Annotated in this window: 94 protein-coding genes and 1 riboswitch (2 of these 95 running past the window's edge); of the genes, 50 read left to right on the top strand and 44 right to left on the bottom strand. The window is 72.3% G+C overall.

Features of this window, described 5'->3' with window-relative positions; all coding sequences use genetic code 11:
* Window positions 1-2,329 carry the 5' portion of an AAA family ATPase gene (locus ACIBMZ_RS05750; protein ID WP_396691430.1) on the bottom strand. The gene continues 149 nt to the left of window position 1, outside the view, so only the first 2,329 of its 2,478 coding nucleotides appear in the window; its start codon is at window positions 2,327-2,329; its stop codon lies beyond the left edge, outside the window.
* A gap of 297 nt (window positions 2,330-2,626) precedes the next feature.
* On the opposite strand from ACIBMZ_RS05750, the gene ACIBMZ_RS05745 reads away from it, so the two are divergent.
* Window positions 2,627-3,712, top strand: coding sequence for an endo alpha-1,4 polygalactosaminidase (locus ACIBMZ_RS05745; protein ID WP_396691429.1), 1,086 nt, complete (start codon window positions 2,627-2,629; stop codon window positions 3,710-3,712).
* Window positions 3,713-3,721: 9 nt separating this feature from the next.
* Here the strand turns inward: ACIBMZ_RS05745 and ACIBMZ_RS05740 are convergent, their stop codons facing one another.
* On the bottom strand, window positions 3,722-4,207 hold the full coding sequence (locus ACIBMZ_RS05740; RefSeq protein WP_396691428.1) for a hypothetical protein: 486 nt from the start codon (window positions 4,205-4,207) through the stop codon (window positions 3,722-3,724).
* A 147-nt stretch (window positions 4,208-4,354) separates the two neighbouring features.
* Window positions 4,355-5,581, bottom strand: a complete 1,227-nt coding sequence (locus ACIBMZ_RS05735) for a trypsin-like serine peptidase (RefSeq protein ID WP_396691427.1) — start codon at window positions 5,579-5,581, stop codon at window positions 4,355-4,357.
* Between the two features lie 137 nt (window positions 5,582-5,718).
* Between ACIBMZ_RS05735 and ACIBMZ_RS05730 the strand changes: the two genes are divergently transcribed.
* Window positions 5,719-6,231: a hypothetical protein gene (locus ACIBMZ_RS05730; protein ID WP_396691426.1), complete on the top strand. Its 513-nt coding sequence runs from the start codon at window positions 5,719-5,721 to the stop codon at window positions 6,229-6,231.
* A 56-nt stretch (window positions 6,232-6,287) separates the two neighbouring features.
* On the opposite strand, the gene ACIBMZ_RS05725 is transcribed toward ACIBMZ_RS05730, so the two are convergent.
* A complete protein-coding gene (locus tag ACIBMZ_RS05725; protein ID WP_396691425.1) occupies window positions 6,288-7,001 on the bottom strand; it encodes a DNA alkylation repair protein in 714 nt (237 codons plus the stop codon).
* A gap of 399 nt (window positions 7,002-7,400) precedes the next feature.
* Here ACIBMZ_RS05725 and ACIBMZ_RS05720 point away from each other — a divergent pair, with 399 nt between their 5' ends.
* Window positions 7,401-8,975, top strand: a complete 1,575-nt coding sequence (locus ACIBMZ_RS05720) for an alpha/beta hydrolase (protein WP_396691424.1) — start codon at window positions 7,401-7,403, stop codon at window positions 8,973-8,975.
* Window positions 8,976-9,041: 66 nt separating this feature from the next.
* On the opposite strand, the gene ACIBMZ_RS05715 is transcribed toward ACIBMZ_RS05720, so the two are convergent.
* A complete protein-coding gene (locus ACIBMZ_RS05715; RefSeq protein WP_396691423.1) occupies window positions 9,042-9,392 on the bottom strand; it encodes a UBP-type zinc finger domain-containing protein in 351 nt (116 codons plus the stop codon).
* A gap of 156 nt (window positions 9,393-9,548) precedes the next feature.
* A complete protein-coding gene (locus ACIBMZ_RS05710) occupies window positions 9,549-10,769 on the bottom strand; it encodes a cysteine desulfurase-like protein (protein WP_396691881.1) in 1,221 nt (406 codons plus the stop codon).
* 183 nt (window positions 10,770-10,952) lie between these two features.
* On the opposite strand from ACIBMZ_RS05710, the gene ACIBMZ_RS05705 reads away from it, so the two are divergent.
* From ACIBMZ_RS05705 to ACIBMZ_RS05685, 5 genes are all read left to right on the top strand, one after another.
* Window positions 10,953-11,768: an SAM-dependent methyltransferase gene (locus ACIBMZ_RS05705; protein WP_396691422.1), complete on the top strand. Its 816-nt coding sequence runs from the start codon at window positions 10,953-10,955 to the stop codon at window positions 11,766-11,768.
* A 69-nt stretch (window positions 11,769-11,837) separates the two neighbouring features.
* The gene (locus ACIBMZ_RS05700; protein WP_396691421.1) at window positions 11,838-13,214 is read left to right on the top strand and encodes a transaminase; all 1,377 of its coding nucleotides are present in this window, start codon (window positions 11,838-11,840) and stop codon (window positions 13,212-13,214) included.
* Between the two features lie 64 nt (window positions 13,215-13,278).
* Window positions 13,279-13,758 (top strand): DUF2975 domain-containing protein, encoded by a 480-nt coding sequence (locus ACIBMZ_RS05695; protein WP_396691420.1) that lies wholly within the window; start codon window positions 13,279-13,281, stop codon window positions 13,756-13,758.
* Window positions 13,758-13,964: a helix-turn-helix transcriptional regulator gene (locus ACIBMZ_RS05690; RefSeq protein WP_350695398.1), complete on the top strand. Its 207-nt coding sequence runs from the start codon at window positions 13,758-13,760 to the stop codon at window positions 13,962-13,964. The genes ACIBMZ_RS05695 and ACIBMZ_RS05690 overlap by 1 nt, the downstream gene beginning before the upstream one ends.
* Window positions 13,965-14,580: 616 nt before the next feature.
* Window positions 14,581-15,618 carry a LacI family DNA-binding transcriptional regulator gene (locus ACIBMZ_RS05685; protein ID WP_396691880.1) on the top strand — a complete coding sequence of 346 codons (1,038 nt, stop codon included), beginning with the start codon at window positions 14,581-14,583 and terminating at the stop codon, window positions 15,616-15,618.
* 64 nt (window positions 15,619-15,682) lie between these two features.
* Here the strand turns inward: ACIBMZ_RS05685 and ACIBMZ_RS05680 are convergent, their stop codons facing one another.
* Window positions 15,683-16,705 (bottom strand): LacI family DNA-binding transcriptional regulator, encoded by a 1,023-nt coding sequence (locus ACIBMZ_RS05680; protein ID WP_396691419.1) that lies wholly within the window; start codon window positions 16,703-16,705, stop codon window positions 15,683-15,685.
* 607 nt (window positions 16,706-17,312) lie between these two features.
* Between ACIBMZ_RS05680 and ACIBMZ_RS05675 the strand changes: the two genes are divergently transcribed.
* The 8 genes from ACIBMZ_RS05675 (at window position 17,313) to ACIBMZ_RS05640 (ending at window position 32,419) form a co-directional block, all read left to right on the top strand.
* Window positions 17,313-18,611: an ABC transporter substrate-binding protein gene (locus ACIBMZ_RS05675; protein ID WP_396691418.1), complete on the top strand. Its 1,299-nt coding sequence runs from the start codon at window positions 17,313-17,315 to the stop codon at window positions 18,609-18,611.
* A gap of 103 nt (window positions 18,612-18,714) precedes the next feature.
* Complete coding sequence (locus tag ACIBMZ_RS05670; protein WP_396691417.1) at window positions 18,715-19,632, top strand: carbohydrate ABC transporter permease; 918 nt, start codon at window positions 18,715-18,717, stop codon at window positions 19,630-19,632.
* Window positions 19,633-19,636: 4 nt separating this feature from the next.
* Complete coding sequence (locus ACIBMZ_RS05665) at window positions 19,637-20,551, top strand: carbohydrate ABC transporter permease (protein WP_396691415.1); 915 nt, start codon at window positions 19,637-19,639, stop codon at window positions 20,549-20,551.
* Between the two features lie 2 nt (window positions 20,552-20,553).
* The gene (locus ACIBMZ_RS05660; protein ID WP_396691413.1) at window positions 20,554-22,506 is read left to right on the top strand and encodes a glycoside hydrolase family 127 protein; all 1,953 of its coding nucleotides are present in this window, start codon (window positions 20,554-20,556) and stop codon (window positions 22,504-22,506) included.
* Window positions 22,507-22,636: 130 nt separating this feature from the next.
* Window positions 22,637-27,373: an Ig-like domain-containing protein gene (locus ACIBMZ_RS05655; protein ID WP_396691411.1), complete on the top strand. Its 4,737-nt coding sequence runs from the start codon at window positions 22,637-22,639 to the stop codon at window positions 27,371-27,373.
* 62 nt (window positions 27,374-27,435) lie between these two features.
* Window positions 27,436-30,636 carry an OmpL47-type beta-barrel domain-containing protein gene (locus tag ACIBMZ_RS05650; RefSeq protein ID WP_396691879.1) on the top strand — a complete coding sequence of 1,067 codons (3,201 nt, stop codon included), beginning with the start codon at window positions 27,436-27,438 and terminating at the stop codon, window positions 30,634-30,636.
* Between the two features lie 24 nt (window positions 30,637-30,660).
* Entirely contained in the window at window positions 30,661-31,293 is a 633-nt protein-coding gene (locus ACIBMZ_RS05645) for a hypothetical protein (protein ID WP_396691409.1), read from the top strand.
* A 70-nt stretch (window positions 31,294-31,363) separates the two neighbouring features.
* A complete protein-coding gene (locus ACIBMZ_RS05640; RefSeq protein WP_396691407.1) occupies window positions 31,364-32,419 on the top strand; it encodes a hypothetical protein in 1,056 nt (351 codons plus the stop codon).
* Between the two features lie 96 nt (window positions 32,420-32,515).
* On the opposite strand, the gene ACIBMZ_RS05635 is transcribed toward ACIBMZ_RS05640, so the two are convergent.
* A complete protein-coding gene (locus ACIBMZ_RS05635; RefSeq protein WP_396691406.1) occupies window positions 32,516-33,706 on the bottom strand; it encodes a cytochrome P450 in 1,191 nt (396 codons plus the stop codon).
* A gap of 331 nt (window positions 33,707-34,037) precedes the next feature.
* Between ACIBMZ_RS05635 and ACIBMZ_RS05630 the strand changes: the two genes are divergently transcribed.
* Entirely contained in the window at window positions 34,038-35,066 is a 1,029-nt protein-coding gene (locus ACIBMZ_RS05630; protein WP_396691404.1) for a LacI family DNA-binding transcriptional regulator, read from the top strand.
* Between the two features lie 89 nt (window positions 35,067-35,155).
* Here ACIBMZ_RS05630 and ACIBMZ_RS05625 read toward each other — a convergent pair whose 3' ends face one another.
* The gene (locus ACIBMZ_RS05625; RefSeq protein ID WP_396691403.1) at window positions 35,156-35,671 is read right to left on the bottom strand and encodes an SRPBCC family protein; all 516 of its coding nucleotides are present in this window, start codon (window positions 35,669-35,671) and stop codon (window positions 35,156-35,158) included.
* Between the two features lie 225 nt (window positions 35,672-35,896).
* Here ACIBMZ_RS05625 and ACIBMZ_RS05620 point away from each other — a divergent pair, with 225 nt between their 5' ends.
* From ACIBMZ_RS05620 to ACIBMZ_RS05590, 7 genes are all read left to right on the top strand, one after another.
* On the top strand, window positions 35,897-36,637 hold the full coding sequence (locus ACIBMZ_RS05620) for a cellulose binding domain-containing protein (protein ID WP_396691401.1): 741 nt from the start codon (window positions 35,897-35,899) through the stop codon (window positions 36,635-36,637).
* Between the two features lie 68 nt (window positions 36,638-36,705).
* Window positions 36,706-37,602 carry a bile acid:sodium symporter family protein gene (locus ACIBMZ_RS05615; RefSeq protein ID WP_396691399.1) on the top strand — a complete coding sequence of 299 codons (897 nt, stop codon included), beginning with the start codon at window positions 36,706-36,708 and terminating at the stop codon, window positions 37,600-37,602.
* Window positions 37,603-37,826: 224 nt separating this feature from the next.
* Window positions 37,827-39,203 carry an FAD-dependent oxidoreductase gene (locus ACIBMZ_RS05610; RefSeq protein WP_396691397.1) on the top strand — a complete coding sequence of 459 codons (1,377 nt, stop codon included), beginning with the start codon at window positions 37,827-37,829 and terminating at the stop codon, window positions 39,201-39,203.
* Between the two features lie 108 nt (window positions 39,204-39,311).
* Window positions 39,312-40,226, top strand: a complete 915-nt coding sequence (locus ACIBMZ_RS05605) for a cation diffusion facilitator family transporter (protein WP_396691395.1) — start codon at window positions 39,312-39,314, stop codon at window positions 40,224-40,226.
* Window positions 40,227-40,321: 95 nt separating this feature from the next.
* Window positions 40,322-42,322 (top strand): cytochrome c oxidase assembly protein, encoded by a 2,001-nt coding sequence (locus ACIBMZ_RS05600; protein WP_396691878.1) that lies wholly within the window; start codon window positions 40,322-40,324, stop codon window positions 42,320-42,322.
* Between the two features lie 82 nt (window positions 42,323-42,404).
* Entirely contained in the window at window positions 42,405-43,058 is a 654-nt protein-coding gene (locus ACIBMZ_RS05595) for a DsbA family protein (RefSeq protein ID WP_396691393.1), read from the top strand.
* Window positions 43,055-43,684: a vitamin K epoxide reductase family protein gene (locus ACIBMZ_RS05590; protein ID WP_396691390.1), complete on the top strand. Its 630-nt coding sequence runs from the start codon at window positions 43,055-43,057 to the stop codon at window positions 43,682-43,684. Before ACIBMZ_RS05595 ends, ACIBMZ_RS05590 begins: the two co-directional genes overlap by 4 nt.
* On the opposite strand, the gene ACIBMZ_RS05585 is transcribed toward ACIBMZ_RS05590, so the two are convergent.
* Genes ACIBMZ_RS05585 through ACIBMZ_RS05575 form a run of 3 tightly spaced genes read right to left on the bottom strand, consistent with a single transcriptional unit; the run spans window position 43,663 to window position 46,888 of the window.
* Window positions 43,663-44,286, bottom strand: a complete 624-nt coding sequence (locus tag ACIBMZ_RS05585; RefSeq protein ID WP_396691389.1) for a DedA family protein — start codon at window positions 44,284-44,286, stop codon at window positions 43,663-43,665. The two genes, ACIBMZ_RS05590 and ACIBMZ_RS05585, sit on opposite strands and share 22 nt — an antisense overlap.
* Before the next feature lie 44 nt (window positions 44,287-44,330).
* Window positions 44,331-44,711 (bottom strand): YccF domain-containing protein, encoded by a 381-nt coding sequence (locus tag ACIBMZ_RS05580; protein WP_396691387.1) that lies wholly within the window; start codon window positions 44,709-44,711, stop codon window positions 44,331-44,333.
* A gap of 59 nt (window positions 44,712-44,770) precedes the next feature.
* Window positions 44,771-46,888: a cellulase family glycosylhydrolase gene (locus ACIBMZ_RS05575; protein WP_396691386.1), complete on the bottom strand. Its 2,118-nt coding sequence runs from the start codon at window positions 46,886-46,888 to the stop codon at window positions 44,771-44,773.
* Window positions 46,889-47,139: 251 nt separating this feature from the next.
* On the opposite strand from ACIBMZ_RS05575, the gene ACIBMZ_RS05570 reads away from it, so the two are divergent.
* Complete coding sequence (locus ACIBMZ_RS05570; RefSeq protein WP_396691384.1) at window positions 47,140-48,354, top strand: aromatic acid exporter family protein; 1,215 nt, start codon at window positions 47,140-47,142, stop codon at window positions 48,352-48,354.
* A 16-nt stretch (window positions 48,355-48,370) separates the two neighbouring features.
* On the opposite strand, the gene ACIBMZ_RS05565 is transcribed toward ACIBMZ_RS05570, so the two are convergent.
* The 3 genes from ACIBMZ_RS05565 to ACIBMZ_RS05555 all read right to left on the bottom strand — a co-directional run bounded on the left by ACIBMZ_RS05565 (window position 48,371) and on the right by ACIBMZ_RS05555 (window position 52,304).
* Window positions 48,371-48,904: a DUF3558 family protein gene (locus tag ACIBMZ_RS05565; protein WP_396691382.1), complete on the bottom strand. Its 534-nt coding sequence runs from the start codon at window positions 48,902-48,904 to the stop codon at window positions 48,371-48,373.
* A 23-nt stretch (window positions 48,905-48,927) separates the two neighbouring features.
* Entirely contained in the window at window positions 48,928-49,449 is a 522-nt protein-coding gene (locus ACIBMZ_RS05560; protein WP_396691381.1) for a hypothetical protein, read from the bottom strand.
* 83 nt (window positions 49,450-49,532) lie between these two features.
* Complete coding sequence (locus ACIBMZ_RS05555) at window positions 49,533-52,304, bottom strand: ATP-binding protein (protein WP_396691379.1); 2,772 nt, start codon at window positions 52,302-52,304, stop codon at window positions 49,533-49,535.
* 331 nt (window positions 52,305-52,635) lie between these two features.
* Here ACIBMZ_RS05555 and ACIBMZ_RS05550 point away from each other — a divergent pair, with 331 nt between their 5' ends.
* Window positions 52,636-53,298: a hypothetical protein gene (locus ACIBMZ_RS05550; RefSeq protein WP_396691377.1), complete on the top strand. Its 663-nt coding sequence runs from the start codon at window positions 52,636-52,638 to the stop codon at window positions 53,296-53,298.
* Window positions 53,299-53,358: 60 nt separating this feature from the next.
* Here the strand turns inward: ACIBMZ_RS05550 and ACIBMZ_RS05545 are convergent, their stop codons facing one another.
* Window positions 53,359-55,206, bottom strand: a complete 1,848-nt coding sequence (locus ACIBMZ_RS05545; RefSeq protein ID WP_396691375.1) for a hypothetical protein — start codon at window positions 55,204-55,206, stop codon at window positions 53,359-53,361.
* A 289-nt stretch (window positions 55,207-55,495) separates the two neighbouring features.
* Between ACIBMZ_RS05545 and ACIBMZ_RS05540 the strand changes: the two genes are divergently transcribed.
* The 4 genes from ACIBMZ_RS05540 to ACIBMZ_RS05525 are packed head-to-tail and all read left to right on the top strand — an operon-like array spanning window position 55,496 to window position 60,436.
* Window positions 55,496-56,329, top strand: a complete 834-nt coding sequence (locus ACIBMZ_RS05540; RefSeq protein ID WP_396691374.1) for an ABC transporter ATP-binding protein — start codon at window positions 55,496-55,498, stop codon at window positions 56,327-56,329.
* Window positions 56,330-56,370: 41 nt separating this feature from the next.
* Complete coding sequence (locus ACIBMZ_RS05535; protein WP_396691373.1) at window positions 56,371-57,354, top strand: ABC transporter substrate-binding protein; 984 nt, start codon at window positions 56,371-56,373, stop codon at window positions 57,352-57,354.
* Window positions 57,351-59,459, top strand: a complete 2,109-nt coding sequence (locus ACIBMZ_RS05530) for an iron ABC transporter permease (RefSeq protein WP_396691371.1) — start codon at window positions 57,351-57,353, stop codon at window positions 59,457-59,459. The genes ACIBMZ_RS05535 and ACIBMZ_RS05530 overlap by 4 nt, the downstream gene beginning before the upstream one ends.
* A gap of 38 nt (window positions 59,460-59,497) precedes the next feature.
* Entirely contained in the window at window positions 59,498-60,436 is a 939-nt protein-coding gene (locus tag ACIBMZ_RS05525) for a siderophore-interacting protein (RefSeq protein ID WP_396691369.1), read from the top strand.
* A gap of 11 nt (window positions 60,437-60,447) precedes the next feature.
* On the opposite strand, the gene ACIBMZ_RS05520 is transcribed toward ACIBMZ_RS05525, so the two are convergent.
* Window positions 60,448-60,963, bottom strand: coding sequence for a 2'-5' RNA ligase family protein (locus ACIBMZ_RS05520; protein ID WP_396691367.1), 516 nt, complete (start codon window positions 60,961-60,963; stop codon window positions 60,448-60,450).
* 25 nt (window positions 60,964-60,988) lie between these two features.
* Window positions 60,989-62,035: an NAD(P)-dependent alcohol dehydrogenase gene (locus ACIBMZ_RS05515; RefSeq protein ID WP_396691365.1), complete on the bottom strand. Its 1,047-nt coding sequence runs from the start codon at window positions 62,033-62,035 to the stop codon at window positions 60,989-60,991.
* 125 nt (window positions 62,036-62,160) lie between these two features.
* Between ACIBMZ_RS05515 and ACIBMZ_RS05510 the strand changes: the two genes are divergently transcribed.
* On the top strand, window positions 62,161-62,382 hold the full coding sequence (locus tag ACIBMZ_RS05510; protein WP_396691363.1) for a hypothetical protein: 222 nt from the start codon (window positions 62,161-62,163) through the stop codon (window positions 62,380-62,382).
* A gap of 21 nt (window positions 62,383-62,403) precedes the next feature.
* Here the strand turns inward: ACIBMZ_RS05510 and ACIBMZ_RS05505 are convergent, their stop codons facing one another.
* The 3 genes from ACIBMZ_RS05505 to ACIBMZ_RS05495 form a co-directional block, all read right to left on the bottom strand.
* Window positions 62,404-62,778: a hypothetical protein gene (locus ACIBMZ_RS05505; protein ID WP_396691362.1), complete on the bottom strand. Its 375-nt coding sequence runs from the start codon at window positions 62,776-62,778 to the stop codon at window positions 62,404-62,406.
* Between the two features lie 63 nt (window positions 62,779-62,841).
* Window positions 62,842-63,483: a hypothetical protein gene (locus ACIBMZ_RS05500; RefSeq protein WP_396691360.1), complete on the bottom strand. Its 642-nt coding sequence runs from the start codon at window positions 63,481-63,483 to the stop codon at window positions 62,842-62,844.
* Between the two features lie 123 nt (window positions 63,484-63,606).
* Window positions 63,607-64,863, bottom strand: coding sequence for a hypothetical protein (locus tag ACIBMZ_RS05495; RefSeq protein WP_396691358.1), 1,257 nt, complete (start codon window positions 64,861-64,863; stop codon window positions 63,607-63,609).
* A 341-nt stretch (window positions 64,864-65,204) separates the two neighbouring features.
* Here ACIBMZ_RS05495 and ACIBMZ_RS05490 point away from each other — a divergent pair, with 341 nt between their 5' ends.
* Window positions 65,205-67,262 carry a type IIA DNA topoisomerase subunit B gene (locus ACIBMZ_RS05490; protein ID WP_396691877.1) on the top strand — a complete coding sequence of 686 codons (2,058 nt, stop codon included), beginning with the start codon at window positions 65,205-65,207 and terminating at the stop codon, window positions 67,260-67,262.
* Window positions 67,263-67,290: 28 nt separating this feature from the next.
* On the top strand, window positions 67,291-69,774 hold the full coding sequence (locus ACIBMZ_RS05485) for a DNA topoisomerase (ATP-hydrolyzing) subunit A (protein ID WP_396691357.1): 2,484 nt from the start codon (window positions 67,291-67,293) through the stop codon (window positions 69,772-69,774).
* A 54-nt stretch (window positions 69,775-69,828) separates the two neighbouring features.
* Here ACIBMZ_RS05485 and ACIBMZ_RS05480 read toward each other — a convergent pair whose 3' ends face one another.
* The 8 genes from ACIBMZ_RS05480 to ACIBMZ_RS05445 form a co-directional block, all read right to left on the bottom strand.
* Entirely contained in the window at window positions 69,829-70,464 is a 636-nt protein-coding gene (locus ACIBMZ_RS05480; RefSeq protein WP_396691356.1) for an alpha-ketoglutarate-dependent dioxygenase AlkB, read from the bottom strand.
* A gap of 20 nt (window positions 70,465-70,484) precedes the next feature.
* Window positions 70,485-71,537 carry a PseG/SpsG family protein gene (locus tag ACIBMZ_RS05475; RefSeq protein ID WP_396691876.1) on the bottom strand — a complete coding sequence of 351 codons (1,053 nt, stop codon included), beginning with the start codon at window positions 71,535-71,537 and terminating at the stop codon, window positions 70,485-70,487.
* Window positions 71,534-72,268: a cytidylyltransferase domain-containing protein gene (locus ACIBMZ_RS05470; protein ID WP_396691354.1), complete on the bottom strand. Its 735-nt coding sequence runs from the start codon at window positions 72,266-72,268 to the stop codon at window positions 71,534-71,536. Before ACIBMZ_RS05470 ends, ACIBMZ_RS05475 begins: the two co-directional genes overlap by 4 nt.
* Window positions 72,265-74,073 (bottom strand): class I SAM-dependent methyltransferase, encoded by a 1,809-nt coding sequence (locus tag ACIBMZ_RS05465; RefSeq protein WP_396691353.1) that lies wholly within the window; start codon window positions 74,071-74,073, stop codon window positions 72,265-72,267. The genes ACIBMZ_RS05470 and ACIBMZ_RS05465 overlap by 4 nt, the downstream gene beginning before the upstream one ends.
* Window positions 74,070-74,903, bottom strand: a complete 834-nt coding sequence (locus ACIBMZ_RS05460; RefSeq protein WP_396691351.1) for a hypothetical protein — start codon at window positions 74,901-74,903, stop codon at window positions 74,070-74,072. Before ACIBMZ_RS05460 ends, ACIBMZ_RS05465 begins: the two co-directional genes overlap by 4 nt.
* 9 nt (window positions 74,904-74,912) lie before the next feature.
* Window positions 74,913-76,061 (bottom strand): DegT/DnrJ/EryC1/StrS family aminotransferase, encoded by a 1,149-nt coding sequence (locus tag ACIBMZ_RS05455; RefSeq protein WP_396691875.1) that lies wholly within the window; start codon window positions 76,059-76,061, stop codon window positions 74,913-74,915.
* Between the two features lie 20 nt (window positions 76,062-76,081).
* On the bottom strand, window positions 76,082-77,074 hold the full coding sequence (pseB, locus tag ACIBMZ_RS05450; RefSeq protein ID WP_396691349.1) for a UDP-N-acetylglucosamine 4,6-dehydratase (inverting): 993 nt from the start codon (window positions 77,072-77,074) through the stop codon (window positions 76,082-76,084).
* Between the two features lie 206 nt (window positions 77,075-77,280).
* Window positions 77,281-77,826, bottom strand: a complete 546-nt coding sequence (locus tag ACIBMZ_RS05445) for a GNAT family N-acetyltransferase (RefSeq protein WP_396691347.1) — start codon at window positions 77,824-77,826, stop codon at window positions 77,281-77,283.
* A gap of 43 nt (window positions 77,827-77,869) precedes the next feature.
* Here ACIBMZ_RS05445 and ACIBMZ_RS05440 point away from each other — a divergent pair, with 43 nt between their 5' ends.
* The 4 genes from ACIBMZ_RS05440 to ACIBMZ_RS05425 are packed head-to-tail and all read left to right on the top strand — an operon-like array spanning window position 77,870 to window position 80,723.
* Entirely contained in the window at window positions 77,870-78,121 is a 252-nt protein-coding gene (locus tag ACIBMZ_RS05440) for an acyl carrier protein (RefSeq protein ID WP_396691345.1), read from the top strand.
* 41 nt (window positions 78,122-78,162) lie between these two features.
* A complete protein-coding gene (locus ACIBMZ_RS05435) occupies window positions 78,163-79,404 on the top strand; it encodes an AMP-binding protein (RefSeq protein WP_396691342.1) in 1,242 nt (413 codons plus the stop codon).
* Window positions 79,397-80,146 carry an SDR family NAD(P)-dependent oxidoreductase gene (locus ACIBMZ_RS05430; RefSeq protein ID WP_396691340.1) on the top strand — a complete coding sequence of 250 codons (750 nt, stop codon included), beginning with the start codon at window positions 79,397-79,399 and terminating at the stop codon, window positions 80,144-80,146. The genes ACIBMZ_RS05435 and ACIBMZ_RS05430 overlap by 8 nt, the downstream gene beginning before the upstream one ends.
* A 49-nt stretch (window positions 80,147-80,195) precedes the next feature.
* Window positions 80,196-80,723, top strand: coding sequence for a hypothetical protein (locus ACIBMZ_RS05425; protein WP_396691339.1), 528 nt, complete (start codon window positions 80,196-80,198; stop codon window positions 80,721-80,723).
* A 270-nt stretch (window positions 80,724-80,993) separates the two neighbouring features.
* Here the strand turns inward: ACIBMZ_RS05425 and pseI are convergent, their stop codons facing one another.
* The 3 genes from pseI to ACIBMZ_RS05410 all read right to left on the bottom strand — a co-directional run bounded on the left by pseI (window position 80,994) and on the right by ACIBMZ_RS05410 (window position 84,627).
* Entirely contained in the window at window positions 80,994-82,043 is a 1,050-nt protein-coding gene (pseI, locus tag ACIBMZ_RS05420; protein WP_396691338.1) for a pseudaminic acid synthase, read from the bottom strand.
* The gene (locus tag ACIBMZ_RS05415; protein WP_396691336.1) at window positions 82,040-83,206 is read right to left on the bottom strand and encodes a glycosyltransferase family 2 protein; all 1,167 of its coding nucleotides are present in this window, start codon (window positions 83,204-83,206) and stop codon (window positions 82,040-82,042) included. Before ACIBMZ_RS05415 ends, pseI begins: the two co-directional genes overlap by 4 nt.
* Window positions 83,207-83,295: 89 nt before the next feature.
* Entirely contained in the window at window positions 83,296-84,627 is a 1,332-nt protein-coding gene (locus ACIBMZ_RS05410) for a polysaccharide pyruvyl transferase family protein (RefSeq protein ID WP_396691334.1), read from the bottom strand.
* A 197-nt stretch (window positions 84,628-84,824) separates the two neighbouring features.
* Between ACIBMZ_RS05410 and ACIBMZ_RS05405 the strand changes: the two genes are divergently transcribed.
* From ACIBMZ_RS05405 to ACIBMZ_RS05385, 5 genes are all read left to right on the top strand, one after another.
* A complete protein-coding gene (locus ACIBMZ_RS05405; protein ID WP_396691333.1) occupies window positions 84,825-86,045 on the top strand; it encodes an acyltransferase family protein in 1,221 nt (406 codons plus the stop codon).
* Between the two features lie 124 nt (window positions 86,046-86,169).
* Entirely contained in the window at window positions 86,170-86,571 is a 402-nt protein-coding gene (locus ACIBMZ_RS05400; protein ID WP_396691331.1) for a hypothetical protein, read from the top strand.
* Window positions 86,572-86,746: 175 nt separating this feature from the next.
* Window positions 86,747-87,499, top strand: a complete 753-nt coding sequence (locus tag ACIBMZ_RS05395; RefSeq protein ID WP_396691330.1) for a hypothetical protein — start codon at window positions 86,747-86,749, stop codon at window positions 87,497-87,499.
* Between the two features lie 303 nt (window positions 87,500-87,802).
* Window positions 87,803-87,944, top strand: a riboswitch (cyclic di-AMP (ydaO/yuaA leader).
* Between the two features lie 219 nt (window positions 87,945-88,163).
* Window positions 88,164-89,027: a C39 family peptidase gene (locus tag ACIBMZ_RS05390; protein ID WP_396691328.1), complete on the top strand. Its 864-nt coding sequence runs from the start codon at window positions 88,164-88,166 to the stop codon at window positions 89,025-89,027.
* Between the two features lie 86 nt (window positions 89,028-89,113).
* Complete coding sequence (locus tag ACIBMZ_RS05385; protein ID WP_396691326.1) at window positions 89,114-89,848, top strand: alpha/beta fold hydrolase; 735 nt, start codon at window positions 89,114-89,116, stop codon at window positions 89,846-89,848.
* 7 nt (window positions 89,849-89,855) lie between these two features.
* On the opposite strand, the gene ACIBMZ_RS05380 is transcribed toward ACIBMZ_RS05385, so the two are convergent.
* The 4 genes from ACIBMZ_RS05380 to ACIBMZ_RS05365 form a co-directional block, all read right to left on the bottom strand.
* Window positions 89,856-91,553, bottom strand: a complete 1,698-nt coding sequence (locus tag ACIBMZ_RS05380; RefSeq protein WP_396691324.1) for a CDP-glycerol glycerophosphotransferase family protein — start codon at window positions 91,551-91,553, stop codon at window positions 89,856-89,858.
* A gap of 33 nt (window positions 91,554-91,586) precedes the next feature.
* Window positions 91,587-93,092 carry a D-ribitol-5-phosphate cytidylyltransferase gene (locus ACIBMZ_RS05375; RefSeq protein WP_396691322.1) on the bottom strand — a complete coding sequence of 502 codons (1,506 nt, stop codon included), beginning with the start codon at window positions 93,090-93,092 and terminating at the stop codon, window positions 91,587-91,589.
* A gap of 165 nt (window positions 93,093-93,257) precedes the next feature.
* Entirely contained in the window at window positions 93,258-94,058 is an 801-nt protein-coding gene (locus ACIBMZ_RS05370; protein WP_396691874.1) for an ABC transporter ATP-binding protein, read from the bottom strand.
* 10 nt (window positions 94,059-94,068) lie between these two features.
* The gene (locus ACIBMZ_RS05365; protein ID WP_396691321.1) at window positions 94,069-94,968 is read right to left on the bottom strand and encodes an ABC transporter permease; all 900 of its coding nucleotides are present in this window, start codon (window positions 94,966-94,968) and stop codon (window positions 94,069-94,071) included.
* Between the two features lie 167 nt (window positions 94,969-95,135).
* Between ACIBMZ_RS05365 and ACIBMZ_RS05360 the strand changes: the two genes are divergently transcribed.
* The 6 genes from ACIBMZ_RS05360 to ACIBMZ_RS05335 all read left to right on the top strand — a co-directional run bounded on the left by ACIBMZ_RS05360 (window position 95,136) and on the right by ACIBMZ_RS05335 (window position 103,057).
* Window positions 95,136-95,774, top strand: a complete 639-nt coding sequence (locus ACIBMZ_RS05360; RefSeq protein WP_396691319.1) for a TetR/AcrR family transcriptional regulator — start codon at window positions 95,136-95,138, stop codon at window positions 95,772-95,774.
* 178 nt (window positions 95,775-95,952) lie between these two features.
* Complete coding sequence (locus ACIBMZ_RS05355) at window positions 95,953-98,268, top strand: DUF6077 domain-containing protein (RefSeq protein ID WP_396691318.1); 2,316 nt, start codon at window positions 95,953-95,955, stop codon at window positions 98,266-98,268.
* Window positions 98,269-98,451: 183 nt separating this feature from the next.
* Window positions 98,452-100,209, top strand: coding sequence for a CDP-glycerol glycerophosphotransferase family protein (locus ACIBMZ_RS05350; protein WP_396691316.1), 1,758 nt, complete (start codon window positions 98,452-98,454; stop codon window positions 100,207-100,209).
* Window positions 100,210-100,466: 257 nt separating this feature from the next.
* On the top strand, window positions 100,467-100,778 hold the full coding sequence (locus ACIBMZ_RS05345; RefSeq protein ID WP_396691314.1) for a hypothetical protein: 312 nt from the start codon (window positions 100,467-100,469) through the stop codon (window positions 100,776-100,778).
* 146 nt (window positions 100,779-100,924) lie between these two features.
* A complete protein-coding gene (locus ACIBMZ_RS05340) occupies window positions 100,925-101,581 on the top strand; it encodes a response regulator transcription factor (protein WP_396691312.1) in 657 nt (218 codons plus the stop codon).
* A complete protein-coding gene (locus ACIBMZ_RS05335; protein WP_396691310.1) occupies window positions 101,582-103,057 on the top strand; it encodes a sensor histidine kinase in 1,476 nt (491 codons plus the stop codon). It begins immediately after the preceding gene.
* Here the strand turns inward: ACIBMZ_RS05335 and ACIBMZ_RS05330 are convergent.
* The 4 genes from ACIBMZ_RS05330 to ACIBMZ_RS05315 all read right to left on the bottom strand — a co-directional run bounded on the left by ACIBMZ_RS05330 (window position 103,036) and on the right by ACIBMZ_RS05315 (window position 107,357).
* Window positions 103,036-103,998 (bottom strand): TAXI family TRAP transporter solute-binding subunit, encoded by a 963-nt coding sequence (locus tag ACIBMZ_RS05330; RefSeq protein ID WP_396691308.1) that lies wholly within the window; start codon window positions 103,996-103,998, stop codon window positions 103,036-103,038. The genes ACIBMZ_RS05335 and ACIBMZ_RS05330 overlap by 22 nt on opposite strands.
* Window positions 103,999-104,148: 150 nt before the next feature.
* Entirely contained in the window at window positions 104,149-104,823 is a 675-nt protein-coding gene (locus tag ACIBMZ_RS05325; RefSeq protein WP_396691307.1) for a hypothetical protein, read from the bottom strand.
* Between the two features lie 99 nt (window positions 104,824-104,922).
* The gene (yaaA, locus tag ACIBMZ_RS05320; protein WP_396691305.1) at window positions 104,923-105,717 is read right to left on the bottom strand and encodes a peroxide stress protein YaaA; all 795 of its coding nucleotides are present in this window, start codon (window positions 105,715-105,717) and stop codon (window positions 104,923-104,925) included.
* 8 nt (window positions 105,718-105,725) lie between these two features.
* A complete protein-coding gene (locus tag ACIBMZ_RS05315; protein ID WP_396691304.1) occupies window positions 105,726-107,357 on the bottom strand; it encodes an ArnT family glycosyltransferase in 1,632 nt (543 codons plus the stop codon).
* A 213-nt stretch (window positions 107,358-107,570) separates the two neighbouring features.
* Between ACIBMZ_RS05315 and ACIBMZ_RS05310 the strand changes: the two genes are divergently transcribed.
* Complete coding sequence (locus tag ACIBMZ_RS05310; protein ID WP_396691302.1) at window positions 107,571-108,611, top strand: App1 family protein; 1,041 nt, start codon at window positions 107,571-107,573, stop codon at window positions 108,609-108,611.
* A gap of 34 nt (window positions 108,612-108,645) precedes the next feature.
* Here the strand turns inward: ACIBMZ_RS05310 and ACIBMZ_RS05305 are convergent, their stop codons facing one another.
* The 4 genes from ACIBMZ_RS05305 to ACIBMZ_RS05290 all read right to left on the bottom strand — a co-directional run bounded on the left by ACIBMZ_RS05305 (window position 108,646) and on the right by ACIBMZ_RS05290 (window position 114,199).
* A complete protein-coding gene (locus tag ACIBMZ_RS05305) occupies window positions 108,646-109,182 on the bottom strand; it encodes a hypothetical protein (protein WP_396691300.1) in 537 nt (178 codons plus the stop codon).
* A gap of 483 nt (window positions 109,183-109,665) precedes the next feature.
* Window positions 109,666-111,768 (bottom strand): 1,4-alpha-glucan branching protein GlgB, encoded by a 2,103-nt coding sequence (gene glgB, locus ACIBMZ_RS05300; RefSeq protein ID WP_396691298.1) that lies wholly within the window; start codon window positions 111,766-111,768, stop codon window positions 109,666-109,668.
* Window positions 111,756-113,831, bottom strand: a complete 2,076-nt coding sequence (locus tag ACIBMZ_RS05295) for a maltotransferase domain-containing protein (RefSeq protein WP_396691296.1) — start codon at window positions 113,829-113,831, stop codon at window positions 111,756-111,758. The genes glgB and ACIBMZ_RS05295 overlap by 13 nt, the downstream gene beginning before the upstream one ends.
* 140 nt (window positions 113,832-113,971) lie before the next feature.
* Window positions 113,972-114,199 (bottom strand): winged helix-turn-helix domain-containing protein, encoded by a 228-nt coding sequence (locus ACIBMZ_RS05290; protein ID WP_117227522.1) that lies wholly within the window; start codon window positions 114,197-114,199, stop codon window positions 113,972-113,974.
* A 381-nt stretch (window positions 114,200-114,580) separates the two neighbouring features.
* On the opposite strand from ACIBMZ_RS05290, the gene ACIBMZ_RS05285 reads away from it, so the two are divergent.
* Window positions 114,581-115,343 carry the 5' portion of a helix-turn-helix domain-containing protein gene (locus ACIBMZ_RS05285; protein ID WP_396691294.1) on the top strand. It continues 395 nt past the right edge of the window, so the window shows 763 of its 1,158 coding nt (coding positions 1-763); its start codon is at window positions 114,581-114,583; its stop codon lies beyond the right edge, outside the window.

Genomic DNA, 115,343 nt, shown 5'->3' with positions numbered 1-115,343 from the left:
ACACGGTGAGCTGCGCCGCGGCGAAGGCGTCCGCGACCGCCAGCAACCCGGCGCCGTCCTCGGCGGCGCACGCCCGCGCGTGCCGGGCCAACAGCGGCGACAGGGTTCCGTCGGTACGCTCGGCCAGCTCGGACAGGCGTTGGGCCACCGACCGCTGTGCACCGTCGGCGCAGGTCGGGCCGATCGGAGTGGCCGCCTGGCCCAGCCGGACCAGGTCGTGCAGGGCCAGCCCCTCGTACCCGGCGAGCCCGTCGCGGCGCAGCCGGTCGGTCAGCGCGACCAGGTGTCCGACGGCGGCGGACAGGTCACCGGTGGCGGCGATGGCCGCGCCACGGGCCAGTTCCAACCAGGGGTAGAACACCGCGAGGCACGGGGAGTACGACGCGTCTGCCGCCGCCATCGCCGCCAGGGCCGCGTCGGGGTCGCCGCGCCAGGCCGCCACCTGCGCGCGCTCGCCGTGGGCGAGACTGCCGTAGAGCCGGCTGGTGGCCAGTATCGCGCCGGCCGTGTCGCTGAACGTGATCGCCTGGTCGGTGCGCCCCCGCAGCCGCGCCGCATAGGACTGGAGGACGGTCAGGAAGCCGCTGCCGAGCCGTAGGCCACCCGAGCTGACCAGGTCGGCGAACTCGTCGGCCGCGATCGCGTCGATGCCGGCCAGGTCGCAGGTGAGCGCCAGCCGGGCGGCCCGGGCCGACTCCACCATCGCCTGGAGGTAGGGCACGTCCCCCCGCCAGCCGGCGACCTCCGCCTCCACCTGGGCGATCGTGTCGGCGTTGCGGCGGAACAGACCGCGTGTCGCGTCCACGTAGGCGACCACACACCGGGTCAGTCCTCGGGCACCCGGACCGGCTGCCGGCTGGGTCAGCACCGCCTGGCTCAACCGCAGCGCGGCGGCGATCTCCATCCGGTGCATCCGCATGAGCGCCTCGAAGGCCCAGACCCGCGCCTGGTGACCGGGGTCGGTCATCGGGACGGCAGCCTCGGCCAGGGTGTCGGCGGTGGACTCGTCGCCGAGGCTCCAGTACGTCACCATGCCCCGAACGGTGAGCCAGCGGCTCCGCCGCCGCTCGTCGGCGGGTTCGTCGCGGACCTGGTCGAGCACCTGGAGGGCCTCGTGCGGGCGTTCGCAGAGCATCAGGATGGTGGCCAGCAGTTCGGCGGCGTCGTGACCACCACCGGCGTCCAGCGCGGCCCGCGCGAGTTGCACCGTCAGCGGTACGTCGTAGCGGGCGAACGCCTGCATGGCTCCGGCGAGCAGCAGCCGGGGATCCTGCCCGGAGCCCGCGCCGAGCCGCCAGAGGGCGACCCGCAGCAGGTCACCCGGGCGGCGGGCGCCGGTGGCCTGCACCAGGTCGGCCAACTCGGTCTGCAACTGCCGGGTCCGGGCCGGCGGACAGCGGCGGCGCAGCAGCTCCCCGTACAGCGGGTGGGTCAACTGCACGTCGACCCGACGGTCATGCCGGACGACCGCGATCAGGCCGTTCTCCTCGGCCTGCCTGACGTCGGCCGTGTCCGTCGCGGTGGTGAGCAGACGCAGGCCCAGTTGCTCGCTCAGGGCGACCAGCTCCACCACCTTGCGTACGCCGGGAGTGAGGTGCTCGATCCGGGTGCCGATCACGTCCGTCACGTCGAGGGGCCGCGTCGAGTGGCCGTTCCACTGCCACCCGTCGTCGCAGCACGCCCACTCGCCACTGCCCATCGTGCCGTGGAGCAGCTCGTGCAGAAGCAGCGGATTGCCGGCCGAGAGGCGGAGCATCCGGTCGATCGACCGCGCCTCGACCGGCCCGCCGAGAACGGCCGTGAGCAACTCGGCGGTCTCGTCCCGGCCGAACGGAGTCAACTCGACGCGCTCGACCAACTCGTCGACGCACAGCGGTCGCAGCGGCAGCGGCATCTGCTCGCCGTCGTGCACCGTCCCGAGCAGGACCACGTCCTCCTGTCGGGCGAGCACCTGGACCAGCGCCGACGACGGCGGATCGAGCAGGTGGGCGTCGTCGACGGTGAGCACGATGGACCGACCCATGGCCTGCTCGTGCAACGAATCCACCACCCATCGCAGCACTCCGGCGGGGGTGAGACCTGCCGGCTGCGCGACGGGAAGCACCTGGGCCAGACCGCCGAAGGGCAGAGCCGTACTCGGATGAGCCGCGGTGATGGGCCAGACGACGTACCGGCTCGCGGGAAGCTGCGCCACGGCCTCGCGGACCAGCCGACTCTTACCGACGCCGGCCCCGCCGCTGAGGATGACGCCGCGTCCGCCGACGCCCGCCACCACCGATCGCAGGTGCTTCAGCTCACCGGTCCGGCCGACGAAACTACTCCGATGCACTGGATAAGCATATCGATATCGATTTCGCCTCGGTGGTTGCACATGCGGTGAAATGACATCGACCTCCGCCGAATTCGTCTCCGTCCCGGCCGGCGCCAGAGCCTTCACCGCGGCCGGTCGCTGAGGCGACCGAGTGGCGGGCGGGTGAGAGCGACCTGCCGCGGGCAGGTGCGGCGTCGTCGGCGGGGGACAACGGCCGTGCCGGAGGGGGTGTCCGCGCCCCTCGAAGCGGGGGGTGTCCCGGTCCCGGCCGGTTCTCGTAGGGTGCGCTCACACGTACCTGGAGGAGTTGGCTCGATGGGATCGAAGCGCAGGCGGGCCCGGGTGGGGCTGACGGCGGCGGCGGTCGCCGTCGTCGTGCTCGGTGTCGGCATCGGTGCTGCCGGTGCGAGTGGCCGGCAGCCCTGGTGGGGCCTCGGGCAGCAGCAGGTCTCGCCCACGCCGAGTGTGACTCCGAGCGCCGCGCCGACGCCCGACGCGCCGTCGGCGCTGGGCGCGGCGGTGAGCAGCGGGCCGACCACGGCGACGCCGTCGGCGAGTACGTCTCCGAGTGTGCCCGCGACCACGCCGCCGCCCTCGCGGACCCCGGCTGCCTCCGGTGGTCCGGCCGCGTCCACCCCGGCGACGACGCCGCCGGCCGGGAACCGCACGACCGCGCCGACGTGGGCGCCGCCGCCCGCCAACGCCGGGTTCGACTACCAGATCGGTGGGGTGTACGCGCCGCCGTCCGGCGTCACCGTGGTCAGCCGTGACCTGGAGGCGTCACCCGCCGCCGGGCTGTACAACATCTGTTACGTCAACGCCTTCCAGGCGCAGCCCGGTGCCGAGTCGTGGTGGAAGACGAACCACCCGGACCTGCTGCTGCGGGACGCGCAGGGCAACCTCGTGGTCGACGAGGACTGGAACGAGTTGATGCTGGACTACTCCACGGCGGCCAAGCGGACGGCGCTCACCACGATCGTGGGCGGGTGGATCGACCGGTGCGCCGGCAAGGGGTTCAAGGCGATCGAGCCGGACAACCTGGATTCGTTCACCCGGTCCAAGGGGCTGCTGACCGAGTCGCAGGCGGTCGCGTACGCGGCGTCGCTGAGCGCGTACGCGCACGGCAAGGGATTGGCCGTGGCGCAGAAGAACCTCGCGGAGCTGAGCACCGCCAACGCCCGCAAGGCCGGGTTCGACTTCGCCGTCGCCGAGGAGTGCGGCACGTGGAACGAGTGTGACGCGTACACCCGGACCTACGGCGCGAACGTGATCGTGATCGAGTACACCGAGAGCGGGTTCAGCAAGGCGTGCGGCTCGCACGGCAGCACCCTCTCGATCGTGCTGCGCGACCTCGCCGTCTCGGCACCGGGCTCCCGCACGTACGTCCGCAAGGCGTGCTGAGCGGGGACCTCAGCTTCCGGCCACCACCTGGATGACGCTCTCGCCACCGACCGCGTTCCCCTGGTCGGCCATGGAGCTGACCAGGTTGTAGTAGCCGGGACCGGCGTCCGGGGCGATGGCGATGGTGCTGACCGGGCGTCGGTCGGGTGCGTCGGCGGGGCGGACCGGCTCGGCCGGGTAGGTGACCAGCCCGGGGACGGTGAGCGTGCCCATGGCGTGTGCGGTGAGCTGCTCGACCGACTCGAACGGGCCGATCAGGTGGGCGGTCAGCTCGACGTCGGGCCCGGGAGTCGGCGTCACCGGTGGGTCGTCGGGCGACTCGACGATCCAGTTCAGGGTGAAGGTCTGCCCCGGCTGGTACACCTGCTCGACGTCGGCGCGCGCGCAGCAGGTGTAGGTGACCGTCGACGCCGCGACCTCCTCCACCGGGCTGACCACGCACGCGGCCAACAGGGGAAGCAGGGCGGCCAGCGGCCAGGCGCGGTGAGCCTTCATGCGCCGGATCGTATGCCCTGGTCGCAACCCCTCACCGCCGTCTCGTGACAGGTTCGGACCCACGTAGCGTCCCTGCGACGTGTGGCACGGCAGGCCACCGCCGGGGTCGGTGGGGGCCTGCCGTCGTCGCCTGCGGTGCTGCTCGGGTCAGCCGTTGTCGATCAGGCCGGCGATCTCGTTGTAGATCAGGTGCGCCTTCGCGCCCTGGTTGGACGGGCAGCCGCCGAGGTGGTGCAGGGCGATCACCCGGTGGCTGCTGTTGAGCACCGGCGAGCCCGAGTTGCCGCCGGAGGTGTCGCAGCTGTAGCTGATGTTCCAGGTGTTGTAGTTCGCGTTCCGGACGGTGCAGCGTGCGCCGTTCTGGGTGTCCTCGAAGATGGACAGCCGCTTCGGGCTGCCGTCGCCGTGGCCGGGGATGTACATCTGGGCGCCGGTGGTGGTGGCGGAAGTCGCCAGGTAGAGCGTGCCGTAGCCCTGGATGGCGGCGAAGTTGTTCACCGAGTAGAGGGCGTAGTCGAGTTGGTTGGAGCCGCCGCTGCTCACCTGGTAGAGCGTGGCGCCGCTGACCTTGGTGCCGGGGCCGGGGTTCGCCCCGCCGCAGGTGGCGCACTGGTAGTTGAACTGCATCTCGCTGCCGCTGACCGCCGACTGCGTCGAGAAGCAGTGCTTGTTGGTCAGCATCCGGTTGGTGTTGCCGACGCGCCAGGTGGTGCACGACCCGCCGCCGCTGATCAGCAGTCGCGCCACCGCGTTGCCCCGGGCGAACTCGGTCGGGTGGCTGCTCTGGTAGCAGACCACGTCGCGACGGGCGTCGGTGCTGCACACGGACTGGGTCGAGAAGTTGTGCGCGGCGATCTCGGTGCGGTCGTAGCCGCGCCAGAACCGGTCGATGGTGGCGGCGCTGCCCCGGCTGGCGCGGGTGCTGTGCAGCGTCACCACGGCGGTGTCGCCCTCGACGGACATGGCCCAGAAGCCCGGCCGCCCGTCGGTGGTGTAGTCCGAGCCGGTGGCCCGGTTCAGGTGGCGGTCGTACCGGTGGCTCTCCCGGCCGTCGGGGCTGGCCACGGTGACGTACTCGCCGGGGCCGAGTCGCAGCGAGGCGAAGTGCACCTTGACGTAGGTGGCGCCGGGGTGGTGGATGACCTGGGTCCGGCCGTCGCGGGCGTACGACAGCGCGCCGTCGAGCGTGCGCAACTCGCCGACGGTCGTCACGCCCTCGGCCACGAACTGGTCGGACTCGGGGGCGCGCTCGGACTGCGGCGCGAGAGGTGGCGCCGAGTACGCCTCGGCTGGTGCCGACAGCAGGCTCAGCCCGAGTGTGCAGGCGCTGAGCATGACCGCCAGCGTGCGCAGACGGCGCGGGGCGTGTGTCATCGTCGCTCCTCCCAGGAGACCGGAACCTTAACGATTGCTCAGTCTTCATACACGAGCCTCGTCAACATATGCAAGACTGTCGATGTATTGACGGGATGGGATCCGGCCCGACGGCACCGTCGCGTAGGGTCCTGCCCGTGTCCGACCAGCCGAGGCGCAGCCGCGCCTCCACGTACGCCCTCGTCCTGGCCGGGCTGAGCCTCGTGCTGTCGGTGATCTCCTGCGGCGTGGTGGCGGTGACGCAACTCGGCGACACCGACGCCGCGCTCCAGTCGCCGCCGCGACCGGCGACCGCGTCGGAGGTGGAGGCCGTCGCCCACGTCACGTTCCCGCCCGGCACGGTGTTCCTCTCGGCCGTCAGCAGCATCGGGCTGGAGAGCCACCTGTCGGCCAGGTTCCGGATTCCCCGCGACGCCCTCGACACCTTCGTCCGTGACGGGGACTTCGGCGCGGAACTGACCCCCGGGCTCCGCGCCGTCACGCGGGAGGACGACGTGGGCGGCGGGGACACCTGGCACCCCGAGCGCGCGGCCCGCGTCTCCGGGCTCGCCGAAGGGGCACCGGGGCCGAACGGTACGTACCGTCGCCTGCTCGTGGATCTCGACGCGACGGACGCCGTGACGATCTACCTGCGCGCGACCCGGCCCTGACCCGCGTCGGCCCCGCCGATCGTCGGTGGTCCGGCGCGGGCGGCTCCGCGACCGCCTCAGACCGTGCCGGACAGGTAGTCCTTGCGGCGCTGCGGCGGGAACTTCTCGATCGCGTACCGCAGCATGACCCTCGGCATCACCCGGTAGTGCCGGACCAGGAACTCCTCCTCCGCCGCCAGATTCCGGTTGCCCACCTCGCGCAGCATCCACCCGACCGCCTTGTGCACCAGGTCGTGCGGGTCGCGCAGGAGTCGCTCGGCGAGCCGGAACGTCCACGCGTAGTCGTCGGCCTTGATGAACGCGAGAGTGGCCATCACCGCGATCCGCCGGTCCCAGACCAGGTCCGAGCCGGCCAGCCGGTCCAGGACGTCACGGTCCCTGTCGAGCAGCCAGGGCCCGAGGACGTACGGCGCCCAGGAGTCCACCAGGTCCCAGTTGTTCAGGTGGGCACTGTGCGTCAGGACCAGCTCGACGATCCGGCCGCGTTCCCGCTCGTCGGCCCTGCCGAACTTGCGCACCAGGATGAAGACCGCGGTCAGCCGCTCCTCGTGCACCTCGCTGGTCAACAGCGTCCCCGTGTCGGCCAGGTCGAGGCCGCGCCAGTGCCGGCCGGCGACCCGGCGCTGCTGCGGCACGGTGACGCCGATGGCCCGGTCACCCTCGCCGTACCCGCCGGGAAACATCTTGAGGTACCGGCTCACCCCGGCCGCGCGGGTCGGATCGGCGAGCTGGGCGAGGTCGCGCCGGACGTCGGCGGCGGTGGTGGCCATGACTCGGCAACCTACCCCGAGCGGTGCGCCGCGCGGGGTCGTCCGTGCCGGGCGGCCGGGCTCGGCGACGTTTCGAATCCGTCACGCAGTTTCGACGGGCGTTGCGGGAAAGCGCCGGGTGGGTGAATTCGAAGAATTGGTCGCCCTGTGACGTCCACCATGTTGACAGTCCTCGGCGGTGCTTCGTTCACGCCACTTCCGTGACTTCCGCGACGGCGGTGACCTCACCATTCACGTCGGTGAGCCGAAATGGATCACAAGCGGCTGCGGATCATTGTCGGCCGGGGCTGTCCGAACGGTATTGCCGCTGACACTTTCCGGTAACCCCGAGCCTCGGCGGATTCGCTAACTTCAGCCTCGCCCGGCAGGGGGCCGGGAAAGTCGTGGGGGAGAGGGCACATGCGCAAGAAAATGATCCGGCAATTACTCGCCGGTATCGCGGTGGGGGCGGCGCTGGTGCCGGCCGTGGTGTCGCCGGCCTCGGCGGCACCCGTGTCACAGGTGCAGTGGGAGCCCTGTGAGCAGGATGACAGCGCGCTGTGCGGCACGCTCGAAGTGCCGGTCGACTGGGCCGATCCGAACGGTCCCACGATCGAGGTGGCGCTGGCCAAGCGGCCGGCGACCGATCCCGATGTACGGCGCGGATCGCTGCTGGTGAATCCGGGCGGCCCGGGTGGGTCGGGCGTGGACTCCGCATTGTGGGCCACGTACGGCGAAGAATTGCGTCGTCATTTCGACATCATCGGTTTCGACCCGCGTGGAGTGGCCCGCAGCGCACCTATCATGTGCGCCGTCGACAAGTTGTCGGCCCTGCCGGCCGACGCCATCAAGACGGCCGCCGACTTCACCCGAATGGTCACCGCGAGTCGGGCCCTGGCCGACGACTGCCGCTCCCGGAGCGGCCCGATATTCGACCACGTGAACACGCTCCAGGTGATCCGGGACATCGACGCGATCCGGGCCGCCGTCGGCGACCCGCAGTTGAATTTCCTCGGAATGTCGTACGGCACGCTGATGGCCCAGCAGTATGCGGAACTGTTCCCCACCCGGGTACGCGCCATCGTCGCCGACAGCACCATGGACCACAGCCTGGACGCCCAGGGCTTCGCCGTCACCCAGGCTGCCGCCGGGCAGGACTCGTTCAACGAGTTCGTGGCCGGCTGCGCCCGACTGCCCCAGTGCGCGCTGTACGGGCGGGACATCCGCAGGTTCTGGCAGCGGCTGCTCGACCGCGCCGCCCGGGGCGAGTTGCCGGACCCGGACAACCACAGCTACAAGATCACCAAGCGGGATCTGGTCAACTTCGTGCTGGGCAACGTGAACTACCAGCCGTACTGGCTCGACATCGCCGCCGAGTTGGAACGGGTCGACGCCGGCCGTCCGTGGGGCGTACCGGCGGCCCGCCGGTCGACCGAGGAACAGCCACCGACCGTGGTGCCCTTCGCGTACCAGGCGGTGCTCTGCGAGGACTGGAACCTCGGGGCGCAGAACATCGGGCAGTGGCGGACGATCGTGGACGCGGCCCAACTCGCCTCGCCGGACCTGCCGGACCTGCCCCGGGCGGCCATCGGTGCCATCTGCCTCGGCTGGCCCAGCACGGCGGACAACCCGCAGCGGCCGATCACCCCGACCAACCAGGCCGAGCTGCTGTTCGTCAACTCGTTGCACGACCCGGCGACCGGCTACAACTGGGCGCTCGGCGCCGCCGCACAGTTCGGCGACCACGCCGAACTGCTGACCTACGAGGGCTGGGGACACATCGTCTACGGCCGGGTGGCCTGCGCCGACGAGGCGATCGAGGCGTACCTGATCGACCTGGTGGTGCCGGCGGACGGTACGCGGTGTGCGGCAGCGCCGCCGCCGGGCACGGAGTCCGACGAGTCCCGGGGCCGCTCGGCCGGTCCGGCCGTCGACGAGGCGCCGCCGCTGGTGCCGCTGCGCAGCGACCCGAAGCTGCCGACCTGGCTGCTCTGATGTTGTGGTAAGGAAGGGTCCTCTGCTAGCGCCTCGTGCATAGCAGGGGACCCCTCCTCACAATCGTCAGCGGTTCAGGTGCCGCCGCCAGTCGCGGGGCACGCGGTCGGTGGGGCCGGGTACGCCCTGGTCGAGGGGGCGGTGGGCGGGGGCGGCGAGTTCCGGACCCTGTTCGTACATGGTCTGCTCGGTGTAGTCCCAGAACCATTCCTCGCCCGGCTCGTAGCTGCGGACGATGTTGTGGCCGGTCGCGGCGGCGTGCGCGCTCGCGTGCTGGCTGGGCGACGAGTCACAGCAGCCGACCTGCCCGCACCGGGCGCAGCGCCGCAGGTGGACCCACCAGCCCGGTGGGTCGGCGGCCTCGCAGTCGGCACATCCCGGACCGCTGGGTGGGACCGAGGGGTCGATGCCGTCCATGGGGTTTCCTCCGTGAGAGAAGTGTGCGGTCACCGTCGGGCGCGGCAGTTCAGGTCTCCGGCTCGTGGGCGGGACGTCGCGCGGGCTGGGCGGAGCGGGCGGGAATGTAAGGAAGGGTCCCCTACTATGCACGAGGCGTTAGCAGGGTGCCCTTCCTTACACCTGGGCCAGGAAGGCGGCCAGGCCGTCCAGGACGCGGGTGACGTCGCTGTCGTCGTTGTACGGGGCCAGGCCGAGCCGGAGCGCGTGCTCGTCGTCGAGATCGAGCCGACGGAACGGCTCGTACGCGTAGAAGGAGCCTGCCGGGGCCAGGACGTCGTGGTCGAGCAGGAACCGGTAGGCGTCGCGGGTCTTGCGGCCGGGCAGGGTGAGCAGCAGCGTCGGGGTACGGTCGGCGGCCCGGGAGTGGACCACCACGTCCGCGCCCAGGTCCGCCAGTCCCTCCTCGATCCGGTGCCGCAGCCGGGTCTCGTGCGCGTCGACGGCGTGCAGCGAGGCACGCAGCCGCTCTCGCCGGGAGGTGTTCGCCGGGTCGTCACCGGGTGCGATGTCGGCGAGGAAGTCGACGGCGGCGGTGGCGCCGTCCAGCATCTCGTACGGCAGGGTGCCGAGTTCGAATCGCTCGGGCACGACGTCGGTGGCCGGGATCAGCTTGTCCGGTCGCAGCGTCTCCAGCAGACCCGGGTCGGCGGCGAGTACCCCGCAGTGCGGTCCGAGGAACTTGTACGGGGAGCAGACGTAGAAGTCGGCACCGAGCTCGGGTACGTCGACGAACTGGTGTGCCGCGTGGTGCACACCGTCGACGAAGACCTGTGCGCCGACCGCGTGTGCGGCGTCGGCGATCGTCCGGACGTCGGGTCGGGTGCCGAGCAGGTTGGACGCGCCGGTGACGGCGACCAGCCGGGTCCGGTCGGTGACCGCGTCGGCCACCGAGGCGGGGTCGAACTCGGCGGTGGCCGGGTCGAGGTCGATCCAGCGCACCTCCGCGCCGGCCCGTTCGGCGGCCAGCACCCACGGCCGGACGTTGGCGTCGTGGTCGAGCCGGGTGACCACCACCTCGTCACCGGGACCCCAGTCCTGGGCGAGGATCCGGGAGAAGTCGAAGGTCAACTGGGTGGCGCTGCGGCCGTAGACGATCCCGGCGGCGGGTACGCCCAGCAGGTCGGCGTAGGCGAGCCGGAACGCGCCGACGGCGGCGTCCGCGTTGGTCTCCGAGAGCGCGCCGGTGCCCCGATTGGAGATCGGGGCGGTCATCGTGGCGGTGACCGCGTCGGCGACCGGGCGCGGCGTCTGCGTGCCACCCGGGCCGTCGAAGTGCGCGATGCCCGAGGCCAGCGAGGGGAAGTGGGCGCGGAGCGCGGCGACGTCGAACCCGATCGGTCCGGCGGGTGCGGTGGAGGTCATCATCGGTCTCCTGGCGGTCGGGCGGGTGGTCGGGCGGGCGAGGGCGCGGCGCCTGCAACATAGTGCAGACGGGCGGGGTTCGGCAGGATGGGCGCGGGGCTAGGCTGACGCCCGGTAGACGACAATGGTCCTAATGAGACTGAGGGTGCGAACGTGGTGGACGGCACGACCGTGACCGGCGGCGAACAGGACAGGCCAACTCTGGACACCGGAGTGCCGCAGACCGCGCGGATCTGGAACTACCTGCTCGGCGGCAAGGACAACTTCGCCGCCGATCGCGAGGTCGGCGACCAGATCATCGCCAACCTGCCGCAGCTCGCGCAGAACGCCCGGTTGTCCCGCGCGTACCTGGCCCGGGCGGTGCGCCACCTGGCCGGCACGGCGGGCGTCCGGCAGTTCCTGGACGTGGGCACCGGCCTGCCGACCGCCGACAACACCCACGAGGTGGCGCAGTCCGTCGCTCCGGACGCACGCATCGTGTACGTCGACAACGATCCGCTCGTGCTGGCACACGCCCGCGCCCTGCTGGTCGGTACGCCCGAGGGCGCCACCGACTACGTCGACGCCGACCTGCGCGACCCGGACCGGATCCTGCGCGAGGCGGCCCGGACGCTGGACCTGGACCAGCCGGTCGCCGTGATGCTGATGGGCATCCTCGGTCACGTCGAGTCCGACGACGAGGCGAAGGCGATCGTCGACGGACTCGTCGGCCGCCTGCCCTCCGGCAGCTACCTCGCGATGTACGACGGCAGCGACACCAGCGAGGCGGTCACCGAGGCGGTCCGGATCTGGAACGTCTCCGCCAACCCCCGCTACCACCTGCGCAGCCCGGAGCGGATCGCCGGCCTGTTCGCGGGCCTGGAACTCGTCGAGCCGGGCGTGGTCTCGGTGACCCGCTGGCGGCCCGACGGCGACCCGGCCGAACTGCCCGAGGAGATCGACCAGTACTGCGCGGTCGGACGGAAGCCCTGACGGCGGTAGCGTCAGTTATCAGTCGTACGGCATCTAGCTGGCAGTCCATCTCGTTGGTACTGTCGCCCGATGCCGACGGATTTCGAAGCTGAGGGCGTCGACCGCACCCGCTTGGGACGGCTGCTCGCGCGGGAGCGGTCCACGTTCGTGGACCGCCACCCCCGCTCGGCCGCCGCGTACGCCGACGCCGGGCACCTGTTCGGCAGGGTCCCGATGACCTGGATGAACAAGGTCGCGGCCGGCTTCCCGGTCTATCTGGACCGGGCGCGCGGGGCCCGGGTCACCGACGTCGACGGCCACGAGTACGTCGACTTCTGCCTCGGCGACACCGGGGCGATGGCGGGCCATTCCCCGGCACCGGTGGTCGAGGCGGTCACCCGACGCCTGGCCGAGCTCGGTGGGGCGGCCACCATGCTGCCCACCGAGGAGGCGGCGGCGGTCGGTGCCGAGCTGGCCCGGCGTTTCGGGCTGCCCGCCTGGAGCTTCACGCTGACCGCCACCGACGCGAACCGGTGGGCCGTCCGGCTGCTGCGCGCCGTCACCGGCCGTCCCCGCATCCTGGTCAACAGCTACTGCTACCACGGATCGGTGGACGAGTCGCTGATCGTGGTCGGGCCGGACGGGCGGCCCCGCAGTCGGGCGGGCAACGTCGGCGCTCCCGGCGACGTGACCGCCACCAGCCGGGTCGCCGAGTTCAACGACCTGGACGGGTTGGCCCGCGAACTCGCCCACGGCGACGTGGCCGCGGTGCTGATGGAACCGGCGCTGACCAACATCGGCATCGTGCTGCCCGAGCCCGGCTACCTCGACGGGGTACGCGCGCTCACCCGTCAGTACGGGACCTACCTGGTCAACGACGAGACGCACACGTTCTCCGCCGGGCCGGGCGGTGCGACCGCCGCCTGGGACCTGGCACCGGACGTGGTCACCATCGGCAAGGCCATCGGCGGCGGCATCCCGGTCGGCGCGTACGGCCTCTCCGCCGAACTGGCCGCCGCGCTGACCGACCGGACGGACCTCGACCTGGTCGACATGGGCGGGGTGGGTGGCACCCTGGCGGGCAACCCGGTGTCGATCGCAGCCACCCTGGCCACCCTGCGGGAGGTGCTCACCGACGAGGCGTTCACCGGCATGGCCGAGACGGCGACCCGCTTCGCCGAGGGGGTGGGCGCGCTGTTCACCGAGTACGCGTTGCCGTGGTCGGTGAGTCGGCTCGGCGCGCGGGTGGAGTACCGCTTCGTCGACCCGGCTCCGCGTACCGGCACGGAGTCGGCCCGGTGCGCCGACGGCGACCTGGAGGACTACCTGCACGTCTACCTGCTCAACCGGGGGATCCTGATGACCCCGTTCCACAACATGGCGTTGATGTGCCCGCAGACCACGGTCGAGGACGTCCGCCGGCACCACGAGGTGTTCGGCGACGCGCTCGGTGAGCTGGTGGGGTGACCGGTCGGGGTGGTAACGGTCGAAACCTATTGACTTTCGATAGGTAGCGAGTGATGGTCGATGCATGCTGGTGACACGTTGGGCGGTGGCCGCCCTCAGAGTCTTCCTCGTGGTGCTGTTCGGGATCCTGGTCGTGTTCCAGACCCTCTCGCTGCCGGGGCAGTTCGCCCACATGGCACAGGAGTCACCGGACCAGGCGTACCTGCGGTGGCCGTTGACCGCCGTCACGGTCTTCTGGGTGCTCTGCGTCCAGGTGGTGATCGTCTCCACCTGGAAGTTGCTCACCCTGGTCAAGAACGACCGCATCTTCAGCCCGGTCTCCCTGGTCTGGGTGGACGTCATCGTGTGGGCCGTCGCCGCCGCCTGGGTGGTGCTGGTGGCCGTGTTCCTCTACGTAGGATTCAGGGCCGACGACCCCGGAGTCCCGTTCCTGCTGCTCCTGCTCTCGACCGGCGTCGCCGTGCTGGGGCTGCTGATGGTGGTGCTGCGCGCGCTGCTGCGCCAGGCCACCACGCTGCGGACCGACATGGAAGCGGTGATCTGATGCCCATCGTGGTACGCATCGACGTCCAGCTCGCCAAGCGCAAGATGAGCGTCGGTGAGTTCGCCGATCGGGTCGGGCTCACACCGGCGAACGTGGCGGTGCTCAAGAACGGCCGGGCCAAGGCCGTCCGGTTCAGCACCCTGGAGGCCATGTGTCGGGTGCTCGAATGTCAGCCCGGTGACCTGCTGGAATGGGTCGAGGAGTGAGTCCTGCGGGGCCCGGCCGCCGGGCCGAGCCCCGCAGGGTGTGGCCTATCTCGTGCAGCAGGATGTGCATGTTCTCGGCGTCCAGGTTGGTCATGTAGTACTCGTGGCCCATGCGTTGACCCCGGTCGCCGCCGGCACCGCCGCCGAACCCGTCGGTCAACCGCAGCGACTGGTCGTCGTGGCGGGCCACCCCACCGGGGCGGTTCGGGTACTGCCCACCCTGGCTGAAGAAGCGACCGCACTCGGGCGCGCACTGCGGGGCGTTCGGCCACGGCTGGCCATGACCTGGTCCCAACCGTGGTTGCGGAACCCGTACAGGTTGCCGTTGTGGTGGGTCCGCGCCACGTGCTGCCACACCGAAATCCAATGATCTCCGAAGTGAGTTTCGCCGGAGATCTCCTGAGAGGGATTGCCGAAACGGTTTTCGAGGTTCATTGTCGGAGATCGGACCACCGAGGTCTTCGCGCGTGCGCTGACCATCGGTCCTGGCGGCACGGGCGACGCGTCGGGGACCTCTGGGCGAGGAGAGCAGACGATGACCGAGAAGAACGGCGGGTCACGGGGGCGGGCGGCGAACACCCGGGCCGCTGCCGGACGGTCCAGCGGTCGATCGATCATGCGTGACGTCGCCGCGCGGGCGGGGGTGTCCGCCCAGACGGTCTCCCGGGTCATCAACGGCCACCCGTACGTCGCCGACGACACCCGCCAACGGGTGCTGACCGCGATGCGGGAGCTGGACTACCAGCGCAACCCGGCGGCCCGTGCCCTGGTCACCCGGCGCTCCGGCACGCTCGGGATCATCGGGTACGAGAGCCCGCTCTACGGGCCGACGTCGATGCTCTACGCCATCGAGGGGGCGGCCCGCTCCGCCGGCTACTTCGTCAGCGTCGCCAGCGTGCGGCACCTGGACCGGCGGTCGGTGCTCGACGCGGCGGACTGGTTGCGCCGGCAGTCGGTCGAGGGGCTCATCGCCATCGCGCCCAAGCCCGCCATGGCCGGCGCGCTGGCCGAGGCGGCGGGCGGGCTCGCGGCGGTGACGGTCGGCGGTGGGTGTAGCGACGAGATCGCCAGCGCACAGATCGACAACGTGGCGGGGGCCCGACTCGCCACCCGACACCTGCTCGACCTCGGGCACGCCACCGTGCACCACGTGTCCGGCCCGGACGACTGGCCGGAGGCGGCGGAGCGGATCCGGGGATGGCGGGAGGCCCTGCGGTCCGCCGGTGCTCCGGTGCCCGCCGTCGTCCCCGGGGACTGGAACGCCAGCACCGGATACCAGCAGGGGGAGCGGCTGGCTGCCGACCCCGACGTCACCGCCGTCTTCTGCGCCAGCGACCAACTCGCTCTCGGCCTGTTGCGCGCGCTGCACGAGGCGGGTCGGCGGGTGCCGGAGGACGTCAGCGTGGTCGGCTTCGACGGCACGCCGGACGGCGCGCACTTCCTGCCCCCGCTGACGTCGGTCCGGCAGGACTTCGCCGAACTCGGCCGACGCAGCCTGGGACTGCTGCTGGCGCAGCTCGACCCGGCCGGGCAGACGCCGGTGCGACGACGCGACCTGCTGGTGCCGGAGTTGGTCAGCCGCCGCAGCGCCGCGACGCCGGGGAGCGTGGGTCGACCGCTGCGCGCGCTGCGACCGGCCAGCCTGATCGGTTAGCGCCCCCGGCCGAGAAGGATTCTCCCGGCCCGGTGGGTCGTCGGCTCCGGCGACGCCGCCCGGCTCAGCGGTGCACCGCCGGTCCGGTCGACTCGCGGACGACGAGGCGGCCGGGTTGCCGGATGACGCCGCTGCCGGGGTTGCCGTCGAGAGCGGCGTAGAGGTGCTCGACCGCGGTCGCACCGAGCCGCTCCAGGTTGAGGTCCACGGTGGTCAGCGGTGGACGGCAGTCGGCGGCGAAGAACTCCCAGTTGTCGTAGCCGACGATCGCCACGTCGTCCGGGATGCGTCGGCCGAGGTCACGCAGTGTGTCGGCCGCTCCGGCGGCCAACTGGTCGTTGCCGCAGAAGATCGCGTCCACGTCCGGGCGGGCGGCCAGCAGCAGGCGGGCGGCGTGCCGACCCCACCGCTGCGACCACTCGCCGAAGAGTGGGTCCCCGGCGGGATCGAGGCCCGCCTCGGTGAGCACCGCCCGCAGCCCCGCCGCCCGGTCCCGGGCGGAGCGGTAGCCGTCCGGACCGGTGATGTGCCCGATCCGCCGCCGTCCGTGCAGCACCAGGTGCTCCGCGGCGAGCCGGGCGCCGCCCTCGTCGTCGGCGATGACCGACAGGTCCCGGGGGTCGGTCGACTCGGCGTAGGCGTAGACCACCGGGACCGGGATGTCCTGCGTCAACGAGGGTCCGGCCTCGTTGCTGTCGCCGACCACGATGAACCCGTCGACCTGCCGTGCCAGCAGCGTCCGGATGTAGTGCTGACGCCGGATGGCGTCGCCCCGGGCGTCGCAGAGCAGCACCGACATCTGCTCGTTGCCGAGGGCGTTCTCGGCACCGAGCAGGATGGACATGGCGAACCGGCCGCCGAGTTCGTCGGTGAGCAGCCCGACGGTGCGGGTGCGTCCGTTGATCAGCCCGGAGGCCAGCGCGTTGGGCTGGAAGGAGAGTTCGCCGGCCGCGCGCAGGACGCGTTCCCGGGTGGCCTGGGCCACCTCGGCGCGTCCGTTGAGCGCCTTGGACGCGGTCGCGACCGAGACGCCGGCCCGGCTGGCCACGTCACTCAGCGTCACTGACTGTGATCGTCGTCGCCCCACCGAAAGCCTTTCGCAAAAGTTTCAGGACGGCCGGCAGGTGGTCGCCGCCCCCGTATTCGGGGCAAGCGTAGAGCGCAGAGTGCATGCAGGGGAAGGCGAAGACCGCACCGAAACAGGTTCAGGTTTTACCCGTCCGACATCTTGCCGAAACCGTTTTCGTGGGACACGCTAGCGGCGGAAAGTGATACCGACCACCTCGGCGGCGGTGCGGCTTGCCGTGCCGATCCCGTCGGAACCGGCGGGAGGCGACACCGATGAGGACGGACGAGGCATCGCCCACGAAGGCGGCGCGAACGTCCTCACCGGTGCATCGGTCCCGCGCGAGACAGCAGTACGACGGTGCCCCCGTCGGACCGTCCCCACGACACCTCGGCTCGGCGGAACACCGCCGACGACCCGATGTCCACACCCTGACCCTGCCCGGCCGGCCACTCGTCGGCCGTACCTGATCATCCGGCTTCGCCGATCACGTCCACGGGGGCGCCACGGTCGACGGCCGGGGCGGCGGCTCCCGTCCCACCCGATCGCGCGGAACCGTCCGCTACCCGGCTCACGGGAACCGCCTCGCGGCTCCCCGGCGAGCTTCGATGCGACTAGGAGAGGAATCATGAGGAAAACCCTGGGCAGGCGTACTGCCCTGCGTTCGCTGGCCGGAGCCATGGCGGCGACGATGGTCCTCGCCGTGGCGGCCTGCGGCAGCGACGAGCCGAGCGGCACCAGCGCGGCCGAGGCCGGGCCGACCGGCGTCGACGACGGCAGCGAGCTGACCCTGTGGACCCGCGCACCCCTGGAGAAACAGGCGAAGCTGCTGGTCGACGCGTACAACGCCAAGCACCAGAACCAGGTCAAGCTGACCGTCGTACCGAACGACGACTACGTCGCCAAGGTCGGCGCGGCGGCCGGTTCCGGCGGTCTGCCCGACCTCTTCGCCGCGGACATCGTCTACGTGCCGAACTGGGTGAACCAGGGCCTCTTCCAGGACATCAGCGCCAACATCGACGGCCTGGACTTCAAGGACCAGATCAACAAGGGACACCTCTCGGCGGGCACCGTCGACAACAAGGCCCACGTCCTGCCGTTCGTGCTGGACCTGTCCATGATGTTCTGGAACAAGCAGTTGTTCCGGGACGCCGGGCTGGACCCGGAGAAGGCGCCGGCGTCGCTCGCCGAGTACGCCGCCGCCGCCAAGGCGGTGCAGGCGTCGGGCAAGGAGGGCGTCTACGGTACGGCCGCCGGGCTGAACTGCGGCGGCTGCCTCGTCTTCACCTGGTTCCCGTCCGTCTGGGCCGGCGGCGGCCAGGTGCTCAGCGAGGACGGCACCGAGTCCAAGCTGGGCGACGAGACCGCGCAGAAGGTCTTCAACACCTGGCAGGACCTGTGGCGCTCGGGTGCCGTGCTGCCCGCCTCGGCGGGGGAGACCGGTCCGACCTGGACCGCCGCCTTCACCGAGGGCAAGGTCGGCCTGATGTTCTACCCGGCGACGCTGCTCTCCTCGACGCCGTTCGACGTCGGTGTCGCCGGCATCCCCGGTCCCGACGGCGGTGCCTCCACCTTCGTCGGTGGCGACGGCATCGGCATCTCGAAGGACTCCAAGAAGGCAGCCCAGGCGTGGAACTTCCTGAGCTGGATGATGTCCGAGGAGGCCCAGGTCGAGGTGCTGGCCAAGAACAAGGACGTGGTCTCCCGGGCCGACCTGGCGAACAACAAGTACGCCGCCGAGGACCCGCGCCTGGTGACCATCAACGAGGTGGCCGGTCAGGGTGACACCCCGGTCGCGCTCAACTTCCAGCAGGCGTTCAACGCACCGAACAGCCCGTGGCTGACCCTCGTCCGTAACCAGGTGCTCAACGGCAACGGCGACCTGCAGAAGGACAACGGCGAGATCAGCGCCGTCCTGAAGCAGTAGGTACCCGGCGTGGGCGTGTGCCGCCCGAGGAGTCCCTACCGGTCGGCACACGCCCGCGTCGCGCCCACGTTCGGTCCGCCAGCGAAGGAAACGAGAGGTTCCCATGAGCGTCACCGCACCGTCTCGCCCGCCCCGCGCGGCGACACGGCGCCGCGCCCGTCCCCGAGGTCGTCAGGCCCTGCTCGGCTGGCTCTACGCGACACCCACCGCGGTCTTCGTGGCGCTGCTGTTCGCCGTGCCGCTGGTGCTGGTCGTCAAGATGTCGCTGTCGCGGTGGCCGCTGCTCACCGGTGACCAGGGGTTCAACGCGCCCGACAACTTCGTGAAGGCGGTCGAGCACCGGTTCTTCACCGACTCGGTGGTGTTCACCCTCAAGTACACGGCGCTGGCGACCGCGCTGCTGCTGGCGCTCGGCCTGGGACTCGCCCTGCTGGTGCAGGAGTCCAGCCGGTGGAACAACCTGCTGCGGGCCTCATTCCTGATCCCCAGCGCGCTCGGTCTGGCCTCCGCGTCGCTGCTGTTCTACGTGATCTACTCGCCGTACGCGAGCCCGCTGGCCCCGCTGATGGACCGCCTGGGCATCACGTTCCTCGGCTCCCCGAACGCGGCGCTGTTCTCCACGACCTTCCTGATCGTGTGGCGGTACGCGGGCTTCTACATGGTGCTCATGCTGGTCGGCCTACAGGGAATCCCCGCCGACGTGTACGAGGCGGCGCGTACCGACGGTGCGAGCCGTTGGCAGACCTTCCGCAAGGTCACCCTGCCGCTGCTGCGCCCCACGCTGGCGCTGACGACCGTGCTCTGCGTGACCGGCTCCCTGCTCGCCTTCGAGCAGTTCTACATCCTGACCAAGGGCGGCCCGGACAACAGCACGATCACCGTCGTGCAGCTCATCTACATGGTGGCGTTCCAGGGCCAGAACGACCTGGGGGTGGCGGCGGCCATCTCCGTCATCGTGCTGGTCGCCCTGATCCTGATCAACGCGTTGCAGATGCGCGCCTTCCGGTCCGAGGAGAACTGATCCGATGGCCGTCGTTTCCCGCACCACACCGACCGTCGCCGACCGGACCCCGCCGTCCGGGTCGCAGCCGTCGAGGCCGAAGAAGCCGGCCGGCACCACCATCGCCGGGATCGCGCTGCGGACGCCGTACTGGGTGTTCACCGGTTCGGTCGCCCTGATCTTCCTGGCACCGCTGGTCTGGACCGCGATCGCCTCCGTCTCCCCGCAGCCGGGCACCAACCAGGTCGACGGTTGGGGCATCGGCAACTACCAGACGTTGGCCGCCTACCAGGCCGGCGTCTGGCGCTACCTCGGCAACTCGGCGTTCGTCTCGCTGCTCACGGTGGCGCTGACGCTGCTGATCTCGTTCCTCGGCGGGTACGCCTTCGCCCGGTTCCGCTTCCCGGGCAAGAACATCCTGTTCCTGCTCACCCTGGCCATCCTGATGGTCCCGTACGCGACGCTGCTGATCCCGCTCTATGTCCTGCTCAACCAGGTGGGGTTGCAGAACTCGCTGGTCGGCGTCGCGCTCGTGCTGACCATGTTCCAGTTGCCGTTCTCCACCTTCCTGATGCGCATCTCGTTCGAGGCGGTGCCCCGCGAACTCGACGAGGCCGCGATGGTCGACGGGTGCTCGTCGTTCAGCGCGCTGTGGCGGGTGCTGCTGCCGGCCGTGAAACCGGGCCTGATCACCGTCGGTCTCTTCGGTTTCCTCGCCGCGTGGAACGACTTCATGGCTCCGCTGATCCTGATCAACGACACCGAGAAGATGACGCTGCCGCTGGCCGTGTCCAACCTGCGCGGCCAGGTCCAGGGCGTCGTCGACTACGGGGCGACCGAAGCGGGCGTCGTCGTGCTCGCCCTGCCGTGCATCGTCTTGTTCCTCCTGCTGCAACGACACTACGTGCGCGGCTTCATGTCCGGCGCGCTGAAAGGATGACCATGAGCGGCAACGCACATCCGGCCGCACCCGTCCTGCCGGTCCGGGGTCGCCTGCGCCCCCTCGACCTGCGGGAAGTCCGGATCGCGGGCGGATTCTGGGCCGAGCGCCAGTCGGTCAACGGCGGCGTGACCCTCGACCACATCGCGCACTGGCTGGAACGGGAGGGCTGGGTCCGCAACTTCGACCTGGCGGTGGACGGCGACCTTTCCGGCGAGCGACGCGGACGCGAGTTCTCCGACTCGGAGATCTACAAGTTCCTGGAAGCGATGGCGTGGGAGATCGGCCGGACCGCCGACCCGGACCTCGAAGCGCGGTTCCGCGCCCTGGTGCGGCGGGTCGGCGCGGCGCAGGAGCCCGACGGTTACCTGAACACCAGGTTCGGCCGCCCCGGACAGCAACCGCGCTGGTCGGACCTGGAATGGGGGCACGAACTCTACTGCGTCGGCCACCTCGTCCAGGCCGCCGTGGCCCGGGCCCGGACCCGGCCGGACGCCGACGACGGCCTGCTCCAGATCGCCTGCCGGGCCGCCGACCACGTCTGCGAGGTGTTCGGCGTGGACGGCATCGACAGCGTCTGCGGCCATCCGGTGATCGAGACCGCCTTCGTGGAACTGGCCCGGACCACCGGCCAGGACCGCTACCTGACCCAGGCCGCGCTCTTCGTCGACCGGCGCGGTCACGGCCGGTTGGCCGACATCGAGTTCGGTCGGGAGTACTTCCAGGACGAGACCCCGGTCCGGCAGGCCACCGTGCTGCGCGGGCACGCGGTGCGGGCGAACTACCTGGCCGCCGGGGCCGTCGACGTGGCGGTCGAGCTGAAGGACGCCGGCCTGCTGGACGCGGTACGCGGCCAGTGGCAGCACACGGTCACCCGGCGTACCTACGTCACCGGTGGGCAGGGTTCCCGGCACCAGGACGAGGCGTTCGGCGAGGACTGGATGTTGCCGCCGGACCGGGCGTACTCGGAGACCTGCGCGGGCATCGGCTCGGTGATGCTGGCCTGGCGGCTGCTGCTCGCCGACGGTGAGTCCCGCTACGCCGACCTCATCGAGCGGACCCTGTTCAACGTGGTGTCGACCTCGCCGTCGACCGACGGGCGCAGCTTCTTCTACACCAACACGCTGCACCGGCGGGAACTCGGCACGGTGCCCGACGCGGACCGGCCCAGCCTGCGCGCGGCGGCCTCGCTGCGCGCGCCGTGGTTCGAGGTCTCCTGCTGCCCGACCAACGTGGCCCGCACCGTGGCCAGCCTCGGCGCGTACGCCGCCACCTGCGACGACGAGGGCCTGCAACTGCACCAGTACCTGCCCGGGACGGTGGCGCACCGCCTCCCCGACGGTCGGGAGCGCTGCCTGGTGATCAGCACCGACTACCCGCACGACGGCGAGATCCGGGTACGCGTCGACAGCGACGACGACCACCCGTGGTCGCTGTCGCTGCGGGTGCCGGACTGGGCCGTCGACGGGGCCACCGTCACCGTGGCCGGAGCCACCCGGCCGGTCGCCCCCGGCATGGTCACCGAGCAGCGCACCTGGCGACGCGGCGACGAGGTCGTCCTGGCCCTGCCGATGGCGCCCCGCTTCACCTATCCGGACAGTCGCATCGACGCGGTGCGGGGCTGTGTCGCGGTGGAGCGTGGCCCGCTGGTGTTCGCGTTGGAGTCGGTGGACGTGCCGGAGGTGGCGACCGTCGACGAGCTGCGCGTCGACACCAGCCGACCGCCCCGGCTGGTCGACGGCCGGGTCGTGGTGCGGTGCCGCCGGGTGCGCGCGGACGACCACGAATGGCCCTACCGGGCCGACGCCGCCGAGTCGTCGCCCGCGTCCGTCGAGGTGTTCGACGAGGTGACGCTGGTGCCGTACCACGCCTGGGCCAACCGTGGCCCCTCGACCATGCGGGTCTGGATCCCCGTCGACGGTGACCTGCCGGAGCAGGGCCGGGGGCGGAGCTGATGTTAGCGCTCACACCGAGCCTCCCGGCCCGCGCCGCCCGCACCACCACGAGCCGCTCGAATCACCACCTAGGTGCGACGTGGGGGACCGCCTCACCCGCCCACCCGCGCCGATATCAAGGAGGAAGAAGATGATCCGCAGACGCGTGCGGAGGGTGCCCCTCTGGGGTGCCCTTGCCGCGCTCGTGGTGTCGGGGACGGTCGCCGTATCGTCCCCGGCCCACGCGGCCGGCCCCGTCCTGCCCGGCAACGAGGGCGACGTCGGGGTCCACACCAACGGTCAGAACCACGTCATGGACATCGGCGACCCGGTCTACAGCAACGTCGGCAGCGTCGCCGACCAGCTTCGGCCGGGCGTACCGTTCACCGCCGGCAGCATGCACCAGTCGATCTTCGAGAAGGACCTCGCCGCCGGCGGTACGGACTACTACCTCGACCGCATCCTCGGAGTCAGCGGCACGCTCGGGTCAGCGGTGCTGATGACCCGAGGGCGCACCCTCTACATGCGCGGCGCGAGCAACAACAACTTCACCGTGATGGGCTTCGCCGGCAACACGTTCGTCGGCGGCCCCAACAACCTCGGCAACCTCTACACCGTCACGGTGCCCGGGCAGACCGTGTCCGAGGTCAACGCCAACCGGTTCAACGCACCGAGCCACGCCAGGAGCCGCTACACCATCGGCAGCACCGGCGTCACCGCCGACCTGACGAAGTTCATCACCTACGACAACGTGGCGGTCACCGCCATCCGGTTCACCAACCCCGGCGGCTCGGCGGCCAGCTTCACCGTGCGGGCCGCGTCCCCGCTGGCCACCCAGGCGGCGGGCGACGCCGCGCTCACCGGCACCCGCACCATCACCAGCGGCTCGAACAACGGGCTGGTCGACACCCCGTGGGACACCGTCCGGGTGGACCTGACCGGCTCCGGCTTCACCCGCAGCGGCAGCAACCTGGACCGGGTGATCACCGTCCCGGCCGGTGGCTCGCTGTCGCTCTCGGTGGTCGGCGCGGTCTCCTCGGCCACGCTGCCCGAGACGGTGGAGAGCTACCAGGAGTACGCCGACCTGTCGCCGACCACGGCCGTGCGGACCGGCATCACCGCCTTCCACCGCCGCTGGGCCCAGGACGTGCCGTACATCAACGTGCCGGACCCGGCGCTGGAGAAGGCCATCGTGTACCGCTGGTGGGGCGAGCGCTACAACTCGCTCGACGCCAACGCCTCCGGCCACGTCTACCAGTACCCCACCACGATCGAGGGGGTGAACCTCTATCAGAACTCGGTCGCGCTGACCCAGCCGATGCACCTGCAGGACACCAAGTGGCTGCGGACGCCCTATCTCGGCTACGGCCAGATCCTCAACATCGGTGAGCTGTCCGGCTCCTCGGCCTTCCTGGACAGCCCGGGACACACGAGCTGGAACAACCACTACTCGCAGTACCTCGGCACGGCCGGACTCGAGGCGTACAACGTGCACGGCGGCGGCAAGCAGGTCGCCCGCAAGTTCGCCCAGTACTTCGAGGGCGACGGCGTCGGCCAGTTGGAGCACTACGACGGCAACGACGACAAGCTGATCGCGTACGACACCAACTACATGCCGGGCAACGACGCCGACGCGATCACGTTCGGCTTCCCGAAGGTGAACGCCGGGGCACCGGGCGCGCGGACGATCGAGCGGCCGGAGTCGGCGTACGTGTGGGGCGCGTTCGACGCGGCCCGTCAGCTCTACCAGATCTCCGACGCCGACCAGGCCAAGATCGACGCGATGGGGACCAGCGCCGACGAGATCCGGGACGCGATCCTGACCCGGCTGTGGAGCCCGGACATGCGGATGTTCCTGGCCGGCACGTCGCACGGCGCGAGCAGCGCGGCGACCGCGAACGGGCGGGCCAACCCGCTGCCCGCCTCGGCCCGGAACCTGATCCCGGCCAAGGAGACGAACCTCTACGACATCTACGCCGAGAACCTGATCCCGACCGACCAGTGGGAGAAGTACGTCGACGGGTTCCGGTTCCTGACCTACGGCGACAACTTCCCGATCTTCCCGTTCTACACCGCCAACCAGTACGACCGGTCGGTGTACGGGATCGGTGGCTCGAACAACTTCTCGAACATCAACTTCACCGTGCAGTACCGCGGTGTCCGTTCGGCGCTGCGCCACTACGACCCGGAGCAGAAGTACATCACCCCGGAGTACGCCAAGCGGCTGCTGGACTGGATGGCGTGGAGCATCTACCCGAACGCCGACATGCGGGTCGCGAACCAGGCCGAGTACTACTCCAACTGGAACCCGACGACGCGCTCCTACAACCGCAACAACCAGAACCACATCATGCTCGGCAACATGAACTACATCTTCATCGAGGACATGGGCGGCATCCAGCCGCGTTCCGATGACAAGATCGAGTTGTGGCCGATCCAGTTCGGCTACGAGCACTTCATGGTCAACAACCTGCGGTACCACGGTCAGGACGTCACCATCGTCTGGGACCCGGACGGCAGCAAGTACGGCCTGGGCGCCGGCTACAGCCTGTTCCTCAACGGCGAGAAGAAGGTCACCACCGACAAGCTCGGCAAGGTCACCTACGACCCGAACACCAACCAGGTGCAGGCCGAGGACGGGGTGACCGTCACCTTCACCGCCACCACCGGCACCGACTTCCCGAGCGCGGTGGACACCCCGATCTCCGACGACCGGGTCGTCAGCTACCTCAAGACGGCCGGGATCGACCTCACCGAGGAGGCGCCGAACCTGGCGCAGGGCGCCCAGCTCAGCTCCTCGTACACCCAGCAGGGTGTGCGGCCCACGCCGTGGCGGCAGTTCCACACGCCCGGCTGGAGCACCACCTCGATGAACTACACGCCCGGCGCGATCTCCGAGACCGAGCGTCCGGTGTCGCTGGCGGCCGTCACCGACGGGATCACCGCCAACGAGCCGTACTGGGGCAACTACGGCACCACCGAGCGCAACGGCTACATCGAGCTGAACCTGGGCTCGGCCAAGAGCCTCGACAACGTCAAGGTCTACTTCGTCAGCGACCGGCAGGCCGGTGGCTACCGCGAGCCGGCGCGCTGGTGGGTGCAGGTGCCCGACGGCAACGGCGGCTGGAAGGAGGTGCCGGACCAGTTCAAGAATCCGGTCGTGCCGTCGGCCAAGTTCAACGAGGCGCTGTTCGACACCGTCACCACCGACAGGCTCCGGGTCACCTTCACCAACAACCCGACCCACTTCACCGCGATCAGCGAGATCCAGGTGTTCGAGTCCGGGCGGGACGTGCCGGACGTGACCAACCAGGCGCCACAGGTCACCGCCGACCGGGACGGCTCGGCGGACGGCAACCTGTCCACCCGGCTCGTCGCCACGGCCGCCGACGACGGCATCCCGTACGACAGCGAGCTGACCTTCGGCTGGGAGACCGTCTCCGCGCCGCAGGGCGCGGGCGTCATCTTCGCCGACGTGCGGGCGCTGAGCACCCGGGTCACCGGCACCGTCGCCGGTGACTACGTGTTCCGGTTCTGGGCCGACGACGGCGATAAGCGGTCGACGGCGAACGTGTCGGTCACGCTGACCGAGCGCGAGGTCACCGCGGAGTTCGGTGCCTCGGCCACGATCAGCACCAGCGGCACGGCGTCCTGGGAGAACCACTCGCGGGTCAACGAGCCCACCACGCCGAACAACTCCAACCCCGGTGCCGGCAACGGCTGGGGCAACTGGGGTCAGCCGCAGAACGGCACCAGCACCGCCCGGGAGGCGTGGATCCAGTACCGGTGGGCCGCACCGGTGCGACTCTCCTCGACCGACATCTACTGGTACGACGACAACGGCGGCACCCGCCGCCCCAACGCCGGCACGTACGCCATCGAGACCTCGGAGAACGGCACCACCTGGACGCCGGTGACGCTGGCCGAGGGCTCCACGTACGCCGGTGGACTGGCGACCAACCGGTTCAACAACTTCGAGTTCGAACCGGTCAGCACCAGCTACCTGCGGATCCGCATCTGGGGCGTGCAGGGCAGCGGCGCCGGCACCGGCGTGCTGCGCTGGCGGGCCAACGGCGAGACGGTCGACTCGGTGCGGTCCCCGGTGCTCATCCGCACCGGCGTCGGTGACGTGCCGACGCTGCCGAGCACGCTCGACGCCGTCTACGCCAGCGGCGAGCGCGGCCAGGTCGCGTTCAACTGGCAGGAGATCACCCCCGAGCAGGTCGCCGAGCCGAACGTCGACCCGTTCGTGGTCTACGGCACCAACGACGCGTACGGGCTGATCGCCGAGGCGCGGATCTACGTACGGCCGGAGATGTCCACCGGCGGTATCTCGATCCAGGGCGCCGAGAGCTTCGAACAGTCCGTCGAGGTGGGCGAACTGCCGTTCCTGCCGGACAAGGTGGAGGTCTCCTACAACGACGGATCGCGGGACAACCAGGCCATCGGTGTCGACTGGGACTTCGACGAGCGCATCGTCAACACCCCCGGCCGTTACACCATCATCGGTGACCTGATCCTGCCCCCGTACGTCAGCCAGGCCGGGGCCACCCGGACCACGCTGACCCTCACCGTGGGCGACCCGCCCCAGACCCCGGTCTGGGACGTCGAGGTGCAGGCCAGCACGCGCTGCACCGGCAGCAACGTCTACGTCTCCGTCAACGCCCGCAACGCCGGGGACGTGCCGCTGCGCATCGAGCTGGTCACGCCGTACGGCTCGCGGACGGTCGCCGACGTGGCCTCCGGGAAGTCCGCCTTCCAGGCGTTCAACACCCGCGCCAAGTCGGTGCAGGCCGGGACCGCGACGGTGAAGGCCACCGGGACCGTCGACGGCGAGCCGGTGACCGTGGAGTTCGAGGCGCCGTTCGGCGCGCTCACCTGCGGCTGACCCCCTCGTGGTGGCGGCGTCCGACCTGGGCGCCGCCACCACCCCCGCGCACGAGTGAGGAGATCGACACCGTGAACACCACCGTGGGGCGCGGCGCCGCCCCACCCTCCACCCGGCCGTCGCGCCGCTGGCGCAGGACGATCGCCGTGGCCGCGTCCGTCGGGCTCGTCGCCGGTGGCCTGGCCGGCGTCGCCGGTCCGGCACAGGCCGCCGAACCCCAGTCGTACACCTTCACCAACACGGTCAACCCGATCCTCGGCGACGGCAGCTACTACTCCGCCGACCCGGCCCCGATGGTCGTGCGGGCGGGTGCCCCCGGCAACGACACCGGCGCCGACCAGCTCTACGTCTACACCGGCCACGACCAGGCCGGACCGTCCACAAACGACTTCATCATGAACGAGTGGGGCGCCTTCCGGACCACCGACGTCGAGGCGGGGGAGTGGACCCACTACCCGTCGCTGATGCGCCCGGAGGCCGTCTTCGCCTGGGCCACCCCCGGCCGCGCGTACGCCGGCCAGGTGATCCAGGGCGTCGACGGACGCTACTACTGGTACGTCCCGATCCACGAACGCAACAGCACCGCCTCGGACCGGTTCGCGATCGGGGTGGCCGTGTCGGAGAGCCCGACCGGCCCCTGGACCGACCACGCGGGCGGCCCGATCATCTCCCAGCGGGTGCCCACGCCGAACACCATCCACAACATCGACCCGACGATCCTGGTCGACGGCGAGGCCCCGAACCAGCGGGTCTACATCTGGTGGGGCTCCTTCAGCCAACTGCGGATGCTCGAACTCCAGCAGGACATGAAGACCCCGATCGGCACCCCGCGCACCGTCACCGGCCTGACCGGCTTCTTCGAGGGCGCCTGGATCTTCAAGCGCAACGGCACCTACTACATGGCGTACGCCGGCAACAACGCCGGCCCAACCTCGCAGTGCACCCCGGCGAACTACCACGCCTGCCTCGCCTACGGCACCGCCGCGTCACCGGAGGGACCGTGGACCTACCGGGGGACCTTCCTGCGCCCGGTCTCCTCGACCACCAGCCATCCGGGCGTCCTGGAGTTCAACGGCACCTGGTATCTGGCGTACCACACCGCCGACGCCGTGGGCGGCGGTCATTTCCGGCGCTCGGTGGCGATCGACCCGGTCGAGTGGGACGACTCGCTGACCCCGCCCCGGATGAAGCTCGTCACGCCCACCCCGGCCAAGGGACGTGACCTCACCCCCCGGCCGAACATCGCCCAGGAGGCCCGGGTCACCGTCTCCAACGAGCCGGTCCCCGTGCAGTACTGGGTCAAGGCGCTCAACGACGAGATCGTCCGGTCGAACCCGCTGCCGCCGGACATGTGGGGCACCTGGACCGGCAACAACCCGCCGCAGCAGTGGGTGCAGTACACCTGGGACCAGCCGATGCGGATCTCCGGTTCGCAGATCGACTTCTGGAACGACCAGCCGCAGGGCACCGGCGTCGGTGTCGCCGCGCCCGCCCGCTGGCGCATGCAGTACTGGAACCTGGACACCGGGCAGTGGGCCGACGTGCCGAACCCGAGCGGATTCCCGACCGCGACGCAGGGCTTCCAGAACACCACCTTCGACCCGGTGACCACCACGCAGGTGCGCGCGCTGTTCGACGCGTCGACCAACGGCAGCACGTACTCCGGGGTGGCGGTCGAGGAGTGGAAGGTCCTCGCCGCGCAGCCGGAGTCGGTCACCGCCCCGGCGATGACCGTGGAGGTCGGCGAGACCGACCTGCCGGACACGCTGCCGGTGTCGTTCGGCGCGCAGACGCTGCGGGTGCCGGTCTACTGGGACGAGGTACGGCCCGCAGACGTCGCCGCGCCCCGGACGTTCACCATCGACGGGACCGTGCTCGGGTACGCCGCCGAGCGGGTCTCCGCGCAGGTCACCGTCATCTCGCCGGACGACACCGAGGGTGACGTGACGCCGCCGACGGTGACGCTCACGCCCAGCGGCAGCGCCGGCAGTGACGGCTGGTTCCGGTCCACGGTGCGGGTGCGGGCCGCCGGTGTCGACGACCGGGGCGGCCGGATGACCATCTCCGCGCGGGTCGGATCGGGCACGCCGGTCGAGGCCACCGACGTACGGTCGCTCGACGTCACCGTCACCGGGGACGGCCGACACACCGTCACCGCGACCGCCACCGACCGGGCCGGCAACGTCTCCGACCCGGCCACCCTGGAGGTACGCGTCGACGCTACCGCCCCGGTCAGCACCGCCACGGTGCACAGCACCACCCGGGCGGTCACGCTCGCCGCGACCGACGCGACCTCCGGCGTCGCCCGCATCGAGTACGCCATCGGCACGGGCGACTGGACCACGTACGACGGCGCGATCCCGGCCCCGGACGCGAACCGGCACACGCTGTCGTACCGGGCGGTCGACGTGGCCGGGAACCTGGAGACCGCCAAGACGGTCGCCATCCCGGCCGACCTGTCGGGGCCGCTCACCGGCAACATCGGGCCGATCGGCACCCCGACCGCCTCGTTCACGGCGGGCTGGAACAGCCTCACCGCGCTCAACGACGGTGCCGACCCGACCAACCCGGGCCAGGCGCAGATCTGGGGGACCTGGTCGGGCAGCCGCCCGGCCACCCAGTGGATCCAGTACGACTGGAGCCGCCCGGTGCGGATCACCGGCACCGAGCTGAAGTTCTGGCGGGACTCCAACCAGGGCACCGGGGACGGCGTCGCCCAGCCCGACGGGTGGGTGCTGCAGTACTGGGACGCCCCGACCTCGGCCTGGCGTGACGTGACCGGCGCCTCGCCGTACGGCACCAGCACCACCACGTTCAACACCGTCTCCTTCGACCCGGTGACCACGTCGAGGGTGCGCGCCACCATCCGGGCCAACGGCAACGGCACCACCTACTCGGCGGTCGCCGTCACCGAGTGGCGGGTGTTCGCCGACGATCCGGGTGTCCGGCCCGAGGTGCCGGTGACGGTCACCGTGCAGGCGCGGTGCGTCGGCGGCAAGGCGTACGTGGCGGTGCAGGCGCGTAACGACCATGACGGTCCGGTGGACGTGGTGTTGGAGAGCGCGTACGGGCAGCGGTCGGTGTCGGCCGTGGCTCCGGGCGCGAGCGCGTTCCAGCAGTTCACCACCCGTGCCGCGTCGGTCCCGTCCGGCACCGCCACGGTGCGGGTCACCGGCTCGGTCGACGGCACGGACGTGACGACCGTCGTCACCCGGGACCATCCCGGCGCTGATTGTGCCGCCGACCCTCGTCAAGCCCAGTAACCACGAGAGACAACGGAGAATCGCATGAACACATGGAATCGGAAGCGGTTGCTGGCGGCGGGTGCTGCCGGGGCCTTGTTGGTCGGGTCGGTGGTGGCGGCTGCGCCGGTGTCGGCCGATCCGGGTGACAGTGGTGACGTGAGGGTCACCGTGGAGATCGAGGAGTTGGTGGAGCCGGGTGTGCTGGCTTTGTCGATCGCGGGTGACTCGGTGGCGTTGACCGAGGACGGGTCGACGTTGTTGGTGCGGCAGTTCGTCGGTGGTCTGCCGACGGTGACGGTGACGGATACGCGTACCGCTGACGAGGTGCCGTCGGGTGCGGCGTGGGCGGTGTTGGGTAGTGCCAGCGACTTCACGGGTGCGGCGGGTCAGGAGCCGATCGGTGCCGGGCACCTGGGGTGGAGGCCGCGTCTGGTCGACGGTGGTGACACCGGTCTGGTCAGCGAGGGTGAGGAGGTGGTGACGGTGTTGGACGAGCCGACGCAGCCGGGTAACAACGTGGGTCTGGTCGACCAGGAGTTGCTGGTCTCGACGTTCGACTCGGGTGCGGTCGCGGGTGGGGCGTACTCGGTCGACGCGGACCTGTTCCTGCGGACCCCGGCGGACGTGGCCGCGGGTGAGTACACCTCGACGTTGACCCTGTCCCTGTTCGAGTGATCCACGCGGGTGGGGGCCGCCAGAGTTCGGCGGCCCCCACCCGTATCCCCTGCGGTGTGAAGGGCTGGTCATGAGCGTGCCGAGTGTCCCGTGGCGACCGCGTACGGCGGCACGGCTGTCCGCCGTACTGGCCGTGCTGGTCCTGCTGGTGGCGACCGGCCCGGCCGGGGCGGTCCCCGCGCGGGCGGAGCCGACCGCACCCACCGTCACCTGGGCGGTCCAACCGGCGAACCCGCTCGGCCCCGACGGCCGCCGCTGGGTGGAGCGCACGCTCGACCCCGGCGAGGTGGTCACCGAGCACCTGGCGGTCCGCAACTTCAGCGACGCCCCGGTGGTGTTCTCGCTCCAGGCCGCCGACGGCTACCTCACCGACAAGGGGCGGTTCAACATGCTCCCGTCGCACCAGTCCTCGGTGGACGGCGGCACCTGGATCACGGTGCGCGACACGGTGAGCGTCGGGGCGAAGTCGACGCGGGTGGTGCCGTTCACCATCGAGGCACCCGCCGACGCCAGCCCCGGCGACCACCCGGCCGGCATCGCGGCGACCGTCACCAGCACCGGCGGAACGGTGGCGGTGGAGAGCCGGGTCGGGTTCCGGGTGATGCTGCGGGCCAGTGGCACCGCCGTCGCCGCCATCCGCATCGACGACCTCACCGCCACGCACCACCGGTCGTGGAACCCCTTCGCTCCGGGCGACCTGCGGATCCGGTACACGGCCGGCAACGACGGCAACGTGGCCGTCACCGGTGCCGGTCGGGCCACCGTCCGCGACCTGTTCGGGCTGCTCGACACCGAGGGGCCAGCCGAGGTGGAGGAACTGCTGCCCGGCGGCGACCGCCCGGCCGAGGCGCACGTGGACGGGGTGTGGGGCTGGGGTCGGCTGACCGCCACCGTCACGCTCACCCCGGACATCCTGGTCGGCGACCCGACCGACGCCGAGATCCGGCGCACCACCGCCACCGTCACGGTCTGGTCGATCCCGTGGCCGCAGCTGGCGCTCGTACTCGCGGTCGTGGTGCTCGTACTCGCCGGGCGGGCCGTGGTGCGCGGACGCCGCCGCCGACTCGCGCGGCTGCTCGCGCAGGCCCGCGACGAAGGCCGTCAGGAGTCCCGGACGTCCGCGTGACCGCTTCCCGTCCCGCCGTGCGGCATGTCCGGGCGTGCGGGGCCGCCTGGTGTGCGGCGTGGGACTGCCGGGCGGGTGGCGTGCGCGGCGCGGACGTCACACACGTAGCGGTAGCCCGTCGTGATGTAGGCGGAACGCGTCCAGGTCGGTGGCGTCGACCGCCAGCCGCAGGCCGGGCAGGTGCCGTGCCACGCGGTCGAGCAGGATCCGGCTTTCCAGCCGCGCCAGGTGCGCGCCGAGGCAGAAGTGGATGCCGTACCCGAAGGCGATGTGCCGACGGACGTCGCTGCGGGCGATGTCGAACTCGTGCGGCCGGTCGAAGACCGACGGGTCCCGGTTGGCCCCCCAGATCGACAGCCCCACGCGGTCGAAGGCGGGGATCCGCCCACCGGCCAGCTCGACGTCCGCGAAGGCGAACCGGGGCGGCACGATCTCCACCGGCCCCCGGAACCGTAGCGTCTCCTCCACCACCGCCTCGGCCAGCGCGGGTTCGTCGCGCAGCGCCGCCCACTGCTCGGGATGGGTGAGCAGCAGGCGGAGTCCGTTGACGATCAGGTCGACGGTGGTCTCCTGCCCGGCGATGAGCAGCAACTGCACCAGCGCCACCAGCTCGTCGCGGTCCAGCCGGTCCGCCCGGTCCTCCGCCGCCACCAGCTCGGAGATCAGGTCGTCGGCGGGTTCGGCACGGCGGCGCGCCGCCAGGTCGTCGAGGTAGGCCGCGAACTCCAGGGTCGCCGTCGGGCCGTCGAACCCGGCCGACACGATCGCCGCCGACCAGGCCCGGAACCGCGCCCGGTCCGCTTCCGGTACGCCCACCAGCTCGGCGATGACGTTGACCGGTACCGGATCGGCGAGGTCGGCCACCGCGTCCACGTGGCCCTGCCGGCGCGCCCGCTCGACGAGTCGGTCGGCGAGGGCACCGATCCACGGCTCCAACCGGGCCACCGCCCGGGCCGTGAATCCGCCGCTGACCAGCCCCCGCAGCCGGGTGTGATCGGGAGGGTCGAGGCTGATGAGCTGCCGGGACTCGATCCTGGCGATCTCGGACGTCTGGTACGGGGCCGGGGTGGAGCCGTCCGGGCGGTGCCGGTGCACCTCGTGCCCGAGCATCGGATGCCGCAACCCGTCCAGCACGTCGGCGTGCCCGGCGACCACCCACAGCCGGTTGCCGGCGGGGTCCACCTGGAGGACCGGGCCGCCGCTGTCGCGCACCCGGTCGTAGAACGCGTGCGGGTGGCGTCGGACGACCGGATCCCACAGCTCCGAGAGGCCGAACGCGACCGCCACCTGGCCTCCTCGGACGAAAGGAAGGGTCCCCTGCTAACGCCTCGTGTATAGCAGGGGACCCTTCCTTTCATCACTACGGGTGCGGCCAGCGAACGTTTCGGCGGGGTTTTCGGGAAGGGGGCACCGACGGACCTTCCTGAACCGCGTCGACGGGACACTTCGGTGTAGTGTTTCCGCGCAGGTACGGGTGACACCGCGAGCCGGGCAACGACACCGAAACAATGCCGAAAACCTTTACAAGGTCACTTCCGTCGGGGGTGCCTGTGCGGGCTCCCGAAGCAGCCTGTCGCCGCGCACCGCATCCATGCCGGTCGCTGGGAGGGAGCACCGCATGACGACCGAGCCAGAGGTCCCCGCCAACCGCACGCCCACGCTCACCGACGTCGCCAAGCTGGCCGGGGTCTCGGTCGCCACCGCCTCCAAGGCCATCAACGGGCGGGGCGAGGTGCGGGCGACCACCCGGGTACGCGTGTTGGAGGCCGCGGAACTGCTCTCCTTCGCTCCGAACGCCCTGGCCCGAGGGTTGCTCAGCGGCCGGACCGGGACCGTCGGCCTGCTCACCGGCGACCTGGAGGGGCGGTTCTCGATCCCCATTCTGATGGGCGCCGAGGACGCCTTCGGCGCCGGGCAGGTGTCGGTCTTCCTGTGTGACGCGCGCGGCGACGCGATCCGGGAGAAGCACCACGTGCGTGCGCTGCTGTCGCGCCGGGTGGACGGGCTCATCGTGGTCGGTTCGCGGACCGACCCCCGGCCGCCGCTGGCCGGCAACATCCCGGTGCCGGTGGTCTACGTGTACGCCCCCTCCTCGGACCCGGCCGACATCTCCATCACCGTCGACAACGTCGGGGGCGGCCGTCTCGCCATCGAGCACCTGCTGGCCTGCGGCCGACGCAACATCGCCCACATCACCGGCGAGCCGGGCTTCCAGGCGGCCCGCGACCGTGCCGAGGGTGCGGCGGCGGCGCTCGCCACGGCGGGACTGGGCATGGTCGGCGACCGGCCCTACTACGGTTCGTGGGACGAGTCGTGGGGGCGGGCCGCCGCGTACATGGTCGTCGAGCAGCGGCCCGAGGTCGACGCGATCTTCTGCGGCAGCGACCAGATCGCCCGAGGCGTCCTGGACGCCCTGCGTGATCTCGGCCGGGACGTGCCGTCGGCGATCTCGGTGATCGGCTTCGACAACTGGGAGGCCATCTCGGCGGACTCCCGCCCGCGACTGACCAGCGTCGACATGAACCTCCAGCACCTCGGCGCGGTGGCCGGGCAGCGCCTCTTCGCGGCCATCGACGGTGCGACGACCCGCTCCGAGGAGTTCGCCAGCCGCCTGGTGATGCGCGAGTCGACGCTGCCGGTGCGCTGAGGCCGCCGCGCCGGGCTCGGGCTGCCCAGATCATCGCCCCGCCGAGTCCGACGGCCCGGATGGAGCGCATGCTGCGGCGGTGTTGTCGGTCAGGAGTCGGTCCGGTTCCCGTCGCCGCGTTCGCGCAGGTCCCGCTCGGCGGCGGCGACCACGACCGGGTCGGCGCAGCCGGCGGCGTAGCCGGCGATCCGGCGGCGGATGTCCCGGCCGAGCAGCCAGGTGCCGATCCGGTCGGCGACCGGTCGCAGCAGCGCCGGACGGCAGCGGAAGTGGTAGCGCCAGGTCGCGACGGTGTGCCCGGGTTCGGCCGCCGGCGCGAACCGCCAGCCGCCGGCGAACATCTCGAAGAACCACGGGCCGCGCACCATCTTCATGCCCACGTTGGTCGGCGGGGCGTAGGAGACGTACTCGCTGACCATCGAGAGGCCGTGCCGGGACCGGGTGAACGTGCGGACGCCCCGGTCCGGCCGGACGGCGCCGTCCACGAAGTGCTGGCTGCGGACGAACGGATCCCACCGCCGCCGGACCGGCATGGTGGTCTGCGAGATCGCGAACGCGAGATTCGGGGGTACGGGGACGACGGCCACCGCCTCAACCACGGGCATCGCCCCATTCTCCCCGGGCGCGGCCCGTCCGGCTCGGGTGGATCGGCTGGTCGTCCGTTGTATCGACCGCTGTCGAATGAAACACTCTGCTCAGTCGCGTCCGGGGCCGGCGTGCGAACGATCGTCAGGGCGCGCGGGACGCCACCCGCGCAGGGCAGCCCGCACCGCGGGCACCGGTCGCCGCTGCGTGCCCGGTGCCCCCGCCACCTGCGGAGGAGACACCACATGTCCAAGAAGTACGCTCTGGCGACGATCGTCGTCGCCACACTGACCCTGGTCGGCGTGACCGGCCTGGCGAGCGGCGCGGGCGCCGCCACGTCCCCGCCCGCCCCGCTCACCACCTCGCCGCCTGCCTGCCCACCCGCGCTGCCGTTGTCCGCGTCGGCGGACAGCACCACCGCTACGAGCGTGACCTTCCGCTACTCGCTGCTGTTCCGTCCGCCCTGCGGGTACGCCACGCCGCTCACGGTCCACCTCTTCACCAGCCGGGACGACGCCGCGCAGTGGCGCGATCCGGTCGCCTCGGCGGACACCGGGCTGGAGAGCTACGGGTACGTGGTGGTCGACGGGCTCACGCCGGACACCGAGTACTGGTTCCGGTTCGGCGACTCGGAGGGTCGACGGGACCCGTACATCGTCGGCGGACCGGCGCGTACCCAGCCGTCGCCGGTGTGCGCCGCGACGGCGACGATCGGCAGCGGCTGGGAGAGTGGCTTCGTCGCCACGGTCACCGTGCGCAACACCGGGACGGAGGCGCTCGACGGCTGGCAGGTCTCCTGGACCTGGCCCGGTGACCAGCGGATCCAGTCGATCTGGAACGGGACGCCGACGGAGGCGGGCGGCGAGGTGACCGTCCGCGACGCCGGCTGGAACAGTCGACTCGCCCCGGGTGGGACCACGACGTTCGGCCTGCTCGCGTCGACCACCTCGGTGCCGGCGGGCTTCACGCTCACCTGTGGTCGCTGAGCCGGGCGGCGTACCCCGGCCACATGGAGGATTGTGAGTGCGTTACCGGGTGGTAACGATGTCGTGTCATGGACTCCGCCCTGACCCTGATCGGACTGCCCATCGCCCTCGGCATCATCATGCTCGGTCTGGGTCTCGGCCTGACCGTCGCCGACTTCCGGCGGGTGGCCCAGCACCCGAAGGCCGCCGTCATCGCGCTGGCCTGCCAGGTGCTGGTGCTGCCGCTGCTCTGCTTCGGTCTGGTGCTCGCCTTCGACCTGCCGCCGGAACTGGCCGTCGGGATGATGCTGCTCGCGGCATCGCCCGGCGGCACCACGGCCAACCTCTACAGTCACCTGTTCGGTGGGCACGTGGCGCTGAACATCACGCTGACCGCGATCAACTCGGTGCTCGCCGTGCTCACCCTGCCGATCGTGGTCAACCTGTCGGCGGGCTACTTCCTGAGCGACGCGACGAGCATCGGCCTGCAGTTCGACAAGGTGGTGCAGGTGTTCGCCATCGTGCTCGTCCCGGTCGCGATCGGCATGCTGGTCCGGGCCCGGGTGCCGGGCGTCGCCGACCGGCTCGACCGGCCGGTCCGGATCATGTCCGTGGTGGTGTTGGTCGCGGTGATCCTCGGCGCGGTGCTCGGCGAGCGGGAGAACATCGCCGACTACTTCGTCGCGGTCGGTCTGGCGGTGCTGGCGTTCAACCTGCTCAGCCTCGCGATCGGTTACGGGGTGCCACGGCTGGCGGGGATCGACCGGACCGCCGCGAAGGCGGCCGGATTCGAGATCGGCATCCACAACAGCACCCTGGCCATCACGATCGCGCTCAGCCCGGCGCTGCTGAACAACACACAGATGGGGATCCCGGCCGCCGTCTACGGCATTGTCATGTTCTTTACCGCAGCGGCCTTCGGTTACCTCGTCAACCGCGTCGACGCGGGCCCGCGAAGCACCCGCGACGGTGCCGCGACGACCTGAGAAGGGGGTGCTGAGCAGCCAATACGCGACGATCGCCGGTGCTCGTGCCGGCACCGTCGCGAGGTGGGGGCGCACCGATCATCGGATTTGCCCTCGCGTTCCCTGGCTGTGCAACGATCGTTGAGCGTCATGTTGACCGCCCGGTTCCGGCGGCCTGCCTGTGCCTCGATCACCGGCCGGGCCCGGCGGAACGGCGCCACTCCTCGCACCCCTTGGAGAGCACGATGTCCTTCTCTCCGGCTCAGGTCTTCGCCGCGCTGAACGCGGTGCGACCGCCCGACCAGCCGTCCCCGGTCCTCGGCACGGCCGTGGTGATCGGCGGCAGCATCGCCGGCCTGCTGGCCGCCCGGGTGCTGTCCGACCACGCGGCGAGCGTCGTCGTGATCGACCGCGACGACCTGCACGTGCCGGGCGGACGGCCGGGAGTGCCACAGGGGACGCAGTTGCACGCGCTGCTGCCCGGCGGCTTCCTGCAACTGGAGCGCCTCTTCCCCGGGTTCCGCGAGCAGGCCCTGGCCCAGGGGGCCGTCGAGGCACCGCCCGGCGCCCGGCGCAACTACCTCGACGGACGCCTCAAGGTGGTGGTTCCCGACGACGCGGACAGCCTGGCGGGCAGCCGGCCGTTGCTGGAGGGACTGATCCGACAGCAGGTCCTGCGGCTGCCCAACGTCAAGACGGTGACCGCCCGCGCCACCGGTCTGGTGCTCGACGGCTCGTCGGTGACCGGGGTCCGGTGCGACGTGAACGCCGCGTCCGGGGTGGAGAACGCCGACCTGGTGGTCGACGCCATGGGTCGGTCGAGCCGCCTCTCCGACTGGCTGGCGGAGGCCGGCTGGGAGCGGCCCGCGTTGCGGCGCATGCCGGTGCACCTCAACTACGCCACGGCCCTGTTCCGTCGCCGCGAGGCGCACCCGGAGCACACCGTGGTGATGGCGCTGAACAGCGTCAAGGCGTCCTCGGACGTCGCCGGGGCGGCGTACTTCGCCATCGAGGACGGTCGGTGGATGGCGATGATGGCCGGCTACGGCGACAACCGGCCCGGCCGCACCGCCGAGGACTTCGTGCGTCGGCTGCGTGAGCAGTTCCCGCCCGAGTTCACCGAGGTCGCCGACAGCGAGATGCTCGGCGAGGTGCAGACCTACCGGCACGCCGACAGCCGACGGCGGGACTACCACGCGCTGCGGCGGTTCCCGGGCGGCCTGGTCAGCGTCGGGGACGCGGTCGCCTCGTTCAACCCGGTCTACGGTCAGGGGATCACCGCCGCCGCGCTGCACGCGGCCTGTCTGTCGGCGTACCTGCGCTCCGGGCCGGACCTCCGGTTCCCGGCCCGGCGCTTCTTCGAGCTGCAACGGGTCGTGGTGGACGCCGCCTGGTCGATGTCGACCTCCGCCGACCTGGCGCTGCCGCACGTCGACGGTCCCTATCCGCGCGGGTACCGGGTGTCGAGCTGGGTGGGTGGCCAGATCGTCCGGGCGACCATGACCGACGTGACGACGGCCCGCCGTTTCAACGACGTCGTCTCGATGCGTGAGCACCCGCGCGCGTTGGCCCGGCCCGGCCTGGTGCTGGGCGCGCTGTGGGCGAACTGGCGGGCGCGCTGACCCAGGGCGCAAGTCGCCCCTCCTGTCCGATTCGGCGATTCCGGCACCTCACTTGCACTTATTGCAATGTCCGCATATGTTGCTGGTGGCGAGCGGAAGGAGTGCCGGATGGGTGCCGGGCACGATCACGGGCAGCAGGTCCTGCGCGCGGGGGAGAAGCACCGGGGGCGACTCTGGGCCGCTTTCGCCCTGCTGGCCGTCTTCATGGTGGTGGAGGCGATCGGTGCCTGGGTGACCGGTTCGCTGGCGCTGCTGTCGGACGCCGGGCACATGTTCACCGACGTGCTCGGCATCGGCATGGCGCTGGCCGCGATCACGGCGGCGAGCCGGGCCTCCCGGGACGGACAGCGCACCTTCGGGCTCTATCGGATGGAGGTCCTGGCGGCGCTGGCCAACGCGGTGCTGCTCTCCGGGGTGGCGCTCTTCGTGCTGGTCGAGGCGGTACGCCGGCTCGGCGAACCGCCGGAGGTGATGGCCGGGCCGATGCTGGCGGTGGCGGTGGCCGGGCTGGTCGCCAACATCGTGGCGTTCCTGCTGCTGCGCTCCGGAGCCCAGGAGAGCCTCAACGTGCGGGGCGCTTACCTGGAGGTGTTCGGCGACCTGCTCGCCTCGATCGGCGTGATCGTCGCGGCCGGGGTGATCGCACTGACCGGCTGGTGGTACGCCGACCCGATCGTCGCGGTGGCGGTCGGCTTGTTCATCCTGCCCCGCACCTACCGGCTGGGCCGGGCCGCACTGCGGGTTCTCGTCCAGGCCGCGCCGCCGCACCTGGACGTCGCCGAGGTCCGCGACGCGCTGCGCGAGGTCGAGGGTGTCGCCGACGTACACGACCTGCACGTCTGGACGCTGACCTCGGGCATGGAGGTGGCCTCGGCGCACCTGACCCTGGCCGCCGGGGCGGACCTGGCCCGGGTGCTGGCCGCCGCCCGCCGGCTCCTGCACGACCGTTTCGAGATCGAGCACGCCACGTTGCAGGTGGAGCCCGAGGACGCCGAGGGCGTCTGCCACGGCGCCCATTGGTGACCGCCGGGAACCCGGAGCCCCGCCGCGCCGACTACCTGGGAAACCACCCGCACCGGGAGTCGTCGTTGAACCGCCCGCACCACCTCGTCCCACCCCTGGTCCTGCGCCGTCCGGTGCTGGTGCCCGCCGCCCTGGTCCTGGTCGCCGCCGCTGCCGCCGCCGTGCTGCTGCGGTGGGGCGGCGGCAGCGTACCGCCGACTCCACCGGGGCTGCCCGACCCGGACCCGACCGCGGCCTGGCTGTTGCCGGCCGCCCGGCTCGGCATGCAGATCGGCGCGGTGGCCACCGTGGGGCTGCTGGTGGCGGCCACCGTGCTGTCCCCGCGCGACGACGGCGGCCGATTCTCCCCGCTGGGCTACCGGCGGCTGCGCGCCGCCGCGTGGACCGCTGCCGCCTGGGCGGTGTCCGCCGGGGTCGCGGTCTGCTGGACGCTCGTCGACCTGTTCGGGCTGCCCGCCGCACAGGTGTTGTCGGTCCGTGCGGTACTGAACTTCGTCGGCACCGTGTCGCTGGGCCGGTCCCTGGCGCTCAGCGGAGCGCTGGCGCTGGTCGCGGCCGTCGTCGCGGCCCGCAGCCTACGTCCGTCCGGGGCGGTGGTGGCGCTGACCGCAGCCCTGGCCGCGGTGGTGCCGCCGGTCTTCACCGGGCACGCCGCCTCGGCCAGCAACCACCAGGTGGCCGTGTCCGGCCTGCTGCTGCACGTGGTGCCGGTCACCGTCTGGGCCGGTGGGCTGCTCGCCCTGGCGGTCACCGCCCGGGGCGCCGCCGCCGACCTCGCGGTCGCGGTGCGCCGGTTCTCCCCGCTGGCGCTGGTCTGTCTGGTCGCGGTCGGGGTGTCCGGAGCGCTGTCGGCGAGCGTACGGCTGACCGGCCCGGCCGACCTGACCGGCACCGGGTACGGGCGGCTGGTGCTGGTGAAGACCGCGGTGCTGGCGGTGATCGCGGTGCTCGGGCAGTGGCACCGGCGGTCCACGATGCCGGCCCTGGTCGCCGGTCGGCGACGCCCGTTCGTGCGGGTCGCCGTCGTGGAGACGCTGCTGTTCGGGGCCGCCGTCGGTGCCGCGGTGGCGCTGTCGCGTACCCCGGTGCCGGCAGTCGGGGCCGACGGGGACGTGGCGACCGCGTTGCTCGGCTTCCCGATGCCGCCGCCGATGAGCGTGGCCACGGTGACCCGGCTCTGGCTGCCGGAACCGCTGGTCGTCGCCGCCGTCCTGGGCGCGGCGGCGCTCTACCTCGCGGGGGTGTGGCGGCTGCGGCGGCGTGGCGACGCGTGGCCCGCCGCGCGTACCGCGTTCTGGCTGCTCGGCTGCGTGGTGATCGTCGTCGCCACCTCCAGCGGCCTGGCCCGGTACGGTCCGGTGCTGTTCAGCGTGCACATGGTGCAGCACCTGCTGCTGATGATGGTCGCGCCGATCCTGATGGTGCTGGCCGGGCCGGTCACGCTCGCGCTGCGGGCACTGCGACCGGCCGTCGACCCGCGTTGGCCGGGTCCCCGGGAGTGGCTCCAGGCGGGCCTGCACTCCCGGGCCTCCCGCGTGCTGACCCACCCGGTGGTGGCGCTCGTCGTCTACGTGGCCAGCCTCTACGTGCTCTACTTCACCGGCCTGTACGAGCTGGCGGTCCGCTCGCACGCCGCCCACCTGGCGATGGTCGTGCACTTCCTCGCCGTCGGATACCTCTTCTTCTGGGCGGTCATCGGGGTCGACCCGGCACCACGCCGGGTGCCGTACCCGCTGAAGATGGTCCTGGTGCTGATCAGCATGGTGCTGCACGCCTTCCTCGGCGTCGCGCTCATGCAGTCCGCGACCGTGCTGGCCGCCGACTGGTGGATCGCGCTGGACCGGCCGTGGGGGCCGACACCGCTGGCCGACCAGCAGGCCGCCGGAGGCATCGCCTGGTCCTTCGGTGAGCTGCCCACGGTGATCGTGATGGGTGCGCTGATGTACCAGTGGATCCAGGCCGACCGGCGGGAGGCCCGCCGCCGTGACCGGGCCGCCGACCGCGCGGAGGCCGAGGGACGCGAGGACCCGGAACTGGCCGCCTACAACCGGATGCTCGCCGAGCTGGCCGAACGTGACCGGCGGGTACGCGGTTGAGTTCCCGTCCAGGCTGCTCTCAGCTATCTGCCAGCCGACCGGTGCAGCATGGGCTGCTCCCGCAGAGAAGGTTGACGCCCGCATGACGAGGAACCTGCGACTGACGTTGGCGATGATCCTGGTGGTGATCCTCGTCATGATCGGCCTGACCACGATCAACCGGAACGCCGGCTCGCGCGCCGACGGCCAACCGGTCGATCCGGCCGTGCTGGTGCGTGACGACAGCCACCGACTCTCCACCGCCACCGACGGCAGGGTCACCCTGGTGGAGTTCCTCGACTTCGAGTGCGAGGCGTGCGGCGCGGTCTACCCGGCGGTGAACGAACTCCTGGACGCCTACCAGGACCGGATCACCTTCGTGGTGCGGTACTTCCCGATCCCCAGCCACCCCAACGCCGAGCTGGCCGCCCGGGCCGCCCAGTCCGCCGCCAACCAGGGCAGGTTCGCCGAGATGTACACCGTGCTGTTCGAGAACCAGGAGGCGTGGGGGCACCAGCGGACCCCGCAGACCGAGACGTTCGCCGGGTACGCGCGCACCCTCGGCCTGGACGTCGAGGCGTTCCGGCGGGACCTCGACGACCCGGCCACCGCCGAGCGGGTGGCCCGGGACCGGGCCGACGGCGAGACCGCCGGGGTGCAGGGCACGCCGACGTTCTTCCTCAACGGGCGGCAGTTGACCAACGTCCGTACCCAGGCGGACATGATCGCCGCCATCGACGCCGCGCTCGCCGGATGAGCGCCGACCCGGCCCTTCGGCCGGCGGACACCGACGCACCGGAGGCGACCTTCCTCGCCCGGGTCACCGCGTGGGTGCTCACCGTCGGCGGCGCCGTGGGTCTGCTCGCGGCGGCGACCCTCACCGTCGAGAAGATCAACCTGCTGGGTGATCCGGACTACGTGCCGACGTGCAGCATCAACCCGATCCTGTCCTGTGGCTCGGTGATGACCACCCCGCAGGCCGCCGCCTTCGGCCTCCCGAACCCGCTGCTCGGCATCGCCGGCTTCGCGGTGGTCACCACCCTCGGCGTCGTGCTGCTCGCCGGGGTACGGTTGCCCGGCTGGATCTGGGCCGGTCTCCAGGCCGGTGCCACGTTCGGCGTGATCTTCGTGCACTGGCTGATCTACCAGAGCCTGTACGTCATCGGCGCGCTCTGCCCGTACTGCATGGTGGTCTGGGTGGTGATGATCGCGATCTTCGTCTACACCACGCTGCACCACCTGCGTCGGGTGCCGCCGTCGTCACCACCGGCCCGGCTGGCCGGACTCGCCGGCTACCACAGCTTCATCCTGGTCGCCTGGTACACGGTGATCCTGTTGGCGGTGCTGGTGCGCTTCTGGGACTACTGGTCGACCCTGTTCTGACGCCGCCTGCGCCGCCTGCGCGCCAGCGCGAGCAGCCCGCCCAGCACGACCAGGCCCAACAGCGCCTCGGTGCCGATGCCCAGTTCCCGTTCCAGGTAGCGGTAGGAGGCCGCGCCGAGGTAGCCCAGCACGGAGACCGCCGCCGCCCAGAGCAGCCCGCCGGTCACGTTGGCCCACCCGAACGTGGTCCGGCGCATGCCGCTGGCCCCGGCGGTCAGTGGGACCACCACCCGAAGGACCGCCACCCACCGGCCGACGACCACCGCCGCCGCACCCCGCTCGGCCACCAGACGCCGAGCCCGGTCCAGGTCGAGGCGCCGCCGTGCGGCGGCGGGCGCACGGGAGAGAACCGCCGGCCCGTATCGCCGTCCCAGCAGGTAGCCGACCTGGTCGCCGAGGCACGCCCCGGCTGCGGCTGCGGCGACCACCGCCGACAACGGCAGGTGACCCTCGTGCGCGACCACACCGCCGACCAGGACGGCGGTCTCACCCGGGACGACCAGCCCGAGCAGGGTGGAGGACTCCAACGCGGGCAGGGCGAACACCAGGACCAGGACGACCACCGGCGGAAGGGCGGCGATCACCGTCAGCACCCGATCCACGCCTTGATTGTGGCCGTCCCGACCCGGCGTCGAGCAGGGAATCGCTACGGCGCGGGGACGACCTCCTGCCCGAGCGGCCAGATCGCCGCCGGCACCAGCTTGAAGTTGGCCACCCCGAACGGGATCCCGATGATGGTCAGGCAGAGGCTCACCCCGGCGACGATGTGCGACAGCGCGAGCCACCAGCCGGCCAGGACGACCCAGATGACGTTGGCGACGCCGGAGGCCACGCCGACATTCGGCTTGGGCACCAGGGTCCGGCCGAACGGCCACAACGAGTACGACGCCAACCGCAGCGACGCGACGCCGAACGGGATGGTGACGACGAGCACGAAGCAGATCAGGGCCGCGATGCCGTACCCGATCGCCAGCACGATCCCGCCGCCGAAGATGAGCCACAACACGTTCAGCACGAATCGGATCATGATTCCATCATGACCGGTGGGTGCCACCGGCCGCGAAGGGCGGCCGGTGGCACCGTCGCTCAGCCGGTGACGCCGGTGACCGCCGTGCCGGACCTGGTGACGCGGTAGGTCGCCCGGGCACCGCTCCAGAAGTGGAAGGTGAGGGTGACCGGGGCGCCGTCGCGTACCTCACCGAAGAAGGTGGAGGTCAGCGTGATCCGGTTGGCGGCGTAGTCGGGCGCGAAGGCGACGTCGAACTCCTTGTACGACGTCCAGTCGTGCGGGCCGGCGTTGCTGCCGTCGGCGTACTTCGCCTCCATGGTGGCGAGCTGGTCGCCCCGGAACTGGGTCGGGATCGCGAACGCGGCGGTCGTGCCGGTGGAGTTGGACAGCACCGGCGGGTCGTACGTCACGATGTCGATCCGCCACGGCACGCCGGTGGAGAAGCGGGCGTGCAGGGTGGCGTTGACGCCGTACGCCCGGCTGCCGACCAGCCGGGTCAGCGCGCTCGCGGTCAGCGTGAGCTGGTTGCCGGAGATCGTGTAGTCGGTGCCCTGCGCCAGGGTGGTGGTGCCCTGCCGCAGCCCGGAGAAGGTGGTGCCGTTCAGGTTCAGCGTCAGCGACTTGGCGGTGACCGAGCCGGTACGCGGCACGTACACCTGGTCGGCGGAGGCGGTGCCGGAGCGGGTCGTCCAGCTCGACTTGATCTGGGCGAACAGCTCCGCGTCCCTCCACTGGAAGGTGATCCGGTCGAAGTGCTGGCCGTTGTCCCAGAGCTGGGTGGTGAGTCGCTTGGTGCGGGCGTAGTGACCGAGGAACTCGAAGAACTTGAGCTTCTCGCCCTGCTGCACGGTGCCGGTGTGTCGGTCGAAGCCGAGCAGCCCGTACTCGCCGATGACGACCGGGATGTCCCGGGCGACGAAGGCGTTGTGCACCCGGTCGAACCGGTCGATCAGATCCTGCTGGGTGACCGCGTCGAACCGGGTGCCGCCGGCGACGTTCACGCTGAACGGCCAGTAGCCGTAGAAGTGCACGGTGGCGATCAGGTTGCGGTCGCCCAGTTGGGTGAAGGTGCTCACCAGTTCGTCGATGCGGGGCTGGTCGGAGGAGGTGTGCAGGGTCGGCAGGACCAGCATCCGGGTGGCGTTGTTGCCACCGGAGGCCCGCACGATCCGGTGGAACGAGGTGTTCAGCTCGTGCAGGAGCTGCGCGTTCTGGGCGTCGCCGGAGCTGTTCGCGAACTGCGGCTCGTTGACGCTCTCGAAGTGCAGCCTCGGCGAGGCGTCCCGGAACGCGGCGGCGATCTGGGTCCAGAGCGCGTTGTAGCGGTTGAGGACGGTGGTGCGGTTGGTCGGCATCTCGTGGATCCACTGCCACGAGTCGTGGTGGATGTTGATCATCACGTAGAAGCCGTCGTCCAGCGCCCAGCCGACGACTTCCTTGATCCGGTTCAGCCAGGCCGCGTCGATCGTGTACGAGGGTGCCGGGCCGTGCCGGTTGCTCCAGGTCACCGGGATGCGGATGCTGTTGTAGCCCTGGGCCCGGATGGCGTCGAGTTGCGCCGGGGTGACCCGGGGGTTGCCCCAGGCGGTCTCGTCGGCGCCGACCGCGTCGAAGGTGTTGCCGAGGTTCCAGCCAGGCTGCATCGCGGCCACGTACGCCATCGCGTCACCGACCGGCGGCGGGGTGGTCGGGGGTGGCGTGGTGGGCGGTGGCGTGGTGGGCGGTGGCGTGGTCGGCGGCGGCGTGGTCGGGCCGACGCTCCCGGTGCAGGTGACCCCGTTGAGGGCGAACGAGGTCGGCGCGGCGTTGCTGGTGCCGGTGTAGGTGCCGTTGAAGCCGAACGAGACGCTCTGGTTGGTGCCCAGGGCGGCGTTGTAGCCGACGTTGGTGGCCGTCACGTCGTTGCCGGTGGCGGTGACGGTGGCGTTCCACGTCTGCGTCACCCGCTGGCCGGAGGGGAACGTCCAGGTCAGCCGCCAGCCGTTGACGGGGTCGCCGAGGTTGGTCAGGTCGACGTTGGCGGTGAAGCCGCCGGGCCACTGGCTGGGGGCGGAGTAGACCACCCGGCAGCCCGCGGCGGCGTACGCGGCACCCGCGTTGACCAGGCCGACGCCGGCCAGTAACACGGCTATCCCGCTGGTGACCAGGCCGAACCGCCATCGTGTCCTGCGTAGTGTGCCTCTCAGCCCGGCCATGACGCTCCTCGGTGTGGTGATGGTGTCGACGGGATGCTGGCCGAGCGCCGCCGGGACCACCGGAAACGTCCGGCCGGCTCGCACCATAAGTTGGGATCAACAACTTTGTCAATCGACCAAAGCTGATATTGAGTGCTTCTGCGCAGGTAGGGGCGTTGTGTCACGGCAAGGCGGTCGTCGGTGCCCGTACCGAGTCGGGTGGTCGGACGCGTACCAGCGAATGAGGTCAGCCCGGGCGGGTAGTCGGCGGCGTGACGGCGACGGACGAACGGGACCGCGGATGGCTACGGGACGCCGTCGGGAGTGTGGTCGGGGTGGTCGCGCGCGCGGTCGGCGGCTTCAGCGGACGGATCGGCTGGCAGGAACGGCGCCGGACGCTGGAGCTGTACGCCATCCTCGCGGTGCAGGCCGGGGTCGCCGCCGCCGTCGCCTGGACGGTCGCGCACCAGGTTCTCGGGCATCCCTCGCCGGTCTTCGCACCCAGCGCGGCGGTGGGCACGATCGCCGCCGCGATCGGTCGGCGGACCCGACGCACCGTGGAGCTACTGATCGGCGTCCTGGCCGGGATCGTGGTCGGTGACGCCCTGATCTGGGTCATCGGCACCGGGCCCTGGCAGATCGGCACCGTCGTCACGCTGGCCATCCTGCTCGCCCTCACGCTGAGCCGGGGCGGCCAGGTGGTGACCCAGGCCGGCGGCACGGCCGTCCTGATCGCCACGCTCGCGCCGGTGCAACGGGGGCTGGAGGTGCCCAGGATCATCGACGCCACCATCGGTGGACTGGCCGCCGTGCTGGTGGTGGCGGTGCTGCCGGTGAACCCGGTCCGGCTCGTGCAGCGGGCGGCCCGTCCGCTGTTCATGGTGCTGATGGAGCAACTGCACACCGGCGCCGACGGCATGTCGTCCCGGGACGCCGAGGCGGTGGCCCGGGCCCGGGACGCCCTGACCGCCCTCGACCCGCAGGTCAAACTCATCTCCGACGCCGTCGCCGGGGCACAGGAGGCGGTGGCGATCTCGCCGGCCCGGTGGCATCGCCGGTCCGAGTTCGAGCACTACGAACGCGGCGTGCGCTATCTCGACCTGGCCGTGCGGGGCTGCCAGGAACTGTTACGTCGGGCCGCCACGGCGGTCCGCGACGACGAACCGGTGCCGACCGGTCTGCCCGCGGCGGTGCACTACTTCGGCGACTCCCTCGCGCTGATGCAGATCACCGCGGAGAGTGGGCACCACACCGGCCGCACCGAGGGGCTGATCCTCAAGGCGGTGGACCGGGCCGCCGAGGCGTACCAGGAGGGGGTCGGTTTCTCCGGCAGCGTGGTGGTGGCGCAGATCCGGACCGTCGCCACCGACCTGCTGCGCACCCTCGGCTGCCCGGAGGAGCAGGCCAGCGAGTCGGTCCGGCAGCGATTCGGGCGGCGGCAGGAGGAGGGGCCCCGGGACCCCGAGGCGCAGCCCGATCGCGCGTGACCGGGCTGCGGACGGGTCACAAGCGCCCGGCCACCGTCCGGGCCACGTCGGTGAGGCGCGTGACGTACCCGGCCGGGTCGTCCAGCCGGACCAGCCGGACGGCCACCCAGGTTCCGGAGACGCTGACGAAGACCGCCCCCTCCTCCAGGTACGCCTCGTCCCCGATGCCGGAGAGCGTCTCGAACTCGTGATCGAGGTCCCGGTCGACGTCGAGGATCTTCTTCGCCCCGTCGCCGACGAAGACCTCCACCTGGGCCAACGGCCCCGAGACCGGCCCGGTGTACGTGCAGGTGTCCCGCACCGCCACCGGGTCCTCCAACGGTGTACCGGCCAACTCCTCGGCCTCCGCCTTGGTCACCAGCGCGCAGGCGTCGACCTCGGGCGCGTCCGGCGGCGCGGGCGGCTCGCTCGACGGCTCCGGCCCGGGTGTCCCGGTCGGTGCCGCCGGTGGCGGTGCCGCCGCCGGCTCGGCGGTCCCGCCACAGGCGGCGAGTACGGCCGTCACGAGCGCCGTCACGGTGAGCCGGGCGGCGGTGGACAGGTGCCTCATCGTCGTCTCCCTCCGCCGCGCCGTCACCGGGGCAGGGCGTCGAGCAGCCGACGCAGCGCCTGCTCGTACCCGTCGGGGCGGGCACCGAGGCGGGCGAAGCTGCTCAGCGTCACGGTGTAGGCGCCGCCGTCGCCGACCAGCACCGCCTCGGCGCCGATGTCCTTGACCGCCAGGTAACCCTTCGCGCCGTCGCCGACCTCCGTCACCGTCGGATAGATCTGCCCGGCCTGCTGACGCTGGTAGTCGTAGGTGCTCTCGCCGGCGAGCCGGGAGGCGGTGGTCACGGTCAGTTGGGCCACCCCCTTGCCGTCGCCGAAGCTACAGGTGCCCTGGTCCTCCATCGGCTCCCCGACGAACTCGGAGATCTGCGCCGCGGTGAACGGGCAGGGTGGGCGGACGGTGTCGGCCGTGTCGACGGGCAGGTCGAAGTCGGTGTCTGCGCCGGCTCCCGTGTCCGGCGTCGCCGGCGCCTCGGTGCCGCCGTTGTCGCATCCGGTGAGAACGAGCACCGCCACGCAGAGCGCCGGCAGGATCTTTCGCCGCACGTGTCCTGCTCCCTTCTTCGGCCGACCGTCGGGTGACGTCTCGACGCTACGGTCGGCGGACCGGGAAGGAATCCGGTGTTTCCCTAGCTTTCGACGCCCGCCACCGGATCCCGGGCGCCGGTCGCCGTCCGCGCGAGCGCGGCACCGAGCTCGGCCCGGCGGGAGATGCCCAGCTTGCGATAGACCCGGGAGAGGTTCGTCTCGACCGTCTTCGGGCTGACGAACAGTTCGTCGGCGATGGCCCGGCTGGTGCGGCCCAGGGCGGCGAGCCGGGCCACGCGTTCCTCGGTCGCGGTGAGGTCCGACGGGGCGGGCGGGCGGCCACCGAGGCGGCCGGCCTCGGCCCGGGCCCGCTGCGCGAACGCCGCCGCCCCGAGCGCGTCGAACTCGGCCGCCGCGACCTGCAACGCCTCCCGGGCCTGTCGCTTACGACGCGACCGGCGGTGCACCACCCCGGCGACCAGCAGACACCGGGCGCGATCCAGCGGCAGGACGTCCGGCGGCACCGCGGCCCGCGCGGCGTCGATCTCCGCCAGCGCGGCCGACGGGTCGATCCCGTCGGCGCTGTCCACCAGCGCCCGGCTGCGCGCCAACCCGAGCAGCGTCCAGGGACGCGGCAGCCGCCGGTGCCGCTGGGCCAGCCGTGCCAGCGTCGCCCGCGCGGTGACCAGGTCGCCGACCCCGACACACGCCTCGATCCAGTCCGGCTCGAAGCGTTGGGCCAACGGCTCGGCCAGGCCCATCCGGTCGAATATCGCGGCGAGCCGCCGGAACCCGGCGGCGGCGTCGACCGTCCGCCCGGCACTGAGCGCGACGAACGCACCCAGGTGCAGGTGGATCCGACGGCACCAGTCGTCGTCGAGTTCGTCGCCGAGTCGGGCGCCCGCCTCGGCCACCCGGGCCGCCGTGTCGAGCCGCCCCCGCAGCGCGTCGAGCAGCGCGGCCAGCCAGGTCTCGGCGGTGAGTTCGGTGCCCAGCAACTCGCCGAGTTCGCGGGCCGCCGCGATGTGCCGCTCGGCCGCCGTCCAGCGACCGGCCAGCAGCTCGGTCTCGCCGAGGTGCTTGAGCAGCTCGTACTGGGACGGCTCGTCCCCGCGTGCGGTGGCCCGGTCCAGCAGCCCGGTCAGGCGCTCCCGGGCCCGGTGCAGGTCGTCGATGCCCTTCCACCAGACGGCCGGGATCGTGCCGGCCAGCCAGGACGGCTCCGCCCCCTCCATGGCCAGTGCCCGGTCGAGCAGGTCGGTGCGGGGCGGCGCTCCGGCGCGTACCTCGTTGAAGAACAGGTTCATCAGCGCGGCGGCCAGCAGCGCGGGGTCGCCGCCGGGCCCGGTGAGCAGACCGACCGCCGCCTCGGCGTGCGTACGGGCCGGATCGGGCAGATCGACGAAGAGCGCCAGGTGGGCGTGGATCCGACCGGCCAGGGGAGAGTCCGGTCGGGTCGCGGTCAGGGCCTGCCCGGCGGCCTCGACGGCGGTGACGCCCGGCTCGTCGGCGCTCCACGCCACCACGGCCCGCAGCAGCAGGGCCTCGGCGCGGACGTCGCCGGTGAACTCGTCGGCCACCGCTTCGGCGGCGAGCCGGGCACCCGGATGGTCTCCGCAGTCGAACCGGCACCGGGCCGCCGCCAGCCGCCGCCGCCCCTGGGCCTGACGGTCGTCGGTCGGCGTGAGGCGCGCCGAGGACTCGTAGAGGGTCGCGGCGGCCTCCGGCGCCCCACGCGCGTGCTGCCGTGCCGCGGCAGCCGCCAGGGCGTCGGCCACCACCGGGTCGGCCGTGGTGGCGCAGAGCGCCAGATGCCGGACCCGCTCGTCCGGGTCGGCCACCGCCTCGGCCAGTCGGCGGTGCAGGGCCCGCCGTACGCCGGGCGGGATGCCGGCGCGGACCGCCGCCGCGTACACCGGGTGGGCGAACTCGACCCGCTGCGGCGTCACCACCAACAGCCCCGCCTCCTCGGCGGCGTCGAACGCGCCGGGACCGACCCCGGCCGTCGCCAGATCCCCGAGCACCGGTACGCCGAGCAGGGCGGCCAACCGCACCGCGTCCCGACAGCGCGGCGGCAGCCCGGCGAGAACCTCGCCGAGGAGGTGGTGCATGGAGGCGGTCACCGGCAGCTCCTGTCCCGGCTCGGGAGGCTGCGGCAGGCGCTGTACCGCGCGGGCCACCTCGATGGCGACCAGCGGGTTGCCGGCCGCCTCGCGGGCGATCCGGGCGAGCAGCGGGCGACTCAGCGGGGCGTCGATCCGGTCCCGCAGCACGTGGTGCAGCGCGGCCACGTCGAGCGGGGCCAGGGCCAGCCGGGTCAGCCGGCGGGGGCCGGTGTCGAGCCCGAGCGGAGCCGCCCAGGGCGCCGGTCCGGCCGGGGTGCGGCAGCTCACCAGCGTGGCCGGCGCCGGGTCGAGTCGGCGCAGCGCGAACCGCAGCGCGCGCTCGCTCGGTCGGTCCAGCCAGGGCGTGTCGTCCACCGCGACCAGCACCGGTCGTCCGACCGCGAGCGCCGCCTCCAGCAGCGTCCGGGTCGCCGCACCGACCACCCGTTCGTCGAACGTCTCGTCGCTGTCACCGGTGAGCAGCACCACCTCGGCGGCCACCCGCTGGGGACGCGGCAGGTCCACCACCAGGTCCGCCAGCGGGCGGAGCAGGTCGGCGAGAGCGGCGAACGGCAGGTCGGTCTCGCACTCGGCCGGCGCGCAGGAGAGGACCGACCACCCGGCCCGGGTCGCCTCGGCGACCAGGGCTCGCAGCAGGGTCGTCTTGCCGATCCCGGCCGGGCCTTCCAACAGCACCGGGCCGGGCTCGCCCAGCGCGCGCCAGGCCAGGTCGAACAGGGCGTCCCGGCCGACGAGCGAACGCGGCATGTGGCGATTCTGGCACCGGCCGGAGTCGATGGGGATCAGGCGGTCGGCGCGCCGTGGCCGTCGCTCAGGGAGACACCGACGCCCGTGCGGCCAAATGCAAGGAATCCCACCTACGGCATCCACATAGGAAGGAATCCCAGAGATTTCTCATCGTGTATGCGTCGCGTCGACCGGTGCTCGATCGTTGCCGAAGACGGGGGACTTCGTTCTCGGACCGGTCGACCGGGCACCCGGGCGTGCGCGCGACCAGCCGGAGAGCGACTTCCACGATCTCGCGACGAGTGTCCGAAGGAGAGGTAGCCGCGCGACGCGTACGGACGGGAGGGGTGGGGTGTTGGAGGGTAGGGATCCGACTGACATCGTCCGCCGGGCGACGGCCGAAGCGCTTCGGCGGATCACCGGGGAGACGATCCTGACCAGCATCGTGGGGAGCCGGCTGGGGGCACTGGGGGACGGTTTCCGTGACGTGCTGCGCTCGGCGCTGGTGACACAGCGGGTGACGGCGCCGCTGCGACTGATCGGGCTGTGTCGGGAACTCGACCTCGGGCCCGACGCGTTCGACCTGCTGGGACATCACCTGCTGGGGGCGCTGGTCGGGCACCGGCCCGGCCCGGACGCACTGGTCCGCACCGGCGGCGCGCTGGGGTTGGCCCGGCGGGAACTGTTCGCCACCCGTCCGCCGGAGGCGGACGACACGGTCCGGGGGGCGCGTCCGCACACCGGGCGCGGCAACAGCGCGAACGCCCGCTACCGCTCGACGAAACCGCCGGAGCACCTGCCCTCGCCGCCCGCCTGGACCTGCACCGGCTGCGGTCAGGAATGGCCGTGCGCGGTGAAGCAGAGCCAACTGCTGGCGGAGTTCGGCGGAGCGCGCGCCGCGCTCGCGGTCTATCTGGGCTCGTGTCTGCTCGCCGCCGCCCGGGACCTGCCCGGGTTGCCGCCGGCCGACGCCCGCGACCGGTTCCTCGGCTGGTTGCCGCGCCGACCGTGCTGAGCACGGTCGGCGGGTGAGCCGGTGCGGGGACGCGCCCCGCACCGGCCCGACCCGGTCGACTCAGCGCGCGGTGGGCTCGGGCGCGGTGCCGTTGGCGGCGACGACCGGGTGCCCGGCCTCGTCCTCGGTGACCGGCGGACCGGCGAACCAGTCGATGCCGCCCTTCCCGCCGGCCGCGACCACCGCCGCCGCCCGCGCCACCGGGTCCGCCAACGCCGCCACGTCGTTCGGTGCCACCGGACCGGACTGCGCCGGGCCGGTGCCCTCGGAGCCGGTCGGGGAGGCGGTGCCGTCCGGGCCAGGTGAGGTGCCCGCCGCGCCACCGCTGCCCACCGGGTCGCCGGAGGCGGTGTCCGCCGAGCCGACCTCGGTGCGGGTACCGTCCGGGTCCTCGCCGGAACGCAGGACGTCGGCGTCGGGACGGGACGCGTCCGGACCGGCGGTGGTGCCGTCCGGGCCCGCCGCGGAGCCGTCGACCGCCGGCCGCTGCGGACCGCCCGGCCCGGGACCGGCCGCCTCGGCGCGAGGGTCACCGGTCGCCGGGGAGTGGTGCGCGCCGGTCGCCGGGGCCGGTTCGCCGTTGACCCGGGCGGCCGGGCGTGCGCCCACCACCGGGTACTCGGCGGTCTCGGTGCCGCCGGCCGCCGCCGCCATGACCGCCGCCGCCGCCAGGTCGGCGACCCGCTTGGCCTCCCGCTGCACCCGGGCCCGGGTCTCCTTGGCGTGCCGTTCGGCCGCCTCGACGGCCCGACGCACCTCGTCCAGCCGCTGGCTCTCCGCCGCGAGGTCGCGGCCGGTCTCCTCCAGTTGCCGGCGCAGCCGCGTCAGCTCGGCGTCGGTGGCCTCCTTGTCCCGCCGGGTCTCGTCGAGCTGCTGCCGGGCGCCGTCCAGCTCCTCCTGCAACCGGGCCAGCGCCTCCTGCTGCTCGCCGACCTGGAGCTGGACGGTGTGCAACTGCTCCTCGGCGGCGGCAGCCTGCTCGTCGCTGAACTTGCGGGTCTCGGCAGCCTGCTCGTCGGCGCGCTTGCGGATCTCGGCCGAGTACTGCTGCGCGTCGGCGATCATCGAGCTGACCCGCTGCTCGGCGGCGGACCGCTGGGCGGCCAACTCGCGCTCGACCGACGCCCGCTGCTCGGCCAGGTCCTCCTCGGCGTTGGACCGCCGCTCCGCGAGTTCCTCCTCCACGGTGGTCCGCCACTGGGCCAGTTCCTGCTGGCTCTTGGTGCGGGCCGCCTGGATCTCCTGGTGGATCTGGGTACGCGCGGAGGTGGTCAGCGCCTCCGCCGCCGAGCGGGCCTGCTCCACCTGCTGGCGGCACTGCTCGCCGATGCGCTGCGCCTCCTGCTGGGCGCGTTCGTGTGCGGACTCACCCTCGGCACGCAGCTTCTCGGCGCGTTCGCGGATCTCGGTCAGCTCCGCCTCGGCCGTGGCGCGCTTCTCCTCGTACGTCTTCTCGTGCTCGGCCCGTCGGCCAGCCAACTCCTCGTCGAGGTCGGCCAGCGCCTTGACGGTCCGTTCGCGCGCGTTGGCGAGCGTCTTCTCGGCCTCCGCCTGGAGCTTGGTGGCCCGGGACGTGTGGGTGTCCACGATGGCCGTCGCCTGCTTCTCGGCCAGGTCCAGGATCTGGTCGACCATCGGGCCCAGGTCGCGGAAGGACGCCCGGTCCATCTGGGTCGGCCGCTGGCGCAGCTCGGTCACCTCGACCTGGAACGCCTGGAGCTTGCCGGTCAGGTCCCGTACGTGCGACGTGGCCCGGTCCCGGTCGGCGGCGACCGCGGCGATGCGGGCGTCGGCCTGTTCGACGTAGCGGTCGACCTGCCGTTTGTCGTACCCCCGCAGGGTGACCTCGAAGTTCGGCCGCGAGGCCAGGTCGTCGCGGGCTGCGAACGGTTCCTCGCCGATGGACATGCCCCATCCTCCGTACGATCGCGAGCGCCACACCGGCCGCCCGGCTGCGATGACGCGCAACGCTACCGCTGCTCGCGTTCGTCTGTCCTCCCACCCCGGTACCGATTCGGCACCGGCTGACGGGTGGGTGCGGTCCGCGGTCCCGGGTGCGGCCGGCCGGGGGTCCGGGTGACCTGGGTGGGCGGTGTCGCGCCGGCCTGCCATCGAGTCGCGTCGAACCGGGCCGCTGCGCCGACCGGTGTCGGGGGCCCCGTCTTGACAGCGAGTTAGGTTAGGTTAGCCTAACCGCATGTCGAGCGTACTGGCGTCGGACGGCGTCGAGCAGAGCCTGCGTGGAGCCGACCTCCACCTGGGCTACCACGGCACGCCGGTGGTGCACGGTGCCGGGATCACGCTCCGCCCCGGTGCGGTGACGGCCCTGGTCGGGCCGAACGGCAGTGGTAAGTCGACCCTGTTGCGGGCACTGGCCCGGCTGCACCCGATCGACAGCGGCGCGGTGCTGTTCGCCGACGGGTCCGCCGCCGCCCGCCTGCCCGCCAAGGAGTACGCCCGCCGGGTGACCCTGCTCGCCCAGAGCCGACCGGTCCCCAACGGGGTCACGGTCAGTGATGTAGTCGGCTACGGTCGGCACCCGTACCGGGGGCGTTGGCGCGCCGACGACCCCGACGGTCCCGCCGCGATCGGCCGGGCGATGGAGGTCACCGGGGTCACCGCGATGGCCGACCGGCCGGTGGACGAGCTGTCCGGCGGCGAGTTGCAGCGGGTCTGGCTGGCCACCTGCCTGGCCCAGGACACCCCGGTGCTGCTGCTCGACGAGCCGACCACCTTCCTCGACCTGCGCTACCAGGTCGAGATCCTCGACCTGATGCGGGACCTCGCCGACGACCACGGTGTCGCGGTCGGCGTGGTGCTGCACGACCTCAACCAGGCCGCCGCCGTGGCCGACGAGGTGGTGCTGCTGCACGGCGGCCGGGTCCGGGCCACCGGCACCCCGGCCGAGGTCTTCACCGAGGACGACCTGACCGAGACCTACGGCATCCGGATCGAGGTCGTCGTCGACCCGCTCAGTGGTCTGGTCACCACCCGCCCGGTGGGCCGCCACCTCACCCGCATCCCGGTCTGATCCCGGACCGGTCCGTACAACCCATCCCGAGAAAGAACATCATGTCCCGTACCCGTGTCACGGCCCTGGTCGCCGCCGCCACCGCCCTGGTGCTGGCCGCCTGCGGCACCACCGAGAACACCTCCGAACCCGCCTCCACCCCCTCCGCCACGGGCGGGCCGGTCACCCTGACCGACAGCCGGGGCAAGGAGATCACGCTCGACAAGCCCGCCACCAAGGTCGTCGGCCTGGAGTGGGGCGAGGTCGAGATACTCGTCAGCCTCGGTGTCATGCCGGTCGGTGTCGCCGACCCCAAGGGTTACGCCACCTGGGTCACGGCCGCCAAGCTGGACGCCGACGTCAAGGACGTCGGCACCCGGGGCGAACCGAGCGTGGACTCGATCGTCGCGCTGGAGCCGGACCTCGTGGTGATGACGGACGACCGCGGTGCCGGCACGATCGCGCAGCTTGAGAAGTACATCCCGGTCGTCGTCACCAAGGGCAGCGACGCCACGGACAACCTCGGCCGGATGCGCGCCGACGTCAACATGATCGCCGCCGCGGTCGGCAAGACCGCCGAGGCGGAGAAGCTGCTCGCCGACTTCGACACCGCGGTCGCCGACGGCAAGAAGAAGATCGCCGACGCCGGTGCCGCCGGTAAGCCGTTCGCCATCGCCGACGGTTGGAAGGAAGGCAGCACGGTCAGCATCCGGATGTTCGGCCAGGGCGCGCTCGTCTCCCAGATCGGCATCCAGCTCGGCCTGACCAACGCCTGGCAGGGCGAGGTCGACGAGGCGTGGGGCCTGGGCCAGACCGACGTCGAGGGCCTGACCGTGCTCAAGAGCCCGGACCTGCACTTCTTCTACAACGCCTCGGACGGCGAAGACGTCTTCGCCGACGGTCTCGCCGACAACGCCATCTGGAAGTCGCTGCCCTTCGTCCAGCAGAGCAACCTGCACCGGATGCCGGACGGGATCTGGACCTTCGGCGGGCCGCTCTCCGGCAAGCAGTACATCGACCAGTTCGTCAACACCTACGCGGTGTGACCACCCTGTCCGCACCCCCGCGTACGGAGCCGGCCCGAGGGCCGGCTCCGGCCGGGCGCGTCTCGGCCCCTCGCGTCGTCGGGGCCTTCGTCGCCGCCAGCGCACTGCTGCTGGTGGTCGCCGGTGTGCACCTCACCCAGGGCACCTCCGCCGTCGGCGCGCTCGACCTGCTGCGGCTGCTCACCGGTGGCGACGACGAGACGGTCCGGGTCCTGGTCGCCTCCCGGGTGCCCCGGCTGCTCGCCGGGCTGGCCATCGGTGTCGCCCTCGGCTTCGCCGGCGCGGCCCTCCAGTCGATCGCCCGCAACCCGCTGGCCTCGCCGGACACGCTCGCCGTCAACGCCGGCGCGCACCTGGCCATCGTCTCGGTCTCCGCGTTCGGCATCGCGCTGCCCGCGCTGCCCGCCGGTGGCCTCGCCTTCTGCGGCGGGCTCGCGGCGGCCGGACTGGTGATGGCGATGTCCTCCGGCGGGCAGGCCGGCACCACCCGGCTCATCCTCGCCGGTTCGGCGACCGCGATGGCGCTCAGCTCGGTGACCATGCTGCTGCTCCTGCTCTTCGAGCAGGCCACCATCGGCCTGTTCGCCTGGGGCAACGGCTCGCTGGTGCAGAGCGACCTGAACGCGCTCACCCAGCTCGCCCCGGTGCTCGGCATCGCCGTCGTGGCACTGATGCTGCTCGGGCACCGCCTCGACATCCTCGCCCTCGGCGACGACACCGCCACCGTGCTCGGCCTGGACGTACGCCGTACCCGGCTGATCGTCACGGTGCTGGCCGTGCTGCTCTCCGCCTCGGCGGTGACCCTCACCGGGCCGGTCGGATTCGTCGGTCTCTGCGCGCCGGTGATCGTCCGACTGCTCGGCTCGGTGGTGCCCGGCGTGCACCGGCACCGGGTGCTGCTGCCGCTCTCCGGCATCGCCGGGGTGATCATCGTGCTCGGCTCCGACGTGCTGCTGCGGGCCGTCATGGGCGGCCAGGCCGGGGTGGACATCCCCACCGGCGTGGTGACCACCCTGCTCGGCGCGGCCGTGTTGATCTGGCTGGCCCGGCGGCACCGCGACGCCGGACCGACCCGTCGTCCGCCGGGCGGTCACGCGGCCGTACGCTCCGCCGCCTTCCACCGCACGGTGCTCGTCGTGGCGGCCACCGTCACCGGCGCGGCGGTGCTGCTCGGCATGCTGTTCGGGGACACCTGGGTGCTGTTCGGCGACATCGTCAACTGGATCAACGGCAACACCGGGCCCGCGTACACCTTCGTGCTGGACCAGCGCTGGCCCCGGGTCGCCGCGGCGATGCTGGCCGGCGCGGCACTGGCCGTGGCCGGCACCACCGTGCAGGCGGTCTGCCGCAACCCGCTGGCCGAGCCCGGCATCCTCGGCATCACCGCCGGAGCCGGCCTGGGCGCGGTCTCGCTGCTCACCTTCGTGCCGCTGGCCGGGGTGTGGGCCGTCTCCGGGGTGGCCGGGCTGGGCGCCATGCTCGCGTTCGCCCTGGTCTACGGTGCCGCGTGGCGCGGCGGGCTCAGCTCCGACCGGTTGGTCCTGATCGGGTTCGGGGCCTGGCAGGGCGGCATGGCGATGATCACCTTCATGATCGTGGCCTTCGACCCGTGGAACACCGGCAAGGCGCTCACCTGGCTCTCCGGCTCCACCTACGGGCGCACCGCCGCCCAGGTGCTGCCGGTGGCGATCGCGCTGCTGGTGCTCACCCCGGCGGTGGTCGCCGCCCGCCGCGAGCTGGACCTGATGACGTTGGACGACGACACCCCCCGGGTGCTCGGCGTCCGGCTGGAACGGACCCGGCTGATCGCCCTCGGCGCGGCGGCGCTGCTCACCTCGACCGCCGTCTCGGCCGTCGGTGTGATCGGCTTCGTCGGCCTGGTCGCCCCGCACGCCGCCCGCGCGCTCGTCGGTGGACGGCACAGTCGGGTCCTCCCGGTCGCCGCGCTGCTCGGCGCGGGACTGGTCAGTCTCGCCGACACCCTCGGCCGCACCGTGATCGCTCCGGCACAGATCCCCGCCGGCCTGGTCACGGCCATGATCGGTACCCCGTACTTCGTCTGGCTGCTGTGGCGTTCCCGCGCCGCCGCGCCCCGATCCCGGTGACGCTCCGCCGCGCCACCGGTCCGCACCAGAGAGGCACCATGACCCACACCCTGCCGATCACGCCCTGGCGGCTGTTCGCCGTCGAGGTCCGCGCGGTAACCCGGCTCAGCCCCTCCTTCGTCCGGGTCACCTTCACCGGCCCGGACCTGGACCGCTTCGCCGACAACGGCTACGACCAGCGGATCAAGCTGGCGTTGCCGCTGCCCGGCCAGCGTGGGGCGGACCTGCCGCACGGGCCGGACTGGTACGCGCAGTGGCGGGCCCTGCCGGAGCACCTGCGCAACCCGATCCGCACCTACACCGCGCGGGCGGTCCGGCCCCATCTCAACGAGGTGGACGTCGACCTGGTGCTGCACGGTGACTCCGGCCCGGCGACCCGGTGGGCGCGGCGGGTACGCCCCGGCGACGAGATCGCCATCGCCGGCCCGGACGCCGGGTACGACGGCGACCACGGTGGACGGGAGTTCCGTCCGCCGTCCACCGGTCGGCTGCTGCTCGCCGGGGACGAGACGGCGGTGCCGGCGATCGGCGGGATCTGCGAGCGGCTGCCGTCCGACGCCCGGGGCCGGGTGCTGCTGGAGGTGCCGTCGGCGGCGGACGCGCTGCCGCTGGTGGTGCCGCCCGGCGTCGAGGTGACCTGGCTGTCGCGCGACGGTGGGCCGTACGGTGCCCGACTGGTCCCCGCGGTGGCCGCTGCCGCCGAGGACCTGCTGGCCCGGGCGCTGCCGGTCGGGGCGGGCGTGTCCGGGGCGTACGCGTCGGGCGGTCAGCTCGTCGACGACGTGGACGTGGACCGCGCGATCCTCTGGGAGGTGCCCGACGCGCTGCCGTCCGCGCCGCTGTACGCGTGGCTGGCGGGGGAGGCGGGTGTCATCCGTACCCTGCGCCGGCACCTGGTCACCGAGTGCGGCCTGGACCGGCGGGCGGTGGCCTTCATGGGCTACTGGCGGCACGGCCGCGCCGACCCGTCGAGCTGAGCCCCGGCGCGTCAGGACAGCGGGTGCGAGATGCCCCGGGCGTGGTCGGTCAGCGCCGCACCGATCACGGTGGCCTCCAGCGGCAGAACCTCCAGGCAGCGGCGGACCGCGATCGCCATCAACGTGTTCGGCACCCGCATGGACAGCGTGCAGTGCGGCACCCAGCGGTCCGGCCGGTAGTGCTCGACCAGCCCGACACCTGCGGCGGTGAGCCGGTCGTGCACCAGCCGGTGGTGCGCCAGCAGGTCCGTGGTGGGCACCGGCCCCAGCCAGAGCACCCGGCCGACGAACTGGCCGGCGTGCTGGAACGACAGCCGCAGCGGCGCCGCCACGACGGTGCCGGTCAGCGCCGCCGCCACCTGCTCCGGGTCGAGACGCGGCGCGACCGCCAGCGAGACGTGCGGCCGGTGCCGCTGCTCCAGCAGGGACCGCATGCTCTGCACCCCCTCGGCCTCCAGGGCGTCCCAGAGCACCCGGATCCGGCGGGTGGCGACGGTGTCCAGATAGAGCTCCAGCGCGGCGACCACATGATCACTGTAGGCGGGCCGGCCCTCACGGCACGATGACCGCCCGGCCCTCCAGCGTGCCGTCCTGCATCCGGCGGTACGCCTCCAACGCGTCGGTTAGCCCGAACGTGGTGGTCTTCGGGCGGACCAGACCGCGTGCCCCCAGGTCGAGCACCTCGATCAGCTCCGGTCGGCTGCCCCAGTAGGTGGTCTGCACGCTGGCCTCGTACGGCACCGTGAAGAAGCCCACGGTCAGCGAGCCGCCGCCGATACCCACGATGGTCAGGTCGCCGACGGTCCGCACCACCGAGACGGCGAGCTTCAGGGTGGGGTCCGCGCCGACGAAGTCGAGCACCACGTCGGCACCCCGGCCGCCGGTCAGCGTCCGGATCTCGTCGGCAGTGCCCGCCCCGGACTTCAACGCCAGGTCCGCGCCGCACTCCTGCGCGAGCCGCAACGCCTCGTCCCGGGTGTCCACCGCGACGACCCGGGCGGCGGTGGTGGCCTTGAGGATCTGCACGCCCACGTGCCCCAGGCCGCCGATGCCGATCACCACCGCCGTGCTGCCCGGCACCAGCTTGGGCCAGGACCGACGGATCGCGTGGTACGGGGTCAGCCCCGCGTCGGTCAACGGCGCCGCCTGCACCGGGTCCAACCCGTCCGGCAACGGCACCACGTGCCGGGCGGCCGGCACCAGCTCGTACTCGGCCATGCCACCGTCCAGGCCGAGACCACCACCGCCACCGGGCACCGGCGCGGCGGCCGGGTTCTCGCAGTAGTTGTCGGCGCCGACCCGGCAGCGGGCACACACACCGCAGCCCCACGGCCCGTAGACCGCGACCGGCTGGCCCACCTCCAACCCGGTCACCCCGGCGCCGAGAGCGTGCACCCAGCCGGCGTTCTCGTGCCCCAGCACGAACGGCGGCCCCCAGGGCAGCGTGCCCGAGTCGAAGTCGTGCATCAGGTGCAGGTCCGAGTGGCAGGCCCCGGCACCACCGATCTTCACCACCACCTGGCCGGGGCCGGGTGTCGGCTCGTCGATCTCGACCAGTTCCGGTTCGCTCTTCCAGGCGGGCAGCCTCAACGCGCGCATCTGTCGCCTCCTTCGTCCACCGGCTGCCTCCCCGGCCGACGCCCGGACAAACCCGAGGGCGGACGGCGTGCCCCATCGGTTGCCGATCCGGGCGACCGGTCCCGCTGGCCACCGCCCGGCTGGCGATGATCCGGTTCCACGGGCACAGCACCGCCTGGGACGGCGGCGACAAGGAGGAACGTTTCCGCTACGCCTACGGCGACGAGGAACTGCGCCGCTGGTCGGAGCTGCTCACCGACCTCGCCGGTCAGGTCGACGAACGCACGTGCTGTTCAACACCTGCTGCGCCGGCCAGGCCCAGCGCCGCGCTGCTCGGCGTGAAGGCGGCCCGGTCCGTGCCGTCCTGACCGGACGGCACGGACCGAAACTCAACCGTGCCAGGAGCCCTCGGTGTGCATACCGGTCGCCTCCTCCAGCGCGTTGTCCGGCAGATCCTCGCCGGCCACGTCGTCCGGGAACGGCCGCCTCGCCGGGGCCGGGTCCGGTGGTGCGCCCGGTCCGGCCTTGGGCGTACGGGTCGGCTCCACCGAACCGAACCCGTGCCGTCCCTCGGGCCGCTGCGGCGACCCGTCCGCCGCCCGCCGCTCGCCCCGCCGTCCCTCGGGCACCGCGGTCTCCTCGCTGCCCTCGTCCATCGGCGAGTGCTCGCCCGCACCCCACGGCGGGTCGGCGTCGAAGCCGTCCGTGGTGCCCCAGGGCGCGACGCTCTCCGGTCCCCGGTCCTGCCTGTCCCTGTCGCTCATGGCCACCTCGCCTGTCGGTACGCCGGCGGTCGCGGTCGGTGCGCGCGTCGTGCCGGTCGGCCGTCAGCGGCCGTTCATGGCCATGTGCCGCCGGACCGCGTGCATGGCCGCCATCCCGCCGGCACCCTTGCCCATCCGGCCCGGCGCATGTGCCAGGCCGTTCGCCCGGCCGAGGATCCCGCGCAGCACCTGCCCGGGCTTCTGCTGCTCACCCATGTACGCGGTGACCACGATCAGTGCCCCGGTCAGCGCCGGGATGGCCCACTGGAGCATCCGCAACTGGCGCTGGCTGGCGGCCACGTGCGCCGGGGTCTGCCCGTTGGGCTCGGTCACGCCCTGCACCGACGTCGTGCCGGCCTTGGCCAGACGCATGCCGAGCAGCCGGCTGTAGCCGGTCACCGCGAGCGCGCCGACGGTCAGCGCGGTCTTCACCGTGCTGGCCCGGCCGACGCCCCGCTGGGCGGCCATCCGCGGGCTCTCGGTGACCAGCTCGCCGACCGCACCGGCCAGGTGCGCGCCGATCGCGGCGGCGTTGACCGGGGTCCACCGGGTCCAGCCGGTCGAGGCCGTCGAGAGCCGCTTGGTCGAGTCGTCGATGCGGGCCGCGGCGCCGTTGACGCCGAACGCTCCCATCAGGGAGCCGCCGAACCAGGCCGCCAGGCCCAGGTCGTGCATCGATCGCAGTGCGGTGTGACTGTCAGACATCAGGTCCCCCTCCACCGTGTCGGGCGCTGCGGCTTACCCCGGTCCGCACCGGCTAATCCACGCAGGGCGCGGGGCCGCCCCGACGCGCGGGTGGTCGCGTCGGGACGGCCCCTCGGGGGTGGTTCAGGAGACGCTGATCGTGCCGTTCGAGGCGCGTACGCAGGCCACCGATCGGGCGGCGGTGGTGGCCGCGCCGGTCAGGCACTGCCCGAGCACCTGGTGTCCGGCGGCGTTCGGGTGCCACGACTCCTGGCAGGTCTGGAAGTAGGTCACGCAGGTGTTGGCGATCCGCTGAATGGCGATCTTGTCCTTGCCGGAGAGGCTGGTGACGAAGGTGCCGTTGGGCGGGTTGTCCTGCAACCGGATCGGGGTGGCCAGAGTGCCCGTCGGGCTGTTGGTCCGCTCGCAGAGCCGGGCGCCGTCGAAGGCCCGCTGCACGTTGAGGTAGACCAGGTCGACGTCGGGGAACTCGGCGGCCAGCGTGCTCCGGGCGGAGCTGACGATGGTGCCGAGGCCCTGCGAGAACCGGTGCCCGGGCGCCAGGCTGGCGCGGTGGATCGGGCAGCCGGCCGCGTACCGCTCGGCACCCAGCGCGCGGAACTTGTCCCGGGTGTCGTCCCGGCTGTCCTCGGAGTGGTATCCGGCCTCCAGTTCCAGCGGCAGCGGGTTGGTGTAGTCCTGCAACACCACGCGGTGCTGGCCGTCGGCGTCCACCTCGCGCAGCGTGGTCAGGATCTGCCGCACGGCCGCGGTGGTCTCGGCGGTGGCGGCGGCGAGTTGCGCCGGGGTCGCCAGGTCGGCGTCGGTGCACGGCTTCTGCTCCACCGGCCCGTTCAGGTACGCCCAGAACTCCCACCAGCCCGTCCAGGCGTCGGCGATGAACCGGTTGGCGCACTTCTCGGCGACCCCGCCGAAGGTGAACGAGCTGTTGTTGGAGCCGAGACCGATCAGCACCAGGTCGATGTCGTGGGTCTGGGCGACCGTCCGGAGCTGGTCGAGCTGCGCGGCGACCTGACGCCCGTTGGCGCGGGCCGACGAGGCGGCGGCGATGTCGTGCGGCTGCCCACCGGAGCAGGCCAGGTTGAACCGGGCCTGGATGCCGGGCAGCGACGCCTGGTGCAGCGAGGCGTTGCCGGACCGGTGGCAGAAGAAGGCGTCACTGTTCGGCGCTGTCCACCCCGGGAAGCCCCGCGCGACGCCGGTCGAGTCGGCCACCGGCTGGTAGGCCCCGGCGCCTTCGCCGCTGATGAAGCTGTCGCCGAGGGCGACCGCCGCGGTGGGTGGAGCCGCCCCGGCGGGGGCGGACGCGGCGACGGTGGTGGTGACGGCCGCTGTGGCGATGGCCAGGGCCAACGCGGCGGTACGACGCAACCCGGACATGGCTTCCCCATCCGTTCATGGAAATATGAAAGATCCTCTAGAACGTGATGACATCACGCGGGTGTGACGCACGTCAACCATGGGAAACATGAGTGGCACCGGGACGCCAGGGACGCCGGAGGCGTACGCCCGCACCACGCGCACCGGGGGCCGGGCATAACGCCGGACACCCGGACGTTGACCGCGGCAAGGTCCACCAGCAGCGCCGCCACGCGGCGTGCCGCGTGGGTGTCCGCTCGGCTTGTCGGGGCGTGCGGCTACGCTCGCTGCGGCGTGCCCGCGCCGGGCCGACCGCCGACGGTGCGGTGCAGCACATCGCCGAGACCGGGGAGTACGACCAGTTGACCGCAGAGCCTGAGACCCTGTACGGGGCCGACGACCTCACCCACCTCGAGGGGCTGGACGCCGTCCGCAAGCGTCCCGGCATGTACATCGGTTCCACCGACAGTCGTGGCGTGGGCCACCTCGTCAACGAGATTCTCGACAACTCCACCGACGAGGGTGTGGCCGGTCACGCCACGAAGATCGAGGTCATCCTGCACCCCGACGGCTCGGTGCAGGTCGACGACGACGGGCGCGGCATCCCCACCGACGTGCATGCCCGCTCCGGCATCTCCGGCGTCGAGCTGGTCCTCACCCGGCTGCACGCCGGGGGCAAGTTCGGCGGCTCCGGCTACAAGACCTCCGGCGGCCTGCACGGCGTCGGCGCCTCGGCGGTCAACGCGCTGTCCCGCCGCTTCGACGTCACCGTCCGGCGGGGCGGCAAGGTGCACACCATGTCGTTCCGGCACGGTGTGCCCGGCATCTTCGACGGCGACGGACCGGACGCCTCCTTCACCCCCGGCCCGGGCCTCCAGATCGTCGGCGCGGTCAAGCGCAACCAGCGCACCGGCACCTCGATCCGCTACTGGTACGACCCCCGCTACTTCGAGACCGGCGCCGCCCTCGACCACGACGCGGTTCGGGCCAAGCTGCGCCACACCGCGTTCCTGGTCCCCGGCGTCAGCTACACCCTGCGTGATCTCACCGGCGAGCAGCCCACCGAGGAGCGGTTCCACTACCCGAACGGGCTCACCGACATGGTGGAGTTTCTCGCCCCGGGCGGCGACCGACCGGTCTCCGGCACCCTGCTGGTCACCGGCGAGGGGACCTACCGCGAGAACGCCGCCGACGCCAACGGCGTGATGCAGTCCAACGTGCAGCGGCGCGCCGAGATCGAGGTGGCCTTCCGCTGGGGCACCGGCTACGAGCGCACCGTCGAGTGCTTCACCAACACCATCCGCAACGCGCACGGCGGGACCCACCGCAAGGGCTTCGAGCGGGCGCTGGCGCGGACCCTCGCCGACGCCGTCCGCAACACCCGTGGCCTGCTGAAGGCCAAGGAGGACGCGCCCACGCTGGACGACGTCCTGGAGGGCATGACCGCGGTGGTGCACGTGCGGGTGCCCGAGCCGCAGTTCACCTCGCAGACCAAGGACGAGCTGTCCACCGCCGGTGTGGTCAAGGTGGTGCAGGGCCTGGTCGAGCAGCACGTCAAGTCCTGGCTGGACGACCGTAGGACCAAGACCGAGGCCCGGACGGTCCTCCAGAAGATCGTCGACGCGGCCCGGGTGCGGCTGACCCAGAAGCAGCAGAAGGACGCCGCCCGGCGCAAGACCGCCCTGGAGGGCGCGTCCATGCCGCCCAAGCTGGTCGACTGCCGGGCCGCGGGTATCGACAGAAGTGAGCTGTTCATCGTCGAGGGCGACAGCGCATTGGGCACCGGGCGACTTGCCCGTTCTGCGGAATATCAGGCGCTTCTGCCGATCCGGGGCAAGATCCTGAACGTGCAGAAGGCCAACCTCCAGCAGGTGCTGGACAACGCCGAGTGCGCGGCGATCGTGCAGGTCCTCGGCGCGGGTTCGGGGCGTACCTTCGACCTGTCGTCGCTGCGCTACGGCCGGGTGCTCATCATGGCCGACGCGGACGTCGACGGCGCGCACATCCGGACGCTGCTGATCACCCTCTTCGCCCGCTACATGCGCCCGCTGATCGAGTCGGGCCGGCTCTACGCCGCGATGCCGCCCCTGCACAAGATCACCACCAAGGGGCGCAACCCCGAGACCATCTACACCTACACCCAGGCGGAGATGGAGGCGACGGTGCGCAAGCTGGCGTCGGCCGGCAAGCAGATCGTCACGCCGGTGCCGCGCTTCAAGGGTCTCGGTGAGATGGACGCCGACGAGTTGTGGGAGACCACGATGAACCCGGCCACCCGGTCGGTGCGCCGGATCACCATCGACGACGTCGACGCCGCCGAGCGGATCCTCGACCTGCTGATGGGGGAGAAGGTCGAGCCGCGCCGCAACTGGCTGATCGACTCCGCCGACCGCGTCGACCGCGACGCCATCGACGCCTGACCACCGGTTCCGGAAGGAAAGCTGAGCCATGGCACGCCGCAAGGACACCAAGGTCGACCACTCCGCGTTCGACCGGGCGGGCGCGCGGATCGTCGACAACCCGCTGGTCACCGAGGTCTCCGACTCCTACCTGGAGTACGCCTTCTCGGTCATCCACTCGCGCGCCCTGCCGGACGCCCGGGACGGCCTCAAGCCGGTGCACCGGCGCATCCTCTGGTCGATGTACGAGCAGGGCTACCGGCCGGACCGGGCGCACGTGAAGTCGGCCCGCATCGTCGGCGACACGATGGGTAAATACCATCCGCACGGCGACAGCGCCATCTACGACGCGATGGTGCGGTTGGCGCAGGACTTCTCGCTGAACACCCCCCTCATCGACGGGCACGGGAACTTCGGGTCCCCGGACGATGGACCGGCAGCGGCGCGTTACACCGAGGCGCGGATGTCACGGGAGGCGATGCTGCTCGTCGGCGAGTTGGGTGAGGAGACCGTCGACGTCGAGCCCAACTACGACGGCTCGCTGACCCAGCCCACCGTGCTGCCGGCCGCCTTCCCCAACCTGCTGGTCAACGGGGCCTCCGGGATCGCGGTCGGGATGGCGACGAACATGATCCCGCACAACCTCGGCGAGGTCGTCTCGGCGGCCCGCTGGCTGATCCGGCACCCGACCGCCACGCTCGACAAGCTGATGGAGTTCGTGCCCGGTCCCGACCTGCCCACCGGTGGCCTGCTGCTCGGCCTCGACGAGGTGCGTCGGGCGTACGAGACCGGGCGTGGCGTGGTGCGGATGCGCGGCAAGGTGGAGATCGGCCCGCTGGAGGGCAGCCGGGGACGGCAGGCGATCACCGTGGTCGAGCTGCCGTACGGGGTGGGCGCGGAGAAGGTCATCGCGGCGATCACCAACGAGGTGAACAAGACCAAGCGGCTGACCGGCATCGCCGACGTCAAGGACCTGACCGACCGGGAGAGCGGCACCCGCCTCGTGGTGGAGTGCAAGGTCGGGGTCAACCCGCAGGCGCTGCTCGCCGACCTCTACCGGCTCACCCCGCTGGAGCAGTCCTTCGGCGTGAACAACCTGGTGCTGGTCGACGGCCAACCGCGCACCCTGGGGCTCAAGGAGCTTCTGGAGGTGTTCCTGGCGCACCGCTACGAGGTGGTGACCCGGCGCAGCTCCTACCGCAAGCGCAAGCGGGAGGAGCGCCTGCACCTGGTCGACGGCCTGCTGATCGCGCTGCTCGACATCGACAAGGTGGTCAAGCTGATCCGGGCCAGCGAGGACGCCCAGGCGGCCAAGAGCGGGTTGATGCGGCAGTTCAAGCTCTCCGAGATCCAGGCGACCTACATCCTGGACACGCCGCTGCGCCGGTTGACCAAGTACGACCGGCTGGAGCTGGAGGCCGAGCAGGAGAAGCTGCGCGGGGAGATCGCCGAGCTGTCCACCATCCTGGACGACGAGAACGTGCTCAAGAAGGTCGTCTCCGACGAGCTGGCCGCGGTGGTGAAGCAGTTCGCCGCGCCGCGCCGGACGACCCTCGTCGACGGCGACCTCAAGGAGGTGCTGGCGGCGTCCGTGCCGGCCGGGCCGCTGGAGGTGGCCGACGATCCGTGTCAGGTGATCCTGTCCGCCACCGGGTTGGTGGCGCGTACCGCCGCGGAGTCGGAGGAGGCCGCCGAGGGGCGGCGTCGGCACGGCCGGGTCAAGCACGACGCGGTACGCGCGGTGGTGCACTCCACCGCCCGGGGCCGGGTGCTGCTGGTGACCAGTGCGGGGCGGGCGTTCAAGGTCGACGTGCTGCCGCTGCCGGTGTTGCCGGAGCAGGCGGGCACGGTGTCGTTGCGTGGCGGGATGTCCGCCGCCGAGCTGGTGCCGCTGGCGCCGGGGGAGACGGTGGTGGGGCTGGCGCCGCTGGGTGCGACCGCCGAGGGCTCGTCCGGTCTGGCGTTGGGCACCCGGCAGGGTGTCGTCAAGGTCTGTGCCCCCGACTGGCCGGTGCGTTCGGACGAGTTCGAGGTGATCGGGCTGCGCGCGGGCGACGAGGTGGTCGGGGCGACCTGGCTGACCGACGGCGCCGAGACGTTGGCGTTCCTGACCAGCGCGGCGTCGCTGTTGCGTTTCCCGGCGGGCACGGTGCGTCCACAGGGGCTCAAGGGTGGCGGCATGGCGGGCATCGCGCTGCCGGGTGACGCGCAGGTGGTCCACTTCGGTGCGGTACGCACCGACGATCCGGAGCACGGCGAGCCCATGGTGGTCACCTCCACCGGGGCGACCGTGAAGGTGACGCCGCTGGCGGCGTACCCGGTGAAGGGGCGGGCGACCGGCGGGGTGCGGGCGCAGCGGTTCCTCAAGGGGGAGACCGACGTGGTCGTGGGCTGGATCGGTCCGCGTCCGGTGGGCTCCACCGCGAACGGGGAGCCGGTGGAGTTGCCGGCCGCCGATCCGCGTCGGGACGGCTCCGGTTTCGCCGTGATGCTCGGCCCGACGGTGGTCGGTCACCAGATCGACCGCGACTGACCGCGTCCCGGTCGGGCCCGTCGCGTCGGCGGTCGGGCCCGTCCCGGGGGTCGGTCAGGCGACGTCGGCCGGGCGGAACTGGACGCTGACCCGGGGGCCGACCGGTCGGGCGGTCTTCGGCACCGCGTGTTCCCAGGTGCGTTGGCAGGAGCCGCCCATCACGACCAGGTCGCCGTGCCCGAGCGGGAAGCGCAGGGCGGTGCCGCCGCCGCGCGGGCGCAGCAGGAGTTGGCGGGGCGAGCCGAACGAGACGATGGCGACCATGGTGTCGGTGTGCGCGGAGCGGCCCAGGGTGTCGCCGTGCCAGGCCACGCTGTCGCGGCCGTCGCGGTAGAGGCACATGCCGGCGGTGACGAAGGGTTCGCCCAGCTCGTCGGCGTAGTGCCGGGTCAGCGTCTGGCGGGCGGTGGTGAGCACCGGGTGGGGCAGTGGGCGGTCGGCGGCGTACCAGCAGAGCAGGCGGGGCACGTCGACCTCGGTGTCGTACATGGTGCGGCGTTCGGCCCGCCACGGCACGTCCCGGCGGAGCACGTCGAGGACCTGGTCGGAGCCGTGCACCCAGCCGGGCAGGTGGTCGACCCAGGCGCCGTGGCTCAGCGGGTGTCGGCGCAGCCGCCCGGCCAGCGGGCCGAGGGCGGGGGGCGCGTCGGTGACGTCGAGCATCGACGGTTGGTACGCGGCCTGCGACATGAGGCCACCCTAGCAGGGGTTTAGTACACCTGTGCGATCCACTGGTGGTCGAGGGCGTCGAGCACCGCGTCGACCACCCGGCCCCGGCCGCGCCCGTCCACGGCCGCGTGGGCGCGGGCCGAGAGGGCGGCCCGGCGGACGTCGCTTTCGAGCAGTTCGTCCAGGAGTCGGACGGCGGCGGTCCGGGCGGTGTCGTCGGCGACCAGGTCGGGCAGTTCGCCGAGCCCGGCGGCCAGCCCGGCGGCGACCACCCGGTGGTAGGACTCGCGTTGGTTGTCCACCACGCAGACCAGCGCCGACGGCGCGCCCAGGCAGCACAGCTCCCAGGTCGACGTGCCGGCCGCGCTGACCACCAGGTCGGCGGCGGCGATCAGGTCCGGCAGGGCGTCGGTGGGCGGCACCGGCCGCAGCGACTGACCCGGTCCGGTGCGCAGCGCGGTGAGTCGCCCGGTGATCTCGGGCCGCCCGACGACGGCGGTGAGCGTCATCGGCCGCCCGGTGGCGATCAGTAGTTCGGCCAGGACAGGTGCCGCTCCGGCCGCGTCGGTGCCGCCGAAGAAGGCCAGCACCGAGGGCCGCTCCACCTGCGTCGCCGGGCGGGGCGTCGCCGGGCGGGCGGTCAGCACCGAGTCGCCTAGCAGGGTGTACGCGCTGCCGGCCAACAGCCGCCCGGCACGCACCGTGAGGTCGGCGCCGAGGTTCTGGTCCAGGAACAGGTCGGCGTCCTGTCCCCGGGTGTCGCCGTCCACGACGGCCAGGGTCAGCACCCCGGCCTCGCGGAGCGCACCGGCGCAGGCCGGGTCGAGATCGTACGAGTCGAGCACCAGCACGTCCAGGTCGTGCCGTCGGGCCGCGCGGACCAGCGCGTCCGGGGTGTCCGGGCCGGGGTGCAGCGGGATGCCCCGGGCGGCGAGTCGACCGGCCGCCCAGTCGACGCCGGTGACCGTGCCGAAGACCTCGACGGTGGCGCCCCGGGCCAGCAGTTCCTCGCCGAGGGCGAGACAGCGCACCAGATGCCCGACGCCGCGTTGCGGGTCCGCGTCGCAGCGCAGACCGACCCGTACCGTGCTCAGCATTCCTCCAACCGCTTCTGCCGCACCTCGGCGTTGAGCGCCCGCAGCTCGGGGCGTCCGTCGAGCCAGTCGGCGAGCGTGGCCAGCGGCACGGCGACGTCACCGAAGTGTGCGGCCACGGCGCTGACCACCTGCCAGTCCGGCTCGGTGTCGAGGGTGAGCCGCAGCCCGGACCGGTCCGGTGTGAGGGTGACCCCGAGCACCCGGAAGCGCTCCGGATGAGCGTACGCGTACGAGGTGACGTGCACCCGGTCATGGCCGGTGGCGAGCTTGTCCACGGTCCGTAGCGCCTCGGCCCGAATGATCTCGACGTCCAGGCCGCGCGGCAGCGTACGGGCGATCGACGTGCTGGCGTAGTCCAGGCCGGGCACGGCCCGGTACACCGAGGCGACCAGCCGGACGATCTCCGGGTCCAGCAGCGGGCAGTCGGCGGTGAACCGCATCACCGCCTCGCCCGGGTGCGCGTCGAGCGCGCCGACGAAGCGGGACAGCACGTCGTCCACCGGTCCCCGGTGCCAGGCCACGCCGAGCCGCTCGCACTCGGCGACCACCGCGTCGTCGCCGGGGTCGACGCTGGTGGCCACCACCAGGTCGGCGAGGACGCCGCTGTCCTGCGCGGCACGGACCACCCGACCCAGCACACTGCGTCCGGCGAGTGGGCGCAACACCTTGCCGGGCAACCGTGTGGAGCCCATCCGGGCCTGCACCACGCCGACGAACCGTTCGGTCACGACCGCTCCGTCCGCTTCGGTTCCGGCTGCCGGGGGGCCAGCGCGGCGCGGGCCCGTCGCTTGGCGGCCCGTGCGCCCCGCCGGGCCAGCCGGGCCGGGGTGATGGCGAGGCGGCCCACCTTGTAGCTGAGCGAGCCGCTGAGCAGGTTGACCGTCGCCTCGGCCCGACGCAGCGCGCGTTCCCGCGAGGTGAGCAGTTCCTCGGTCCAGGCCAGCAGCGCGGCCATCCGGGTGTTCTCCTCGCGCTGGCGTCGCCACGCCTCGTGGAGCTGCTGGTAGCTGCGCGGGCCGGACGGCGGGTCGGTCGGGGTGACCGCGCGCAGGTGGGCGTCGAGGTCGGCGCGCCCGGCGGCGTCCAGGCCCCGCTGTGCGGCACCGAGGGCGGCCTCGGTCTCCACCGCCGCGTCCACCACCGTGCGGTCGAAGTCCCGCCCGGCCACCCCGCCGAGCACCACGGTCAGGCCCGCCACGTCGAGGGTGGAGGTCCACGGGTGGGCGTACCCGCCGGTGACCAGCTCGGTGGCGAAGCGCCACAGCGTGCGGGCGAGCACCACGTCGACCGGCAACGGGTCGTCGGCCCGCCAACTCGGATCGAGCACCGCGAAGCGGTCACCGGCGACGACCAGGTTGTCCGCCCCGGCCAGCGCCGCCGCCCCGCCGAGCCGACCCTGCTCGGCCTGCCCGGCGAGCCAGTCGGCGTATCCGCGCAGCAGGTGACGCAACCGGCCGGTGTCGCGACGCAGACAGCCGTCGAGCAGCAGGGTCCGCAGCAGCCGCCCGTCGGGGACCGGCCAGTCCGGTGCCGCCGGGTCGCGGTGGGCGGCCCGTCGGCTCGCGTACGGCGCGGTGGCGGGTGTGGTCCGTCCGGTCGGTGCCGTGCCGTGCCACCGCCAGCCCGGTGGACCGTCGAGCACCTGAAGGACCGGGCCACCCGTGCCGTCGGCGCGCACCAGCGCCACCGGCAGTCCGGCGGGGGCCGGACCGCTCCCGGCGGTGTCGGTGACCCGTTGGGCGAGCACCAGCCAGCACGGGGCCAGCTCGACCGCCCGGCCGGCGTGCAGCGCGTCCACGGCCAGCCGGGCCGGGTCGGCCAGCACGAACCGGCCGTCGAACCCCTCGGTGCAACTGCGCTGCAACAGCGCGTCGAAGAGTCCGGAGTCGGTGTGCCGGGTGAGTCGGTCGGTCGCCAGCAGCGCGGTGGTCAGGTCCGGGCGGGGGTATCCGGCGTAGCAGCCGCCCGCTCGCAGCCCGGCGTCGGCCAGCCTCGGGTGGAGTTGGTCCAGGGCGGCCGGACGGTCGGGGTCGAGTGCCCCGCCGACGGTCCACGCGGCGTCGGCGCGGTCGGCGTACCAGGGGGAGTCGGCCACCAGTCGGTGTACGCCGAGCGGGTTGTCCAGCCGCAGCAGCAGCGTCCCGCCGGGGCGTACGGCCGCCGCCAACCGCCGCAGCCGGGCGTCCCACCCGAACCGGGGGCCCTCGACCGACTCGATCGCGTCCAGCCCGGCGGCGGCGAGCACCAGGTCGTACTCCTCGTCGGCGGGTAGCCCCGCCACACCGGCCACCACCATCCGGTCGACCTGTCCGGCGAGCGCCGCCGCGTCGGGGTAGCCGCGCAGCAGCGCGGTGACCCGGGTGTGTGCCAGCGCGTCCAGGACCGCCGGGTCGTGCGGCCCGGCCAGCAACACCCGCGCGTCGTCGGGCACCAGTCGGGCCACCAGCGTGGCGAGCGGGCCGGCGTCGGCGGCCTCGTCGGACCAGGTCGGCATCTCGCCGCCGGGCAGCGTCACGGCCGTCTCGGTCGTCACGTCGTCTCCTCGTCCGGGTTCGCCCAGCCCAGCAGTTCACGCAGGGCGGTGGGCGGGTAGCGGTGGTCGGTGCCCAGTTCGGCGCGGGTGATCTCCACGGCGGTGGCCAGGTGCAGGTGTTCGCCGTGCAGCTCCGGCCACTGGCGGCGGATGCGGGCGGTGCCGCCGAAGGTGGGGTCCTCGTCGGCCAGCGTCATCGGGTCGCCGTACACGGCCGGTTCGCACCCGGCGGCGATGCCGTAGAAGATGGCGCTGGTCAGCCGGTTCGACGCCACGCGCCGGTGGCGGCGTAGTTCGTCGAGCTGCCGGTCCAGGAACAGCGGATCGGTGTCCTTCCACCAGTGCCCCCGGTAGCCGTGGCAGACGACCCGGAACCCGGCGTTCTCGTAGAGTCGGCGGACCCGACGCATCCGGTGCTCGTGCCAGTACAGGCAGACGGTGACCGGGCCGGGCTCGGTGTCCCGGATCCGGGCGATCAGCTCCCGGTGGTCACCGGTGACGTGCTGCCCCTCCCAGCCGTGGAACGGGTACCAGATGGTGCCCTCCCGTTCGGGCGCGGGCTCGGCGGCCCGGGTCGCCAGCAGGTACGCGAAGGGCGCCCCGATCACGGTGACGTTGCGTCGCCCCACCGACCAGGCGCGTCGCCGGGTCTGCTCGGACCAGAGCAGGCTGGGGGCGCGGTCGGCGTACGGGTGGCCGGGTGCCAGCCCGTCGCCGATGTTCCAGCCGTGCTGCACGTACCCGTCGATCCGGGGCGGATGCCCGTCACCCAGTCCGGCGTAGCGGGCCAGCACGTGCGCGTGCCCGTAGAAGTGGTTCGCGTGGTGCATCGGGTCCTCTCAGGCGGCCGACCGGACCCGGGCGCCGCGCAGCGCCGCGGCGAGCGTGTCCACGACCCGGTCGACATCGGCGTCGCGCAGGCCGGGATGGAGCGGCAGCGACAGTTGCTGGGCATAGAACGCCTCCGCGACCGGGTGGGCGCCGCGCCGGTGGCCGAGGTCGGCGAAGACCGGGTGCCAGTGCACCGGGATGTAGTTGACCTGCACGCCGATGCCGGCGGAGCGCATCCGGTCGTACACCTGTCGACGGCGACCGTCGCGCACCCGGATCGGGTACAGGTGCCAGGCCGGTGCGGCCCAGTCCCGCCGCCCCGGGACGAGCACGCCGGGCAGGTCGGCCAGGGCCTCGTCGTAGCGGGCCACCAACTCGGCCCGGCGGGCCAGGAACGCGTCGAGGCGGCGCAGTTGGCTGCGGCCGAGCGCGCAGAGCACGTCGGGCAGCCGGTAGTTCAGCCCGTACGAGTGCACCTCCTGGTGCCAGCCGCCCTCGTCCGGCCACCGCTGCTCGTCGCGCTCCCGGACCAGCCCGATGTTGCGGAACCGGCGGGCCCGGGTGAGCAGCTCCGGATCGCCGGTGACGACCGCGCCGCCCTCGGCGGTGGTCATGTTCTTGGTGGGGAAGAACGAGAACGTGGTCACATCGGCGAGCGTGCCGACCGGCCGACCCCGGTAGGCGGCCCCGATCGAGTGCGCCGCGTCGGCGAGCAGCGTGGCACCCGTACCGTCGATCGCGGCGCGCAGCGCGTCGTAGTCGGCCGGATGGCCGGCGTAGTCCACGGCGGTGACGACCTTGGTCCGCTCGGTGACGACGGCGGCCAACGCCGCCGGGTCCAGCGTGTACGTCTCCTCCTCGACGTCGGCGACGACGATCCGCGCGCCCAGCGCCAGCGCGCTGCTCGCGGTCGCCACGAACGTCGTCGGCGGCACGACCACCTCGTCGCCGGGGCCGACACCGGCCGCCGCGTACGCCACGTGCAGCGCCGCCGTGCCGTTGGAGACCGTCGCCACCCCGGCGCCGCCGGCCCACCGGGACAGCTCCGCCTCGAACGCGGCGACCTCGGGGCCGGTGGTGAGCCAGTCGCTGCGCAGCGCGGCGACCACGGCGGCGACGTCCTCCTCGGTCACCGACTGCCGACCGTACGGCAGCATCGCACCGGTGTGGTGAGACGTCATGCCGCGAGGGCGGTGAGGCCGAGCATGGCGCGCACCTGCGGCACGGTGAGCCACTCGTCGTTGGTGTCCGACTGGTACGCGAACCCGTCCGACACCGGCTCGCAGCCGACCGGCGGCTGGTAGCCCCAGGTGGCGATGGTCGGCTGCACGATGAAGCGGTCCTTGGCGATCAGCGTCCGGCGACTGTCGTCCGGGGCGATCATCTCCTCGTGCAGCTTCTCGCCCGGGCGGATGCCGACCTCGTGCGTGGTGGCCTCCGGGGCGACCGCCTCGACCAGGTCGAGGATGCGCATGCTGGGGATGCGCGGCACGAACAGTTCGCCGCCCTGCATCTGGTCGAACGAGTCCAGGACGAACTGCACCGCCTGGTCCAGCGTGATCCAGAATCGGGTCATCCGCTTGTCGGTGATCGGCAGGCTGCGGCCCTCGGCGGCGAGGCGGCGGAACAGCGGCACCACCGAACCCCGGCTGCCGACCACGTTGCCGTAGCGCACCACCGAGAAGCGGGTGGGGTGCGGGGCCGCGTAGTGGTTGGCGGAGACGAACAGCTTGTCGCCGACCAGCTTCGTCGCGCCGTACAGGTTGATCGGGCTGGACGCCTTGTCGGTGGAGAGCGCGATGACCTTACGTACGCCGGCCTCGATCGCCGCGTCGACGACGTGCTGCGACCCGGTGATGTTGGTGGCGATGAACTCCGACGGGTTGTACTCGGCGGTGTCGACCTGCTTGAGCGCGGCGGCGTGCACCACGTGGTCCACCCCGTGCATGGCCCGGGTCAGCCGGTGCCGATCCCGGATGTCGCCGATGAACCAGCGCAGTCGCGGGTCGTCGCCGAGCTGCTGACGCAGCTCGTACTGCTTCAGCTCGTCACGGGAGAAGACCACCACCCGGGCCGGGTCGACCTCGTGCAGGAGGTGCCGGAGGAAGGTCCGGCCGAAGGAACCCGTGCCCCCGGTGACGAGGATGGACGATCCGTTCAGCTCGCTCAATGTGGTGCTCCCGTGGTCGTCGGTGAGCCGGCGACGCCACAGCCGGCCGGGTGGGAACGCTAGGGGCGGTGGGTTAACAGGCCGACGCCCTGCGGTTAACCCGGGCCGCTCGGGCCGTGAATGGCGGGCACTCTCGGGCCCGTTTCCGCCGAGGTCGGGAACAATTGTCGAACGTCTCGTGAACGCGACCTGGACGGCGCGTCGAATCAGCGCCGACGGCGGTTGTCGCGGTGCAGTGAAATGGGGATGACGGTGATTTCCCGACCGTCGTGCACCTCGACGCGCCCGACGCCCTCCACGAACCGGAAACGACGGTTCATCCGACGTACCACGGTGTTGTGGGCGAGTACCTCGCCGTCGAGCCGGTCCAGGGCCAGCACGTCGAAGGCGTACGCGACGGCCGCCCGCATCACGGCCAGCCAGGCGGGCAGGGTGGCTCCCCGCCCGGCCAACCCCTCGGCGTCCAGAAAGAACCCCCACGACCCGATACGCAAACCGTCGAACCGCAGGTCGAAGAAGGTGACCGTGCCGGCGGGCACGCCGTCGTGCAGGTAGGTCAACACCCGTCGGGCGGGGTCGGTGCGCACCGCCTCCCACCACCGCCGGTGCTCCTCGGCGCTGATCACGTGGTCGGTCTTGCTGACCTGTCGATTGACCGGGAGATTACGCCAGGACAACATCAGGTTAACGTCGTCTCCGGTGGCGTCTCGCAGCACGTACCGCTCACTTTCTGTTCGTATTTCCGGGGTCATCGGGCACCCTAATCACGATTCGTCGGGCTGTACACTCCGCCGCATGACGGAATTGAGTCGCGCGCAGATTCGCGACCTCATGGGGCAGGTGCTGGCCAACCAGGGCAAGGCGCTGCCGGACGACGACGCGGCGGATCTGCGGGAGATCGGTTTCCGGTCGCTGGACTTCTCCGAGCTGGCCCTGCGGGTCGAGGACGTCATGGGGGAGGAGTTGAACTTCGACGCCCCCGGGTTGCGGCGCATCGCCACCGTCGGCGACGTGCTGGACTTCCTCGCCGACCTCGCGCGGCAGTGAGCGTCCGCGTCCCCGCGCGCCTCGGGTCGTGCCCGGCCGGCGTGGACAACCGCGTGGTGGTCGGCGGCAGCGTGCTGACCTGGCGGGACCTGCCCGAGCCGGGGCTGCCGGACCCGGTGGCGGTGCTCGCGCACTCCGCCCGTGACGCGCTCGCCGCCGCCCGGCACCACGCCGTGCACGGCACCGAGCTGCTGCTCGCCGGGGCCGGGCGGGTCGACGCCGGGCTGCGGGACGAGCTACGGGCCGCCGGGTTCGCCCTGACCGCCGCCGATCCGACGGTGTTCGGAGACCAGGCCGTCGTGGGCGGGGACGGGACCGTCGTCCTCGTGCCGACCCGCCCCCGACCGGCCGAGCCCGGTCGGCTCTGGCTGCTGACCTCCGGCACCACCGGTCGACCGAAGCGCGTCGGGCACACACTGGAGTCGGTGACCACCGTCCGGGGCGCCCAACCGGGCCGCACCTGGCTCTGCCCGTACGCTCCCGGCACGTACGCCTGGTGGCAGGTGGTGACGCTGGCGCTGACCCAGCCCGGACAACACCTGGTGCTGGTGGAGCCGGAGCAGCTCGACGACTGGCCGGCGCTGGCCGCCGCACACGGTGTGGACGCCGCCTCCGGTACGCCCACCTTCTGGCGTCGGGCGTTGCACCGCGACCCCGAGGCGCTGGCCCGGGTGCCGCTGCGTCAACTCACCCTCGGCGGGGAGCCGGTCGACCAGGCGGTGCTGGACCGGCTGCGGGAGGTCTTCCCGGCCGCCCGGATCTCCTGGATCTACGCCTCCTCCGAGGTCGGCGCGGCGATCGTGGTGCACGACGGACAGGCCGGGTTCCCGGTCGAGTGGCTGGACCGCGCCGCCCCCGGACGCCCCACGATCGGGCTGCGGGACTCCGAACTCGTGGTCACCTCGCCGTACCACGGGGTCGGTCTGGCCGGGCCGGTCCGCACCGGGGACCGGGCGCAGGTGGTCGACGGACGGGTGCTGATCACCGGGCGGCTCGACACCGACGAGATCAACGTGGGCGGCAGCAAGGTCTCCGCCGGACTGGTCCGCGACGTGCTCACCGCCCATCCCCGGGTGGCCTGGGCCCGGGTCACCGGCCGACGCGCCCCGCTGCTCGGCCATATGGTCGTCGCCGAGGTGGTGCCCGACGCGACCGGACCAGACCTCGACGAGGCGGCGTTGGTGCGGTGGTGCACCGACCGGCTGCCCGAGTACGCCGTGCCCCGCCGGATCCGGTTGCGCGCCGAGATCCCCGTCAAGGAGACGCTGAAGAGCGATGTCTGACACCCCCGTTCCCGTCCCACCGTCCACCGTGGTCCTCGTCTCCGGCGGCTCCCGGGGGCTGGGGCTCGCCATCGTCACCGACCTGCTCGACGCCGGGATGAGGGTGGCCGCCTTCGCGCGTACCGTCACCCCGGAGCTGGCGAAGCTCGCCGAGACCCATCCGGACCGGGTCCACGCCGACTCGGTCGACCTCACCGACCGGGCCGCCACGCAGGCGTTCCTCCGGGCGGTGGAGGCCCGGCTCGGGCCGGTCGACGGCGTGGTCAACAACGCGGCGGTCGGACAGGACTCGCTGCACGTGCACACCGCCGACGCCGACATCGCCCGGATCGTCGAGACCAACCTGACCGCGCCGTTGCAGCTCACCCGCCTCGCGGTGCGGCGGATGCTGGCGCAGGGGCGGCGCGGGCGGATCGTCAACGTCACCTCGATCTGCGCGCAGCGCGGCTTCCCCGGCCTGGTCGCGTACTCCGCCACCAAGGGCGGGATGGACGCCGCCACCCGGTCGCTGGCCCGGGAACTGGGCGGCCGGGTGCTGGTCAACGCCGTTGCGCCGGGCTTCTTCGCCTCGGAGATGTCGGCGGTGCTCGGGCCGACCCAACTGGACCAGATCGTGCGCCGCACCCCGACCGGTCGTCTGACCGAGCCGCACGAGGTGGTACCGGTGGTGCGGATGCTGCTGCGCGACCAGACCAACATCAACGGCCAGGTCATCGCGGTCGACGGTGCGGCCTCGATCTGATCCGGGCACTTCCTCCGCCCGCGTCGCCGTCGGCGCGGGCGGACCGTCGGTGGCCGCGCTCCTCGCCGCCGCGCCGCGACACCTACGCGTCGCGTCGGTGACCGATTCGGGCGACGCCGTCACCCGCAGCCATCTCGCCGACGGACGCTGCGTCGGCTGGTACGCGCCGCCTATCCCGGGCTGGCGGGTCGCGATCGACGCCGAGTACGCCGCCGCCGAGGTGCCGCCGATGCTGGCGCACCGCTTCGGCACCTCGGACTTCTGGGCCCGGTGGACCCGCACCGAGTGCGTGGCCAAGCTCGCTGACGTGCCGATGGTCGCCGTGTGGCGACGGTACGGCCTGAACATGCCGACCGGCACCGTCCGGCTGTGGCGCACCCTGGTCCTCAGCCCCTCGGGCTTCGCCGACGAGGCCGGCTCGGCGGACCGGGCTGCACTGGCCGACCTGGTCGTCACCGTCGCCTTCGCCGTCACCCCGGGCCTGCCGTCTCCCGGCTTGGGCTTGCCGTCTCCCGGCTTGGGCTTGCCGTCTCCCGGCTTGGGCTTGCCGTCTCCCGGCTTGGGCCTTTCGAGCTGAACCGTCCGTGCCGTCGACGCCTGCGACCGCCTCGCCCCATCCGATCGAGTCCAGGCGGCCTGCCGGGTCGCGGCATGTCGCCCGCCATCGCTCCGGGGTGGGTAGATCTGCTGTCGCCCCAGCGACAACAGATCTACCCACCCTGCGTGGTGCGGGCCGCCGGGCGCCGCGCGTGGTGCGGGCCAGCCGTGGTGCGGGCCGGCCGTGGGTGGGGCGTGGTGCGGGACGCTGCAACGGCCGAGCCGGGTGCCGAACGGTGACGGCCGACTGTCAGATCAGGTCCCAGCTCAGCGGCGTGCCCCGGGCGACGTCGGTGGTGAAGCGGCGACCGAGGACCCGGTCGATCTCCACCGGGTGCAGTCCGCCGGTGGGCCGGATCGAGCGTACGGTGGCCGCCGTGACCTCGTCCCCGGCGCGTACGTCGGCCACCACGTAGAGCGAGCGGCGGAACCGTAGGCCCTCCCGCTCGGCGGGGGTGGGGCCGACGGCGGTGCCGCCGAGTGCCGCGTACGCCCGCTCCGACTCGACCACCAGCGCGGCCAGCTCGGACGGGTCGAGGGAGAAGTCGGAGTCCACGCCGCCGTCGGCGCGGTCCAGCGTGACGTGCTTCTCGACGAAGCAGGCCCCGAGCGCCACCGACGCGAGGGGCACGCCGATGCCGGGCGTGTGGTCGGAGAGACCGACGGGCACCCCGAACGCCTCGGCCAGCACCGGAATGCGGCGCAGGTTGCTGTCGGCGGGCGGCGCCGGGTACGAGGCGGTGCAGGCCAGCAGCACGATCCCACCGGCACCACCGTCGCGGGCGGTGCGGACCGCGGCGTCGATCTCGGCCAGCGTGGCCATACCGGTGGAGATGACCATCGGCTTGCCGGTGGCCGCGACGAGCCGGATCAGCGGCAGGTCGACCAGCTCCGACGAGGCGATCTTGTACGCGGGGGCGTCCAACTCCTCCAGCAGCTCCACGGCCGAGGGGTCGAAGGAGGAGGAGAAGACCGTCAGGCCGTGCTCGCGCGCCCGCTCGAAGATCGGCCGGTGCCACTCGTACGGGGTGTGTGCCCGCTCGTAGAGCCGGTAGAGGTTCTGCCCGCCCCACAGCTCGTGCCCGCCGGAGATGCGGAACGCCGGGGTGTCCACGTCGATGGTGATCGTGTCGGGTCGGTACGTCTGGAGCTTGAGCGCGTGCGCGCCGGTCGCCGCGACCGCGTCCACGATCGAGAGTGCCCGGTCCAGGTCACCGTTGTGGTTGCCGGACATCTCGGCCACCACGATGGGGCGCTCTCCGGCGCCGACCAGGTGCGGGCCGATCTTCAAGGTGGTCATCGTGATCCGTTCTGGCGGCTCCGCACCAGCGCGCGGGGCGGTGTGGGGTCCGGCGTGCCGTCGGGCGGGGCCGGGGACGCGGCGGACGCCGCGGCGGTCGGGGTCGGTGCGGTGGGCGTGGCCGGGGCGGCGGGCGCCGCAGCACGCAACCGGGTGGCCAGCCGGTGGGCCCGGCGCAGCGCGGCGTACGCCAGGTAGCTGTCCCGGCCGACGAGGCGGTGTTTGAACCCGGCCACCCCGCCGGGGCGGGGGTACCCGCGCTCCGGTAGGTACCGGCGGTAGTGCTCGGCGACCCGCCGGAAGAAGTCGCGCCGCAGGTGCGGGTGCAGTCGGTCGTCGTTGCCCACCACCACCAGGAAATGGTTCACCATCAGGTCGAACAGCTCGCTGTGCCAGCGCCCGTCCGGAAACCGCTCCTGCCGCCAGGCGAAGAGCCGGTCGTACTGGTCGAAGGCGTCGAAGTGCCGACCGCTGCGGGTCGAGGTGATGGCGCCCTGCCGGCCCTGGCGGTAGAGGTAGCAGACCCGGTCCAGCACCGAGATGCGCTCCGCGCCGATCAGCAGCGGGTGGCTGAACGGGATGTCCTCGTACCAGCCGGGGTGGAAGCGCAGCCGCAGCGCGGCCAGGAACTCGCGGCGGACCACCTTGTTCCAGGCGGTGTGCTGCACCCGCAGCAGCCGGGGCCGGTCGGCCAGCCGCAGCACGCCGGGGGTGTCCCGCAGCAACCGGCTGCTGGGGTCCACCTCCTGGCGGCCACAGTCGTGCACCCGCAGGTGGTCGATCATCATCGCGTCGGGGCGGTCCGCCCGCAGCCGGTCCAGCACCGCCGGGATCGTGCCCGGCGGCAGCCAGTCGTCACTGTCGACGAACCACACGTACCGGCCGGTGGCCACGTCCAGCCCGGCGTTGCGGGCCGGGCCGAGGCCGACGTTGGTGCTCAGGTGCCGCACGCGTACGCCCGGATGCTCGGCCGCGTACGCGCGCAGCAGGTCGCCGCACCCGTCCGGCGAGGCGTCGTCCACCGCGACCAGTTCCACCTCCGCGGCCCGGTCGGCCGGGACGTCGCCACGGATCGAGTCGAGGCACTGTCGCAGGTACGCCTCGACGTCGTAGACGGGTACCACGATGCTCAACAGCGGCGCGTGCGTCGGCGCAATGACCACGCCGCAACCTTCGACGGCGCGGATGGACGGCCCTGGAACCCGACGTGGCCGACGGTGGTGGAGTGTTTGAACAGCCGAACAGCGTCGGGTTAACGGTTGAGCATGCGGCGCACCGAGCCGGGGACGGCCTTCTTGATCCGGGTGCGGATCCGCTCCGGCCGAGGCATCGCCTGCGACGCCTGCTCGCGGAGTACGGCCTCCTGGTCACGAAGCCACTCGATGCGCTTGACGAGCACCTCGGGGGAGGTGGCCAACGCCGGACGAACGGCCGGCGGGAAGGCGGTCGCCTGCCGGGTGGCGTCGAACACCGCCGCGCTGTCGGCGTCGGCGAAGGAGTTGCCCAGGTTGTGCTTGGCCAGGAACTGGAGCATCGTCTCGTACCGCTGCTTGTGGCCGTTGACCATGCCCGAGTAGTCGGCCTCGTCGTAGAGCTGGGCGGCGTCCACGTCGGCCGGTACGTCGCGCATCACCCGGTGCGGGATCTCGAAGTAGCGGGCCAGCTCCAGGGTGCGCGAGTCGTGTGCGAAGAGGAAGCCCGGCGTGCCGGCGAGCAGCGAGACGATGGTGCCGTGGATGCGGGTGCCGAAGTTGAAGTCGAACCCGGAGAGGTAGTCGATCCACGTCCACGGGTCGACGAACATCCGCACCTTGTCCTCGGTGAACAGCGGGTGCGTGGTGTGGATCGGGATCTCGCTGGTCTTGCCCCGGTCCTCGGGAGCGTCGCCGAAGAGCAGGGTGCCCAGCGTCTTGAGGTCCTGCGGGATGTAGCGCAGGTTCTCGTAGCGCTGGTGGTGCGTCTTGATGATCTTCGCCATCGACTTCACGTACGGTGAGACGGTCAGCGCGATCTTGTCGTACGGGCCGATGAAGGTCTTGCGCTTGTCCACCGGCAGGGTGTCGCCGTGCAGGAACATCGACGGGCAGCCGATCACGTCGACGTTGGAGAAGCCGATCGTCCGCAGGTAGTCGGCGGTGATCTCGCCCCGGACGCCGATGCTCGGCGAACGGTCGAGGACGGCCCGGCAGAAGCGGCTCACCTGGTCGTCGATCGGCCGCAGGTACTCCCGGTCGCCGTCGACGTTCGTCTGCACGCCCACCCCGAGCACCACGACCGGGATCTTCAACCGCTCGATCAGCCGGCTCATCGCGTCGAGCCGGTGGGCGTAGCTGCGCCGGAACGCGTTCGCCAGCGGGACCACGAAGACGTCGTACTCCTCGTTGATCCGGTCGCTGTCACGCATGTTGACGGTGAAGCCGTTGGGCGTGATGGTGGCGGCACGGGTGGCCAGCAGCTTGTTCGCGGCGTGACTGAAGACCAGGTTGCCCGCGTTCTCACCGATCAGGTTCCGTTCGAACGTCTCCTCGGGCGAGTTGACGTCGAAGGGACCCTTCCGGGCCCGCATCAGGATCCGCTGGTGCATCGCTGACTCTGCCTCTCGTCGGTGTGCCGGCCCCCGCCTCGGCACTGCCCAGCGCACCACCGGGCCGGATGGCGGGGTGGGTGCTCATCCAAGTCCCGGGAATAGTAGGCCACCGGAGGACCAGTTGACACCTGAGCCACTTCCGCCCCCGGATGCCCGGTTCGAGGGGGAGTGCCCACACCGGTATGGTGCCCGGAATGACCAGCACCACCGTCGTCGATAGGCCGCCCTCCACCACCCGACGCGGTGACGCCAGCCGATTGCCCTCGTTGACCGGATTACGGTGGATCGCCGCGCTGCTGGTCTTCGGTTTCCACGCCGGCACCATGCGCATCATCGCCGAGCCCGGCCACCAGGCGGTGGTCAGCGAGATCTTCACCCTGGGCCTGTCCGGGGTGCAGTTCTTCTTCATCCTCAGCGGCTTCGTGCTGGTCTGGTCGGCCCGGGTGGGCGACTCCCGCCGTCGGTTCTGGCGTCGACGGATCGCCAAGATCTATCCGAACCACCTGGTGATGTGGGCGCTGGCGATGCTCGCGGCGCTCTGGTTCGCCGACCCGATCAACCCGGTCGCCGCGCTGGAGAACCTGTTCCTGCTCCAGGCGTGGGACCCGCGACCGGGCTACTTCTACAGCGTCAACAACGTGAGCTGGTCGCTCTCCTGCGAGCTGTTCTTCTATCTCTGCCTGCCGCTGGCGTTGCCGCTGGTCCGCCGGGCCAGGCCGTGGATGCTGTGGACCGTGGTGATCGCCATGCCACTGCTCATCCTGGCGCTCTGGCCCGGCCAGTTGCTGGTGCCGGAGCAGAGCCGCTGGTGGTTCGCCCAGATCTTCCCGCTGGTGCGGTCGCTGGAGTTCTGGATGGGCGTGGCCGCCGCCGAGCTGATGCTGCGCGGTCGCTGGCGCGGCCCACGGCTGCCGCTGGCCACCGTGATCTTCGTCGCGACCTGGGTGGCGGCCTCGCAGTGGATCCGGGCCGAGCTGTGGGCGGCGCTGCTGTCCGTGGCGTACGTCCTGGTGATCGCGGCGGCGGCGGACGCCGACGTGCACGGCCGTCGGTCGCCGCTACGCTCTCGTTTGATGGTCTGGCTGGGCGAGGTCTCGTTCGCCTTCTATCTGGTGCACGTCTTCGTGATCATGACGATCCTGCGGCTCACCGGAGACTGGGGCACCGGCCTGCCCGGCTGGTGGGGAGTGCCGGCGGTGATCGGGTTCCTGCTGCTCACCCTGGCGATGGCCGCGTTGCTGCACCGCTACGTGGAGCAGCCGATGATGCGGCGGTTGGCCCCGAGCCGTACGGCCTCCGCCAGGCCGTCCGTGGACACCTCCGCCGGGGCCGACGGCCCGCCCGCCGGGCTGCCGAGGCAGCGCGTGCCGGAGGACGAGCCGCACACCACCGCACGCCACGACCCGTCTCGCTGAGTCCACCGTGGAGGCTGCTCGTCACCGCAGTGACCTGCTGTTTCGTGTGTCGCCGACGGCGCGTCGCCGACCCGACACGCCCGTGGTCGATGCGGTGGGAGGGTGCTGGCGGTAGCCTGACGACGTGCCTCCCGTCGCGCCCACCCGTCCCCTGTGGTGGCTGGCGCGCTGGGCGACCCGGCTACTGACCGGGTTCGCGGTCGCCGCCGCCTTCACCCTCGGCGCCTGGGCGACCTCCGCTCCGGGTGCCCCCGCCGGGCACCCCGCCGACGGGCTCGCCTCGGCCGCCCTCCTCGCGCAGGCGCCCCACACCGGCTGGCACGCCACGTCGCCCGGCGAGGTGATCACGCCGGACGCCACTGTGGCCGTCGACCACGCCGACCCGGCCGGCGTGCCCGGGCTGCTGTCCGAGGCCCGCCCGGAGGCGTACCGGCCCGCCGTGACGGCGGTGGCGGGTCCGGCGGCACCGCCCCCGACGGTGGTCCCACCGGGCGCCCACGGTGCTCGCGCCCCACCCGGCGCCTGACCACTCGCGTCCCGCTGCGGCGCGTCGACCGACTCCGCCGCAGCCCGTCCCGGTGTTCCCGGGACCACTGCCCCCGCGATGCGTCCCCACCGCCCCGCCCGGCCCGTGGCACCCGCCACCGGCGACCGGGTCCGGCGGCCCGCTGTCAGCGCACCACAGCCCACGAGGTCCCGCCATGGAGAAGACCGTCCTCTACCAGTTCCTGATCGAGGTGCCCCGGGCCGCCGCCATCTGGTCGGTGCTGCTCGTGCTCGCGCTGGGCGTGCTCACCGCCATGGTCGCCCGGCCCGAATCGACCGGCGACGACACCGGCCCGGTCGACGACCCCGCCGAGGCCGAGGCGGCCGACCTGCGCCGCTACGCCGGTGAGGTGGCCGTGGCCGCCGCCGGGGCCGCGCAGAACGCGGCACGGCGTCGGGAGGCGTGGCACACCGCTCAGACCGCCCTCGACCGGTCCTGGGCCTCCTACGACGAGGCGGAGAGCCGGGCCCGGCGGCTCGCCGGGGTCACCGCGCTACCCGCGCCCCGCACCCCGCGCACCGCCAGTGAGTACGCCGCCCGGGAGCGCTGGCTGCACCACGCCGCGATGAAGGCGCACTGGCGCGGTGACCTGTCGGCGCGGCAGCTCACCGACGTGCTGGCCCGTCGGGCCGGCTGGGACGCGCGACTGCACCAGGTCGACCAGGAGGTCGTCCTGGCCCGCGTCGTCCGGGACAACCACCGGGCCGCGTACCGGGCCGCCGCCGAGCGGGAACGGGCCGCCTGGCGGGAGGCCGAGTTGGCCGGCGAAGCGGCCCGGGTGCTCTCCGCCGAGGCGTACGCCGCCGCGCAGCGCCTGCGGCCGAATCCGCTCCCGGCGCCCGCCGTCACCACCGTCGCGCGTCCGGCGGCGGCGGTCCTGCGGTGGCGTCCGGCGCGCGTGGGATGAACCGTCGGCCGGATAGTCCGGCCGGATCGGGTGAGCCCGGTCACACCTTCCGCCGGAACGGACACCGGAGCCGGATCCGACCGAGACGGGACGCGAAGCCCGGAGACATTGTCTGCGGGTGGTCCCCTTGTCACCGCCCGTTGCGTCGATCGCCATCGGTCCCGTTGCGCGACATCGATGACCGAACGCCCGAAAATTATCGATCTGGATCATGTTTACGCAGGTCAGGGCGGGTTGGCAGGGCAGTGACCGACCAGTAGTGTCGGCCCGTCCGATGCGGTACCCGATCGCAGGAGGCGACGCCGCATCGACCCGCCTAATCGTGGTCTCACGAACCGGGGACCCACCGCACCACTGGGGTGAATCCGCGAGCCTCGGCTCACGGTAGGGCCGTCTTCCCGCCCGAACCCGTCAGCTAACCCGGTCGGCGGTGTCGGAAGGAGCTTTCCACTCGTGCAGCCCCTCGTCGTACCCCCCTTGTTCCTCCACGGCACCGCGGTGCCCGCGCTCGCCGGGCCGTCGGCCACGAGCTGACTGCGGCCACCGCCCCCGCCCGCTAGCCCGGGCGCAGCCCCTCGCACGGTCGTCCCCGTACTCGGGTGGTCCTCGACAGGTCCTGTCGAGCTGACCGCCGGAGCGGTTCGCCGTGCCTCCCTGAGCCCCCGTGGAGGACTCCGTGAAGCAGACCGTCACGCGCCAGCTACGTCGGCTGGCCACCGAACGCCCCTACCAGGTCGTCGCCGCCTCGGCGGCCGCGCTGGCGCTGGCCACCGCTGCCGGTGCCGTACTCGTCGACACCTCCGACGCCCCGGCCACCGCGCACACCACGACCGCCGTCGCCGAGTTGCGTGGCGACACCGCGGTCTCCCGCGCCGACACCCGGGTGGAGTCGACCCCGTCGACCTCGCCCAGCAGCGCGGCCCCGAGCAGCGCCGCCCCGTCGCCGTCGCCCTCGCCGAAGACCACCTCGGCGGCCCCCTCGCCGGTGGCCAGCAGTGCGAAGGCCGCACCGAAGCCGCCGGCCCGGAAGGTCCTGGACTACGACTTCCAGGCCCAGACCACCGGCTACTACTGCGGTCCGGCCGCGGTACGCAACGCGCTCAGCGCCGCCGGTGTCGACCGTGACCAGGACACCCTGGCCGCGCAGCTCGGCACCACGTACGCCGGCACCAACTCGGCCCTGGACACCACCCGGGTGCTCAACGCCACCGTCAAGGGCGAGCCGTACTCGACCACGATGCTGCGGGGCGGTTCGGCCACCCCGGCCCAGATGGACCAGCTCCAGGCCGACGTGGTGGAGGCGATCACCGACGGGCGCGGTGTCGTGGTGAACGTGGCCGGCAGTGCCACCGACACCGACGGCGGCTGGCACTCCTTCCCCGGTGGCCACTACGTCGCCGTGGTGGGCTACGAGGACGACGGTCGCCTGGTCAAGATCGCCGACTCGGCCGACGCCTCGTACTACTCGTACTGGATGACCACCATCGACCTCGCCCACTGGGCCGCGACCCGCGGCTACTCCTCCTGAGATGTAAGGAAGGGTCCCCTGCTATCGCCTGGTGCATAGCAGGGGACCCTTCCTTACATCCGGGTCCGGGGTGGCAGACTTCGCGCATGAGCGAGGAGTCGGGCGGCCGGGCGGTGCTGGTGCTGCTGCACGGGATGGGTGCCACCGGCGACGTGTGGCTGCCCTGGGCGCCGCTGCTGGAACAACGGTGGCCGGGCCGTTGGTCCGCCCCGGACCTGGCCGGTCACGGCGGCGCGTCGCCGCTGCCGGAGTACTCGTTCACCGCCCTCGCCGACCGGGTCGCGGAGAGCCTCGCCCCGGACGACCGGATCGTCGTACTGGGACACTCGCTCGGCGGGGTGGTCGGGCTGGCGCTGGCCGCCGCCGATCGGGGCGTGCCGGTCGACGCGGTGGTGGGCCTCGGCATCAAGGCGGTGTGGTCCCCGGCGGAGCTGGCCCGCGCCGCCGATCTCGCCGCCCGGCCGGTCACCTGGTTCACCACCCGTGACGAGGCGGCCCGGCGGCATCTGCGTGTGTCCGGCCTGACCGGGCTGCTCAGCCCGGAGCGACCGGCGGTGGACGCCGGGCTGCGGCAGGTGGACGGGCGGTGGCGGCTGGCCATGGACCCGGCCGCCTTCGCCGTCGGCGAACCCGACCTGGCCGCCCTGCTGGCGGCGATCGACGTACCGGTCCTGCTGGCCCGGGGCGAACACGACGCGATGGTCACCGACGCCCAACTCCGGGCGTACGACGTGCCCGTGGTCACGCTGCCCGGTCTCGGGCACAACGCCCACGTCGAGGACCCCGCGGCGGTGCTGGCGTTGCTCGACCCCTGGCGCTGAGGACCGCTCAGGTGGCGCTGGGCAGCGCGGCGTCGGTCGTGGTACGCGGTGCCGGGGCACTCCAGGCCGGGTCCAGCTCCCGTCGGGCGGCCGCCAGGAACGCCTCGGCGTACGTCTCGGCGGGGAAGTCGCCCAGGTAGCGTCGCCGGGTCGCCCAGCGCGCCTCGGCGAGCGGATCGGTGTCGAGCAGCCGGGTCAGCACGTCGTCCAGGTCGGACATGTCCCGCCGCAGCACGTAGCCGGTGGCGGCGAGGGGGAACCGCTCGACGAACCGGTCACCGTCGGCGCCGGTGTCGGTGACCGTGTAGGGCTTGCCCGAGTACAGCCAGTCGGAGACCACCCCGGAGACGTCGGAGATCAACGCGTCCGCCCGGTTCACCGACTCGGCCAGGGTGAGCCGACCGGCGGCGGCGCCGAAGACGTGCTGGCGGCCGGTGCGGGAGCGGTCGGCGGCGAGCAGTTCGTGCAGCCGGGCCAGGCGCCGGGCCGAGGCCGGGTGCTGGTTGGTGTAGGGGTGGGCCCGCAGGATCACCGTGGCGCCCCGGTCGAGCAGCCGCCGCAGCAGCGTCTCGGCCATCGGCAGCGAGCAGTAGTCGGCGTCGGCGTGGTGGCCGGTCCAGGTGGGGGTGTAGAGGACCGTGGGGTTCGCCAGTGCGCGCGTCGGCTGGTGGCGTACCTCGATCGTCTCGACCTGCGGGCGACCCACCACCACGAACTTCTCGGCCGGGATCTCCACTCCGGCCCGGGCGTACCGGTCGATGGCCGCCTCGCCGGCCACGAAGATCCGGTCGAAGATCGCCGACACCGGGTTGGCGCTGGGGGCCTTGTCGCTGTCGCCGTGGTGTAGCTGGACGTGGGTGAGCTGGGTGAACCGGATGCAGTGGCTGTTCTTCGCGCCGTGGTTGACGTAGAACGCCACCCGCAGACTCGGCACCAGCACCTCGTCCATGGTGCGCAGCGTCGGGCAGTAGACCACCGGGGCGGTGGTGGCCGCCGCCACGGCGGGCAGGAACTCCGGTTCCCGCAGCATCACCACGAACGGCCGACCGATCCGTTCGAGGTACGGCAGCCACATGGTGACCTGGTACTCCGACCCGGGCGGGGCGGAGAAGTGCAGCACGAACTCCGGCTGGTGGCGACGCAGCGCCCGGGTGACCGCCGACCCGCCGGCCGCCGGCCGGAACCGGCGGCGAGCCAGGTCGAGGACGACCACGGCGACGGCGACGCCGACCGGCAGGCAGATCAGCAGGGCCACCACGGCGGGCAGTCCGGCCAGGGCCGCCACGGCCAGCGCGGCGAGCAGCCCCGCCACCGCGTCGTCTCCTCGGGCGGCGACCTGCGGCACCCAGGTGCGTACCGGCAGGTTGGCGGCGCGGATCTCCAGGTTGCTGGCGGCCCGCAACGGCCCGGTGACCAGCACCAGCCCGAGCAGCACGAGGGCGGCGACCATCAGGAACGGGTCGAAACCGCCGTCGAGCTGCCGGGCGTAGCCGACCAGGATCCCGGCGGCGAGCAGGGCGGTCTCCGCGACGCTGTCGGCGCCGGGCCGCACCCGGCGCTCCCAGACCGTCGCGGCGAGCGCGGCCACCGCCAGCCCGAGCCCCCAGGTGGTCGCGCCGGTGAGCGCGAGCACCAGGAACGCCAGGACCGCCCCGCCGGTGGCCAGGCCCCGGGCGGCCAACTTCGTGACCAGGTCACCACGCATCTCGGCGCTGCCTTCGTGCTCGTCGTCGGTGGGTCAGCCGACGCGGGTGCCGCTGCTGGGCGCGTCGGCCTGGGTGGGTACCGGGGCGGGCGTCGACGCCTCGCCGGGCGGCCGGCGTACGTCGATCACCTGACCGGTGAGCTCCGAGATCAGCACGTCCAGCGAGGCCTGGGCGACGGTCTCGGCGGCGAGCAGGGTGTTCTCGGGCTCCGCGCCGAACGCCTTGGTCCGCATCGGGGTGGCGGTCCGCTCCGGGTTGATGATGTTGACCCGTACGCCGAACTCGGCCCACTCGTCGGAGAGCGCCTGGGTCAGGTTGACCAGCGCCGCCTTGGTGGCCGAGTAGAGCGCGTAGTCGGCCCGTCCCCGGGTGTACGAGCTGGAGGTGTAGAGCAGGAGCTGGCCCTTGGTCTGCTGGAGGTAGGGCAGGGACTGCCGGGCGACGGTCACCGGGCCGACGAAGTTGACCTGGAGCACCCGGTCGATGGTCTCCTGGTCCATCTCGGCCAGCGCGCCCTTCTCCAGGATCCCGGCGGTGACCACGACGTGGTCGATCCGTCCGGTGGCCTCGAAGGCGGCCCGCAGCGCGGCCTCGACGTCCTCCGGCCGCTCCACGTGCGTGCCGGTGCTGGAGCGGCTGAACGGGAAGACCTGGGCACCGTGCCGGCGGGCCAGCTCGGTGAGGTCGTGGCCGATGCCGTAGCTGCCGCCGAAGACGACGATGGTGCGGCCGGTGACCTCCTCGCTGTACGCCCGGTGGTCGGTCAGCCGGGGCACCTTTGCGGCGGCGAGCTGGAACAGCTTGTCCGCCAGGTGCACGTCGACCGGGTGGGTGACCTTGATGTTCTCGTCCGAGCCGTCGATCACCTTGATCGGCACCTCGGGCAGGTAGCGCAGAACCACGCCGCAGTCGTCGGTGGCGGCGAAGTTCGGGTCGCCCGCGGCCCGCCGGTACGCCTCCCGGATGGTGCTCGACCGGAACGCCTGCGGCGTCTGGCCCCGACGCAGCGTCGCGCGGACCGGGATGTCGGTGATGCACTCGTCCTCGTCGACCTGGATGATCGTGTCGGCCGACGGGATGGCCACGTCGACCGCCGCGTACGTCCAGAGGGCGTTCACGCACTCCCGGACGATCCGGCCGCTGAGCAGGGGCCGTACCGCGTCGTGGAAGAGGATGTTGCAGTCGGCCTCGCCGACGGCGTCCAACGCGACCCGGGTGGTGGCGTTGCGGGTGTCGCCGCCCTCGATCACCTTGGTGACCTTGCGGAAGCCGGCCTTGTCGACGATCCGCTGCGCCTCGTCGACGTGCCCGGTGGCCATCAGCACGATGATCTCGTCGATCTCCGGCGCGGCCTCGAAGACGGCCAGGGTGTGCTCGATGATCGGCTTACCGGCGATCTTGAGGAGCTGCTTGGGGATGCCGAGGCCCAGCCGGGTGCCGGTGCCGCCGGCCAGCACCACGGCCACCGTCCGCGAGGGTCGCCACGGTGCCGGGCTCTCCGGCCGGCTGCCCGGGTCGGTGGTCTGGTCCTGCGTCATTGCCGGTCCTCGCTCTCGGGGGTACATGGTTCGGTGAGGTGGTGTGGGTGGGGGGTTGTCGCCGGCCCCGGCGACGCGTTGAACCTTAACGCGCGGACCGCGTCACCCCAACGGGCCGACGCGGTCCGCGCGACGCCCTGCGGGCGTCGGACGTTCACCCGGACCCTACTTGCCGTTCGTGAACGCCTCGTAGGCCTTCAATACCTCGGCGGTCGGCCCGTCCATCCGGATCAGGCCCGATTCCAGCCAGATTGTCCGTTCGCAGGTGTCCCGGACCGAGGAGAGCTGGTGGCTCACCAGGAACACCGTGCCGGCGCTCTCCCGCAGCTCGCGTACCCGCTTCTCGCTGCGCTTGCGGAACGCCTTGTCGCCGGTGGCCAGCGCCTCGTCGATCAACAGCACGTCGTGCTGCTTGGCCGCCGCGATGGAGAAGCGCAACCGGGCCGACATGCCGGACGAGTACGTCCGCATCGGCAGGGAGGCGAAGTCGCCCCGCTGGTTGATCCCGGAGAACTCGATGATCTCCGGGAGCTTGCGCTGGACCTCGGCCGGGCGCATGCCCATGGCCAGGCAGCCGAGCGTGACGTTGCGCTCACCGGGCAGGTCGTTGAGCAGCGCCGCGTTCACCCCGAGCAGCGACGGCTGCCCCTGGGTGTAGACCGCGCCGCGCTCCACCGGCAGCAGGCCGGCGATGGCCCGCAGCAGCGTCGACTTGCCGGAGCCGTTGGTGCCGATCAGCCCGATCGCCTCACCCCGGTACGCGGTGAAGGTGACCCCGCGCACCGCGTGCACCTCGCGCACGTTCGGTGCCGAGGTGCGGCTCACCATCCGTTTGAACGCGGCCACCGGGCTGGTGTTGCCGGCGGCGCCCTTGTGGATCCGATAGACGATGTGCGCGTCGTCCACCACCACGGTCGGGATCCGGTCCTGGATCCGGGGCAGGGTGACCGTCACGTCGTTGGACATCTCGAGGTGATCAACCACGACCGTACTCCTGTTCGCCGCGCCAGAAGAAGAGGTAGCCGCCGACGCCCATCACGACCGCCCAGCCGACCGCGATCAGCCAGGTCAGCGGCAGCGAGTCGTTGAGCAGCGGAGTCTCCTCCAGCAGGGCGCTGCGGGCCAGCTCGATGTAGACCAGCATCGGGTTGAACTGCACGATCCCGGTGGCCCAGCCGGGCAGGTTGTCGGAGAACAGCGTCACGCTGTAGAGCACCCCGGAGCCGTACATCCAGGCCCGCAGCACGAAGGGCATGACCTGCTTGAGGTCGGTGGCCTTGGCGCCCAGCCGGGCCACCACCATGGTCAACCCGGCGTTGAACACCGTCTGGAGCAGCACCGCCGGCACCAGCATCAGCCACATCAGGGTGATCGGCTCACCGGTGGCCACCACGATGCAGACCAGCACCACCAGCGAGCCGAGGAGTTGCTGGAACTGGGTGGTGGTGATGGCCAGCGGCAGGCAGGCCCGGGGGAAGTGCAGGGCCCGGATCAGGCCGAGGTTGCCGCTGATCGCCTGGGTGCCCTGCTGCACCGTGGTCTGGGTGAAGTTGAAGATGAACAGACCGGTGGTGAGGTAGGCGATGAAGTTCGGGATGCCCCGGCTCTGCTCCAGCACCACGCCGAAGATCAGGTAGTAGACCGCCGCGTTGGTCAGCGGGGTGAGCACCTGCCAGAGCTGCCCGAGCCGGGCGTTGCTGAACGAGGCGGTCAACTTGGCGTTGGCGTACGCGGTGATGAAGTGCCGGTAACGCCACAGCTCACCGCTGTAGCGGCGGAGTGACGGCCGCTCGCCGGCCACCCGCAGGCCGTGGCGGGCGGCCAGTTGCGCGGGAGTGAGGCCGGAATCGGGGTCGGCCAGCGCGGTGTTGGCCATGGGGATGGGCGCTCCGATCTGTCGTGCGGCGGATACGTTCGCGACGATGGAATCTAGCGTGGAGCGCCGCCTCGCCGCTGCGTGGACAGTAGTCCGAAAGACGTCGGGACGCAACCGTACCGTCGTTGCGCTACATTGTTCCTCGTGACAGTCGAGAAGAGTCCCAGGTGACGACCGGGAAGAGACGTACGCCGGCCGGTGCGGCGGTGCTCCGTGGCGAGATCACCACGGCCATCCGCCGGGCCCTGATGCAGGAACTCGCGGCGGTCGGCTACGGCCGGCTCTCCATCGAGGCGGTGGCGCGCCGCGCCGGGGTCAGCAAGACCGCCATCTACCGCCGGTGGAACTCGAAGCTCGACCTGGTGCTGGAGGTGGTGGCCGCCGCAGCCGGTGGCCGGCTGCCCGCGCTGGACACCGGCAGCCTGCGCGGTGACCTGGCGCTGCTGTTCCAGGTGGTGGCGCACGCCCTGCGGCACCCGCTCGCCGCGCAGATCATCCCCGACCTGCTCGCCGAGGCGGCCCGCAACCCGACCATCGACGAGACCCTCCAGCAGGTGCTGCGCGCCCGGCAGCAGGAGGTCGTCGGTCGGCTGATCGGTCGCGCGGTCGAGCGCGGCGAGGTGACCGCCGACCTCGACCGGGACGCCGCGGTCGACCTGATCGTGGGTCCGCTCTACTGGCGGCTCGCCGTCGCCCGTGCCCCGCTGACGGACAGCTACCTGGAGACCCTGGTCGAGTCGGTGGCCCGTGGGCTCGGCGCCCCGGACCCGCTGCCCCGGCCGCGTACGGCCCCGGCCGGGGGTTGAGTCGGCCCAGCTCTGGGTACCGCTGGCAGGCATCGGGCATCGGGCCCGCGCGTCACTGCGCGTCGGCTCGACTCGACACCCGGGATGACTACGCTCGGTGTGGTTCGCGGGGTCTGCCAGACGGCCGTGGAGTGTCCAGCCGCACCCGCACGTACGACGACAAGGACGCAGTGTGTCGATGACCGACCAGACCGTCACCGAGCCCGCTCCGGCGGCGGCCGACGGACCGACCGGTCCCACCGCCACCCCACCCGGCCCGCAGCCTTCACCCTGGCGGTACGTCCGGGCCGGTCTGCGCGGGCTCGGGGCGGGGATCGCCGCGATCCCGGCCGTGCTGACCGACGTCGCGGTGCTGGCCTTCGCACTCTGGACGCTGCTCTACCACGTCGGCCTGCCGCTCGGCTGGGCCCCGTCGTCGACCCTCCGGATCTGGCTGGTGACCGGCCCGGCGCTGGCGCTGCTCGCGGTGCTGGTCCGGGTGGGTCAGTGGGCCCTGCGTCGTCGTGCCGCCCGACCCGCGACGCCCACCGACCCGACGGATCCCGACACCACCACGGGTCCCGACACCACCACTAGTCCCGACGCCACCACGGGTCCCGACACCACGACCGGCGCGGACGCGCCGACGCGCGCCGGTACGACGCCGGACGCGACGCCGACCGAGGACACGGACACCTCTGCCGGTACGCCGACCGGCCGGACCGCCCGGATGCCGGTCGCCCAGCGCCTGGCGACGGCGGTCGTGCTGCTCTTCGGCGTGGCGGCGGCGGTCACCGCGGGCCTGGCCGGTACCCCGGCAGGCGAGAACATCTCCTGGTGGTGGCCCGCCTCGACCGGAGCGGTCGCCGCCGTCGGCATGGTGGTGCTGACCGTCTGGACGTGGCGGCGCATCCCGCCGGACCGGCCCTCCGCGCCCGCCCCGAACGCCTGGCAGTCGCTGTACGCGTTGCTGATCTCCGGCGTGGCGGCGGCGGCCTCGCTCTACATCGCCCGCAACACCCCCGACGACGTCTACTACGTGGGCCGGTCGGTGTGGGTGGCCGAACGCGACATCGTCCCGCTCAACGACTTCCTGTTCAGCGAGAACGTGCTCCCGGCGATGGCGTCGCTGCCGCCGACCGCCAGCATCGAGGTGCTGGCCGGCGCGCTGGGCCGGTTCCTCGACATGCACGCCTCCTCGGCTACCTGGTTCCTGCTGCTGCCGGTGATGGCGGTGCTCGCCGTACTCGCGCTCTGGCGGGTGGTGCACCGGTGGGCGCCGCGCCGCCCGGTGCTGGCCTTCACCGTGGCCGCCGCGTTCCTCGCGCTGGTCGCCGGCTCGGACGCCGCGCTGGGCACGTTCCACCTGCCCCGGCTGTACGAGGGCAAGGGCATGTTCGTCTCGGCTGTCGTGCCGTTGATGTGGTACTACCTGACCCGCTGGTTCGACGACGGGCGCAAGCGTCACCTGGTGCTCGTCTTCGCGCTGTCGGTCACCGCCATCGGGCTGACCACCACGGCGGCGATCATCCTGCCGATGCTGGTCGGCGGGGCGGCGCTGATGATGCTGCTGGTCGGGCGCTGGAAGTCGGCGCTGCTGGTCGGTGTCGTCGCCCTGGCGTACCCGGTCGGCTCGGTGGTGTTGACCCAGATCGTGCTGGGGCAGGGCACCGCGGACGGGGCCGACGCGGTCGCGTACGACGCCGCGTACACCTACCGGCGCACCTTCGAGATCGGCATCGTCGGCGTGATCGGCGGACTCGCGCTGTGGTGCGGGCCGCTGCTGGCCCGTCGCCGTACGGCCGGACTGCTGGCGGCCGGCGGTGCGCTGACGCTGAGCGTGCTGATGGTGCCCGGGGTGCTGGAGTGGCTCGGCGCGCTGACCGGCATCTCGGTGGTGCTCTGGCGGGTGCCGTGGCTGCTCGCCCTGCCCGCACTGATCGGGCTGCTCTGCACGGTCTGGCTGCCCACCCGGTTCCGCTCGGTACGGGCGCTGGTGGGCGTGGTGCTGGCCGGCTCGATGATCGCCTCGTTCGCGGTCTACGCCACTCCGATGTGGTCCGAGCGGAGCTGGGTGGAGATGCGCGACCGGCCGAGCTGGAAGATCCCGGAGCGGCGGCAGGTCATCGCGGAGTGGATCGTCACCCTCGACCGGCCGGACGGCTTCCTGCTCGCCCCGGCCACCATCATGCGGGCCATGCCGATGGTGACCAGCGAGGTCCGGGTGGTGCTGCCGCGCGACTTCTATCTGGTCGAGTACGACCTGGAGTCGCAGTTCGCGAAGGACCGCCTGCTGCTGACCCGGTTCTCCGACGGGGGGCCGGCGGAGGGACGGCCGACCCGGGACGAGGTGTCCGAGGCGTTGGAGCGGTTGGACGTGGGGACGATCTGCGTCTACAACGGCAACCGGTTCGCCCGACGGACCGCGGCCCGTCTCGGCTACACCGAGTTCGCCGAGTTGCCGCCCCCGGTGCCCGATCAGCCGGGCGGGGTCACCTGTCTGCGTCGGGACTGACGCGTCCGGCGGATTTCGGATCGGTTACGTGTGCCGTCCGTTTCGCGTGGTCGACGGTTTGGGCGAAAGATGCCGGATACCCGAGCGTTGTCCCGGCGAGGTTTCGCGTTAAGGTCGCAGCTACGCTGGCGGCCGTTCGAGGCGTATCCAGCCGGTCATCGATCTCGTTAGGGAGCGTACTCGTTGTTCGGCATGTTGAGTTCACGCGTCGGCGTCGCCGCGCGTGGCGCCCTGCTGGTGGCGTCCTACCTGGTGTTACTCGCCGCTGGCGCGCTCGGCTGGGTGGTCCTCTTCGCGGTCGCCGGGACGGCGGCGGTGTTGGGCGAGTTCGCCGTGGAGCGGTGGTCACCGGCCACCGCGACCCTGCTGCAGAAGGTCGGCATCAACCGGGTCTACCGGCAGTTGGGCCGGGACCTGTCGGTGGTGCTGCTGGTCGCCTCCCAGGTGTCGCTGACCGGCACCGAGCTGACCCTGCTGCTCCTGCTGCCCGCCGGGGTGTGGCTGATCGCCGTCTTCGCCGGGGCGTTCAACCGGATGATCGACCGGCGCAACCCGGTCTCCGCCCTGGTCCGCAACATCGACCTGGGCCGGATGCGGTCCGCCCCCCGCCCGCCGGAATGGGCCGCCGAGGTGGCCGGTGACCGGTTGCCGTGGACGAACGTCCTGCTCATCCCGGCCGCCGTGGTGGCCGTCGCCGCCGACGACGTGACGCCGGTCTTCCTCGCCGGTCTGGTGGCCGTCGGGCTGGCCGGGGTGATCGGCGGCATCGTCGCCCTCACCTGGCTGCGTGGCCGGGGCACCGGGCAGAGCCCGCAACTGCCGGCCGTGCAGAACTGGCTCAACAGCTACCGCCCGGAGGTGGCGCTCTACTTCGCCGGCCCGGCCAAGGACGTCTACCAGGCGAACATGTGGCTGGCGCCGATCGAGGCGCTGGGCCGCCGCGCGGTGGTGCTGATGCGCAGCCGGGACGCCTTCGTGGAGCTGGCCGACACCCGGCTGCCGGTGATCTTCGTGCCGGCCGCGCCGGACTTCATGAACCTGGACAAGAGCAGCATCCGGGCCACCCTGTACGCCGCCAACGTCGGGCCGAACATCCACATGCTGCGTGAGCCCGGCATGAAGCACGTCTTCGTCGGGCACGGCGACAGCGACAAGGCGGCCAGCGTCAACCCGTACAGCAAGGTGTACGACGAGGTGTGGGTCGCCGGCCTGGCCGGTCGGGAGCGGTACGCGCGGGCCGGGGTGGGCGTGCTGGACGCCGACATCGTGGAGATCGGCCGTCCGCAGTTGGCCGGTGTGCACACCTTCGGCTCGGAGGCCGTCGACCGGCCGTTCACCGTGCTGTACGCGCCCACCTGGGAGGGTTGGCTCGACGACGACCCGTACCACACCTCGCTGATGCTGATGGGGGACCGGATCGTGGCCACGCTGCTGGCCACCCGTCCCGCCGTCCGGCTGATCTACAAGCCGCACCCGTTGACCGGCACCCGGTCCAAGCAGGCCAAGGCGGTGCACCAGCGGATCGTCGAGCGGATCCGGGCGGCCGGCGGCGATGTCGACGCGAGCGGCCTGGACGGGCCGGCGCACCGGGTGGTCACCGGCCGGGTGCCCGCGCTGTTCGACTGCTTCAACCAGACCGACCTGCTGATCAGCGACGTCTCCAGCGTGGTCTCGGACTTCGTGCAGAGCCAGCGGCCGTACGTGGTGGCCAACCCGGCCGGGCTGCCCGAGGACGAGTTCCGGCGGACCTTCCCCACCTCGCGGGCGGCGTACCTGCTCGCGGCGGACTGCGGTGAGCTGGAGAAGATCGTCGCGGTGACCCGGGCCGGTGACGACCCGATGACCGACGCCCGTCGGGACCTGAAGACCTATCTGCTCGGCCCGGCCGAGGCGAACCCGATGGACCGGTTCGCCGAGGAGATCGGGCGGCTCTGCCACTGACCGCTCCGCGACCGCCACGCGCCCGGGACGACCTGTCGTTCCGGGCGCGTCGCCGTCCGGCGTCGGACTGGGCACCGGCGGCGGGTCGCGTCGTCGTCCGGCACCGGGCCGGGCCGCCGTCCGACATGCGGCGCGGCGTCGGTCCGGCCCGCAAGCGAGCCGGCGGCGGCGCGCCGGGACCGGTTTTGTCCGGTACGCGCCCGGCCGGGCGCGCGGACGGGCATGCTCGGAGGCAGGTCGCGGGAGAGGGGACGGGCGTGGAGAGCTACCACGAGGACTGGACCGACAGCCAGCGGGCGCTCTACGACGAGTGCTACCGGGCCGGTGCGGACTGGGCCGGCGACCCCGACACCGCCGCCGAGGACGTACAGCAGGTGATCAACCTCGGCCAGGCCGACGACGACACGCTCGCCGACGCCGAGATCGACTTCCCGCCGCTGGTGGACGCGGTCACCGAGGCCACGGGCGAGCTGGTCACCACCGTGCCGGCCAGTCACGACGACCCGGCCTTCCGTGGCTTCACGGACGGCGTACGCGACGCCACCGCCGACGAGGTCTTCGGCCTCTGACTCACCGTCACCCGGTCCTGGGCCTGTCACCCGGGGCGGTTGTCTGCGACCATCTAAGGTCAGTTCCGCCGACCGTGACCCCACGGCCGGTGGAGTCCGACCGGGACCATGCGGGGTCAGCGGAGCAGACCGAACGGGGAGGCCGGGTGCGCATCCTGCTGGTCGAGGACGACCGTCGGGTGGCCGCCGCGTTGTCGTCCGCGCTGACGCGCCGCGGCTACGAGGTGGAGCACGCGGCGACCGTCTCCGCCGCCCTCTCCGCCGCGCCGTGCGATCTGGTGCTGCTGGACCTGACCCTGCCCGACGGCGACGGCACCGACCTCTGCCGCGAACTGCGCCGCCGCAGCAACCAGCTCGGCATCATCGCGGTGACGGCCCGGGGTGAGGAACGGGACCGGGTGCTCGGTCTGCGGCTCGGCGCCGACGACTACGTGGTCAAGCCCTTCTCGATGGTGGAGTTGCAGGCCCGCATCGAGGCGGTGCTGCGTCGGGCCTCGCACGCGGCGCCGGAGCGCAACCTGATCGAGGCCGGGCGGCTGCGCATCGACGTGGCGGCCCGTACGGTCACCGTGGCCGAACGCCCGGTCGCGTTGACGCGCAAGGAGTTCGACGTGCTGGTCTCGCTGGCCCGGCAGCCCGGTGTCGCGGTGCCGCGCGACCGGATCCTGCTCGACGCCTGGGGGACCACCTTCGCCGACCGGCACACCGTGGAGGTGCACGTCGGCTCGTTGCGGAGCAAGCTCGGCGACGCGCGGCTGGTGGAGACCGTTCGTGGCGTCGGCTACCGGCTGCGGAGCGAGTGAGTGCGCCGCCGGCTGGTGATCAGCTACCTCCTGCTGATGGTGTTGGTGCTGGCGGCGTTGGGCCTGCCGCTGGGGATGACGCTGACCACCCGGGAGACCGAGCGGGTCCGGGCGGACCGGATCGCCGACGCCACCCGGTTCGCCTCGCTGGCCGGTCCGGCGCTGCGCAGCGGTGTCTCCGGCCCGTTGGACGCCGAGTTGAGCAGCTACGACGATCTGTTCGGCATCGGCGCGGCGGTGGTCGACCGGGACCGGCGGGTGGTGGTCGCGTCGGGCAGCTACCGGCCGGGCACCGGCACCCGCGAGGCGTTGGACATCGCCCTGTCCGGCCAGCAGAACAGCGGACCGGAGTCGGTCTGGCCCTGGGTGTACGGGCCGATCGTGGTGGCGGTGCCGATCAACGACGGCGGCGAGGTGCTCGGCGCGGTGGTGACCGCGACCCCGTCCGACGGGGTGCGCCGGACCGTGGCCACCTGGTGGCTGCTGCTCGCCGCGCTGGGCACGCTGGCGGTGCTGGCCTGCGTGCTGACCGCGTTCGGGCTGGCCGGTTGGGTGCTGCGCCCGGTCACCGAGCTGGACGCGGTCACCCACGAGATCGCCGAGGGCGACCGGGGTGCCCGGGTGCAGCACCAGGTGGGCCCACCCGAGTTGCGCCGCCTGGCGGCGAGCTTCAACCACATGGCCGACGCCGTCTCCGACGTGATGGACCGCCAACGCGCGTTCGTCGCGCACGCCAGCCACCAGCTCCGCAACCCGTTGACGGCGCTGCGGTTGCGGGTGGAGGAGCTGGGACCGAGCCTGACCGACGAGGACGGCCGCGCCGAGCACCGGCTGGCCCTGGAGGAAACCGATCGGCTGGCGCTGCTGCTCGACGCGCTGCTCACGCTCGCCCGGGCCGAGCGGCGGGAGAACCAGCGGGTGACCGTCGACGCGGTGGCGGTGGCCGCGTCCCGGGTCGCCGCGTGGGAGCCGCTGGCCCGGCACCGCAAGGTCGCCCTGCGCCTGGCGGCCGACCCCGCGCCGACGTACGCCCAGACCGTGCCGACCGCCATCGACCAGGCGCTGGACGCGCTGATCGACAACGCGGTGAAGTTCAGCGGGGTGGGCGGTGAGGTGACCGTCTCCGTCGCGACCCGCGAGGGTGGGATCGCCCTGGAGGTGCGCGACACCGGTCCGGGTATGACCTCCGATCAGCTCGGCCAGGCCACCGAACGCTTCTGGCGGGCACCGGAGGTGCAGAACGTCGACGGTGCCGGGCTGGGGCTGACCATCGCCGCGGTGCTCGTCGACGCCTCCGACGGTCGGTTGACCATGCACCCGAACGCGCCACGGGGGCTGGTGGCGGCCCTGTGGTTCCCGGCACCCAGCGAGCCGGCCGATCCCGGCGCACCGGCCGCGCCGCCCGGCCCGGCGTCCACCGAGCCGGTGCCGCCGGCCTCGGTGGCCGGCGAGGATCAGGGCTTGCTGGCCCGGTAGTAGTCGGCGGCGCCGGGATGCAGCGGCAGCGGTGAGGTGGCGATCGCCGAGCGGGGACTCATCCGTCCGGCCGCCGGATGGGCGCTGGCCAGTTCGGAGCGCCGTTCCATCAGCAGCCGGGTCACCTCGCGGACCAGCGGTTCCGGCAGGTCGGCACGGACCAGCAGATAGTTGGGGTTGGCCACGGTGGTGACCGCGTCGATGCCGTACACCGAGCGGGGGATGTCCCGTGGCACGTACACCTCCGGGTTGCCCACGCGCAGCGGGGCGGTCCACTCGCCGAGGTCGACGATGCGGGTCGGGGTGTCCTGGGCGAACTGGGCCACCGCCCGCACCGGCAGCCCGCCGGAGAAGAAGAACGCGTCGATCCGCCCGTCCCGCAGCGCGGCCACCGAGTCGTCGAGGCCGAGCCGTTCCTGGCGTACCCGGCCGTCGTCGAGGTCGGCGGCGGCGAGCAGCCGCTGCACCGTGATCTCGGTGCCGGAACCGGGCGCACCGACCGAGACCCGCCGCCCGCGCAGGTCGGTCAGGGTCTGCACCGGGCTGTTCGCGGTGGTGACCAGGTGCAGCAGGTCGTCGTAGACCCGGGCGACCGCCACCACCTGCGGGTGCGGCCCGGGATCGGCGGGCAGCACGTCGGCCTGGGTGAAGCCGAGTTCGGCCTGGCCGGCGCCGAGGAGCCGGACGTTCTCCGCCGAGGCGGCGGTGACCATCACCTCGGCGCGTACGTCGGGCAGTTCCCGGTTGAGGATGGCCGCCAGGGACTCGCCGAAGGCGTGGTAGACGGCGGTCGGGCTGCCGGTGGCGATCCGGATATGCACTGTCTTATCTGGAGATTCCCGGCAGGCGCTGAGACCGGGCAGGGCCAGCAACACGGTCAGTGCCAGCGTGGCGCGGGCGCCGCGTCGCCGGGCTCGGGCGGTGTACCGGGTACGGCTCACGGGCAGCACTGTGCGCCGCCGGACCCCTGTGGCGCAAGCCCAGAGGCGGCGGAAGCGCTCTCCGGACGGCCCCGGCAGGTCTGCCGGGGCCGTCCGGGTGGTGTCGACCGGCGGTCGGCGAGCCGTTCCGGCCGTCCGGTCGGCCACGGATCAGGCGACTGGGCGGTGGGCCGCCTCCTCTCCGGCGTGGCGCAGGATCTGCTCGCGATCCCGGCCGTGCGCGACACTGACCAGGAAGCAGCCGGTGCCGGGACGCAGCAGCGCCGGCACGTCCAGCAGGGCCGCGCCGCGCACCAGCACGGCGGCCAACTCCCGGTCGGTGATCCGGACGCCGAGGATGTGCCGACGGACGTGCCGGCCACCGGCCAGCAGGGCGGCCCGCCAGGCGGCGGCGGCCAGTCGGGTACGCCACAGCCGCCGGGCCGTCGAGGCACCGGGCACCGGCCCCCCGAGCAACTCGCGGCGGCCCCGCCGCCACCCGTTCTCCACCATCGCCGCGTACGCCGTGCGGTGCTCGCGGGCGATGTGGATCTGGTGCAGTTCGTAGCGGCGGCGCAGCCCGCCCACCGCCGTCTCGTGCCGGACCGGGATGTGCAGGCGGTCGAGTAGCTGTCGGGTCCGCCGCGCCGCCTCCTCCCGGTTGAACTCGATCGTCGCCGGGATGGCGGGTTGCTGGCCCGCGTACCGGTTGCCGGGAGCCGCCGGAGGCGGCATGCAGCGCAGTAGGCAGGCTGTCTCGAACGCGTCGGCCAGCGTGGTCCAGTCCAACGGCGGCAGGGTCGTCGCCTGGCGATGCCGGTCGAGCAGAATGGGTGCGGCAACCACCGGAGTGCCTCCTTGTGGTGTCGGGTCCTCCTTACGGTGACCTGTGACACCCGCGGGTGGTACCGATCCGGCTCAGCCTTGAGGAAATCTTGCGCCTGGTTACAGTTCGGAAACCACAACGTCGATCTGACGTGGACGGCCCGGCGCGCCGACCTGTTCGCACACCGTGTACTTGAGGTCCCGCAGCGCCGTGACCAGCGCATCCGTGGTGCGTGGGCGGGCGCCGGCGAGCAGCAGGTCCCGCACCAGTCGGCCCTTGGTGGCCTTGTTGAAATGACTGACCACCGACCGCACCGGCTGCCCGTCCACCTCACGTTCGTGCAGCACCCGCACCGTCACGACGCGCTCGGCCGCTGCGCCGCGCGGCGCCCAGGTGGCGGCGTACGCGCCGGACCGCAGGTCGAGCACCACGGCGCTGCCGGCCGCCTCGGTCAACACCGGCCCCAACACCCGCCGCCAGTACGCCGACAGCGCACCCACACCGGGCAGGCGGGCCCCGATCGCGCAGCGGTACGGCGGGATCCGGTCGGTCAGCCGGACCGCCCCCCACAGCCCGGAGCTGACCAGCACCTGCCGCTGCGCCGCCCGTCGGGCGGTGGGCGGGAGCGTGGCCAGGTCGAGGGCCTCGTAGAGCACGCCGGTGTAGATCGCCCCGGCCGCAGCGGTGGCCGCCGCCGTCAGCCGGGCGTTGCGCCGCAACTCGCCGTGCTGGCCGGCGCTGAGCCCGAGTGCGTCCAGCGCCGCTTCCGGTGGCCCGGAGGAGAGTGCCACCAGCGCGTCCAGCACCTCCCGGCGGGCGGGATTGAGCGCCGGCAGCGAGAGCCGGTCCAGGTCCAGCTTGCGGCCGGTGCCGGCGTCGGCCTTGCCCTCGGAGGGCGGCAGCAGGATGAGCATGGGCGACTCTAACGCCAGGGGCGCAGTGGCTCCGGCGGGTGGTACACGCGGAAGCCACCGATCTCGGCGAGCAGGCTGCCGTCCGCGCGGTCGCCGAGCAGTTCCCGCAGCCGCCGGTCCGCCGGTGCCCCGGCCGCCAGCACGTACCCCGGACGGGTGGCGCGGGCGAGCCGCCACCAGTACTTCGGATAGCGGTTCTGACCGGGGTGCAGCTCGCCGTCGAGCACCCCGCAGACGACCTTCTCGGCGGTGTTGAAGATCAGGCGGTTGCAGGTCCAGTACTCGCCGTACACCTCGTGCAGACCGGCCGCGTGGACCGTGGCGGCCAGTTGCCGTGCGTACCGTTCCTCCCGTCGGCCGGGGTCCGCACCGGCGGTGGCGAACAGGACCGTGACCACCAACGAGGTCGCCGCCAGGGCGGCCAGGACGGCGGTGGCGACCGCGCCGACCAGCCGCCGCCACGCGCCGACCGCGCCCCGAGCGCCGGCCACCGCCGCCGACCAGAGCGGCCACAGCACCGCCGGCATCGACAGTTGCAGCACCGACAGGTACCGCGCGTTGCCCAGCGGGTCGGTCGCGGCGAGCGAGCTGCGCACGTACGCCAGCAGCGTCAACGCCGCCCCGCCGAGCAACGCCAGGTGCAGCACCGGGGCGAGGCGGTCGGCCCGCCCGGCCCCCCGGCGGTACGCGAGCCCGGCCAGCACCGCCGCGACGACCAGCAGCACCGGGTAGAGCAGCCCGAACCACTCCTGCCAGCGGGCGCAGCCGGAGAGCGGGCAGAGTCCACCCGCCAGCGACACCCCCTCCAGCAACCCGCCGTCCAGCCGCTGCGCCCACGGCGGCGGTGCTGCGGTGCCGCCGCTGATGGTGCGCAGCACCGAGAGGGAGTCCTGTCCGGGCGGTGCGACGAGGTTGTCGCGGATCATCGGGGCGATGCCGACGGCGAATCCGACGAGCAGCAGCAGCCCGGCCCCGCCGAGCAACTCCCGGCGTACCGCCCACACCAGCGCCAGCCCGGCCACCGCCAGGTACGGCACGATCAGCCAGTCCGACCAGACGGCCACCCCGGCGAGCAGCCCGAAGACGCCGACGGCCAGCCGACGGTGGCGCACCGTGCCCTGGGCCAGCCCGGCGACCAGCAGCAGCATCGCCAACACCGCGACCTTGACCTCCGGTCGACCGCCGACGGTCGTCACCTGGTCCCGGATCACCCGCTCGGAGCCGAGCGCCAGCAGACCGACGACCAGGGTGGCGAACCACGGCGACCCGATCCGCCGGGTCAGCCGGTGGATCAGCCAGAGGAACACCGCGTAGAGCGCGAGCACCGGCAGCCGCAGCAACGGCCAGCTCGGACCGCCGACCGCGAGCAGGGGAGCGGCCAGGTACGACTGCAACATTCCCATGTAGCGCTGGCCGTACAGGAAGACCGGGTGCTCGCGGCCCTCGGCGATGTGCAGCGCGGCCAGCCCGAACGTCGCCTCGTCGCTGTTGGACACCGGCACGGTGTGCAGCACGAGGTACAGCCGGTAGCCGACCCCGGCCAGCCCGAGGAGCAGCGCGACGAACGCCGGCCGGTCGAGCCGGAGCCATCCCCGTCCGCGCTGTCGCCCTGATTGCGACCCTGCACGTGGCACGACCATCGCCCCCGTCGTCGTCCCGTCCGGAGTCTCGCACGGCTGCACGGCGCTACGGGCCGCTTTGCCGCAGTTCGGGCGGGCTCGCGCGCCCGGCGGCACGGCGCTGTCGGCGCGGTGGCCGACCGGTCGGCGGTGCGGGTCGTCCGGGGTCGCCGACGGGGTGCCGGGGCGGCTCTCGCGTGGCCGAGGTCGCCGACGTGTGGCAGGGTTGCACCCGTGTCACCCACTTCCGCCGGCCAACTGGCCATACCGACCCTGCATCGGGCCGCACGGATCGAGGACGCGGTGCACGCCGTGGTCGAGCGTCGGCTACGCCGGACGGGCTGGCGGATCAACATCATCGCCTACACCGGATACGGTGCCCCCGGCTGGGCGCGGGTGATGTGCCGGGTGCTGCTCGGGCGACCGGACACCCGTCAGCGGGGCCGGCTGGAGAAGGTCCGGGGTTGGCGCAGCTTCACCACGCTGCCCGCCAAGCACGTCACCGTGACCATCGAGACCGGTGGGGTGACCCACGAGACGCGGGCCGACCGCAGCGGCTTCGTCGACGTCGTGGTGGAGACGAACCTGCCACCCGGCTGGGGGTCGGTACGGCTCAGCGTCCAGGACGCCGAGCCGGTCGAGGCACCGGTCCGCATCCTCGACCCGGAGGTCCGCTTCGGCGTCCTCTCCGACATCGACGACACGGTCATGGTCACCGCGCTGCCCCGGCCGCTGCTCGCCGCCTGGAACACGTTCGTGCTCGACGAGCACGCCCGGATGGCGGTGCCCGGCATGGCCGTGCTCTACGAGCGCCTGGTCACCGCGCACCCCGGCGCCCCGGTGTTCTATCTGTCCACCGGCGCGTGGAACGTCGCCCCGACACTCACCCGCTTCCTGTCCCGGCACCTCTATCCGGCCGGGCCGCTGCTGCTGACCGACTGGGGACCCACCCACGACCGCTGGTTCCGCAGCGGCCGGGAGCACAAGCGCGCCACCCTGGCCCGGCTGGCCAAGGAATTCCCCGACGTACGCTGGCTGCTCGTCGGCGACGACGGCCAGCACGACCCGGAGATCTACCGTGAGTTCGCCGCCGCCCACCCGGACAACGTGGCGGGCGTGGCGATCCGGCGGCTCTCACCCACCCAGGCGGTGCTGGCCGGTAGCCTCCCCGTCCCGCACGACAGCCCTGCCGAGGGGCCGATCGGGCAGAAGTGGCTCTCCGCCCCCGACGGCGCGGGCCTCTGGACCCTGCTGCGCGGCGCCGGCCTGGTCTGAGGCGCTGTACCGCTTCTTGCGAGCCCGCCGGGCGTCAGCCGCCGGGCGTGAGCGTCACCTCGCCCGTGCAGCCGGCCAGGTGCCGGCGGTCTTCGAGCAGGTCGATGACCGCCTCCCGGTTGGCGATCCGGGCCTCCGACAGCGCGTCCGGGTTCTGCCGCTGACCGGCGATGAAGGTCAGGTTGTTTCGGACGGCGGTGTCCAGGCCGTCGCAGTTCTCCGCCGCGCCGCCGTTGAGCGCCGCGTTCGGGTCCGCGTCCGGCACCTCGACCTCATCGGTGCAACCGGCCGCCGCGCGTCGCTGTTCGAGCTGGTCGATGACGGCCTGCCGGTTGGCGATCCGGGCCTCCGACAGCGGGTCCGGGAACACCAACTGGTCGGCGATGAAGGCGAGGTTGCTGCCCACGGCCGTGTCGAGACCCTCGCAGTTCTCACTCGCCGAGCTGGTTCCGGTCGCCATCGCGAAGGCCACGCCGAGGGTCACCCCGATCGCCGTGGCCCCCGCGATCTTGCGCTGTCGCGGTGATGTCCCGCGCCGACTGCTCCGGGTCGTACGCCTGCTGCTCGCCATCGATGCTCTCCCCCTCGTCGTCAACTACCCCCGGAGGTACGGGCGCGCGGGCGCCGGTGGTTCACCGCTCGGTGACCTACGTGCGAGCCCGGCGAATTGTTACCGACCTGGTGAGCGCGCTGTCACGCAGACATGAGGTGGTCAGGGTCCCGCGCCGTCTGCGATGCCCCACCCGACGGCCTGCCCCCGCTCGGGGCCTGGCTGTGTGCCGCAGGTTCGGGCCCCCGCACGAGTCGACGAGGGTGCCGACGGCGACCTGTCGAGCTGAGAGCGGGAACGGATCGCGGAAGGTGGCCACCAGGCTGCGGCGTGTCGTGCCTGGCGCTGCGATGGCGCAAACGGTTCAGCTCGACAGGCGCAGAGGAAGTAACCAGGGCCCGCAGGCCGTGACGGCCACGCCCGTGACGGCCACGCCCGTGACGGCCACGCCCGTGACGGCCACGCCCGTGACGGCCACGCCCGTGACGGCGACCCGGGCAGTGGTCAGGCCGGGCGGAGCCAGAGGACGCCGAGCGGGGGGACGCGCAGTGCCACCGAGGCGGGCAGCCCGTGCCAGGGGATGTCCTGGGCGTGGACGGTGCCGAGGTTGCCGACGCCGGAGCCGCCGTAGTGGTGGGCGTCGGTGTTGAGCACCTCGGCCCAGGTGCCCGCCGCCGGCAGGCCGACCCGGTAGTCGTCCAGCGGGCGGGCGGAGAAGTTGGCGATGCAGACCAGGGTCGCGCCGTCGGGGGCGATCCGGACGAACGAGACGGTGTTGTTGGCGACGTCGTCACCGGCGAGCCAGCGGAACCCGGCGGGGGAGGTGTCCTGTGTCCACAGGGCGGGGGTGTCCCGGTAGACCCGGTTGAGGTCGCCGACGAGGCGTTGCACGCCGGCCCGGGCCGGGTCGTGCAGGAGATACCAGTCGAGGCCGCGCTCCTCGCTCCACTCCCGCTCGTCGGCCAGCTCGCAGCCCATGAAGAGCAGTTGCTTGCCCGGGTGCGCCCACATGTACGCCAGCAGCGCGCGCACGTTGGCCAGGCGCTGCCACTGGTCGCCGGGCATCTTGGCGAGCAGGGACCCCTTGCCGTGCACCACCTCGTCGTGGCTGATCGGCAGCACGTAGTTCTCGCTCCAGGCGTACGCCAGGGAGAAGGTGAGCTGATGGTGGTGGTGCTGCCGGTAGATCGGGTCCTTCGAGGTGTAGAGCAGGGTGTCGTGCATCCAGCCCATGTTCCACTTGAAACCGAAGCCCAGCCCGCCGTCGCTGGTCGGGCGGGTCACCCCCGGCCAGGCGGTGGACTCCTCGGCGATCATCACCACCCCGGGGTGGTGCTTGTAGACCGTCGCGTCGGTCTCCTGCATGAACGCGATGGCCTCCAGGTTCTCCCGGCCGCCGTACTGGTTGGGCACCCACTGCCCGTCGGCGCGGGAGTAGTCGAGGTAGAGCATCGAGGCGACCGCGTCCACCCGCAGCCCGTCGACATGGAACTGATCCAGCCAGTAGAGCGCGTTGGCGACCAGGAAGTTGCGGACCTCGCGGCGGCCGAAGTCGAAGACGTACGTGCCCCAGTCGGGGTGCTCGCCGCGACGCGGGTCCGGGTGCTCGTAGAGCGGGGTGCCGTCGAAGCGGGCCAGCGCCCACTCGTCCTTGGGGAAGTGCGCGGGCACCCAGTCCAGGATCACCCCGATACCGGCGGCGTGCAGGCGGTCCACCAGGTACCGGAAGTCGTCCGGGTCGCCGAACCGCGACGTCGGCGCGAAGTAGCCGGTCACCTGGTAGCCCCAGGAACCGCCGAACGGGTGCTCCATCACCGGCAGGAACTCCACGTGGGTGAAGCCCAGCTCCACCACGTACGCGGTCAACTGCTCGGCCAGCTCCCGGTAGCCGAGGCCGGGCCGCCACGAGCCGAGGTGCACCTCGTACACGCTCATCGGCTCCTGGTGCGGCTGCTGCCTCGCCCGCCGGGCCAACCACTGTGCGTCCGTCCACTCGTAGGTCGAGCGGTGCACCACCGAGGCGGTGGCCGGCGGCACCTCCGCGTACGCGGCGAGCGGGTCGGCCTTGTCCCGCCAGTACCCGTCCGCGCCGAGCACGCGGTACTTGTACCGGGCGCCGGACGCCACCCCGGGCACGAAGACCTCCCACACGCCGGTGGAGCCCAGCGACCGCATCGGCCAGCCGTCGTCCGGTGCCCAGCCGGTGAAGTCGCCGATCACCCGTACGCCCCGGGCGTTGGGCGCCCACACGGTGAACGCCACGCCGTCCTCGCGTACCCGGGCGCCGAGCGCCTCCCAGAGCCGCTCGTGTCGGCCCTCGCCGATCAGGTGCAGGTCCAACTCGCCCAGGGTCGGCGGGTGGCGGTACGGGTCGTCGTGTGGCTGCCCGTCCACCTCGACGCGGTAGTCGAGGACCTCGCCGGGGACGGTCGCCTCGAACACGCCGACGTCGTGCACCCGGGTCATCGGGTACCGCCGTTCCCCGACGAGCAGGCACACCTCGGCCGCGCCCCGGCGCATCGTGCGGATCACCGTACGCCCGTTCGCCGGGTGGGCCCCGAGCACGGCGTGCGGGTCGTGGGTCTCCCCGGAGATCAACTGGTCCATCGGGCGTCGTCCTTCGTGGCGGAGTCGGTGCCGCTGCGGGGACGGGCGGCGGTGGGCGCGGTGCTGGCGGTGTCGGGCGCGGTGTCGGGTGCGGTGGCGTCGGGGCGGCGCAGCACCAGCACGTGCGCGGGTTGCAGGTACGGGTCGAGGCGGACCGCGTTGCGCTGTCCCCAGTCGTAGGCGGCGCCGGTCAGCGCGTCGTGCACGGTGAACCGGTCGTGCCAGTCCAGGCCCAACGCGGGCATGTCCAGCGTGGTGTTGCCCCACTGCACGGTGTGCGAGTCGAACGAGCAGATCACCAGCACCGTGTTGCCGGTCGTCGGGTCGTGCTTGGACCAGCAGAGCAGCGCCGGGTTGTCGATGTCGTGGAAGACCAGGTTCCGCAGTCGGTGCAGAGCCGGATTCTCCCGGCGGACATGGTTCAGGGTGGCGATGAACGGAGCCAGCGACCTCCCCTGCGCCAGCGCGCCGGCCCAGTCCCGGGGACGCAGCTCGTACTTCTCGTTGTCGATGTACTCCTCCGCGCCGGGGCGCGCGACGTGCTCGAAGAGTTCGAACCCGGCGTACATGCCCCAGGAGGGGGAGAGCAGCGCGGCCAGCACCGCCCGGATCTTGAACATCGGCGGTCCGCCGTGCTGCAACGAGGCGTGCAGGATGTCCGGCGTGTTCGGCCAGAAGTTCGGCCGCATGTAGTCGGCCGCCGCCACCAGTTCCTCGCAGTACTCCCTCATCTCGGCAGCCGAGGTCCGCCAGGTGAAGTACGTGTACGACTGGGTGAAGCCGACCTTCGCCAGCCCGTGCATCATCGCCGGTCGGGTGAACGCCTCGGCGAGGAACAACACGTCCGGGTCGACCCGCTTGACCTCGCCGATCAGCCAGTGCCAGAAGTCGACCGGCTTGGTGTGCGGGTTGTCCACCCGGAAGATCTTCACGCCCTCGCCGACCCAGTGCCGCACCACCCGCAGCACCTCGGCGCGGATGCCCTCCGGGTCGTTGTCGAAGTTCACCGGATAGATGTCCTGGTACTTCTTCGGCGGGTTCTCCGCGTACGCGATGCTGCCGTCGGCCCGGGTGGTGAACCACTCCGGGTGCGCGGTCACCCAGGGGTGGTCGGGGGCGCACTGCAACGCCAGGTCCATCGCCACCTCCAGGCCGTGTTCGGCGGCGGCGGCGACGAAGTCGCGGAAGTCCTCCGGCGTACCCAGATCGGGGTGGATGGCGTCGTGCCCGCCCTCGGCGGCGCCGATGGCCCACGGCGAACCCACGTCGTCCGGCCCGGCGACCAGCGTGTTGTTGGGGCCCTTGCGGTTGACCCGGCCGATCGGGTGGATCGGCGGCAGATAGAGCACGTCGAAGCCCATCGCGGCCACCCCCGGCAGCCGCTCGGTGGCGGTGGCGAACGTGCCGGACCGGGCCGGGGCGTCGACGGTGGCCGGGATCGCGCCCTCGGAGCGGGGGAAGAACTCGTACCAGGCGGAGAAGAGGGCACGTTCACGGTCCACCCAGATGCGGTACTCCTCGCCGGTGGTGACCAGCTCCCGGACCGGGTGCGCCCAGAGCAGGTCGGCCAGCGCCAGCGCCGGAGCCACCCGCTGCGGCAGCGGCAGCGCGGTGTCGCGCAGCGCGCGCACCGCCCCGTCCAGGCCCGCCCGCTCGGCGGCCGGGACCAGCTCGGCGGCGGCCCGCAGCACGCGTACGCCCTCGGCCAGGTCGTTGGCGAGCTCGGTCGGCCCCTGGCCTGCGGCGACCTTCTTGGTCACCGCGTTGTGCCAGGTCAGGTACGGGTCGCTGAACGCCTCGACGGTGAACATCCACTCGCCGACGGCGTCCGGGACGATCGTGGCGTGCCACCGGTCCCGGCCCGGCTCGCCCGGTCTCATCCGGGTGAACGGTCGCGCCAGCCCGTCCGGGCCCAACCAGACCACGTTGCAGCCGAGCGCGTCGTGCCCCTCGCGGTAGGCGACTGCCGAGACCGGCACCACCTCGCCGACGACGGCTCGGGCCGGGTAGCGACCGCAGGAGACGACAGGGGAGACGTCTTCGATCGGGAACCGTCCGCTCACCGCCTCAACCTACTGTGCGAGATCGGCTCGCGCTCGTTCGACCGCCGTACCGTGCCCCGCTTGCCCCGTCGCCACCCGCCGCCCTCGCACTGGCTCGATCTGCCCTCGTGCGGGGCGCGTCGGCCGACGCGCGTGGCAGATCAGGCCGGCGGTTCCGGCGACACGAACGATCCCTTGCCCTGGTGGACCTCGATCCAGCCCCGCTCGTCGAGGATGCGGAGCGCGAACCTGATCGGCGTCGGACTCGCCTGGTACTGCTCACACAGTTGGGCGATGGACGGCAGCTTCTGGCCGGGCCGCAGTGCGCCGGATCGAACCGACGCGATCACGTCGGCGATGACCTGCTCGTACACGGGTTGTCTGGGCATGGCAACGCCTCTCGTCAGCGCGTCGAGCATGCCACGCCGGGGCTGCACTCTGTGCGTGCAGTGTTGACTGTGTATACAGTGTGCGCTAAGTTGTGGTGGGCCTCTCGTCAGCAGCGGAGTGCCTTTGACCAGGGCGGGGCGGGTCCCCGTGCCGCCCCGCCCTGCCCGCACTTCCCGATGTGCTCGCCCTGCCCCACCTCCCGCCACTCGCAAGGAGGCACGGATGCACCAGCCCCCGCCCGACATCCCGCGTCCGGTGTTCAGTCGTCGATCATGGAGTTGTGGCAGCAGGTTTGTGGCGGTACGCGGCCTTTGGACGAACCACAACTCCATGATCGGCGCGGTGGGTGGGGTGGGGTCGGGCGGCGGGGGTGTGTGGCGGTGAGTGAGGTGCCGGTGGGGCGGCGGATCGCGCAGTGGCGGGTCCGGCGGAACATGACGCAGCAGCAGTTCGCCGACCGGATCGGCAAGTCCAAGAGCTGGGTGGACAAGGTCGAACGTGGCGAGCGCCGGGTGGAGCGGGTGTCGAACCTGCGCGAGGTGGCCGACGCGCTCCGGATCGACCTGGCGAGCCTGCTGCCGGACCGGGCCGGGCGATCCGCGCCCGCTGCCGCCGGTGTGGAGCGGGTTCGGGCGGCCCTGGCGAAGTACCACGTCCCGGCGTCGTCCCGGCCCGTCGACGTGGAGCAGGTGCGCGCCCGGCTGGACCATGCCGAGCAAAGTTATCGGCATGCCCGGTACCCGGCCCTGCTCAGGCTGTTACCCGACCTGCTCGACACGGTCCGGCAGGTGCGGGTCGACCCGCCCGATCCGGTCGGTGACGAGCTGCTGGTCGGCGCGTACGGGCTGGTTGCTCTGGCTCTGATCAAGGTGGACCAGCGGGAGTCGGCGTGGTTGGCGGCGGACCGGGGGATGGCCGTCGCCCTGGGTGCCGGGAACGCGCTGCTGGCCGCCGCGACCGTACCGCTGAGTCAGGCGCTGCGGGCGGTCGGGCGGCGACGGTCGGCGATGGACGCGGCGGTCGTGGCCGCGCAACGGATCGCGCGTGGGGCGGGCGACGCGGCGACTCTCCGCACGACGTTGCTGGTCCAGGCGGGTCTGGCCGCCGGAGGTCGGGGCGACGGCCGCAGCGCGCGCGAGCTGA

Origin of the sequence: Micromonospora sp. NPDC049900, from assembly GCF_044461025.1 — a bacterium.
Classification (GTDB): domain Bacteria; phylum Actinomycetota; class Actinomycetes; order Mycobacteriales; family Micromonosporaceae; genus Micromonospora.
Note: the sequence above shows the minus strand (reverse complement) of the source record. Positions and strands in the feature narration are given on the sequence as shown.

Bases quoted from the DNA above. Each gene is read 5' to 3' on its own strand.
- ACIBMZ_RS05315 (WP_396691304.1), bottom strand. From the start codon at position 107,357: ATGGTCGTGCCACGTGCAGGGTCGCAATCAGGGCGACAGCGCGGACGG.
- ACIBMZ_RS05395 (WP_396691330.1), top strand. From the start codon at position 86,747: ATGGAGAAGACCGTCCTCTACCAGTTCCTGATCGAGGTGCCCCGGGCC.
- ACIBMZ_RS05460 (WP_396691351.1), bottom strand. From the start codon at position 74,903: ATGCACCACGCGAACCACTTCTACGGGCACGCGCACGTGCTGGCCCGC.
- ACIBMZ_RS05685 (WP_396691880.1), top strand. From the start codon at position 14,581: ATGCGTGACGTCGCCGCGCGGGCGGGGGTGTCCGCCCAGACGGTCTCC.
- ACIBMZ_RS05510 (WP_396691363.1), top strand. From the start codon at position 62,161: ATGATCCGGTTCCACGGGCACAGCACCGCCTGGGACGGCGGCGACAAG.
- ACIBMZ_RS05515 (WP_396691365.1), bottom strand. From the start codon at position 62,035: ATGCGCGCGTTGAGGCTGCCCGCCTGGAAGAGCGAACCGGAACTGGTC.
- ACIBMZ_RS05525 (WP_396691369.1), top strand. From the start codon at position 59,498: ATGACCCACACCCTGCCGATCACGCCCTGGCGGCTGTTCGCCGTCGAG.
- ACIBMZ_RS05675 (WP_396691418.1), top strand. From the start codon at position 17,313: ATGAGGAAAACCCTGGGCAGGCGTACTGCCCTGCGTTCGCTGGCCGGA.
- ACIBMZ_RS05430 (WP_396691340.1), top strand. From the start codon at position 79,397: ATGTCTGACACCCCCGTTCCCGTCCCACCGTCCACCGTGGTCCTCGTC.
- ACIBMZ_RS05610 (WP_396691397.1), top strand. From the start codon at position 37,827: ATGTCCTTCTCTCCGGCTCAGGTCTTCGCCGCGCTGAACGCGGTGCGA.
- ACIBMZ_RS05715 (WP_396691423.1), bottom strand. From the start codon at position 9,392: ATGGACGGCATCGACCCCTCGGTCCCACCCAGCGGTCCGGGATGTGCC.
- pseI (WP_396691338.1), bottom strand. From the start codon at position 82,043: ATGACCACCTTGAAGATCGGCCCGCACCTGGTCGGCGCCGGAGAGCGC.
- ACIBMZ_RS05355 (WP_396691318.1), top strand. From the start codon at position 95,953: ATGACCGACCAGACCGTCACCGAGCCCGCTCCGGCGGCGGCCGACGGA.
- ACIBMZ_RS05305 (WP_396691300.1), bottom strand. From the start codon at position 109,182: ATGGCGAGCAGCAGGCGTACGACCCGGAGCAGTCGGCGCGGGACATCA.
- ACIBMZ_RS05590 (WP_396691390.1), top strand. From the start codon at position 43,055: ATGAGCGCCGACCCGGCCCTTCGGCCGGCGGACACCGACGCACCGGAG.
- ACIBMZ_RS05500 (WP_396691360.1), bottom strand. From the start codon at position 63,483: ATGTCTGACAGTCACACCGCACTGCGATCGATGCACGACCTGGGCCTG.
- ACIBMZ_RS05720 (WP_396691424.1), top strand. From the start codon at position 7,401: ATGCGCAAGAAAATGATCCGGCAATTACTCGCCGGTATCGCGGTGGGG.
- ACIBMZ_RS05565 (WP_396691382.1), bottom strand. From the start codon at position 48,904: ATGAGGCACCTGTCCACCGCCGCCCGGCTCACCGTGACGGCGCTCGTG.
- ACIBMZ_RS05480 (WP_396691356.1), bottom strand. From the start codon at position 70,464: ATGTCGCAGGCCGCGTACCAACCGTCGATGCTCGACGTCACCGACGCG.
- ACIBMZ_RS05365 (WP_396691321.1), bottom strand. From the start codon at position 94,968: ATGGCCAACACCGCGCTGGCCGACCCCGATTCCGGCCTCACTCCCGCG.
- glgB (WP_396691298.1), bottom strand. From the start codon at position 111,768: ATGGACCAGTTGATCTCCGGGGAGACCCACGACCCGCACGCCGTGCTC.
- ACIBMZ_RS05370 (WP_396691874.1), bottom strand. From the start codon at position 94,058: ATGTCCAACGACGTGACGGTCACCCTGCCCCGGATCCAGGACCGGATC.
- ACIBMZ_RS05540 (WP_396691374.1), top strand. From the start codon at position 55,496: ATGTCGAGCGTACTGGCGTCGGACGGCGTCGAGCAGAGCCTGCGTGGA.
- ACIBMZ_RS05745 (WP_396691429.1), top strand. From the start codon at position 2,627: ATGGGATCGAAGCGCAGGCGGGCCCGGGTGGGGCTGACGGCGGCGGCG.
- ACIBMZ_RS05375 (WP_396691322.1), bottom strand. From the start codon at position 93,092: ATGACGCAGGACCAGACCACCGACCCGGGCAGCCGGCCGGAGAGCCCG.
- ACIBMZ_RS05575 (WP_396691386.1), bottom strand. From the start codon at position 46,888: ATGGCCGGGCTGAGAGGCACACTACGCAGGACACGATGGCGGTTCGGC.
- ACIBMZ_RS05640 (WP_396691407.1), top strand. From the start codon at position 31,364: ATGAGCGTGCCGAGTGTCCCGTGGCGACCGCGTACGGCGGCACGGCTG.
- ACIBMZ_RS05555 (WP_396691379.1), bottom strand. From the start codon at position 52,304: ATGCCGCGTTCGCTCGTCGGCCGGGACGCCCTGTTCGACCTGGCCTGG.
- ACIBMZ_RS05620 (WP_396691401.1), top strand. From the start codon at position 35,897: ATGTCCAAGAAGTACGCTCTGGCGACGATCGTCGTCGCCACACTGACC.
- ACIBMZ_RS05455 (WP_396691875.1), bottom strand. From the start codon at position 76,061: ATGCTGCCGTACGGTCGGCAGTCGGTGACCGAGGAGGACGTCGCCGCC.
- ACIBMZ_RS05385 (WP_396691326.1), top strand. From the start codon at position 89,114: ATGAGCGAGGAGTCGGGCGGCCGGGCGGTGCTGGTGCTGCTGCACGGG.
- ACIBMZ_RS05405 (WP_396691333.1), top strand. From the start codon at position 84,825: ATGACCAGCACCACCGTCGTCGATAGGCCGCCCTCCACCACCCGACGC.
- ACIBMZ_RS05380 (WP_396691324.1), bottom strand. From the start codon at position 91,553: ATGCGTGGTGACCTGGTCACGAAGTTGGCCGCCCGGGGCCTGGCCACC.
- ACIBMZ_RS05505 (WP_396691362.1), bottom strand. From the start codon at position 62,778: ATGAGCGACAGGGACAGGCAGGACCGGGGACCGGAGAGCGTCGCGCCC.
- ACIBMZ_RS05655 (WP_396691411.1), top strand. From the start codon at position 22,637: ATGATCCGCAGACGCGTGCGGAGGGTGCCCCTCTGGGGTGCCCTTGCC.
- ACIBMZ_RS05615 (WP_396691399.1), top strand. From the start codon at position 36,706: ATGGACTCCGCCCTGACCCTGATCGGACTGCCCATCGCCCTCGGCATC.
- ACIBMZ_RS05740 (WP_396691428.1), bottom strand. From the start codon at position 4,207: ATGAAGGCTCACCGCGCCTGGCCGCTGGCCGCCCTGCTTCCCCTGTTG.
- ACIBMZ_RS05695 (WP_396691420.1), top strand. From the start codon at position 13,279: ATGCTGGTGACACGTTGGGCGGTGGCCGCCCTCAGAGTCTTCCTCGTG.
- ACIBMZ_RS05670 (WP_396691417.1), top strand. From the start codon at position 18,715: ATGAGCGTCACCGCACCGTCTCGCCCGCCCCGCGCGGCGACACGGCGC.
- ACIBMZ_RS05660 (WP_396691413.1), top strand. From the start codon at position 20,554: ATGAGCGGCAACGCACATCCGGCCGCACCCGTCCTGCCGGTCCGGGGT.
- ACIBMZ_RS05535 (WP_396691373.1), top strand. From the start codon at position 56,371: ATGTCCCGTACCCGTGTCACGGCCCTGGTCGCCGCCGCCACCGCCCTG.
- ACIBMZ_RS05700 (WP_396691421.1), top strand. From the start codon at position 11,838: ATGCCGACGGATTTCGAAGCTGAGGGCGTCGACCGCACCCGCTTGGGA.
- ACIBMZ_RS05625 (WP_396691403.1), bottom strand. From the start codon at position 35,671: ATGCCCGTGGTTGAGGCGGTGGCCGTCGTCCCCGTACCCCCGAATCTC.
- ACIBMZ_RS05605 (WP_396691395.1), top strand. From the start codon at position 39,312: ATGGGTGCCGGGCACGATCACGGGCAGCAGGTCCTGCGCGCGGGGGAG.
- ACIBMZ_RS05485 (WP_396691357.1), top strand. From the start codon at position 67,291: ATGGCACGCCGCAAGGACACCAAGGTCGACCACTCCGCGTTCGACCGG.
- ACIBMZ_RS05290 (WP_117227522.1), bottom strand. From the start codon at position 114,199: ATGCCCAGACAACCCGTGTACGAGCAGGTCATCGCCGACGTGATCGCG.
- ACIBMZ_RS05645 (WP_396691409.1), top strand. From the start codon at position 30,661: ATGAACACATGGAATCGGAAGCGGTTGCTGGCGGCGGGTGCTGCCGGG.
- ACIBMZ_RS05665 (WP_396691415.1), top strand. From the start codon at position 19,637: ATGGCCGTCGTTTCCCGCACCACACCGACCGTCGCCGACCGGACCCCG.
- ACIBMZ_RS05735 (WP_396691427.1), bottom strand. From the start codon at position 5,581: ATGACACACGCCCCGCGCCGTCTGCGCACGCTGGCGGTCATGCTCAGC.
- yaaA (WP_396691305.1), bottom strand. From the start codon at position 105,717: ATGCTCATCCTGCTGCCGCCCTCCGAGGGCAAGGCCGACGCCGGCACC.
- ACIBMZ_RS05595 (WP_396691393.1), top strand. From the start codon at position 42,405: ATGACGAGGAACCTGCGACTGACGTTGGCGATGATCCTGGTGGTGATC.
- ACIBMZ_RS05725 (WP_396691425.1), bottom strand. From the start codon at position 7,001: ATGGCCACCACCGCCGCCGACGTCCGGCGCGACCTCGCCCAGCTCGCC.
- ACIBMZ_RS05495 (WP_396691358.1), bottom strand. From the start codon at position 64,863: ATGTCCGGGTTGCGTCGTACCGCCGCGTTGGCCCTGGCCATCGCCACA.
- ACIBMZ_RS05690 (WP_350695398.1), top strand. From the start codon at position 13,758: ATGCCCATCGTGGTACGCATCGACGTCCAGCTCGCCAAGCGCAAGATG.
- ACIBMZ_RS05545 (WP_396691375.1), bottom strand. From the start codon at position 55,206: ATGTCCATCGGCGAGGAACCGTTCGCAGCCCGCGACGACCTGGCCTCG.
- ACIBMZ_RS05410 (WP_396691334.1), bottom strand. From the start codon at position 84,627: ATGCACCAGCGGATCCTGATGCGGGCCCGGAAGGGTCCCTTCGACGTC.
- ACIBMZ_RS05440 (WP_396691345.1), top strand. From the start codon at position 77,870: ATGACGGAATTGAGTCGCGCGCAGATTCGCGACCTCATGGGGCAGGTG.
- ACIBMZ_RS05630 (WP_396691404.1), top strand. From the start codon at position 34,038: ATGACGACCGAGCCAGAGGTCCCCGCCAACCGCACGCCCACGCTCACC.
- ACIBMZ_RS05445 (WP_396691347.1), bottom strand. From the start codon at position 77,826: ATGACCCCGGAAATACGAACAGAAAGTGAGCGGTACGTGCTGCGAGAC.
- ACIBMZ_RS05580 (WP_396691387.1), bottom strand. From the start codon at position 44,711: ATGATCCGATTCGTGCTGAACGTGTTGTGGCTCATCTTCGGCGGCGGG.